This is a genomic window from Lysinibacillus sp. LK3 (assembly GCF_001043675.1).
Lineage (GTDB): Bacteria > Bacillota > Bacilli > Bacillales_A > Planococcaceae > Lysinibacillus > Lysinibacillus capsici.
The window spans coordinates 1-115,343 of the sequence record NZ_LDUJ01000015.1 but is presented as its reverse complement, the minus strand read 5'-3'; the positions used below and the strand labels follow the sequence as shown (position 1 = coordinate 115,343).

The 115,343-nt window shown below is 37.3% G+C and carries 109 protein-coding genes, 1 pseudogene, 2 riboswitches and 1 other annotated feature (1 of these 113 running past the window's edge); of the genes and pseudogenes, 72 read left to right on the top strand and 38 right to left on the bottom strand.

The window, feature by feature from the left end; translation table 11 throughout:
• The 5 genes from odhB to VK91_RS11655 all read left to right on the top strand — a co-directional run.
• A protein-coding gene (gene odhB, locus VK91_RS11675) for a 2-oxoglutarate dehydrogenase complex dihydrolipoyllysine-residue succinyltransferase (protein WP_048392889.1) crosses the window boundary here: on the top strand, positions 1 to 735 show its 3' portion. The gene continues 528 nt to the left of window position 1, outside the view; the window shows 735 of its 1,263 coding nt (coding positions 529-1,263); the start codon falls outside the window, past its left edge; the stop codon is at positions 733 to 735.
• A 340-nt stretch (positions 736 to 1,075) separates the two neighbouring features.
• Positions 1,076 to 1,262, top strand: a riboswitch (Lysine riboswitch).
• A gap of 119 nt (positions 1,263 to 1,381) precedes the next feature.
• On the top strand, positions 1,382 to 2,239 hold the full coding sequence (locus VK91_RS11670; RefSeq protein ID WP_004230114.1) for a transporter substrate-binding domain-containing protein: 858 nt from the start codon (positions 1,382 to 1,384) through the stop codon (positions 2,237 to 2,239).
• Between the two features lie 170 nt (positions 2,240 to 2,409).
• A complete protein-coding gene (locus VK91_RS11665) occupies positions 2,410 to 3,135 on the top strand; it encodes an amino acid ABC transporter permease (protein ID WP_004230111.1) in 726 nt (241 codons plus the stop codon).
• A 12-nt stretch (positions 3,136 to 3,147) separates the two neighbouring features.
• Complete coding sequence (locus VK91_RS11660) at positions 3,148 to 3,879, top strand: amino acid ABC transporter ATP-binding protein (protein WP_004230107.1); 732 nt, start codon at positions 3,148 to 3,150, stop codon at positions 3,877 to 3,879.
• A gap of 263 nt (positions 3,880 to 4,142) precedes the next feature.
• Positions 4,143 to 4,340: a DUF6501 family protein gene (locus VK91_RS11655; RefSeq protein WP_048392887.1), complete on the top strand. Its 198-nt coding sequence runs from the start codon at positions 4,143 to 4,145 to the stop codon at positions 4,338 to 4,340.
• Positions 4,341 to 4,388: 48 nt separating this feature from the next.
• On the opposite strand, the gene VK91_RS11650 is transcribed toward VK91_RS11655, so the two are convergent.
• Together VK91_RS11650 and VK91_RS11645 are read right to left on the bottom strand one after the other, a co-directional pair.
• Positions 4,389 to 5,456 (bottom strand): toxic anion resistance protein, encoded by a 1,068-nt coding sequence (locus VK91_RS11650; protein WP_009371332.1) that lies wholly within the window; start codon positions 5,454 to 5,456, stop codon positions 4,389 to 4,391.
• Positions 5,453 to 6,103 (bottom strand): 5-bromo-4-chloroindolyl phosphate hydrolysis family protein, encoded by a 651-nt coding sequence (locus tag VK91_RS11645; RefSeq protein ID WP_004230101.1) that lies wholly within the window; start codon positions 6,101 to 6,103, stop codon positions 5,453 to 5,455. Before VK91_RS11645 ends, VK91_RS11650 begins: the two co-directional genes overlap by 4 nt.
• Positions 6,104 to 6,519: 416 nt before the next feature.
• On the opposite strand from VK91_RS11645, the gene VK91_RS11640 reads away from it, so the two are divergent.
• Positions 6,520 to 6,732, top strand: a complete 213-nt coding sequence (locus VK91_RS11640; protein WP_048392884.1) for a hypothetical protein — start codon at positions 6,520 to 6,522, stop codon at positions 6,730 to 6,732.
• Between the two features lie 336 nt (positions 6,733 to 7,068).
• On the opposite strand, the gene VK91_RS11635 is transcribed toward VK91_RS11640, so the two are convergent.
• Positions 7,069 to 7,350: an acylphosphatase gene (locus tag VK91_RS11635; RefSeq protein WP_048392882.1), complete on the bottom strand. Its 282-nt coding sequence runs from the start codon at positions 7,348 to 7,350 to the stop codon at positions 7,069 to 7,071.
• A 45-nt stretch (positions 7,351 to 7,395) separates the two neighbouring features.
• Positions 7,396 to 9,123, bottom strand: coding sequence for a globin-coupled sensor protein (locus VK91_RS11630; protein ID WP_048392879.1), 1,728 nt, complete (start codon positions 9,121 to 9,123; stop codon positions 7,396 to 7,398).
• Positions 9,124 to 9,246: 123 nt separating this feature from the next.
• Here VK91_RS11630 and VK91_RS11625 point away from each other — a divergent pair, with 123 nt between their 5' ends.
• From VK91_RS11625 to VK91_RS11615, 3 genes are all read left to right on the top strand, one after another.
• Entirely contained in the window at positions 9,247 to 9,531 is a 285-nt protein-coding gene (locus tag VK91_RS11625; RefSeq protein WP_206542475.1) for a DUF1033 family protein, read from the top strand.
• A gap of 222 nt (positions 9,532 to 9,753) precedes the next feature.
• The gene (locus tag VK91_RS11620) at positions 9,754 to 9,954 is read left to right on the top strand and encodes a cold-shock protein (RefSeq protein ID WP_004230088.1); all 201 of its coding nucleotides are present in this window, start codon (positions 9,754 to 9,756) and stop codon (positions 9,952 to 9,954) included.
• A gap of 275 nt (positions 9,955 to 10,229) precedes the next feature.
• Positions 10,230 to 10,721 (top strand): YkvA family protein, encoded by a 492-nt coding sequence (locus tag VK91_RS11615; RefSeq protein ID WP_048392876.1) that lies wholly within the window; start codon positions 10,230 to 10,232, stop codon positions 10,719 to 10,721.
• Positions 10,722 to 10,782: 61 nt separating this feature from the next.
• Here the strand turns inward: VK91_RS11615 and VK91_RS11610 are convergent, their stop codons facing one another.
• Entirely contained in the window at positions 10,783 to 11,598 is an 816-nt protein-coding gene (locus VK91_RS11610) for a S1C family serine protease (RefSeq protein WP_048392875.1), read from the bottom strand.
• Positions 11,599 to 11,656: 58 nt separating this feature from the next.
• Positions 11,657 to 12,295, bottom strand: a complete 639-nt coding sequence (locus tag VK91_RS11605; RefSeq protein ID WP_048392874.1) for a hypothetical protein — start codon at positions 12,293 to 12,295, stop codon at positions 11,657 to 11,659.
• Positions 12,296 to 12,464: 169 nt separating this feature from the next.
• On the opposite strand from VK91_RS11605, the gene VK91_RS11600 reads away from it, so the two are divergent.
• The 4 genes from VK91_RS11600 to VK91_RS11585 all read left to right on the top strand — a co-directional run bounded on the left by VK91_RS11600 (position 12,465) and on the right by VK91_RS11585 (position 15,782).
• Positions 12,465 to 12,935, top strand: coding sequence for a DinB family protein (locus tag VK91_RS11600; RefSeq protein ID WP_016993631.1), 471 nt, complete (start codon positions 12,465 to 12,467; stop codon positions 12,933 to 12,935).
• A gap of 80 nt (positions 12,936 to 13,015) precedes the next feature.
• Complete coding sequence (locus tag VK91_RS11595; protein ID WP_048392873.1) at positions 13,016 to 13,573, top strand: TetR/AcrR family transcriptional regulator; 558 nt, start codon at positions 13,016 to 13,018, stop codon at positions 13,571 to 13,573.
• 27 nt (positions 13,574 to 13,600) lie between these two features.
• On the top strand, positions 13,601 to 14,836 hold the full coding sequence (fabF, locus tag VK91_RS11590) for a beta-ketoacyl-ACP synthase II (protein ID WP_048392872.1): 1,236 nt from the start codon (positions 13,601 to 13,603) through the stop codon (positions 14,834 to 14,836).
• A 199-nt stretch (positions 14,837 to 15,035) separates the two neighbouring features.
• Entirely contained in the window at positions 15,036 to 15,782 is a 747-nt protein-coding gene (locus VK91_RS11585) for an amidohydrolase (RefSeq protein WP_016993628.1), read from the top strand.
• A gap of 57 nt (positions 15,783 to 15,839) precedes the next feature.
• Here the strand turns inward: VK91_RS11585 and VK91_RS11580 are convergent, their stop codons facing one another.
• Both VK91_RS11580 and VK91_RS11575 read right to left on the bottom strand, forming a co-directional pair.
• Complete coding sequence (locus tag VK91_RS11580) at positions 15,840 to 16,559, bottom strand: metallophosphoesterase (RefSeq protein WP_048392870.1); 720 nt, start codon at positions 16,557 to 16,559, stop codon at positions 15,840 to 15,842.
• A 129-nt stretch (positions 16,560 to 16,688) separates the two neighbouring features.
• Positions 16,689 to 18,293 carry an ABC-F family ATP-binding cassette domain-containing protein gene (locus tag VK91_RS11575; protein WP_004230062.1) on the bottom strand — a complete coding sequence of 535 codons (1,605 nt, stop codon included), beginning with the start codon at positions 18,291 to 18,293 and terminating at the stop codon, positions 16,689 to 16,691.
• Between the two features lie 600 nt (positions 18,294 to 18,893).
• On the opposite strand from VK91_RS11575, the gene VK91_RS11570 reads away from it, so the two are divergent.
• The 5 genes from VK91_RS11570 to recQ all read left to right on the top strand — a co-directional run bounded on the left by VK91_RS11570 (position 18,894) and on the right by recQ (position 27,243).
• Complete coding sequence (locus VK91_RS11570; RefSeq protein ID WP_048392868.1) at positions 18,894 to 20,780, top strand: FAD-dependent oxidoreductase; 1,887 nt, start codon at positions 18,894 to 18,896, stop codon at positions 20,778 to 20,780.
• A gap of 80 nt (positions 20,781 to 20,860) precedes the next feature.
• Positions 20,861 to 21,080: a binding site (T-box leader), on the top strand.
• A gap of 44 nt (positions 21,081 to 21,124) precedes the next feature.
• The gene (gene argS / locus VK91_RS11565) at positions 21,125 to 22,798 is read left to right on the top strand and encodes an arginine--tRNA ligase (protein ID WP_048392866.1); all 1,674 of its coding nucleotides are present in this window, start codon (positions 21,125 to 21,127) and stop codon (positions 22,796 to 22,798) included.
• Between the two features lie 131 nt (positions 22,799 to 22,929).
• Positions 22,930 to 24,105, top strand: coding sequence for a CynX/NimT family MFS transporter (locus VK91_RS11560; RefSeq protein WP_048392864.1), 1,176 nt, complete (start codon positions 22,930 to 22,932; stop codon positions 24,103 to 24,105).
• A 254-nt stretch (positions 24,106 to 24,359) separates the two neighbouring features.
• Entirely contained in the window at positions 24,360 to 25,463 is a 1,104-nt protein-coding gene (locus VK91_RS11555) for a hypothetical protein (RefSeq protein WP_197078722.1), read from the top strand.
• Positions 25,464 to 25,470: 7 nt separating this feature from the next.
• Positions 25,471 to 27,243 carry a DNA helicase RecQ gene (gene recQ / locus VK91_RS11550; RefSeq protein ID WP_048392861.1) on the top strand — a complete coding sequence of 591 codons (1,773 nt, stop codon included), beginning with the start codon at positions 25,471 to 25,473 and terminating at the stop codon, positions 27,241 to 27,243.
• 61 nt (positions 27,244 to 27,304) lie between these two features.
• Here the strand turns inward: recQ and msrA are convergent, their stop codons facing one another.
• Positions 27,305 to 27,826, bottom strand: a complete 522-nt coding sequence (msrA, locus tag VK91_RS11545; RefSeq protein ID WP_082148145.1) for a peptide-methionine (S)-S-oxide reductase MsrA — start codon at positions 27,824 to 27,826, stop codon at positions 27,305 to 27,307.
• Positions 27,827 to 28,000: 174 nt separating this feature from the next.
• On the opposite strand from msrA, the gene VK91_RS11540 reads away from it, so the two are divergent.
• The 3 genes from VK91_RS11540 (at position 28,001) to VK91_RS11530 (ending at position 30,682) form a co-directional block, all read left to right on the top strand.
• Positions 28,001 to 28,951, top strand: coding sequence for an LCP family protein (locus VK91_RS11540; RefSeq protein ID WP_048392859.1), 951 nt, complete (start codon positions 28,001 to 28,003; stop codon positions 28,949 to 28,951).
• Positions 28,952 to 29,015: 64 nt separating this feature from the next.
• Positions 29,016 to 30,215, top strand: a complete 1,200-nt coding sequence (locus tag VK91_RS11535) for an AI-2E family transporter (protein ID WP_048392857.1) — start codon at positions 29,016 to 29,018, stop codon at positions 30,213 to 30,215.
• A 101-nt stretch (positions 30,216 to 30,316) separates the two neighbouring features.
• Positions 30,317 to 30,682, top strand: coding sequence for a cupin domain-containing protein (locus VK91_RS11530; RefSeq protein WP_048392856.1), 366 nt, complete (start codon positions 30,317 to 30,319; stop codon positions 30,680 to 30,682).
• A 55-nt stretch (positions 30,683 to 30,737) separates the two neighbouring features.
• Here the strand turns inward: VK91_RS11530 and VK91_RS11525 are convergent, their stop codons facing one another.
• Positions 30,738 to 31,913 (bottom strand): aminotransferase class I/II-fold pyridoxal phosphate-dependent enzyme, encoded by a 1,176-nt coding sequence (locus tag VK91_RS11525; protein ID WP_048392854.1) that lies wholly within the window; start codon positions 31,911 to 31,913, stop codon positions 30,738 to 30,740.
• Positions 31,914 to 32,145: 232 nt separating this feature from the next.
• On the opposite strand from VK91_RS11525, the gene VK91_RS11520 reads away from it, so the two are divergent.
• Both VK91_RS11520 and VK91_RS11515 read left to right on the top strand, forming a co-directional pair.
• A complete protein-coding gene (locus VK91_RS11520; protein WP_048392852.1) occupies positions 32,146 to 33,027 on the top strand; it encodes an aminoglycoside 6-adenylyltransferase in 882 nt (293 codons plus the stop codon).
• Between the two features lie 14 nt (positions 33,028 to 33,041).
• On the top strand, positions 33,042 to 33,857 hold the full coding sequence (locus tag VK91_RS11515; protein WP_048392850.1) for an ATP-binding protein: 816 nt from the start codon (positions 33,042 to 33,044) through the stop codon (positions 33,855 to 33,857).
• A gap of 46 nt (positions 33,858 to 33,903) precedes the next feature.
• Here VK91_RS11515 and VK91_RS11510 read toward each other — a convergent pair whose 3' ends face one another.
• The gene (locus VK91_RS11510) at positions 33,904 to 34,698 is read right to left on the bottom strand and encodes an enoyl-CoA hydratase/isomerase family protein (RefSeq protein ID WP_048392847.1); all 795 of its coding nucleotides are present in this window, start codon (positions 34,696 to 34,698) and stop codon (positions 33,904 to 33,906) included.
• 367 nt (positions 34,699 to 35,065) lie between these two features.
• Between VK91_RS11510 and VK91_RS11505 the strand changes: the two genes are divergently transcribed.
• Positions 35,066 to 35,941 (top strand): site-specific integrase, encoded by an 876-nt coding sequence (locus VK91_RS11505; RefSeq protein ID WP_048392844.1) that lies wholly within the window; start codon positions 35,066 to 35,068, stop codon positions 35,939 to 35,941.
• A 43-nt stretch (positions 35,942 to 35,984) separates the two neighbouring features.
• Here the strand turns inward: VK91_RS11505 and VK91_RS11500 are convergent, their stop codons facing one another.
• The 3 genes from VK91_RS11500 to VK91_RS11490 all read right to left on the bottom strand — a co-directional run bounded on the left by VK91_RS11500 (position 35,985) and on the right by VK91_RS11490 (position 39,310).
• Complete coding sequence (locus VK91_RS11500) at positions 35,985 to 36,839, bottom strand: transglutaminase family protein (RefSeq protein WP_048392841.1); 855 nt, start codon at positions 36,837 to 36,839, stop codon at positions 35,985 to 35,987.
• Between the two features lie 61 nt (positions 36,840 to 36,900).
• Complete coding sequence (locus VK91_RS11495) at positions 36,901 to 37,866, bottom strand: alpha-E domain-containing protein (RefSeq protein ID WP_082148144.1); 966 nt, start codon at positions 37,864 to 37,866, stop codon at positions 36,901 to 36,903.
• The gene (locus VK91_RS11490) at positions 37,820 to 39,310 is read right to left on the bottom strand and encodes a circularly permuted type 2 ATP-grasp protein (protein ID WP_048392838.1); all 1,491 of its coding nucleotides are present in this window, start codon (positions 39,308 to 39,310) and stop codon (positions 37,820 to 37,822) included. The genes VK91_RS11495 and VK91_RS11490 overlap by 47 nt, the downstream gene beginning before the upstream one ends.
• Before the next feature lie 76 nt (positions 39,311 to 39,386).
• Between VK91_RS11490 and VK91_RS11485 the strand changes: the two genes are divergently transcribed.
• From VK91_RS11485 to VK91_RS11425, 13 genes are all read left to right on the top strand, one after another.
• Complete coding sequence (locus VK91_RS11485) at positions 39,387 to 39,800, top strand: hypothetical protein (protein WP_048392836.1); 414 nt, start codon at positions 39,387 to 39,389, stop codon at positions 39,798 to 39,800.
• Between the two features lie 311 nt (positions 39,801 to 40,111).
• Positions 40,112 to 41,074 carry a tyrosine recombinase XerC gene (locus tag VK91_RS11480; RefSeq protein ID WP_048392833.1) on the top strand — a complete coding sequence of 321 codons (963 nt, stop codon included), beginning with the start codon at positions 40,112 to 40,114 and terminating at the stop codon, positions 41,072 to 41,074.
• A 57-nt stretch (positions 41,075 to 41,131) separates the two neighbouring features.
• Positions 41,132 to 41,626 (top strand): DinB family protein, encoded by a 495-nt coding sequence (locus VK91_RS11475; RefSeq protein WP_048392831.1) that lies wholly within the window; start codon positions 41,132 to 41,134, stop codon positions 41,624 to 41,626.
• Positions 41,627 to 41,787: 161 nt separating this feature from the next.
• Positions 41,788 to 41,937, top strand: a complete 150-nt coding sequence (locus tag VK91_RS11470; RefSeq protein WP_004230023.1) for a hypothetical protein — start codon at positions 41,788 to 41,790, stop codon at positions 41,935 to 41,937.
• Positions 41,938 to 42,151: 214 nt separating this feature from the next.
• Positions 42,152 to 42,322, top strand: a complete 171-nt coding sequence (locus VK91_RS11465; RefSeq protein WP_048392829.1) for a hypothetical protein — start codon at positions 42,152 to 42,154, stop codon at positions 42,320 to 42,322.
• A gap of 391 nt (positions 42,323 to 42,713) precedes the next feature.
• The gene (locus VK91_RS11460) at positions 42,714 to 44,432 is read left to right on the top strand and encodes a bifunctional diguanylate cyclase/phosphodiesterase (protein WP_048392825.1); all 1,719 of its coding nucleotides are present in this window, start codon (positions 42,714 to 42,716) and stop codon (positions 44,430 to 44,432) included.
• A 368-nt stretch (positions 44,433 to 44,800) separates the two neighbouring features.
• On the top strand, positions 44,801 to 46,237 hold the full coding sequence (gene proS, locus VK91_RS11455) for a proline--tRNA ligase (protein WP_048392823.1): 1,437 nt from the start codon (positions 44,801 to 44,803) through the stop codon (positions 46,235 to 46,237).
• Between the two features lie 301 nt (positions 46,238 to 46,538).
• Positions 46,539 to 47,615 carry a hypothetical protein gene (locus VK91_RS11450; RefSeq protein ID WP_048392821.1) on the top strand — a complete coding sequence of 359 codons (1,077 nt, stop codon included), beginning with the start codon at positions 46,539 to 46,541 and terminating at the stop codon, positions 47,613 to 47,615.
• 14 nt (positions 47,616 to 47,629) lie between these two features.
• Positions 47,630 to 48,316: a diphthine--ammonia ligase gene (locus VK91_RS11445; RefSeq protein WP_048392819.1), complete on the top strand. Its 687-nt coding sequence runs from the start codon at positions 47,630 to 47,632 to the stop codon at positions 48,314 to 48,316.
• A gap of 287 nt (positions 48,317 to 48,603) precedes the next feature.
• The gene (locus VK91_RS11440) at positions 48,604 to 48,930 is read left to right on the top strand and encodes a helix-turn-helix transcriptional regulator (protein WP_048392816.1); all 327 of its coding nucleotides are present in this window, start codon (positions 48,604 to 48,606) and stop codon (positions 48,928 to 48,930) included.
• A complete protein-coding gene (locus VK91_RS11435; protein WP_048392814.1) occupies positions 48,927 to 49,337 on the top strand; it encodes an SRPBCC domain-containing protein in 411 nt (136 codons plus the stop codon). Before VK91_RS11440 ends, VK91_RS11435 begins: the two co-directional genes overlap by 4 nt.
• Positions 49,338 to 49,440: 103 nt before the next feature.
• A complete protein-coding gene (locus VK91_RS11430) occupies positions 49,441 to 52,611 on the top strand; it encodes an ATP-binding cassette domain-containing protein (protein WP_048392812.1) in 3,171 nt (1,056 codons plus the stop codon).
• Positions 52,612 to 52,755: 144 nt separating this feature from the next.
• Entirely contained in the window at positions 52,756 to 53,706 is a 951-nt protein-coding gene (locus tag VK91_RS11425; RefSeq protein WP_048392810.1) for a nucleoside hydrolase, read from the top strand.
• On the opposite strand, the gene VK91_RS11420 is transcribed toward VK91_RS11425, so the two are convergent.
• The 3 genes from VK91_RS11420 to VK91_RS11410 are packed head-to-tail and all read right to left on the bottom strand — an operon-like array spanning position 53,707 to position 57,476.
• Positions 53,707 to 54,831 carry a Ger(x)C family spore germination protein gene (locus VK91_RS11420; RefSeq protein WP_048392808.1) on the bottom strand — a complete coding sequence of 375 codons (1,125 nt, stop codon included), beginning with the start codon at positions 54,829 to 54,831 and terminating at the stop codon, positions 53,707 to 53,709.
• Positions 54,818 to 55,939: a GerAB/ArcD/ProY family transporter gene (locus tag VK91_RS11415; RefSeq protein ID WP_048392806.1), complete on the bottom strand. Its 1,122-nt coding sequence runs from the start codon at positions 55,937 to 55,939 to the stop codon at positions 54,818 to 54,820. Before VK91_RS11415 ends, VK91_RS11420 begins: the two co-directional genes overlap by 14 nt.
• A 16-nt stretch (positions 55,940 to 55,955) precedes the next feature.
• Positions 55,956 to 57,476: a spore germination protein gene (locus VK91_RS11410; RefSeq protein WP_048392804.1), complete on the bottom strand. Its 1,521-nt coding sequence runs from the start codon at positions 57,474 to 57,476 to the stop codon at positions 55,956 to 55,958.
• Between the two features lie 418 nt (positions 57,477 to 57,894).
• Between VK91_RS11410 and VK91_RS11405 the strand changes: the two genes are divergently transcribed.
• The 4 genes from VK91_RS11405 to argH all read left to right on the top strand — a co-directional run bounded on the left by VK91_RS11405 (position 57,895) and on the right by argH (position 63,472).
• A complete protein-coding gene (locus VK91_RS11405; RefSeq protein WP_048392802.1) occupies positions 57,895 to 58,776 on the top strand; it encodes a GNAT family N-acetyltransferase in 882 nt (293 codons plus the stop codon).
• Between the two features lie 184 nt (positions 58,777 to 58,960).
• Entirely contained in the window at positions 58,961 to 60,256 is a 1,296-nt protein-coding gene (locus VK91_RS11400; protein ID WP_048392800.1) for a hypothetical protein, read from the top strand.
• A gap of 292 nt (positions 60,257 to 60,548) precedes the next feature.
• Complete coding sequence (locus VK91_RS11395; protein WP_048392799.1) at positions 60,549 to 62,120, top strand: APC family permease; 1,572 nt, start codon at positions 60,549 to 60,551, stop codon at positions 62,118 to 62,120.
• 29 nt (positions 62,121 to 62,149) lie between these two features.
• Positions 62,150 to 63,472 carry an argininosuccinate lyase gene (argH, locus tag VK91_RS11390; protein WP_197078720.1) on the top strand — a complete coding sequence of 441 codons (1,323 nt, stop codon included), beginning with the start codon at positions 62,150 to 62,152 and terminating at the stop codon, positions 63,470 to 63,472.
• Positions 63,473 to 63,726: 254 nt separating this feature from the next.
• On the opposite strand, the gene VK91_RS11385 is transcribed toward argH, so the two are convergent.
• Together VK91_RS11385 and VK91_RS11380 are read right to left on the bottom strand one after the other, a co-directional pair.
• Positions 63,727 to 64,584 carry a PhzF family phenazine biosynthesis protein gene (locus VK91_RS11385; RefSeq protein WP_048392797.1) on the bottom strand — a complete coding sequence of 286 codons (858 nt, stop codon included), beginning with the start codon at positions 64,582 to 64,584 and terminating at the stop codon, positions 63,727 to 63,729.
• Between the two features lie 166 nt (positions 64,585 to 64,750).
• The gene (locus VK91_RS11380) at positions 64,751 to 65,959 is read right to left on the bottom strand and encodes a CynX/NimT family MFS transporter (RefSeq protein WP_048392976.1); all 1,209 of its coding nucleotides are present in this window, start codon (positions 65,957 to 65,959) and stop codon (positions 64,751 to 64,753) included.
• A gap of 133 nt (positions 65,960 to 66,092) precedes the next feature.
• Between VK91_RS11380 and VK91_RS11375 the strand changes: the two genes are divergently transcribed.
• Positions 66,093 to 66,647 (top strand): XRE family transcriptional regulator, encoded by a 555-nt coding sequence (locus VK91_RS11375; protein WP_048392795.1) that lies wholly within the window; start codon positions 66,093 to 66,095, stop codon positions 66,645 to 66,647.
• A gap of 386 nt (positions 66,648 to 67,033) precedes the next feature.
• On the opposite strand, the gene qoxD is transcribed toward VK91_RS11375, so the two are convergent.
• Genes qoxD through qoxA form a run of 4 tightly spaced genes read right to left on the bottom strand, consistent with a single transcriptional unit; the run spans position 67,034 to position 70,773 of the window.
• Positions 67,034 to 67,318: a cytochrome aa3 quinol oxidase subunit IV gene (gene qoxD / locus VK91_RS11370; protein WP_036079092.1), complete on the bottom strand. Its 285-nt coding sequence runs from the start codon at positions 67,316 to 67,318 to the stop codon at positions 67,034 to 67,036.
• A gap of 1 nt (position 67,319) precedes the next feature.
• Positions 67,320 to 67,916: a cytochrome aa3 quinol oxidase subunit III gene (gene qoxC, locus VK91_RS11365; RefSeq protein ID WP_048392792.1), complete on the bottom strand. Its 597-nt coding sequence runs from the start codon at positions 67,914 to 67,916 to the stop codon at positions 67,320 to 67,322.
• The gene (gene qoxB, locus VK91_RS11360; RefSeq protein WP_048392790.1) at positions 67,913 to 69,862 is read right to left on the bottom strand and encodes a cytochrome aa3 quinol oxidase subunit I; all 1,950 of its coding nucleotides are present in this window, start codon (positions 69,860 to 69,862) and stop codon (positions 67,913 to 67,915) included. The genes qoxC and qoxB overlap by 4 nt, the downstream gene beginning before the upstream one ends.
• A 20-nt stretch (positions 69,863 to 69,882) precedes the next feature.
• A complete protein-coding gene (gene qoxA, locus VK91_RS11355) occupies positions 69,883 to 70,773 on the bottom strand; it encodes a cytochrome aa3 quinol oxidase subunit II (protein WP_048392788.1) in 891 nt (296 codons plus the stop codon).
• A 352-nt stretch (positions 70,774 to 71,125) separates the two neighbouring features.
• On the opposite strand from qoxA, the gene VK91_RS11350 reads away from it, so the two are divergent.
• Together VK91_RS11350 and VK91_RS11345 are read left to right on the top strand one after the other, a co-directional pair.
• On the top strand, positions 71,126 to 72,556 hold the full coding sequence (locus VK91_RS11350; RefSeq protein ID WP_048392787.1) for a PLP-dependent aminotransferase family protein: 1,431 nt from the start codon (positions 71,126 to 71,128) through the stop codon (positions 72,554 to 72,556).
• A gap of 999 nt (positions 72,557 to 73,555) precedes the next feature.
• Positions 73,556 to 75,085, top strand: a complete 1,530-nt coding sequence (locus tag VK91_RS11345) for a DHA2 family efflux MFS transporter permease subunit (RefSeq protein WP_048392785.1) — start codon at positions 73,556 to 73,558, stop codon at positions 75,083 to 75,085.
• Between the two features lie 128 nt (positions 75,086 to 75,213).
• On the opposite strand, the gene VK91_RS11340 is transcribed toward VK91_RS11345, so the two are convergent.
• A complete protein-coding gene (locus VK91_RS11340) occupies positions 75,214 to 76,122 on the bottom strand; it encodes a C40 family peptidase (protein ID WP_048392783.1) in 909 nt (302 codons plus the stop codon).
• A gap of 537 nt (positions 76,123 to 76,659) precedes the next feature.
• Between VK91_RS11340 and VK91_RS11335 the strand changes: the two genes are divergently transcribed.
• Positions 76,660 to 77,268, top strand: coding sequence for a DUF4304 domain-containing protein (locus tag VK91_RS11335; RefSeq protein ID WP_048392782.1), 609 nt, complete (start codon positions 76,660 to 76,662; stop codon positions 77,266 to 77,268).
• Between the two features lie 47 nt (positions 77,269 to 77,315).
• Here VK91_RS11335 and VK91_RS11330 read toward each other — a convergent pair whose 3' ends face one another.
• Positions 77,316 to 77,918: a YitT family protein gene (locus tag VK91_RS11330; RefSeq protein WP_048392780.1), complete on the bottom strand. Its 603-nt coding sequence runs from the start codon at positions 77,916 to 77,918 to the stop codon at positions 77,316 to 77,318.
• 127 nt (positions 77,919 to 78,045) lie between these two features.
• On the opposite strand from VK91_RS11330, the gene VK91_RS11325 reads away from it, so the two are divergent.
• Positions 78,046 to 78,564, top strand: coding sequence for a GNAT family N-acetyltransferase (locus VK91_RS11325; protein ID WP_048392777.1), 519 nt, complete (start codon positions 78,046 to 78,048; stop codon positions 78,562 to 78,564).
• A 45-nt stretch (positions 78,565 to 78,609) separates the two neighbouring features.
• Here VK91_RS11325 and VK91_RS11320 read toward each other — a convergent pair whose 3' ends face one another.
• Positions 78,610 to 79,227: an FMN-binding negative transcriptional regulator gene (locus VK91_RS11320; RefSeq protein WP_048392775.1), complete on the bottom strand. Its 618-nt coding sequence runs from the start codon at positions 79,225 to 79,227 to the stop codon at positions 78,610 to 78,612.
• A 166-nt stretch (positions 79,228 to 79,393) separates the two neighbouring features.
• On the opposite strand from VK91_RS11320, the gene VK91_RS11315 reads away from it, so the two are divergent.
• Entirely contained in the window at positions 79,394 to 80,809 is a 1,416-nt protein-coding gene (locus VK91_RS11315; RefSeq protein ID WP_048392773.1) for a PLP-dependent aminotransferase family protein, read from the top strand.
• Between the two features lie 69 nt (positions 80,810 to 80,878).
• A complete protein-coding gene (locus tag VK91_RS11310; RefSeq protein ID WP_048392771.1) occupies positions 80,879 to 81,310 on the top strand; it encodes a DUF2935 domain-containing protein in 432 nt (143 codons plus the stop codon).
• A gap of 79 nt (positions 81,311 to 81,389) precedes the next feature.
• On the opposite strand, the gene VK91_RS11305 is transcribed toward VK91_RS11310, so the two are convergent.
• Positions 81,390 to 81,755, bottom strand: coding sequence for a hypothetical protein (locus tag VK91_RS11305; RefSeq protein ID WP_048392769.1), 366 nt, complete (start codon positions 81,753 to 81,755; stop codon positions 81,390 to 81,392).
• Between the two features lie 347 nt (positions 81,756 to 82,102).
• Between VK91_RS11305 and VK91_RS11300 the strand changes: the two genes are divergently transcribed.
• The 4 genes from VK91_RS11300 to VK91_RS11285 all read left to right on the top strand — a co-directional run bounded on the left by VK91_RS11300 (position 82,103) and on the right by VK91_RS11285 (position 87,345).
• A complete protein-coding gene (locus VK91_RS11300; RefSeq protein WP_048392767.1) occupies positions 82,103 to 85,150 on the top strand; it encodes an ATP-binding protein in 3,048 nt (1,015 codons plus the stop codon).
• Positions 85,147 to 86,253 (top strand): response regulator, encoded by a 1,107-nt coding sequence (locus VK91_RS11295; RefSeq protein ID WP_048392766.1) that lies wholly within the window; start codon positions 85,147 to 85,149, stop codon positions 86,251 to 86,253. The genes VK91_RS11300 and VK91_RS11295 overlap by 4 nt, the downstream gene beginning before the upstream one ends.
• Before the next feature lie 71 nt (positions 86,254 to 86,324).
• Positions 86,325 to 86,828: a GNAT family N-acetyltransferase gene (locus VK91_RS11290; RefSeq protein WP_048392764.1), complete on the top strand. Its 504-nt coding sequence runs from the start codon at positions 86,325 to 86,327 to the stop codon at positions 86,826 to 86,828.
• A 172-nt stretch (positions 86,829 to 87,000) separates the two neighbouring features.
• Entirely contained in the window at positions 87,001 to 87,345 is a 345-nt protein-coding gene (locus tag VK91_RS11285) for a DinB family protein (protein WP_231595640.1), read from the top strand.
• Between the two features lie 27 nt (positions 87,346 to 87,372).
• Here the strand turns inward: VK91_RS11285 and VK91_RS11280 are convergent, their stop codons facing one another.
• Complete coding sequence (locus VK91_RS11280) at positions 87,373 to 88,113, bottom strand: DUF3888 domain-containing protein (protein WP_048392762.1); 741 nt, start codon at positions 88,111 to 88,113, stop codon at positions 87,373 to 87,375.
• A 90-nt stretch (positions 88,114 to 88,203) separates the two neighbouring features.
• Here VK91_RS11280 and VK91_RS11275 point away from each other — a divergent pair, with 90 nt between their 5' ends.
• Entirely contained in the window at positions 88,204 to 88,623 is a 420-nt protein-coding gene (locus tag VK91_RS11275) for a hypothetical protein (protein WP_048392760.1), read from the top strand.
• A gap of 31 nt (positions 88,624 to 88,654) precedes the next feature.
• On the opposite strand, the gene VK91_RS11270 is transcribed toward VK91_RS11275, so the two are convergent.
• On the bottom strand, positions 88,655 to 90,136 hold the full coding sequence (locus tag VK91_RS11270) for an Lsa family ABC-F type ribosomal protection protein (RefSeq protein WP_048392759.1): 1,482 nt from the start codon (positions 90,134 to 90,136) through the stop codon (positions 88,655 to 88,657).
• 689 nt (positions 90,137 to 90,825) lie between these two features.
• On the opposite strand from VK91_RS11270, the gene VK91_RS11265 reads away from it, so the two are divergent.
• The 9 genes from VK91_RS11265 (at position 90,826) to VK91_RS11225 (ending at position 97,618) form a co-directional block, all read left to right on the top strand.
• The gene (locus VK91_RS11265; RefSeq protein ID WP_004229931.1) at positions 90,826 to 91,191 is read left to right on the top strand and encodes a DUF2089 domain-containing protein; all 366 of its coding nucleotides are present in this window, start codon (positions 90,826 to 90,828) and stop codon (positions 91,189 to 91,191) included.
• Between the two features lie 12 nt (positions 91,192 to 91,203).
• Complete coding sequence (locus tag VK91_RS11260) at positions 91,204 to 91,590, top strand: hypothetical protein (RefSeq protein ID WP_016991732.1); 387 nt, start codon at positions 91,204 to 91,206, stop codon at positions 91,588 to 91,590.
• 9 nt (positions 91,591 to 91,599) lie between these two features.
• Entirely contained in the window at positions 91,600 to 91,881 is a 282-nt protein-coding gene (locus VK91_RS11255) for a hypothetical protein (protein WP_048392756.1), read from the top strand.
• Positions 91,882 to 92,251: 370 nt separating this feature from the next.
• Positions 92,252 to 92,430: riboswitch (cobalamin riboswitch) on the top strand.
• Positions 92,431 to 92,547: 117 nt separating this feature from the next.
• Positions 92,548 to 92,772, top strand: a complete 225-nt coding sequence (locus VK91_RS11250; RefSeq protein ID WP_004229925.1) for a glutaredoxin — start codon at positions 92,548 to 92,550, stop codon at positions 92,770 to 92,772.
• Positions 92,769 to 93,128, top strand: a complete 360-nt coding sequence (gene nrdI, locus VK91_RS11245) for a class Ib ribonucleoside-diphosphate reductase assembly flavoprotein NrdI (protein WP_048392755.1) — start codon at positions 92,769 to 92,771, stop codon at positions 93,126 to 93,128. Before VK91_RS11250 ends, nrdI begins: the two co-directional genes overlap by 4 nt.
• Positions 93,125 to 95,218: a class 1b ribonucleoside-diphosphate reductase subunit alpha gene (gene nrdE / locus VK91_RS11240; RefSeq protein ID WP_048392754.1), complete on the top strand. Its 2,094-nt coding sequence runs from the start codon at positions 93,125 to 93,127 to the stop codon at positions 95,216 to 95,218. Before nrdI ends, nrdE begins: the two co-directional genes overlap by 4 nt.
• On the top strand, positions 95,206 to 96,174 hold the full coding sequence (gene nrdF, locus VK91_RS11235; RefSeq protein WP_004229921.1) for a class 1b ribonucleoside-diphosphate reductase subunit beta: 969 nt from the start codon (positions 95,206 to 95,208) through the stop codon (positions 96,172 to 96,174). The genes nrdE and nrdF overlap by 13 nt, the downstream gene beginning before the upstream one ends.
• 12 nt (positions 96,175 to 96,186) lie before the next feature.
• Entirely contained in the window at positions 96,187 to 96,624 is a 438-nt protein-coding gene (dut, locus tag VK91_RS11230; protein WP_048392753.1) for a dUTP diphosphatase, read from the top strand.
• 145 nt (positions 96,625 to 96,769) lie between these two features.
• Entirely contained in the window at positions 96,770 to 97,618 is an 849-nt protein-coding gene (locus VK91_RS11225) for a stalk domain-containing protein (RefSeq protein ID WP_048392752.1), read from the top strand.
• Between the two features lie 83 nt (positions 97,619 to 97,701).
• Here VK91_RS11225 and VK91_RS11220 read toward each other — a convergent pair whose 3' ends face one another.
• Positions 97,702 to 98,193, bottom strand: a complete 492-nt coding sequence (locus tag VK91_RS11220) for a PaaI family thioesterase (RefSeq protein ID WP_048392750.1) — start codon at positions 98,191 to 98,193, stop codon at positions 97,702 to 97,704.
• Positions 98,194 to 98,493: 300 nt separating this feature from the next.
• Between VK91_RS11220 and VK91_RS11215 the strand changes: the two genes are divergently transcribed.
• The gene (locus tag VK91_RS11215) at positions 98,494 to 99,090 is read left to right on the top strand and encodes a hypothetical protein (RefSeq protein WP_048392748.1); all 597 of its coding nucleotides are present in this window, start codon (positions 98,494 to 98,496) and stop codon (positions 99,088 to 99,090) included.
• Between the two features lie 111 nt (positions 99,091 to 99,201).
• Here the strand turns inward: VK91_RS11215 and VK91_RS11210 are convergent, their stop codons facing one another.
• Positions 99,202 to 99,588, bottom strand: a complete 387-nt coding sequence (locus VK91_RS11210; protein WP_048392747.1) for a hypothetical protein — start codon at positions 99,586 to 99,588, stop codon at positions 99,202 to 99,204.
• 192 nt (positions 99,589 to 99,780) lie between these two features.
• Between VK91_RS11210 and VK91_RS11205 the strand changes: the two genes are divergently transcribed.
• The 6 genes from VK91_RS11205 to VK91_RS11180 all read left to right on the top strand — a co-directional run bounded on the left by VK91_RS11205 (position 99,781) and on the right by VK91_RS11180 (position 105,626).
• Positions 99,781 to 100,275 carry a DinB family protein gene (locus VK91_RS11205; RefSeq protein ID WP_048392745.1) on the top strand — a complete coding sequence of 165 codons (495 nt, stop codon included), beginning with the start codon at positions 99,781 to 99,783 and terminating at the stop codon, positions 100,273 to 100,275.
• 47 nt (positions 100,276 to 100,322) lie between these two features.
• A complete protein-coding gene (locus VK91_RS11200; protein ID WP_048392744.1) occupies positions 100,323 to 100,877 on the top strand; it encodes a GNAT family N-acetyltransferase in 555 nt (184 codons plus the stop codon).
• A 14-nt stretch (positions 100,878 to 100,891) separates the two neighbouring features.
• Entirely contained in the window at positions 100,892 to 101,653 is a 762-nt protein-coding gene (locus VK91_RS11195; RefSeq protein WP_048392742.1) for a glycosyltransferase, read from the top strand.
• 193 nt (positions 101,654 to 101,846) lie between these two features.
• Positions 101,847 to 102,791, top strand: coding sequence for a serine hydrolase (locus tag VK91_RS11190; protein ID WP_231595639.1), 945 nt, complete (start codon positions 101,847 to 101,849; stop codon positions 102,789 to 102,791).
• Positions 102,792 to 103,121: 330 nt separating this feature from the next.
• Positions 103,122 to 103,688: a TetR/AcrR family transcriptional regulator gene (locus VK91_RS11185; protein WP_048392738.1), complete on the top strand. Its 567-nt coding sequence runs from the start codon at positions 103,122 to 103,124 to the stop codon at positions 103,686 to 103,688.
• A 57-nt stretch (positions 103,689 to 103,745) separates the two neighbouring features.
• Positions 103,746 to 105,626 (top strand): alpha/beta fold hydrolase, encoded by a 1,881-nt coding sequence (locus VK91_RS11180; RefSeq protein ID WP_048392735.1) that lies wholly within the window; start codon positions 103,746 to 103,748, stop codon positions 105,624 to 105,626.
• Between the two features lie 670 nt (positions 105,627 to 106,296).
• Here VK91_RS11180 and VK91_RS11175 read toward each other — a convergent pair.
• Positions 106,297 to 107,184 (bottom strand): LysR family transcriptional regulator, encoded by an 888-nt coding sequence (locus VK91_RS11175; RefSeq protein WP_048392734.1) that lies wholly within the window; start codon positions 107,182 to 107,184, stop codon positions 106,297 to 106,299.
• A 117-nt stretch (positions 107,185 to 107,301) separates the two neighbouring features.
• Here VK91_RS11175 and VK91_RS11170 point away from each other — a divergent pair, with 117 nt between their 5' ends.
• From VK91_RS11170 to VK91_RS11160, 3 genes are all read left to right on the top strand, one after another.
• The gene (locus VK91_RS11170) at positions 107,302 to 108,699 is read left to right on the top strand and encodes an MFS transporter (protein ID WP_048392732.1); all 1,398 of its coding nucleotides are present in this window, start codon (positions 107,302 to 107,304) and stop codon (positions 108,697 to 108,699) included.
• A gap of 81 nt (positions 108,700 to 108,780) precedes the next feature.
• The gene (locus VK91_RS23060; protein WP_053075705.1) at positions 108,781 to 109,056 is read left to right on the top strand and encodes a hypothetical protein; all 276 of its coding nucleotides are present in this window, start codon (positions 108,781 to 108,783) and stop codon (positions 109,054 to 109,056) included.
• 301 nt (positions 109,057 to 109,357) lie between these two features.
• On the top strand, positions 109,358 to 110,263 hold the full coding sequence (locus VK91_RS11160) for a tyrosine-type recombinase/integrase (RefSeq protein WP_048392730.1): 906 nt from the start codon (positions 109,358 to 109,360) through the stop codon (positions 110,261 to 110,263).
• A 196-nt stretch (positions 110,264 to 110,459) separates the two neighbouring features.
• Here VK91_RS11160 and VK91_RS22275 read toward each other — a convergent pair whose 3' ends face one another.
• The 6 genes and pseudogenes from VK91_RS22275 to VK91_RS22875 all read right to left on the bottom strand — a co-directional run.
• Positions 110,460 to 111,101, bottom strand: a complete 642-nt coding sequence (locus tag VK91_RS22275; RefSeq protein ID WP_053075704.1) for a hypothetical protein — start codon at positions 111,099 to 111,101, stop codon at positions 110,460 to 110,462.
• A gap of 344 nt (positions 111,102 to 111,445) precedes the next feature.
• Positions 111,446 to 111,634, bottom strand: coding sequence for a hypothetical protein (locus VK91_RS22270; protein WP_053075703.1), 189 nt, complete (start codon positions 111,632 to 111,634; stop codon positions 111,446 to 111,448).
• Between the two features lie 18 nt (positions 111,635 to 111,652).
• Entirely contained in the window at positions 111,653 to 111,835 is a 183-nt protein-coding gene (locus VK91_RS22265) for a hypothetical protein (protein ID WP_053075702.1), read from the bottom strand.
• 522 nt (positions 111,836 to 112,357) lie between these two features.
• Complete coding sequence (locus VK91_RS11150) at positions 112,358 to 112,831, bottom strand: hypothetical protein (RefSeq protein ID WP_053075701.1); 474 nt, start codon at positions 112,829 to 112,831, stop codon at positions 112,358 to 112,360.
• An 89-nt stretch (positions 112,832 to 112,920) separates the two neighbouring features.
• Entirely contained in the window at positions 112,921 to 113,835 is a 915-nt protein-coding gene (locus VK91_RS11145) for a hypothetical protein (RefSeq protein WP_048392729.1), read from the bottom strand.
• 670 nt (positions 113,836 to 114,505) lie between these two features.
• Positions 114,506 to 115,343, bottom strand: a pseudogene (locus tag VK91_RS22875) (hypothetical protein); the annotation flags it as partial.

Below are 115,343 nucleotides of genomic sequence, written 5' to 3'. Positions count from 1 at the left end.
GGTGGCCCAGTAGTATTCACACCAGCAGCTAATTCTGACCGTGTAACAATTGAAAAAATGAGCCGTCGTCGCCAAACAATTGCAAAACGTTTATTAGAAGTTAAACAGTCAACAGCAATGTTAACAACATTCAACGAAATTGACATGACAAACATCATGGCACTTCGTAAACGTAAACAAGAAGAGTTTGTAAAAGCAAACGACATCAAACTTGGTTTCATGTCATTCTTCACTAAAGCTGTTGTTGCAGCACTGAAAAAATACCCATACGTAAACGCTCAAATCTCTGGCGATGAAATTCATTTAAATAACTTCTTTGATATCGGTATTGCTGTATCGACTGAAGAAGGTTTAGTCGTACCAGTTGTACGCGATGCAAATAGCAAAAACTTTGCAGAAATCGAAAAAGATATTGCTAACTTAGCGACAAAAGCTCGTGATAAAAAATTAGGCTTAAATGACATGGCTGGTGGATCATTCACAATCACAAATGGTGGTGTATTCGGTTCATTAATGTCAACACCAATTATGAACGGTACGCAAGCTGGTATTTTAGGTATGCACTCAATTGTAAACCGTCCAGTTGCAGTAAATGGTGAAGTTCAAATCCGTCCAATGATGTATGTAGCTCTTTCATACGATCACCGTATCATCGATGGTAAAGATTCTGTAGGATTCTTAAAAACAGTTAAAGAATTAATCGAAAATCCTGAAGATTTATTATTAAATTCATAATCCCATTAAACCCTGCGAACAATGTTCAGCAGGGTTTTTTGTATGACGAAAGGTATTGACCGATTCTATGCTTGAAAGAGTACGAATGTTACATCGTTTAGAGGAGCAAAGAAAGAAAAAAATGCAACTTTTCTCACATATAGAACATACTCTATAATAAATATTTATTGTAATTTTCAGAAATATCAACAAAAGTTCAACGATTTAAAGTGGAAGCAGAACGCACAATATCCTAATATTGTCATTAGTCAGAAAAATGTTAAAATCGTCTTGACGAACATATTAGTTTTATAGTAGTATCTAAATATCAATTAAATAAACAAACCTCACAAATTGTTACCAGTGAGGTAGAGGCGCGGTATTTATTAGTTCATTGTTGAGTAAAAGCAAGCGAAGACGCAATGAAGAAGGAAATATCGCCGAAGTATAAAAGGAGCTCGTACTTTTATACTGGGTCTGCAGTGAATAAGTGCAGGACTGTCCTAGTAAATGGATTTCCAGATTTACTAGGTTGTGCTATCTCGGAAACATGGAAATTATAGTGAGGATTTGGGCAACTGTCATAAAAGGTAAGACCTAAGTTCAATAAACTTAGGTCTTTTTTAGTACAGTTGTCTTATTTTTTTACAGAAAAGGGGAGTTTTTCATGAAAAGAAAATGGTTGTTAGTAATGATCTCTATCATGACGGCAATTGTGCTAGCTGCATGTGGCACAAGTGACAAAAAAGAGGGCGGTTCAAGTGATGCTGGAACTGACAAAGAAGAAGGCGGCGGTGAATTCCGAATTGGAATGGAGGCTGGCTACCCACCGTTCAACTGGACACAGCAAGACGATGCAAATGGCGCAGTGAAAATTGCGGATAATGCAGAGTACGCAGGTGGCTATGATGTACAAATGGCAAAGAAAATCGCTGAAGGTCTAGGCAAAGAGTTAGTCATTGTTAAAATGGAGTGGGACGGTTTAGTTCCAGCGCTACAATCAAACAAAATTGATGCAATTATTGCAGGTATGTCACCAACAGAAGAACGCAAGAAAACAATTGATTTTACAGAAAACTATTATACTTCTGATTTTGTTATGGTTATTAAAAAAGGTAGCAAATATGAAGGGGCAAAATCGATTCAAGACTTCTCAGGTGCTAAAATTACATCACAATTAAATACATCAAACTACACAGTTATCGATCAAATTAAAGGCGTAGAAAAACAAACAGCAATGGAGAGCTTCCCAGCAATGCGTGTGGCGTTAGAAGCAGGTAAAATTGATGGCTATGTAGCTGAACGTCCAGAGGGCATTTCGGCTTCTGCTGCCAACGATAAATTCACATATGTAGCATTTGAAGAAGGCTTTGATACAGACCTATCAAATACTTCAATTGCTGTAGGCTTACGTAAAGATGATGCAAATCGTGAAAAAATCAATGAAATCCTAAAAGGCATTTCAGAAGATGATCGTCAAGCGATTATGGAAGAAGCTATTTCTCAACAACCCGCAGCACAATAATGACATGGCACGGACTAGCAATTAGTCCGTGCATGATCATTTCATCATTATCAAAATGAGAACCTCTCTACATAATGATAATGTCCTAGCGTGACAAATCATAGAATGGTAGAAAGAGCTAGGACACAAAAGAAATAAGCGAGCAAGATGACATTGTTAGGAGGAACATCATGAGTCTTGAATGGATACTTTCAATTATTGAAAACAACTGGCAAATGTTTTTACGAGGTGCGTATTATACGTTACTGATTTCGAGTATTAGTACAATTATTGGTGCATTTATCGGATTTTTCATCGGAATTATGCATACGATTCCAGTTCGTAAAAAAGGTGTGAAATTTTATAGCTTAAAGCTCATTAATTTTATACTAACATGCTATGTTGAATTTTTCCGTGGTACACCAATGATTGTACAAGCTATGGTTGTCTACTACGGATTAGATATCGCATTCGGTATCGATATGCACTTTATTACAGCAGGTATTTTAGTCGTTTCCCTCAATACTGGGGCCTATATGGCAGAAATTGTTCGTGGTGGTATTGTATCCATTGATAATGGTCAATACGAGGCAGCATCAGCAATTGGCATGAACCACTTCCAAATTATGCTTCATGTTGTCTTACCACAAGTAGCGCGTAATGTTTTACCAGCGACAGGTAACCAATTAATCATGAATATTAAAGATACAGCCGTATTAAATGTCATTGGAGTAACGGAATTATTCTTCCAAACAAAATCAATTTCGGGTAACAACTTCCGTTATTTCGAATCATTCTTCGTTGCATGTGTTCTTTATTTCATCATGACATTTACCGCATCTCGCATCCTTCTGTATGTTGAAAAACGTCTAGATGGTCCTGATGCCTATCAAAAAGAACAAAAAGAAGCCGTATAGGGGGACGCACAAATGGCAGTCATTAAAATCGAGCATTTAAGTAAATCATTTGGACGTAACCAAGTGTTAAAAGATGTGAATTTCCAAGTGGAAAAAGGAGAGGTAGTTTGTTTAATTGGCTCCTCTGGCTCTGGTAAATCCACATTGCTTCGTTGCATAAATTTATTAGAAACGCCAAGTGGCGGTCAAATTATTTATAAAGGGGAAGACATCCTAGATGAAAAGCACAATATTCAAGAATATCGCACACATTTAGGCATGGTGTTCCAGCAGTTCAATTTATTTAACAACCACAATGTCATAAGTAATTGCACAGTGGGCCAAATCAAAGTGTTAAAACGTTCGAAAAAAGAAGCAGAAGAAACGGCGCTTAAATACTTGAAAATCGTTGGCATGGATCAATATGTGAATGCCAAGCCCCGTCAACTCTCAGGCGGACAAAAGCAGCGTGTGGCCATCGCTCGTGCCTTATCAATGAATCCTGATGTAATGCTATTCGATGAGCCAACATCCGCATTAGACCCAGAAATGGTGGGTGAGGTATTAAAGGTAATGCGTCAGCTAGCAAACGAGGGCAATACGATGCTCATCGTGACACATGAGATGGAATTTGCCAAAGAAGTAGCAGATCGTGTTGTCTTTATGGATAAAGGTGTAATTGTGGAAGAAGGCCCTCCAGCACAAGTATTAGTCAATCCACAACATGAACGTACGAAGGAATTTTTAAAGCGTACATTAAAATAAGCACAAAAAAGTGAGTCCAACCTGTTGGACTCACTTATTTTCTAGAATTCCATTCTGCATAAAGTACAAAGCAGATTGCGAATGCTACAGCAATGATAAAAAACCATTGCGGTACACCACCAAAACTCATCATAACACCTCAAATATTCATTTTTTTTGGATAGAATAGGTATAGTATTTCTTTTTTCTCCACAAAAGACCAAAAATATTATAAAATAAGCAATAGACATTAGCTTTTGCTAGTAAAGAGAGGTAGAGAGAATATGTTACATTTAAAATGGAAAGATGCGCCAACATTACGAACGGTTACTTGCAAACATACAAATGCATCGAAATACTTAGTATCAAACGTATTAACAGTAGGAAAAGAGTATGAAGTGAAAAATGAAACAGAAGAGTTCGTTTTTATCATCGACAACACAGGTAATGTCGGTGGCTACTATAAAGATTATTTTGAATAAAAACAAACAGGGTGGTTCAGAACATTTGCTGAGCCACCCATTTTTTTGTTAATCTCGCTGATAGCTGCTAGCACCCGCCACATCCTGTAGCTGTTGTTTCTCTTGTTCAGTTGCGGTATGCAGGGCAAAGACATCTTTAATTGCTGTTTGCAGCTCTTGCTGTGTTTCTTTAAACTTCGAAACTTGCTGTTCAAACGTGGGACTTGAGAAGCGATCATGAGCCCTTGATAATCGCTCCTCTAAACGTGCATAATGATGATCCATATGCATCGATAGCATCATCGCCAGTTGGTTTTTCCAGAGCGGAATCAAGGTAACGATAGAAAACTCAATTTTTTCAGCTAATGTTTGATTGGCCTGCTGAATCATACGGATTTGAGGAGCTGTTTGCAGAGCGACTTGCTGTGATACTTGTAAATCATAAATACGTTGATCGAGTCTTTCGATTTGAGCAGCAAAGTCATTTAATTGCTGGATCGCAAGTGGCTGTTTGGTAGCTTGGACACTCGTTATTTGTGCAGGTAGCTCTACCTCAATGGCTTGCTGCTTTTTCATTTGTCCTGCGGCAATCGCCGTTGCCAATTCCTCAAAAAATCCTCGATTATGGGCATAAAGCGCCTCTAAGTTTTCAACATCTTTTATCAGCTGAAGCTGTGCACGTTCTAGCTGAACGCCAATGCGTTCCACCTGTATACTAATACGTTCAAATTCTGTGAGTGTTTGCTTCACATTAGGCTCGGTTTTGCCAAAGATTTTTTTGAAAAAGGTTTGCTTTTTTGGTTCCAAAGCAGTCGGATCTACTCGATCTAACGTCTGCATTAAAGAATCCAGCATTTGACCAATTTTAGTGACATCCTTTTGCTTTACTTGAGCAAGCATGCGGTCGGCAAATTGAGACAGAGCTCGCTGTGAATCTTGCCCAAGGGACAGCAATGATTCAAAATCAGTCAAATCGATTTGACTGGCATACAGTAATGCACGACTTTGTGCAAGAGGCGATAGCGTTTCATAAGTCGCCATCGCCTCGTTTTGCGGAGTTGTTTCTAAATAGGATTGGACTAGTGGAGAAAGCCCTGGTATGGTATTTAGTTGAAATGCGTGTTCGTTTGCTGTCATTTATCATCGCCTCGCCAGTCCAATTGTTCTCTACGTCTAAGATTGGAACGATTTGCGAATTCAATCTCCATTTGCAGATGATCGATATCATTTGCAAGCGCATCCTTCAAATCAATTTGAATGGTGTCATTCAAATCAGTTAGGGTTTCACGTGTTTTGGATAAAGTTAATTGAATTTCCTTATCCTTCACTGGCTGCTTGGAAAGCATTGTATATTTATCCGTTAATTCTACAGCAGAAGGTAAGTGTGCATAGAAAAATGGTTCCACATTATAAAATTTACGTGGGTCTGTCTTGACGATTTTGACGATATTTTTGGAGATACGCGTCATTTCAAGTAGTTGTTTAAACGCTGAAACAGAACGTACACGTAAATAGTTTTGACTCAATGTTTGAATATGCTTATTAGCTGTTAATACTTGTGTTTCAATGTGTTTGAATTCTTCTTTTGTGATGCCTGCTATTTGCATGACTTTCTTTTTTTGTCTATGTTTCAGCAACGCTGTACTCGTCGCATAGGAACCCGCAAACAGTAAACCACCAAGGAAGAATCCAGGATTTGCCGCAATTGCTGCGATAGAAACAGTTGTGAGCGAAATAAGAAAGCTGGCACTATGTCTAGAGAAAAACTGTCCGACACTAAGCATTGTTTCATCCTCCTTGCTTTTCAATATGTCTATCTTCTTATACGAAATAATCGACATAAAGTTTCATTGAAAATTAATCCCTTACATAAATTTTACTGCTATTTGTGAACTTTCTCAATGATAATACATAGAATAAGTGAGTTGTTTCGATGGATAAGTCGGTTTTGTTATCCTAAGGAGCCATTCTGACATCGGAATGAGCGATTTTTTGCATCTCGGTCACTGAATAGAGGAGCGTAATTTGATTCAAGAGCGGCTTCTGCCTCAAAGCGAGCGGTTAAGTGAGATCCATGAGCGGCTCCAACTCGAAAAGGAGCGGTTTATTCTCTAAGAAGAGCATCTTCATCCAAAATGAATGAGTCTTGTATGAAACTTTTTCCAAATGAATTCGTAACTGATACAAAGGGGGATATAGGATGACGAAAATTTTTCTGGTGTCTATTACAAAAAATATGGATGAACCAGTAAGTGAACAGAAAGTGAAAGAAAAAGTCTTTGAGAAAAAATCAAAATTAAAAGCCTATTTAAACAAAGAAGGCTATATGAAGGAATCTAAAAATCAATATGTGAAAATCACTGATGAATCAATATTAGTTGCTGCCATTCAAAAAATAAAAATCAAAAAATGACGATAGATCATGTTCTTAAGAGCATGGCTTTTTTGATTTCAATAAATAGGAGAGGAGGCATCATTCAAAGAACCCATAGCCCAGTGTCAGCTCTCTAGAAAAACGGCTTCCAATTTGAATCTTTTTTGTTTGTTTTTCTTACAAACGCAATACATCGTTCTTCGCATGCACCCAATCTAATATACAAATTGCACATATCTGGTAAGTATTTAGTAGTTTTTCATGCATTATATCCGCAACAAGGACAAGTAAATTGTATTACTTCCTATGTGACAATAAAACGCCGTGTTAGTTTAAAATTTGTTGAACCCAACAACACTACAAAAAAGCCAGACATTAAACAATGTCTGACTCCATACGTATATAGCCTTTTAAATCATCGTATAATTCTAAAGAAAATGAATTGGAATTGGCTTGGGGACTAACGCCTTTTTGGACAAAAAGGAGAAATTCATTGAGTGCCTTTTCTGAGCCCTCCACTTCCACTTCAATTTGCTCTGCGTCATTCAATCGACAGTATCCTTTTAACCCTAATTCAATAGCTTTTTGCTTGATGAAGAATCGGTAGCCTGTGCCATAGACATCACCAAAAAATTTTATACTTGCTCGTTTGTTCAAGGGAATACCTCCTACTTAATAGAGGAGAGGGGCGAACCTCTCCTTTTATTGCATGACACGTTCTTTTTCTAAATAGGCAATTAAGTTATTAATGTGATAAAGTACATGCTTAGATGCCTCATCGACTTCTTTTAGATGAACATCAGCTTGTTCGATATGACCCGCTTTATGGGCTTCAGCCGCAAGCTTCGCTGATTCATGGACGCGTAAATGATAGCCATCTAATTCATGATAGTCCTGTAAATGACCGAAACGTTCGACTGTACGAGGCGCAGTGTACCATTTGCCAAGTCGACAGTCTCTATGAGAAGAAACATCGCTTGGATCAACGTTTTCTAGGCCAAGGAACATGTTATAAATGCGCCATTTCCATAAAATATGATCCGCCTTCGATAATTGTAGTAGGGCAATAGATGAAAGCTGTACATTATTGTTAGCAATAAGATCATTACGGAAACGGTTAATTTCTTTCCCTAATAAATGAATATCGCTGGATGTATTATGACTATAATCACGAATATCTTCCTGCAAGCTTGAAATTTCGATCATTCTTGCTGAAACTTCATCAATCGCGGCTGCTTGTTCCTGGGAAATGGCAGCCGTATTTGTCACATCTAAATTAATACCCTCAATCGCTTGAACAATGGCATTTAATAATGGTAACGAATCTTTTGCTTCAACGGTTGCTTCTTTAATAATAGCTGTCGTATCTGTAATTGAGTTAGAAACATCATTCGAATAACTCTTTAAATGATGAACATTTGCGGATACTTCACTTAGCGCAGCTACCGTGTTTTCAGCAAGCTTTCGTACTTCCTGTGCAACGACCGCAAAGCCTTTCCCATGTTCACCTGCACGCGCTGCTTCAATGGAGGCATTAAGTGCGAGTAGATTCGTTTGATCGGCGATTTGATTGATTAATGTGACAACCTGCTCAATATCATTTACCCTTTTTTGTAATTCCGAAAATGAGTCAACAATGGATGTAAAGGTCTCCTCTGTTTTAAAAATCTCCGATAGGGCATGCTCAATAGCATTTTTACCTTTTGTAGCATGGTCAACAGATTCAGTTGTTTTCTCTGATATATGAGAAGACATGCGTGCAACCTCATTGATAGAAGCTGCAATCTGTTCTGTTGCAGCAGTAGAGGATTGAATCTCTTCATTTTGCTTATCTAGGCTAAAGACTAAATCCTTCATGTACATAATTTTGGCATTGACATCCATTAAAGAAGATACTTCTCCTACCACATTTTCAATAATGCGTTCTGTTAACACTTCCACTAACAATTCTTGATCGACATTGACAGCGGATTGGAATGATTTCATATATTGAAATGCTTTATTTGGCTTGATACCAAAATTGTGTAAAATATATGTAGTAATATAGAAGGCAAATTGGTTGAAGACAACAATTAATTTACCAGGCTCGTATTGATGCTTGCGGAATAGATTGAAAAATTTGACAGTTTCATCTACATAATGATCATCACGAGTTGCTAAGAAAAACTGTGTTAAGTATTGATTAATATTTTCTTCACTAATGATTAATTGAGAGGTAGGGGATATCTCGCTTAAATAATGATGAAAAATGGCATTCATGGAAGGGGTAATGTCTTTGAGCTTTTGATAGAGTGCCTTTAAGTGCTCCTCATCTTGTGAAGTGAAATGATTGAATGCCAGTGTTTGGTAAAATCGGCCTGTTGCATGTAAATCTGTACCACGTTTGAGTAGTTCTTCTAGCTCTGCTTTAGGTCGAATACTTGAAAACATAAAAATACCTCCAAAAAGTATGTATAATAAGGTAATAATAGCATAATTCAGGTGGTTTTAATAGACATTTCAGTTGTGTTTGCTAAAATGAAACTATCTTATGACAGCAAGGAATGGGCAAATATGTATACAATTATTTACATGAAAGCGGACTATGAGCCTTGGTGGAAATTTGAAGGCTGGGAAGCTTATATTCAAACTGAAGATACATTTGACACGAAGGAGCTCTTTGAACGTGCATTACAGCAAAAATTAGCGCATTTTCGTTCCTCTTACGATAATGAGGCAGCGAAAGAGGAGCAGTATTGGGCTTTTTGGTCTGAGGATGAAAGCTTTTACTGTGAGGCTTGCGATGATGATGCACAAGTATATCATGGGATAATTGCGTGTAAAATAGAAGAGAAGTAAAAAAATTTTGAAAAAAAGTAAAAAAGATTTTTTCTTTATTTGACAAAATTATGGATGGCAGTTATACTTAACTTAACAATTTAATTGCTTCACCGGAAACATGAATTCACATATTACAAAAAGTGATCGCGTTAGTTCGGTACTCTTTGTAATATGTGAATTTTTTTCAATCGCTGAAGAAATTACATATTGTTCACTTTTATTTTTTGGAGGTTTTCTTAAATGAAACAAGGTACAGTAAAATGGTTTAACTCAGAAAAAGGTTTTGGATTCATCGAAGTTGAAGGTGAAAACGACGTATTCGTACACTTCTCAGCTATCCAAGGCGAAGGTTTTAAAACTCTTGACGAAGGTCAAAAAGTGGAATTCGAAGTTGTAGATGGCAACCGCGGACCACAAGCTGCTAACGTAACTAAACTTTAATTCTCAGTAATTAAAATTACTTCGTTAAACCCAAGACATCCTATGCAAATAGGATGTCTTTTTTGTATCATTTGCAAGTTTAAGGATTACAAATCCTATTTTAGGTTAAATATATAGTAGTGGCGGATAGCCATGCAAAAGTAAAGGATAGCGCTATAAAAGTAGCGGATAGCCATGTAAAACTGAAGGATACCTGCACAAAAGTAGCGGATAACCCTATAAAATGGAGGGGTAGCCCCGCCAAAATAGCGCATCGCTTGTAAAGAAGGAGGCAGATGAATGTGAATAATGAAGAAAAATTGCCTGAAGAACAGGAGCAACAGGATTTTTATCAGAAACTACGTACAAAATTAGTAGCTTTTCTTGGGTCGAAAAAGGGAAAAAGTAACAAGTTTACTCCGTATTTAATGTTTGTGCCTGATTTATTTCATTTGTTAATTAAAACAGTAACCGATGCGGGTGTAGATAAAAAGAGTCGTGCATTAATTGGGGCATCCATTGCGTATTTTGTATTACCGATGGATTTAATGCCAGAAGGACTGCTAGGCTTTGGTGGCTATTTAGATGATGTTGTACTAGCAACTTTTGTGGTAAATACCATTATTAATAAGTTGGGTCCAGATGTAGTGGAAAAGCATTGGACAGGGGATGACAAGCTTTTACATGTGCTACAAAAGGTTGCAGAAGTGAGTGATGAGGTTGTCAGTAAAATTCCTGTAAAATCGCCAATTGCTCAGTTCGTCAAGCAAGAAATTAAAGATAAATAATAATATTATGTAAACCTAAGACACCTTATAAAAATGAACCTGCTTATTACAGGTTCATTTTTTATTGCTCTTCTAATAAATTTCGGAGTTGTTGTACAGGTACAAATAGGCCAACATTTCCAATGGGCTCATATTTCATCGTGGCAAAGATAACCCCAATGACCTCACCATGTTGATCGATTACAGGGCTACCACTATTGCCACGATAAACAGGAGCTTTTAGCATTCTAACTGGCTCCTGCCACTCTTCTAATTGAATGGCTTCTAGCAATGTTCCTTCATTAGCGATTCCGGTGAAAGCAAGTGGATTTCCAATAAAATAGACATGTTCATTAACAGTGTAAGGTGGATCTTCTGCAAGAGGTAGATAGGGAAGTTGCTCAGCTTGCACCTGTACAAAGGCTAAATCTACGGCTGGATAGCTTTCGATTAATGTTGCTTCCATCAGTCCCTCATCAGGAAAGACAACTGATAATGTTGTGGCATGTTCGACAACATGGGCGTTGGTGACAATCAGACCATCTGGTGAGATGGCAAAACCAGTGCCTTTACTGGAGCCTGTTGAAATTTCAACGACTGCCTTTTTATAGGTTTGTATATCCTCTTGTGCAGAGAGCCGCGTTGAAACCTTGATAAATTCAAGCGCGGGTATGGAGTAGATTTGAAAAATGAGGGCAAATGTATTGAAAAACAGCACTAGTGCCATACCCCACACGATCCAGCGTACAAGAGGCTTTTGTTTTTTGGGCTTTTTTCCATAAATGCGTTCTTCTCGCGCCTGTGCTAAGGCTTTTTGCTGTTCCTCGAGTACAAGTTCAATAAATTCTTCTTCCGTTAATTCACCTTGCTTTGGAGTTGCGTTATGTATATCACTCATTGATTGGCCTCCTTTGCTAAAAAACAGACGCCCAAGCAGGACGCCTGTTTTCTTTCAATTATTCTATTTTTTGCAAGGTTGATGTCACAACAAATGGCTCATCTTGCTCTGTTTCCATCGTATCCTCTTTGCGAATTAGACCAATGTCCTTTGCAAAATATTTGGTTGTGGTCATTTGATCTTCAGAGCGACTTAGCTGGATGACATCTTGATAGACCGTTGTACCAGTATCAACAGTAGCAGTCGTTGATTCAATGGTCCAACCTTGAAAGCTTGTCCCGACTTGTAAAGGCTTTTGAAGTACGGTTTCCAGGACAGGATAAGAAGCTGCCTCAGCTGCACTTGGCATGCTTGGATTACTGTCAACAGGTTCTCGATAGACAAGATCAATACTTGTATCCGTTATGCGGTAGATTTTTAATAGTGTCACACCACCATTATCCTCTATTTGTACGATATGCTGTGTATCGAGGTAGGTAGTTTTTAGTGTGAAGCTAGCAAATTCATTTCCTTCCCCTTGAAAAGAAGCAACAGATCCATCAGGTGGAAAATAGGAGAGAAGTGACGTTTGATCTTGTTCCACTGCTTGCTTGTCTTCCACAGATGGTGTTGGAGCTGGCACAGGCTCTTCCTGAACTTCTTCACGACAGCCAGCCAGCAAAAATACTACAGAAAGTACTAGAACAGGGTATCTCATGAGCACACTCCTTCGCTATTTTCTTTCATTATACGTGAACGAGGAGTGTTATACGAATAATATGAGATTGTATAAATAATATTATTATGTAAACTATTTAATGAAAACTTGTAACAGCATGGAAAATTATCTATGATAGAAATGAAGTGAAAAAATGGGGGGCAAAGACATGTATAGACATGTAGATGATTTCTTACAAGAATGGTCAAATGCATCAAACGGGACACTACAGGTATTACAGGCTTTAACAGATGACAAGCTTCAGCAAAGTATTGTAGAGGGTCATAGTACACTTGGTTGGTTAGGCTGGCATTTAGTTGGAGCAGCAGGTTATTTTAGCTATCTAGCAGGCTTAAAAGTACCAATGATTCGCCAAGAAGATCCTGTGCCAACGACTGCGGCTGAGATCGTGACAGCCTATGAAAGCGTAGCAAATGGTATTAAAGAGGAAGTGGCTAAGCTTTCGAATGAAGAGTTACTAGAGGTAGTAACAGGCTTTAAAGCGCCGATGCCAAAAGGGGCTTTATTACGTGTATTAATTGACCATCAAACACATCATCGTGGACAAATGACGGTCCTACTACGTCAAGCAGGTTTACCAGTACCTGGCGTGATGGGACCAACAAAGGAAATGCAATAATCACGCGAGCAGCAGATAAATCGTTTATCTGCTGCATTTTTTAGATTGACACTTACCTACTAGTAAGTTAGTATAAAGCCATGACAAATAGAAAAATGCAAATTATAGAATTAACATTGAAGAATATTCAGGAAAAAGGATTCACATCATTTAGTTATGAGCATTTAGCAAAGGAGCTTGGCGTCACGAAAGCCAGTATTCACTATCATTTCGAGAAGAAGGGAGACTTAGGGATTGCTGTTTGCGAAAGAATTCAACAAGGATTAGAGAGAACTTTTACATTGATGAAGGAGTCCACTTTGCCAGCTGAGGAAAAGCCATTTGCCTTTATTATGCAGCGAATAAAATTTCTAGAGCAAGACGGCATTTGCCCTATATCAGCTTTACAGGCGGATTATCAAGAATTACCGCAACCAATGCAAGAAAAGCTTCAGCAGCTTAGTCAAATGGAAATCGATGTCTTTGTTGAGCTATTGAAAGAAGCTAAACAACAGGGCGCACTCCAAGCTACTAATGATTTGGAGGCTCTAGCTGTATTACTTATTTCAAGTACGAAAGGGGCATTACAATATAAACGTGTTGTAGGAGAAGCGTTCTTTCAAAAGATGCTGGAGCAATTAAAGGAACTGTTAAAGTAAGACATGATACGAGAAGGAGCGATGTGCATGGTACGAAGAGTCGTTGTTACTGGATATGGTGTTGTTTCCCCGTTAGGTAATTCGGTATCAGCCTTATGGGAGAATATTAAGGCAGGAAAATCAGGGATTCAAAAAATTCAAGGGGAGGCATTTAGCGGCATTAATACGCAAATTGCTGGGACGAGTAAGGATTTCGATGCAACGCTGTATATGGATAAAAAAGAAATCAGTAAATATGATCTATTTGTGCAATATGCTGTTGCCGCTGCCCAGCAAGCTCTGACACAAGCCAATTTAAATATGGATCAGGTAGATAAGGAGCGTTTAGGCGTTTACATTGGCTCTGGCATTGGGGGCATTGAAACGATTTTAGAAAATCATCAAGCGATGCTCAATCAAGGGCCTAGGAAGGTGTCACCATTTATGGTGCCGATGATGATTAGCAATATGGCTGCAGGAATACTAGCAATCAAAACGGGCTTTAAAGGACCAAGCTTTTCACCTGTTTCTGCATGTGCGACAGGAAACCAGGCGATTGGAGAAGCTTTCTTAGCGATTCGACATGGCTATGCGGATGGCATTTTAGCAGGCGGAGCGGAGGCACCGATCAATCCACTTAGCTTTGCAGGATTCTCCCGCATGAAAGCCATGTCCACTAGGAATGAAGAGCCAACAAAGGCCAGTCGACCATTCGATAGCGAGCGGGATGGCTTTGTCATGTCTGAAGGAGCTGGCATCGTATTCCTAGAGGAGTATGAACACGCCAAACAAAGGGGTGCTACGATTCTGGGTGAGATTGTTGGCTATGGGGTGACAACAGATGCTTATCATATTACAGCTCCTGATTTTACGGGTGCTGCCAATGCCATGAAGCTGGCATTAAAAATGGGTGCTATCGATGGGTCAGCTATCGATTATATCAACGCACATGGCACAAGTACTCCAGAGGGAGATAAATCTGAAACAAAGGCTATTAAACACGTTTTTGGTGATCATGCCTATCAACTAAAGGTTAGCTCCACAAAATCGATGACAGGACATCTCTTTGGCGCGGCCGGTGGAATTGAAGCCATTATTACATTGAAAAGTATAATGGATGGCATTATTCCACCAACCATCAATTATGAAACACCAGATCCCGAATGTGATTTAAACTATGTTCCTAATGAGGCGCTTCATCAAGACGTTAACTTTGCGCTATCGAATGGGTTTGGCTTTGGTGGTCATAATGCTGTGCTAGCATTTAAAAAATTTGAGGAATAAGGCATTAGCTTAGCTAAAAAGAGTGGTATGAATTTAATTGTTCATACCATTTTTTACGTTTGTTTTATCAACTTGAAAAGAGAAGAGGGAACTTAAGCTATTGCAAGTCAATAAGTTTTCCTTATGAGAAATAGCTAGAAATTCGTATTATAACTTATAGTTAGAGTATGGTAAATTCAAAGGAAAAGGGGGATAAATGATGCGAATCTTTGATGCACACTTTCATATCATTGACTTTAATTTTCCGATTATCGAAAATCAAGGTTATACGCCACCAAGCTATGTAGTAGAGGATTATCAAAAGGACACAGTGCGTCTCCAGATAGCGGGAGGCGCCATTGTATCAGGATCTTTTCAAGGATTTGACCAAGCCTATCTTTTAAAAGCATTGAAACAATTGGGTCCCACGTTTTGTGGGGTAACGCAATTACCTAATACGGTCACGGATGATGAAATTGTACATTTACATAACAATGGGGTACGGGCATTACGCTTTAATAGTAGACGAGGTGGTTCAGAGGATTTATCACAGCTAGAAACCTTTGCACGACGGGTTTATGATTTGGTGGGCTGGCATAGTGAATTATATATCGATGCGAAGGAAATACCGGAGATAGCCTCGACAATTGAAGCATTACCAGCCATCTCCATCGATCATTTAGGGTTGTCGGAAGAAGGGCTGCCACATTTATTAAAGCTTGTTGATAAGGGAGTACGTGTCAAGGCGACTGGCTTTGGTCGTGTGGAGCTGGATGTGAAGCATGCTTTACAAGCGATTTATAATGCTAATCCAGATGCCCTCATGTTTGGAACAGATTGCCCGTCTACTAGAGCTAAACGACCTTTTAATTATGGGGATGTGGAATTGATTCAACAGCTATTCGATCAACAGGCTGTTGATAAAATCCTCTACAAGAATGCGCTACAATGGTATTTTCAGCGTTGAATATAAAAAAGAATCCATGTTGGCATGAAAATGGATTCTTTTTTAATTATGACGGTACTAAGCATTTCGATAGTTGGCAAACATAATTTCATTATAATACTGATCTAATTGAGGCATACCTAGTTCTTTTGCGATCATTAGCTCAGCCTCTCGGTCATATGCTACTCTAATAAATTGGATGGCATTGTTTGACTGTGTTCCATCTAGAATGGCATAGGAAGCAGAAGTTAGGTCAAGTGAATTACCAACACTCCCTACATTACAAAGAATTCCTTGTTTATATGTATGTAAAAAAGTTGTATGGATATCGCCATAGAACACAATATCAGGATGTTTCTTGTAATGGCTTGAATTGGTTACTGCCGTATTCTCAAACATAGATAAACGCTTTTCAAGTGGATGATTTGGTAGGATACGTTCAAATTCACTTCTTGGAGACGCATGGAAAAATCTTATGAGCTGTTCATTTAATTCAAGATCAATATGGAAGGGTAATGACCCGAGATATTGATAGTCTTTTGCTGTTAATCGATCTTTAAACCATTGGAGAAAATCATTGTCAGTAGGGGATTGAATAAATACGTCCCAATTGCCTCGTACGACTTGTTCACAATTCTGTTGGATAAGTTCTATACAGGCAGAACCTTGAGGGCCCTTGCCGATTAAATCACCTAAACAAAAAATTCTGTCAATCTTTCTTAAGCGAATGTCTTTTAATACGGCCTCTAATGCCGTTTTATTCCCATGAATATCTGATATAATTGCAATTTTCTTCACGAAGATTACCCCCTCATTAATGCTATACTATATAATTCAATAAAAATCCTTTTAATCCTTTAAAAACCATATAAACACGAAAGACAAAATAATCCTCTACCCACTATGGGTAGAGGATTTTTGTAAAGCTTAGCTTAAGCCTTGGCTATCTTTCCACTCTAGGAATTCATCATATGTTAACTGCTTATCTAAAATAGAGCCGTCTTCACGGATTTCGATGACACGGTTAGCAATTGTTTGGATGAACTGATGGTCATGTGATGTGAAAATCATTGCGCCTTTGAAACGAATTAAGCCTTCGTTCAATGCTTGAATAGATTCAAGGTCAAGGTGGTTCGTAGGTTCATCTAATAAAATAACATTTGCTGTCGCAAGCATCATTTTCGATAGCATACAACGTACCTTTTCGCCCCCAGAAAGAACAGCAGGGGATTTCTTCACTTCTTCACCAGAGAACAGCATACGTCCTAGGAAACCACGTAGGAAGCTTTCTGTTTCATCGTCTGGAGAATATTGACGTAACCATTCTACTAATGTTTTTTCAGAACCTTCGAAGTACTTGTCATGATCGTTTTCGAAGTAGCTTTGAGATGTCGTTACACCCCATTTAAATGTGCCAGCATCCGCTTCTTTTTCTTCCATTAAAATATCAAGAAGTGCTGTTTTCGCCATTGGGCTACCAAGTAAAACAATTTTATCTTCTTTGTTCATCGAGAAGCGCATGTCCTTGAATAGCGTTTCGCCTTCATGACTTGCTGTTAGACCGTCTACTGTTAGGACATCGTTCCCAATTTCACGGCCGATTTGGAAGTTGATAAATGGATATTTACGGCTTGATGGCTTAATATCATCAAGCTCAATTTTATCCAGCATTTTTTTACGAGATGTTGCTTGCTTCGATTTAGAAGCATTGGCAGAGAAACGTGCGATAAACGCTTGTAATTCTTTAATTTTCTCTTCTTTTTTCGCATTTTGGTCTTGTGCCATTTTTTGCGCTAATTGAGAAGATTCATACCAGAAATCATAGTTCCCTACATATAATTGGATTTTAGAGAAGTCCAAATCCGCAATATGTGTACATACTTTATTTAAGAAGTGACGGTCATGGGATACAACAATAACTGTATTCTCAAAGTTAATCAGGAACTCTTCCAGCCACTGAATTGCCTTTAAGTCAAGGTGGTTGGTAGGCTCATCGAGTAATAGTACATCAGGCTGACCAAACAGTGCCTGTGCCAGTAATACTTTAACTTTGTCAGAACCTTCAAGATCGCCCATTAGCATGTAATGAAGATCATCGGAGATACCTAAACCGTTTAATAGTGTAGCCGCTTCTGAATCAGCTTCCCAACCGTTTAGCTCTGCAAATTCACCTTCTAACTCTGCAGCACGCATGCCATCCTCATCTGAGAAATCTTCCTTTGCATAGATAGCATCTTTTTCTGTTTTCACGTCATATAGGCGTTTATTCCCCATAATAACTGTGTCGAGCACTGTATGCTCATCATATTCGAAGTGGTTTTGTTTCAGGACAGATAAACGTTCGTCCTTACCCATCGATACATTTCCTTCCTGCGCTTCGATTTCACCAGAAAGGATTTTTAAAAATGTTGATTTACCAGCACCATTTGCCCCAATTAAACCGTAGCAATTGCCTGGTGTGAATTTTATATTTACGTCTTCAAATAGTTTACGATCGCCATAGCGAAGACCTACATTACTAACTTGAATCATGCAAGTTCCTCCTTTTTTCACAATGGCTCTAGTATAGCATGAAATATGTTCCATAGTCTATAAACATTATTAAATCAAGGTTTGGCGTTCTTTCCACATTTTTTGTTAAACATAAACTGAATAAAGATACAATAAAAAATTTAAATTTGGTGTAACTTTCTTTGAGAGTGAGGCGTCTATATTGTAGTGTGATTAACTATTTTTGAAAAAGAATAGAAAAATGACATCATTTACCACGGGGATTTTAGTTGCTTATTCACAAAGGTTTCGTCTAAAATGATTCTGACTGTTTATATATCAAGTAAATCATCACTGGTGCCCACAAGCCCATCCCCGTTTTGAATGCCAGCTATTCGTGGCTCTTTCATTTATACTAGATAGATGTTGCTAAAGTTAGACTAAAAACATCACAATCCTCATAAATGATTTCATTCATTTATCTTGATGATAATTTCATATAAGAATGCTGTAAGCTAAAGAATTATTCGTTTGTGGTAATGATATGCTATGCCTGCGTTCAACTAGGACATTCAGCCCTTGTGGCGGGAATGATGATTAAATAAACACATCGATGGAAATTTTAACAATTGGAGGTATATTATGGGTAAGGGCTTATTATGGACAGCCACTTGTGTAATAGTAGTTTTAGTTGGGTTTGGTAGCTACTATTTTATTAAAGAAATAACAAACTCTATGGCATACGATAAATTAGTAGATGAGTATAAAAAGCCAGAACCAATTGAACATATAGAGGAAGAATATGATGTTATTGTCATCGGTGGTGAGCCAGAGGGAGTGGCTGCGGCTGTGGCTGCTGCTCGAAATGGTGCGAAAACATTGCTGGTCGAAAAACGACAAGAGTTAGGTGGATTATTTACATATGGTATGCTGAATTTCCTCGACATTCCTCGTGATGGCCATAACAACTCGATTAGTGAGGGAATATTTAAGGAATGGCATGAGCTTGTTAGAGGGAATGACGCTTTTGGCATTGTAGGTGCTAAGGCAGCCTTTAAAAAGCTAATCGATGAAGAGCCCAACTTAACGTTATCCGTGCAAACCGAGGTTGTGAAAGCAAATGTCAAACAACAACAATTAACGTCTGTGGAATTAAAAAATGAGTACGGTACATATGTTGTGACGGGGAAATCATTCATAGATGCTACACAGGATGCTGATTTTGCTGCCTTGTCGGGCGTTCCTTTCTTTGTGGGCGGAGAAGATATTGGCATAAAGGATAAGCGTATGGCTGTGACTTTAATGCTACATTTAAAAAATGTCAATTGGGATGAAGTCAAAAAAGCGGCTAATTCCGGTGTATTTGGCGGTGCTAATTTAAATCATACGGTGATGTGGGGCTTTACAAAGCTACATGATGAATACAAGCCATTACAAGAGGGTACAAGATTACGAGGGTTAAACTTAGCTCGTGTAGATGATGAATATTTCATCAATGCCTTACAGATTTTTGGTATTGATGGCTTGAATGAATCCTCAAAACAAGCGGCGATTGTCGCTGGGAAGAAAGAAACGTTACACATTCTAAAATATTTACAAACAAACTTCCCAGGGTTTGAAAAGGCTGAAATTGTCAGCTATCCAGAAGAGCTCTACGTCCGAGAAACGAGACATATTTGGGCAGAGTATCAATTACCAATGGCAGACCTGTGGAAAAATAGTGATCAGTGGGATAGCATTGGCATTGCCTCTTATCCAGTCGATGTGCAAGCGCAAACGCCTCATGATTATGGCTATGTGATCGCTGCACCAAAGCAATATGCTATTCCTTTCCGGTCGTTAGTACCGAAGGATATTGATGGCTTACTGGTTGTCGGACGCTCTGCTGGTTATTCATCACTTGCAGCTGGTAGTGCACGTATTGTTCCAACAGGGATGGTGACAGGTGAAGCGGCTGGGACTGCGGCTGCTCTTGCACAGAAGCACGATGTAACCTTTAGAGACATGAGTAAGGATAAATCATTAATCGCTACATTACGCAAGCAATTAGCTAAACAAGGTGCCTATGTTGATTCATTTTCAATTGAGTATCCATATCAAGGAGAATGGTATGATGAAGCCATTCAAACCCTCATTAATTACGGCCTTGTTGTGGGCGGCTATGATAATGACCTAAAAGTAGACAGTAAGGCGACGAAAATAAAGTTTGCTAAAATGTTAAAAGAGAGCATGCAACGTGCTGGTGGAGAAAGTGCAGCAGGAATGAAGGACCAGCTCGAAATTGTCATCAATAAAGTTTATAATCAAGGCGATGAAGCTATTGAGCGAGATGAGCTAGCTCAATATTTGGCTGACGTCCTCATGGGTGAATCCAATGCGACTAGCTGGGATACATTAGTAGAAAAAGGAATTGTCACGGAGAAAGTAGCGAAGAAAGTCTCTGATAATAAGAAATTAAAATTAAAAGAGATGTATGCGATTATGGCTGATGTGATTCATTATGTAGAAAAAAAACGTTCCTCCTTGTGAGGAGCGTTTTTTGCTGAAACGGCAACGTAAAAAAGGGTTGACGCCAATTAGAAAGTCCTGTAATATATGTCAAAATCATAAAAAATTCGATGAAAAAGAGAGTAATTGATGGAATGACTGGCAAGCGAGTTAGGGATGGTGGGAGCCTAATGCAGGAACCATGAATGAAGCGCACTTTGGAGAAGATTCTCGAACAAATAGTAGAGAATAGCGGGGCGTCACCTCGTTAACAACGGAAAGTGGTCATGTGACATGGCAACTAGAGTGGTACCACGGGATTATCATGCTCTCGTCTCTAATTATAGAGGCGAGGGCTTTTTTATTTGAACAGGAGGAGGAGCAAAATGAATCAACAAATCGCCGACAGTATAGCAGTCACATTAAAGCAGCAAATAATAGGAGAGGACATATTGTCATTATTAGAAAAACCCAAAAGCTTGGAGCTAGGGGACGTAGCCTTTCCATGCTTTACTCTAGCAAAAGTGTGGAAAAAATCACCGCAGAGTATCGCGGCACATATAGCAAGTCAATTAAATCATGACAGTATCGAGCGTGTGCAAGCTGTTGGTGGCTATGTCAATATTTTTCTTGATCAACAAAAGGTGACGCAACAGGTGTTACGCAAGATTCTGCGCGACAAGCAACAATATGGTACTACGCCAACAAAGATGGGAACGGTCATCTTGGATTTTTCCTCTCCTAATATCGCCAAGCCTTTCTCGATGGGACATTTACGTTCAACGGTCATCGGTAATGCCTTAGCAAATATTGCAGAAAAAAATGGCTATCAAGCCATTCGTATCAATCATTTAGGGGACTGGGGTACACAATTTGGCAAGCTTATTGTTGCTTATCAGCTTTGGGGTGATAAACAAGCTATTTCGGCTTCCCCGATAGAGGAGTTATTAAAGATTTATGTGAAGTTTCATGAAGAGGCCGAGCAAGACCCAACGCTCAATGAACAGGCTCGTGCCGCCTTTAAAGCATTGGAGGACGGTAATGAAGAGGCGCAGGCATTATGGCAATGGTTCCGAGATGTGTCATTCATAGAATTTCAAACAATATATGAGCTATTAGGAATTCATTTTGATGCCTTTATAGGTGAAGCCTTTTACAATGACAAAATGCCGTCCGTTGTAACAGAATTAAAAGAAAAAGGGCTCCTCGTGGAATCAGAAGGTGCGTATGTTGTGGAGATGGAGGAGATGCCTCCATGTTTAATAACGAAAACGGATGGAGCCACGCTTTATGCGACGCGTGATTTAGCAGCAGCCCTGTATCGCCAACAGCACTACCAGCCCCAAAAGATGTTCTACGTTGTTGGCAATGAGCAGTCCCTCCACTTTAAACAACTTTTTCAGGTCATCGAAAAAATGGGCTATCCTTGGGCAAAGAATCTGCAACATGTGTCATTTGGCATGATGCTGAAGGATGGCAAAAAAATGTCGACGCGTAAAGGCAAAGTGGTGTTATTAGCAGATGTACTAGCAGAAGCTATAACGACGGCACAGCGTAATATGGAGAAGAAAAACCCTTCTCTATCTAACAAAGAGCAAGTCGCAAAGCAAGTGGGGGTTGGAGCGGTAATTTTTAATGATTTAAAATCCCATCGTCTCAACGATATTGAATTTTCAATCGAGCAAATGATGAATTTTGAAGGCGAAACAGGGCCATATGTACAGTATACATATGCACGTATTTGCTCTATTTTAGATAAAAAGAAAGCTCCGACTCAAGATATGCTATTCAAATCTTTAGGAGAGCAGGCTTGGCCGATTATTTTATTACTAGAACAGTTTCCTAAAACGGTAGCTATGGCTTTTGAGCAGGCTGATCCGTCCCAAATAGCGAAATATGCCTTACAACTGGCACGTTTATTTAATAAATATTATGCACAGTACAAAATATTAGTAGAAGATGAACAGCAAGCATCCCGTCTTGCATTATGTCAGAGTGTTGCTATTGTTTTAAAAGAGTCATTAGCCTTATTAGGTATTGAATCACCTGAAAATATGTAAGAAGCCTTAGCCATGTAAAGGGTAAACTGTCCAATCATTGACCAACCATCGAAAACATGATAAAAGGATAGAGGAATCCATGCAAGCTTTTCATAAATGAAGGCTGCGTAATAACAGAGGGGATCAAACAATTGGTTAAAAAACATTGGACATTATCACTCACCTTCGTGGTGATTAGTATATTTTTTGTCGCTCTTAATATGAGGCCAGCTGTCACGGGAATAGGACCGCTTTTTAATGTCCTCATGACATCCTTACATGTCTCGAATACAAGCATGAGCTTTCTCACAGCTATCCCCGTTTTTTGTATGGGATTATTCGCACCTTTGGCTGTCCCGCTTCAGCGAAAAATGGGCACGAAATCAGCTATCACCCTTTTAGTGGCCATCCTTGTCGTCGCGAATGGGCTACGCTTTTTCCAAGCAAGCTATCTCTTGCTTATCGTGACAAGCTTTGCGGCAGGCTTAGCAATTGCAATGATTGGTCCTATTCTAAATGCTTATATTAAGAAAAAGTTTCCAGAACGCTTTACGACAGTAGTCGGTATCTATTCATTCGGTATAGGCGTAGGGGCTACTTTAAGTGCAGCCTTAACCGTGACTTTTTATCAGAGTTTCAGTAATAGCTGGACAATCGCCCTTGGTATGTGGTCAATCCTTGCTATAGTTGCTCTCGTTATCTGGTTAGCGGCAATTCCATCCGAACACAACGAGCAGCTCCAACAAGTAACTACGTCAGAAGAAATCCGTAATCCGTGGACATCTAGACGTGCCTGGGTAATTTTACTGTACTTTAGTTTACAAACATCACTCTTTTTCTCAATCATGTCATGGCTTACGCCGCTATTGCAGGATAAAGGCCTGTCATTAGAGGCATCCAGTGCCATGCTAACAATTATGTCTATTGTACAAATGATAGGGAATATGGCGGTACCAATTCTCATGGAAAAATGGCCAAGTCGAATGGCTTGGCTACTAGTGTTTAGCTTTGTCGGCGTGATTGGATTTATGCTACTCTGGCTGACAGCGGGTATTTACCTATGGCTGGCTGTTTTATTAATTGGCATTGTGCTAAGCGGGCTATTTCCAATCGGACTATTGCTGCCTCTTGATGAAGCCAAAAATGATCAGGAGGCCACTAGTTGGTCATCTATGGTGCTGGCAGGTGGCTTTATGGTAAGTGCCATTATCCCCATTCTAATAGGCGTTTGCTATGACCTAACGGGCAACCATACATGGACGTATCTGATCTTTGTATTATTAATGCTCGGCATTCTAGTAACGACAGGACTATTAAGAAAAAAATGATTGTAAGAGACATGTGTCAGGTTGCACATGTCTTTTTATGTGAAAATTATTTTGAGGGTATAATATCCTTCCATCTTCACAGCAAATTTTGTCTTCCATCAATATTAATGGGTAGAAAGAAATGACTTTAGGGAAGTTGCTGCATTTTTCTAATATTAATTTTCCAATAATAATATTATGTAAACTTGAAACATTACTAGTCCTTGATTATGATAGAGAAGAGAGAATGTAGAATAGAAAGTTTTGGTGAAGGTATGTATAAAAAAGTGCTCATTTTAGGAGCGGCAGCTTTTCTGGTAGCAGGCTGTGACAGTCAAATAGGGACAGGATGGTTTCAAAATAAAAAGGCAGAGGTGGAAACAGAGGGAGCTGTGACGAAGCAACAGGAAAAAATTGTCCCAGAGGTCAAAGTGATTGGAGAGTATGGTGTTGGAGCAGGCATTATTATCAGGCAGCAGGATGATCAACTGTATATTTTAACGAATGGCGCACTAGTGGCATCCAAACCAACTGCCCTTGTTCAATTTGGTCAAGACAAGCTGGTAGTAGCGACTATTCATGTCATGTCAACAGCCTATAATATGGCCCTGCTACGAGTAACCTATCAAGCGGATGTGCAAGTGCCTAATTTATATGAAGGTGAGCTAAATCAGCTAGCTGTTTATGTGAATGGCTTACCCTATACAATTCAAAAATACCAAGATAAAGTAGCGGCTTATTATATAAAAGCGGAACAATCGATACCTCTAGGAAGCCCTGTCATGGAGGCTGAAAACGGAGCCATTGTCGGATTATATGTTAATCGACAACAGCAAGGAGCATCGCAGCCATACATATTGCCTATAAAGGAATTCCAAGCATCCATCGATGAATGGATTGAGGAGGGCATGACAGCCAGTGTACGACTTTCCCAATCGAAAAATTTATACCCCTATATTGAGCAAGGGGATAAAGAAGCTGTACAGCAAGCAATCGAACAATATGGAGAAAATATATTTGCGTATAATACCGATGAAATTATGCTATTTTTAGATATGTTTCACAAGTATTTAAAGGGGGCAGTGACAACCCAGGATGCAAGTGTTTTGAAACCGATTGTCGGGACAGAGGCTATACAGGAAACCTTGGCAAGTATGGTTGCCTATTATGCTTCCAAGCAAGCCAAAATTCATTTCTCAGACACGGATATTCAGGCAATTCGCGTAGAAGGGCAGCGTCTTATCGTACAGGCTAAAACGGAATATATCCTGACGAATGCTGCTGGACAGGAGGCACTTGCCTACTCCAACATGTTGTATGAGTTAGAAAAAAATGAACAGGGCGAGTACAAGCTACTTGGTCTCACAAACAAGGAGTGAATTTTGCATGGACCAAGCTAGACAAATGCTACAGCATCATTTTGGCTATGATACCTTTCGCCAAGGACAAGCCCAGATTATTGAACAAACATTACGAGGGCAGTCAAGTCTTTGTGTCATGCCAACAGGTGGAGGGAAATCCATTTGCTATCAAATTCCAGCGCTAATGCTTGAGGGGTTAACCATCGTGATTTCGCCACTGATTTCACTGATGCAAGATCAGGTGGAGGCTTTACGTACAGCAAATATTCCAGCAGCCTATATTAATAGTACGCTGACGGCACAGGAAGTGGATGAAACCATGCAGCTTGCTAGTGCGGGTTATTTAAAGCTCCTCTATATTGCACCTGAACGACTGGAAAGTACTACGTTTCTTCAAGCATTGTCGTATTTATCTGTCCCATTACTTGCGATTGACGAGGCTCATTGTATATCGCAATGGGGGCATGATTTTAGACCAAGCTATCGTTCGATCCACAAGCTTTTTACGCTATGGCCCCAAAAACCCACTGTTTTAGCGCTGACAGCTACTGCAACGCCAACGGTTTGTGATGATATTCGTCAATTGTTAGCGATTGATGAGCAGGCAACGGTCATGACAGGCTTTTCACGTGAGAATTTGGCACTTTCGGTGTTAATTGGTGAAAATAAAGAACGCTATGTAAAAAATTATGTTCAACAAAATAAACAGGAAGTGGGCATCATTTATGCAGCTACTCGAAAAGCTGTGGATGCCATTTATGATGTGCTGAGTCGCTCTGGTGAAGACGTTGCGAAATATCATGCAGGTCTATCAGAGAATTTACGAATGGCTGAGCAGGAGCGGTTTTTAAAAGATGAGGCACGTATCATGGTGGCAACGAATGCTTTTGGTATGGGTATTGATAAAAGTAATGTGCGCTTTGTGTTGCATTATCAAATGCCTCGTAATATGGAGAGCTATTACCAGGAAGCGGGCCGTGCTGGCCGAGATGGTCTGCCAAGTGCTTGTATTTTATTGTATGCTTCAGGGGACGTTCAAACACAGCGTTTTCTTATCGAACAGTCACAGGATGAGGCTCGTATTACACAGGAGCTAGCTAAACTACAAACAATGGTCGATTATTGCCATACTGAGGGCTGCCTACAGAATGCGATTTTAGCGTATTTTGGAGAAGTTGAGGAGGAGCCATGTGGGCGTTGTAGTAACTGTATTGACGGGCGAGCAGTGACAGATGTGACAGAGGATGCGCAAAAGGTGCTGGCCTGTGTTGTGCGTATGGGACAAAAATTCGGGAAGACCATGGTGGCACAGGTGCTAATTGGCTCTAAAAATCAAAAGATCGCTGAATTTGGCTTTGCCCGTTTATCGACCTATGGCATTTTAAAAGGACAATATACCTCAAAGGATGTCTCCAACTTTATCGAATTTTTAATTGCAGAGGGCTTGCTGGCCGTGAAGCACGGTACATTCCCTACAATTTATGTATCTGCTGAAGGCAAGGAAGTGCTGCTTGGCAATCGACAGGTCATGCGTAAGGAAGCTGTTACAGTGAAGAAGCTGGTGGATAATGATCCATTATTTGAACACTTACGGGTATTACGCAAAGAGATTGCCGACGAGGAAAAGGTCCCACCATTTGTTGTATTTTCTGATAAAACGTTACGTGAATTATGTGATAAGAGACCAACTGTACTGGAGGATTTACGACAGGTGAGTGGTATAGGCGAAGTAAAATTTGAGAAGTATGGTCAACGCTTCTTTGACGCACTACAATCGTTTTTAGAAGCCTCTGTTTAATAAATTTGTTGCTATTGTATAAAAGAGAGGTGTCCCACAAGCTGGAGACACCTCTTTTATATTATTTTTCCCAATGCTTTGCAATGAACGTATCACGCCCAGAAATGGCACGGTCTTGCTGATAGTGTGCTGTCTCTTTTTTATAATAATCCTGGTGATAATCCTCTGCTGGATAAAAGCGTTCAGCATCGCGAATTTTGGTTACAATAGGTTTATCAAAGCGTCCGCTATTGGCAAGCTTTTCTTTCGATGCCTCTGCGATTTGCTTTTGCTCATCTGTATAGGTAAAGATTGCTGTAGTATAGGATTCACCACGGTCATGGAACTGTCCATACGCATCTGTCGGGTCAATTTGCATCCAATAAATATCAAGGAGCTGCTCATAACTAAAAATAGCAGGGTCGAATTCGATTTCGACTACTTCTAAATGACCTGACGTTCCTTTTTTGACATCTTCATAGGTTGGGTTTTCTAAGTGGCCACCCATATAGCCTGAAGTGACTTTATGTATACCGTCCCACTCGACAAATGGCTTGACCATACACCAAAAACAGCCGCCAGCAAATGTCGCTTTTTCTATCATTTGAATCATCCTTTCTTTTGTGAAAATATTATAGCATTGTTTTACGCCAAACTGTGCAAATGGGTGTAAAATAACGTTTAGATAGAAAAACATGGAATAGATCCTTTTTATAATGAAACTTTCTAGCTAATCAATCGTTACATTAACTATATCAAAATAGAGGAGTTAGTTGTTATGGAAGAGCAAGATTATACGAGACGCTCCCAACGTCCTAAAAAGCGTCGATTACGTAAAGGGAGAGCATTTTTTACACTATTACTATTGTGTATTATTGTGATTGTGGGCTATTCTGTCATGCAATATCGCAGCGGACTTGAATTAGCCAACGACACCAAAGTTGCACAGGAGGATTTTACGGGTGATAGCATCAAAGGGGATATCGAAAACTATTTGATTTTAGGGGTCGATACACGTGGAGAGGAAAAATCACGGACTGATACAATGATGGTATTATCCTGGAATAAAGCAAACAACGACATTAAACTCGTATCCTTTATGCGCGATATTTACGCGGATATTCCAGGCTATCAATCCTATAAGCTTAATACAGCTTACTACCTAGACGGTGTTCAGCTATTAAAGGATACATTGACAAATATGTTTGGCCTACCGATTCATCACTATGCACTAATTGATTTTAAAAACTTTGAATCCTTAGTGGATATTTTAGCGCCAAATGGTGTGGAAATGGATGTTGAAAAGGACATGTCTGAAAATATTGGGGTAGAGTTAAAGCAAGGCGTTCATCGTTTAAATGGACAGGAGTTACTAGGTTATGCGCGTTTCCGTCATGATGCAGAAGGAGATTTTGGGCGTGTTGCACGTCAGCAAAAAGTGATTGAGGCATTAAAAACAGAGTTATTAACGCCTACGAATATGTTGCATTTACCAAAATTTGTTGGTGCGGCACAGGGCTATATCACAACAGATTATTCATCTACTGAGGAAATGCAGCAAGTACTTAAATTGCTATCAAAGGGCAAGGTAAACATTGAGAAAGCAACCATCCCTATCGAGGGTAGCTATCAATTCCAAAACTTTAGCCATGCGGGCGATTCTATTGTCATCGATGTGGAGCAAAACAAAGCCTTTTTAAGTGATTTTTTAGGTATTTCACTAGAGTGATGTTTCGCAAAAACCAGCATTATCCTGTAATATAAAGGGAGAGCATTTGGATTGGGGTGGATATATGGAAAAAGAGAGACCAAAAGAGCGTTCAAGCCTGTTAGCAACCAAGTTTATTCGTTTTTTAGGTGGTAGAAACCTATTATTTACACTGGTAATTTTATTACTGGTGGCATGTGTTATTTTTATGTTTAATCAAGTTTCCTTTATCTTTACCCCGCTACAAGTTTTATTTGAAGTAGTCATTTTACCAGGGGTACTAGCCGTCATTGGTTACTATTTATTACGCCCATTGCTGGCGATTCTAGTACGATGGCGCATTCCAAGAATATGGGGTATTTTAATCCTCTATATTGCGGTCATTGGTGTCATTACGTTACTTGTGGTGCTAGTCTATCCGTTTTTACGCGATCAGTTCACGAATTTAGCACAGGAATTCCCAGAGTACTTCATGGCATTTACACAAAACATTGTAGAATTCCTAAATCATTCACGTTTTAATGAGTACTTAGATAAAATTAGTTTTAATTTTGATGAAGTTTTGAATAACTTCACAACGGATATGGTAAAAACAGTGAAGGATATGGCGACCAATGTAGCACAGGGTGTGGCATCTGGTATTACCGGCTTCCTTTCAACGTTAACAGGTATTGTGCTATCACTTGTAACGGTGCCATTCATCCTGTTTTATTTACTAAAAGAGGGCGAAAAATTACCGAAATTTATGCTGAAAGTGTGCCCACCACGTATGCGTAAAGAGGTAACTGACATTTTCCATGACATGGACAAGCAAATTAGTTCGTACATACAGGGACAGATTTTAGTATCCATGTGTATTGGGGCAATGGTAACGATTGGCTTCTTAATTATTGGCATGAAGTATGCTTTATTGCTCGGCTTCCTTGCCATGATTACAAGTGTGGTGCCCTATTTAGGACCCGTTATTGCGATCACACCAGCAGTCATTATCGCTCTTGTTACATCCCCATTGATGCTGATTAAGCTGGCAATTGTATGGACAATCGTTCAGTTAATCGAAGGAAAGTTCATTTCACCGCAAATTATGGGGAAATCACTCAGTATTCACCCGATTACGATTATCTTTGTACTATTAACGGCAGGCTCGTTATTTGGTGTCCCAGGCGTTATTTTAGGGATTCCGGGCTATGCAATCTTTAAGGTACTTGTCACGCATTTATTCAAGCTCTTTAAGCAGCGCTATAATCGCTACGAAGATGACGTTCATCAAAAATATGATATCTAATAAACGACCAGCTACTGCTAGCAACGCAGTAGCTGGTTTTTGCTGTAGAAAACGGCATTATGCTATTCTAGTAGTAGAGTCAAAGCAAGGGGGAAAAGGAAATGGCATACATACCGATTAATTTTCAAGAGAAACTGGCTAAATTTCAAGAGCATTGGTCTCCAAAGGTCATTGCTGAAATGAATGATTATCAATTCAAACTCGTCAAAGTTCAGGGGGATTTTGTTTGGCATAAGCATGAGGATACGGATGAGGTATTTATCGTCCTTGAGGGGCAATTAATCATCGAATTCCGAGATGGCCAGGTAAGCTTGCGTGCAGGAGAGATGTTTGTGGTCCCACGCAATGTGGAACATAAACCCTTTGCAGCTTCGGAGTGTAAAATTCTGCTTGTAGAGCCAATGGGTGTCGTGAATACAGGTGAGGAGCAATCAGAGCTTACCGCTGAAAATGATGTGTGGATTTAACCATCATAGAAAAACCCTTCCAACAAAATGTTAGAAGGGCTTTTACATTGACTAATTATTGCTTTGCTAATAATTGTACTTTTGCTAAGCGATCCACGGCTTCTTGTAGAAGTTCCTTTGGTTGAACTAATGCTAAACGTAAATAGCCTTGTCCAGCTGTACCAAATACGGTTCCTGGAACTGTGACAACGCCTACTTGTTCAATCAATTGAAAGGCTAATTCTGTGCAATCGATAGCATAGGGATATTTAGCCCATACGAACATTCCACCATCAGAGGGTGCGGCTTCCCAGCCTAAAGCTTGTAAGCCATTCATCAGCGTTTTATGGCGCTCTGAGAAAGTGGCACGTAAGCTTTCCGTAATTTCCTCTGCGTTATCCAGTGCTACGACAGCCGCATCCTGGATAGGCTCGAAAATACCAAAATCTAAATTTGATTTTAATTGCTTAATAACAGCGATCATTTCTGCATTTCCTGCGATATAGGCAATACGTGTTCCAGCAAGGCTAAAGCTTTTAGAGAGGGAGTTAATCTCCATACCGACCTCTTTTGCTCCTGGTGCAACTAGGAAGCTAATAGGGCCATCTCCCGTAAAATAGAACTCTGAATAGGCAGCATCATGGAGGACGATGATATTATACTTTTTAGCAAAGGCGATGACTTTTTCAAAGTATGCTAATGACGGCATCGCTGGTACAGGATTTCCTGGTAAGTTTAAAATCAATAACTTTGCTTTCTGTGCAATTTCTTCTGGTACAGCGTCTAAATCAGGTAAATAATCGTTGTCGGCTGTTTGAGGCATGTAATAAGGTGTTGCGCCAGCTAAGTGAATCCCTGCGTCATACGCTACATAAGCTGGGTTTGTGGATAAGACGATGTCTCCTGGATCACAAAAGGCAATTGGTAAATGCACTAAGCCTTCTTGCGAACCAATTGTTTGAATAATTTCTGTCGCGGGATCTAGATCAACATTACTACGACGCTTATAGTAGCGACTCACCGCGTCATAAAAACGCTGTGTGCCAGTCAGTGTATAGCCATAAGATTCGGCTAAACCTGCACGATAGGAAAGATGCTCACGTATTTTGGCATGTGGAGGAAGATCAGGGCTGCCTAAGCTTAGGTCAATTAAGGTCATGCCCTTTGCTTGCTGCTCTCGAGCAAAATTTTTCAAATCTCCGAAAATTGCTGGTGTAAATAATGACATTTTTTTAGATGGTACGATTTTCAAAACTAGTACACTCCTTGTAGTTGTATAACAGAATAGTAGTTCACATTTTATCATACTGAAGCGCAGAAAGGGACAGATATTCTGAAAAAAGAAAATATTTATATAATGGAGAGGATGTGTGCATAGACTAGCGAAAAAAGATTTTCTACCATTGGGAGAAGCTACTATAAATTCCTTCAAAGAGGAAAGTGTATTATACTATGTATAAAGCTTTTCAGGTGGGGTGAGTCTTATGAGAACAGAGCAAGAAATGTATGATTTAATCCTAGCCACTGCACAACAGGACAGTAGAATTCGTGCTGTTTACCTAAATGGCTCAAGAGCAAATCCGAAAGTACCAAGGGATATGTTTCAGGATTTTGATGTTGTGTATGTCGTAACAGATATAGCCTCTTTCTTACAAGATGATAAATGGATTCAAGTATTTGGTGAGCAGCTGATGGTGCAGGAGCCTGATCGATTGGATAAGGGGCTTGGCTTGGACAAAGACTTTTCTTATAGCTATACATATTTAATGTTATTAAAGGATGGGCATCGCATTGACCTTCGCTTATTATCGACACAAGCTATGCTGGATGAATATGGACAAGACAAACTGACAGTCCCTTTACTCGATAAGGATCAGCTTTTGCCATCTATCTCTCCATCTTCAGATTGTGGCTATCATATTAGTCCACCGACTGTGGGGCAATTTGCCAGCTGTACCAATGATTTTTGGTGGTGCTTACAAAATATAGCCAAGGGCATTTGGCGAGATGAGCTCCCATATGCCAAGCAAATGTTTGAGGAAACGACAAGGCAGTCCTTACATCAAATGCTTAATTGGTGGATTGGTCAGCATCATCATTTTCAGATATCTACAGGCAAAATGGGAAAGTATTTAAAAAACTATGTGCCAGCTAATTATTGGGCATTGTACGTAAAAACCTATGCCGACGCTGATTATGCTAACATGTGGAATGCCCTGTTTGCGGCATGTACACTCTTTCGAAGCATCGCAAAGGAGGTTGCCCATCACTTCCAGTTCTCGTACCCTCACGAGGATGATGCTCGTATGTCAGCCTATTTGAAGCATGTATGTACATTACCACCAGATGCGAAAACGATTTTGTAAGGGGGAAGAGGGCATTGAAGGTTTATTCATTAAGTGGACCAAGCGGCACAGGCAAAAGTACAAGTGCGCTGGCCTTTGCCCATAAATTAGGGGTGGAGGCCATTGTTGATGATGGATTACTCATTGTGAATGGCGTCAGAGTGGCAGGTCTTTCTGCTAAATTCGAAAAGAATACAATTACTGCTGTACGACGTGCCATTTTTACAGATCCAGTTCATCGTGAGGCTGTCCAAAAGGCGCTAGCTCATCATCAGGTACATTCTATTTTACTGATAGGTACATCGACTAAAATGACGAATAGTATTGCCAAGCAGCTAGAGCTGGGTCCGATTGAACACTATTATAATGTAGAAGATGTCCGTTCATTGAAAGAAATTCAAAAAGCACGCTTTATCCGTCAAACACAGGGCAAGCATGTTATGCCGATTCCATATAGACAAGTGGAGCAAAATTTCTTTAAACGATTGGTGCAAAAGGGCATGGAGATTTTTTCTTCGAAACGAGAAAAAATCGGGGAAACGACGATTGTACGTCCTGATTTTCAGCGGGAATATATAGAAATCAGCAAGCATGTTTATGTACAGCTACTGACATACTGCTGTAGCCAACAGGCATTTGTACAAAAGGTCGAGCAAGCACAATTTGTGCTAGGGGATCAGGTTCAAGCTATCCTCACTATTCAAGTAAAGCTGCCGATCGATTATCCATTAGCAGCGCGTTTAGTGGAATTACAACAAGCTGTGCAACAAGATTTTTATCTACATTTTGGCTATGAATTAGATGCTATTCATGTACATGTAAAAACGGCTTTGCAAAAGAAAAAAGCGTAAAAAACAGGTACTCCGCTCGCACGTTGGCGTTAAGAGTACCTGTTTTTTATTTAGGCTGGCGAGTGAACTGTGGCTGGCGTTTTTCCACAAAGGCACGACAACCCTCTGCGAAATCACTGCCTACAAATGGTGAAGAGCCTTGCCATAAGGTCGGCGCACTATCGAGACATTCTTGAACAGATTGCTTCACGGCAAGTAAGGATTCAGGCGACATTCCTGCAACCAACTTACCCATTCGAATCATGTATTTATTTAAATCTTTTTCAGCTACTAGGTAGTTAAGCATTCCAAGCTTGAAGGCTTCCTCTGCTTTAAACATTCGACCTGTAAAGACTAAATCCTTGGTTGTGGCAGGGCCAACAAGCTGAACTAAACGCTGTGCAAATTTGTTATTTAAGGTGATTCCTAATTTACCGACAGGAATGCCGAGCTTGGCTTTTTCAGAGCCAATGCGGATATCGCAGGCTAAGGCTAATTCCAAGCCAGCGCCCATCGCAGGCCCATTGATGACGCCAATCGTTGGAATCGGGAGGCGCTCAATGGTAGAAATGGTTTTTTCCATATGTACAAAGGCTTCTTCAGCTTGTTCAAGAGAAATGGCATTGAACTCTTTAATATCGGAGCCCGCTGTAAAGTTTTGGCCAGAGCCTCGTAAAATTAGTACTTTATTTTTCGGATTATCTAATACTTGTAGGGCAATTTTGGCTAATTGATCCCACATGTTTGCGGTTAATGCATTTTTTGCTTGTGGTCGATGAATCGTAATAATCGCTAGTCCAGCTGTTTCTTGATAAATAATTTTCGCATCTTCTGCTTCCAGTCGAGTCGTTTTTACTTGCATATCGGAAAGCCTCCTACATGTTAGTGTCTATCTTTATTATATAACACAATTAACCATAAACACGAAATGATACGAATTTTCATATAAAATTGCATTGTTATACAAGAATGTAGGGCATAGTAAGCATTTATTGTACTACAACAGGGGAGCGGAATTTACTATTGTAAGAAAGCAAAAATTATGAGAAACTACTTTAAGAACATATGTTTCTTCATTACGTAAAGGGTATTTGAATGGTAGAAGCGGGTTCCTGTTATAGAAATACAGATTATCCGACATTACAATATGATAAAATGCAGTTGAACCTACGCACCCAAAATATAGTAAAATATAAATAACTCACGCAAAGTAGACAAGGAGGGACGATTTGATTACACTCAGGGACGCATGGAATAGCTACTATTTATTGCTACAATCTTTGAAAAAAAGTCCTGCCACAAAAAAACAATACAATATGGATGGACAGCAATTTTTAACTTTCGCCCATAAGCAAAACTACTTGTATGTAGATCATCAATTGAAAAATTTATTACAGCTCTACTGCGACTATTTAAAGGAAACCTACAGTAATATCAATACTTTTAACCATAAAATAGCGACATTACGAGGCTTTGTAGACTTTATTTTTTTACGAGAATGGGTGGAGCCTTTTGATTATCAGCATCTTTTACAGCCGAAAAAAAGACAAAAAGAGACACTGCAAGCACTGACAAATAAGCAGATCATGCAAATTGCAAACGTATGGCCCACCTATTTTCAATATGCTAAAACAAAGGAGCATGCATGGCTGGCAAGACGCAATGGCTGTATCGTTCAAGTGTTGATGGAAACAGGTTGTAAGCCTGCCGAGCTCGTTCGCATGAAATGGACACACTTTAATGAAGAAAAAGCGACTCTTTTTATAGCCAACCGAAATGGACGTCGAGAAATAAAGTGTTCACCGATCCTCATGGACATGCTCGCACAGTATAAAAAAGAGACGACCAATTTACATGAGCAAGAGGTAGGGGAATGGGTTTGGGTAAGCGAGGCAAGTTTAGCGAAGCCGATTACTACGAAAACAGTTGAACGCATTTTTCAAACGATGTCACAAGATATAGGGAAGAATGTAAGAGCCACTGACTTGCGTTATACTGTGATGCAACGGGCGTTTCAACAGGAAAAAACGCTGGAGCACATTCAACAAGAAATGGGCTATGTACGGAAATGGGTGCTAACAGAAAGACAGCAGCGCCTAGAATAAAAGCGTGCAGTAATCGCGATTTATCACCATTACTGCACGCCTTTTATAAATGATTCAATGCTTTGACATTTACTTTGACTGTTAAATCATGCTTGCCTCCTGTATATACCCCTTCCACAGGGCTAATGTCACTATAATCGCGTCCAATACATAAAATAATATGGTTTTCTAATACTTCCACATTATTTGTGGGATCAAGACCGATCCAGCCAATACCTGGAATCATGACTTCTACCCAGGCATGTGTAGCGATATCTCCGATGAGGGCTGAGTTTTCATCGACATATAGATAGCCACTGACATAGCGAGCTGGTATTCCTTTCGCCCGTAAAACAGCAAGCATGACATGGGTGAAATCCTGACAAACACCCCGTTTTAATGCAAATGCCTCACTTGCTATTGTAGTTACATTGGTCGCTGTCGGGTCATACTCAAAGCTAGAATATAAATACTGCATTAAATTAAGCGAAAAGAGCACAGGATTTTCAGCATGACCGATCGCATGATAAACTTCCTCTAGCTGCTGCTCTGTCATAAATGTAAAATGTGTTGCTTTTAAATACGGTAAATAATGCTCATAGAATAGCTGTGAGTGAAAGATGGTCTGCATTTCTGGCGAATATTGAATACGATGAATAAATGGTGCACGCTGAATACTTACAATTGAAGATGTATGAATTTCTAGTATTTGATGTTGCTCTGGTATATAAAAGGAACCAACAGTATTGCCCCAAATATCCGTATGCTCACGGGTTAGGGAGGATGGCGTTATGGCAATTCGATAAGATAATAATCGCTGACGCTCATCGCTACGTGGCTTTAAACGAATAGTATTCAAGCTTTGATCGACTTCAGACTCATATTGAAAAATATTTGTATGCTGAATTTCAAATTTCATCGTGTCCGCTTCCTTCTGCTTACTGACTTGCCTGTTGAAAGGGAGCTGTGGTGAATTCCTTTCAAGGTTGTACGCTGGGTTCATATAAATGATAGATTGTCGAAAAGGCATCACTAAAAGCCATACATTGAGACAATCTTTCCTCCATCATTTTTAGGGTTTCCTCAATAGTCATTTGCCAAAAATCGATATGATCGATTGCAAGAACCAGGCTACTAATATCCGACTGAAGCGTTAAAAATCGTGGGGATAAAGAATCATGTTCAATAGCCGTTATGGCTTCTTCTATTTTCTTTACACAGAACATCACAGAACATGGGAAATGCGCATCTTGGACTAAATACCGAATGACCGTTAGTAAATTGGTCTGGCGATGCTTCCGCATGAAAGATTCTCTAGCTGCGGAAAGATCCAATAAAAAGGTACCATCATCCTCTAACAGTGACGTACCTGTTCGCTGCTGTTGTTCTACGATTATCACGATCATCCGAATGGTTTTTTCTGCTCGTTCAAGCCATTTGCCGACCTGCATAAAATAGAAGGGAAGATCGCGATCCATCGAGCCCTCAATTAACCCTGTCTCCATCCATAAAGTCTTTCGTACATCCTGTAAAAAATCTTGAAGGGCAATGAGTGGAATCGGTCGTTCTCTTTTTAGTATGGACTGTTGCTTTGTTAAATAAAAGGAATTTTGAATTTCCCAAAGTTCCGTTGGCATACTATCACGTGTAACTCGTGCATTTTCCCGAATAGCACGCAATGTGGCATGAAGGGCATTGCCATTTTTCTCAGAAAACAGAAGATAATCAATCAAAGGGTTAACACGAATCGTTGTGTAATTTGCTAAATACTCCTCCTTAGAGGCACAAATATTTAAAACAGCCTCCCAATGATCAATATAATCATGTTCTTGCCCAGATTGCTCCAACATATTCAACAGCTGTACCTGTAATATATGTGCATTTGTTTGTGTACGTTCACTATAACGTGCCATCCAGTACAACGCGTCGGCTACTCGACTTAGCATGCTGCAATTCCTCCTTTAAAATCCACGTATCCTTTGCACCGCCCCCTTGAGAGGAATTCACCACAAGAGACCCTTCTTGTAGTGCCACTCTGGATAATCCACCAGGCAACACATAGCAATCCTCACCCTTCATGACATAGACACGTAAATCAACATGGCAAGGATAAAATCGCCCATTCTGGAAGGCAGGTGCTCTGGACAATTTAATCGTTGGTTGTGCAATGTATTGATAGGGCTGTTCAACAATTTTTTGCTTAAATAAAGCAATCTCTTCCTTACTCGCATGTGGACCAATTAACATGTCATAGCCACCAGAGGCTCCTACATTTTTAATAACGAGCTCGTGTATATGCTCTAGCACCCATTCACGCTGACTGTCATCTCCTAGATGATAGGTTTTCACATTCGGTAGAATAGGTTCTTCCTGTAAATAATAGCGAATCATCTCAGGCACATAGGCATACATTGCTTTATCATCTGCCACTCCATTCCCAACAGCATTCAGGATGGATACATGACCTGCTTGATAAGCAGCCATTAAATGTGGAACACCTAATAAAGAATCCTCACGAAAGACAGTAGGATCTAGAAAGTCATCATCAATCCGCCGATAAATAATATCGATTTGCTGTAGGCCATAAATGGTTTTCATATAGACCTTCAAATCCTGTACAACTAAATCACGGCCCTCGACGAGCTGGATGTTTAAATGCTGGGCTAAAAAAACATGATCGTAATAAGCAGAATTGTACATGCCTGCTGTCAGAAGTACAGCTTTAGGCTCTCTTTCTGCTTGCATGGAAGGTGGACGATGGGCAAGAAGTGCTTTTTTCATATAAGCCATTTGTTTATCAAGAGGTCGAATCGTATGCTTGGAGAAAAATTCAGGGTATACTTCCTTCATCACATCCCGATTTTCAAAGACATAGGAAATGCCGGAAGGGTTGCGTAAATTATCTTCGAGTACATGATAATCACCTTTTTCATCCCGAATTAAATCAATCCCTGCTAAAAATATATGATTCGCAATTGGTACTTGAAGTCCTCTCATGGTTGGTTTGAAATATGGATTATTTTCAACAAGCTGCCTCGGAATAAGACCGTCCTGAAAGATCTTTTGCTGTCCATAAACATCCTGTAAAAATTTGTTGAGTGCCTCCACGCGCTGCTTGACACCTGCTTCAATCATGGCCCATTTGGTTTGAGGAATAATAATTGGGACACAATCAAAAGGCATGGTACGTTCTGTTCCATCTTGTGCACCATATACCGTAAAAGTAATTCCTTGTCTGAGAAAGCTCGCCTGCGCTTGTCGGTATTTTTCTTCAAGTTGCTCCCGCGAAAAAAAGGTTAGCTTATGATGAAAAGATCGATAATGAGGCTTTGGCTTATTGCCATCAAACATTTCATCGAAAAACAGACTAGAATCATATAAATTCATCATATGGATCGCCTCCGAATTCAAGTAGTAGTGAAAACATGTTACACTGTGAATAAATACATAAAAGGAGCTAACAACCATGACCATCATTAATTTAATGCAAGCGTATGAATTAGATAAACTATCCAAATTAAATTTATCAGACGAGGAAATTTTACGAGCTTTGCGTTCGGGGGATGTATCAGCTTGGCAAGAACAAGTGCCAAACTATGAATTTAGCGAGACAATGGCTCTATATCAGGAAGGGGAACAACAGTTCTTAAAGGCATACCATGGCCATTATCGAATCAAGTATGTAACATTACCAGGCATCCAACGTTTATTGCAGCTACGCTTTCAATTAGAAGAAGGGAAGGATTACCAACTATTAGAAACAGGTATCCAGCATTTAACGTGTGATGAGGAAACAGTCACAAGACTTCAGCAAATGTTATCGACAAACTGGTCACTAACAAAACAAGAGGATGGGAATTATTCAGTTTTTGTAAAATAATCCCATGCGCGTTGTGAGACGAATCAACATGGACAGTTACCCATCTATTGTTTTTTCGAAGCGTCTCACACAGCAAATAAAGTCTACTAGATTTTAATATTCATTTACCGAGAACTTTATGCCTAAAATCCTATAACTGTCACAAAATAGTTGTAACAAAAATCCTCTTTTTAAAAAGGGGTTTTTTTATTACCTTCGAACAGAACGTTTGTTCTTGTGTGCGAAAAAGGGCATTTTTTTCAATAAAGTTCCCAAATTTATATTTGGGAACGTTTTTTCATGGTAAAATAGAGCAAATAGAGGTGATGAGCATGCAAAAAACAAAACAACCAAAATTTATGAAGGATTTTCTTGTCTATTTAACAACCATCAAAGGAAAGTCTCAGCGCACAAGAAAAGAATATGAATATGACCTGACCTTATTTTTCCGCTTCCACAAAGCTGTCCAGGAGGATTTGGATATAGAGAATTTATCCGCCATTGATATTGGCACTATTACAATAGAAGAAATACGCGAAATGACATTAGAGGATCTTTATTTATTCATGGAATATTGCGAAGTACAGCGAGGCAATTCAGCTGCTGCACGAGCACGAAAAGTGGCCACATTAAAATCCTTTTTTAAATATTTAAAAGGCAAACGTCGACTTATCGAGGAAAATCCTGCAGATGAATTAGAGACACCAAAGATAGGCAGAAAACGACCCATTTATATGAACCTACAAGAAGCTACACAATTTATAGATGGGATTAAAAGCAATCAGGCATCCCCGAGAAATTATTGCATGATGATGTTTTTCTTAAATTTAGGAATACGTGTCACCGAGCTATGTCAGCTTAATAAGACATCCATTCAAGGACGTTATTTAACGGTAATTGGGAAGGGCAACAAAGAGCGCACAGTCTATTTAAATGATAGCTGTATGCAGGCACTTGCTGACTATGAAAACAGTGGGAAGACACCCTATAAAGGCGAAGGCGAGGAGCCACTATTTGTGTCTCAGAAGGGAACACACTTTACACGTCAAACCGTTGCCAAAATCGTTAAACGCATTAATCAGCAGTCAGGTCTTCAAAAAGAACGACTTACACCACACAAGCTACGCCATACATCCGCAACGATGATGTATAAAGCAGGGGCAGATATCCGTAGTTTGCAGCACATTTTAGGGCATTCTAGCGTCGCAACCACGCAAATTTATACACATATTGAAGATGAGCAGCTACAGCATGTTTTAGAGAATAATCCATTTAATATTGTTCGTGAAAGATGATTTTCCCCTCTCCATATCGAATATATAGTAGAAGACCTAATGAAAGGGGAGCCAAGGATGTCAAACGTCAAAGAACATCTCGATACCACAAGAACACAATTGCTTCAGGAAATTCACTTATTGGACGATACAACCTTTAATAAGAAACCAGATGCACAAAGCTGGAGTGTGGCACAAATCTGTCATCATCTCGTATTAGTAGAGGAAGCAACAAAGAAAGCCATTACATGGGGATTAAAGGCAGAGGAACAGTCAACACCCGCTCGAAAAAATGTTCAGCTCATCTTAGATCGAACAAGAAAGTTCCAAGCACCGCCTATTGTAGAGCCAGCAGAAGAGCCTTTCACTGTTCAAGCGATGCTGGATTTACTAGCTACAACAAGAAAGAACCTCCTCGCCTTTTTGCAAACAATCGAGGAACCTGAAGCATTAACTAAGCGCGCTGTGAAGCACCCAGCCTTAGGAGAATTACCACTCGACCAATGGATTGAAATGGTCTATATGCACGAGCAGCGTCATATCAAGCAATTACAAGAAATCGTTAGAGAATAACATATATGAAAGGAATTTGGCACAGGAGACGAGCTAAATTCCTTTTATTGTTATTCAATTTTTCTGTTATAATCTCTTGACGTGCTACATAATCTGTTATATATTAAATAAAAATAATAACAACTGTTATAAAACAGATTTAGTTAGAGGAGGAAATTTAAATGTCAAAGTATCGTGATGGTTATGAATTTTATTGTGAAATGTGTGAGCGCTATGGATTGGAGCCAATTTCTTTCCGTTACTATGTATTACAATTATCACAGCAACAACTTTCGGCTTACAATATGCAAGCAAAACAATTAGGAATTTAAAAGGAGTGATTATGACGGAAGCCGCCGTGAATATTTTATGAAAAGCCCAGCCATACTAAATAAAATGGTCTGGGCTTTCGTGATTTCAGCAAGAAATTTCAGATAATTCATTGACAAGTACAGTAGTCTGTTATATATTTTTAAACAAATAATATTTCTGTTATATAACAAAAAATCAGACGTAAAATAGGGAATGTGAAAGGAAGTTATGAGGATGACAGATTATCGAGAAGGTTATGAATTTTATCGTCAAGTATGTGAGGAGCATGGGCTAGAGCCTATTAATTTTCACTATTACATTTCAAGTTTATCCCAAGAGCAATTAGATGCCTACAACATGCAGGCGAAATCAATAGGGGGTTCAATAGAATATGAGGTCTCTTAACATATAAAATGCCTTACTTCCTATGTGGGACAGTAAGGCATTTTACTTTAACAAAAATTTTACAAGACACTCAAACATATTATATAAAACTTTTATATTTTGTTTTAAAAAGATAAATAGCCTAAATAAACTATTTAATATAGTTCAAAAGTATTGAATAACAATATATTTAGACAATTACAAGGAGGTTATATCCACTAATTTTTGTCTATTTTATTAAAAACTATCAAATGCAGCTTTGAATGTTTTTGAGATTTGGGTTGAATTAACTGCTTTTCTAAGACTATAATATAATTACATAAAAAAGGGCGATATACCACAACTTTATACCTCGCTGTAAGATAAAGCAAAAGTACCAAACCCTTCATATTTTAATGAATGGAGAATGAAAATGATGAATATCACGCCTAGTAGTGTTAATCAAATGAACTACAGTCTAAAAGAATTACAAGATATCTTTTCCGCCATGAATAGTTCCATCATTGTAGCGATTACAGATCGTACCGGAAAAATTACTTTTGTTAATGATCATTTTTGTAAAATTTCGAAGTATACGCGTGAAGAATTAGTTGGTCAAGATCACCGTTTACTAAATTCAGGCTTTCATCCCAAATCTTTCTTTAGAGAGATGTGGAAAACAATCGGTAATGGCGATATGTGGAATGGCGAGGTGTGCAATCGTGCAAAGGATGGCAGTTTATATTGGGTGAAAACAACGATTTTTCCGTTCCTAGATGAACGAGGAAAGCCTTATCAATATATTGCCATTCGCGTAGATATTACAGCGCAAAAGGACATTAAAAAAATTACTCATATTGCCTATCACGATGAACTAACAGGGCTACCAAATCGTCGCAAATTAGAACAGCGTTTAGAAAATGAATTTCATCAATCTCGACGTACAGGAGAGAAGTTTGCGTTATTTTTCATTGATGTGAATCGTTTCAAACACATTAACGACGGACTTGGTCATATTATTGGTGATATGTTTTTAGTGGAAATGTCCAATCGTCTGCGCAATATTGATCATACTTCGAATTCTTTTTATCGCCACAATAGCGATGAATTTGTCATGATTCTAAATGATGTCAATCGCATTGATGAAATGGCTAAGGAAATTATTGGCGTCTTCAATGAAAGCTTTATTGTCGATACCTATGAATTTTATGCGAGTATTAGTATCGGCATCAGTGTATTCCCAGATCATGCAAACTCTGTGGAAGAATTATTGAAAAATGCGGATATTGCTATGTATGCTGCAAAATCTACACGAGGTAATCAATATCGACTATATCGTGATAATATGGACGAGGCCAATGATAAATGGCTTTTGCTGGAAACGAAATTACATCAAGCATTAAAGCAAGATCGTCTAGAATTACATTATCAGCCTAAGATCGACTTAAAAACGGATTCTGTTATTGGTATGGAGGCATTGCTACGCTGGTATGACCCTGAATTAGGTCATATTCCGCCAGATCGTTTTATTCCATTTGCAGAGGATTGTGGATTGATTAATGATATTGGTGTATGGGTTTTACGTAAAGCCTGTGCTCAAGCTCGTCAGTGGAATGAATCACATGATTTATCATTGCGGGTAGCTGTAAATATTTCACCAATTCATATTAGTACAGGTGGCTTTGTAGATATGGTGCGTAGTGTCATTGCAGAAACAGGCATTGACCCTAATTTATTAGAAATTGAAATTACCGAGATGAGTATGCTTGATTATACGGAAGATTTAATTGATACTATCAAGCAATTACGAGAACTAGGTATAACTATTTCATTAGATGATTTCGGGACAGGCTATTCATCGTTAAATTATTTAAAAAAATTCCCAGTGGATGTACTTAAAATTGATCGTGCCTTTGTCCGTGATATCGTACCTGAGAAGTCTGGAATCGCTATGATTTCAGCCATGATTTCATTAGCACATGCCTTAAACCTCCAAGTAGTAGCTGAAGGTGTAGAGGAGGAAGCTGAATTAAATGTTCTGCGTGAGCATGGATGTGAGTATGTGCAGGGCTATTATTTTAGTAAGCCTTTATCTGTAGAAGATTTTACGAATCTCATTGTTAATACTGTCACAAATAAACCCAGTTATTAATTGCTATTCCTGAATGATTTTGCTAAAGTGGGATAAAGTAAAACTGTTAACATGATAAACCATTTGATGATGTGGCCAAGTAAGTAAGAATTGTGAAACAGAAAATATAGCACCTGCTGAGAGCTATATCACCGCTTCTTGACTGAACACCTACCACGGAGATGTTATGCAAACATAACCGAGTCGTTTTCGTTACCAAACGTGAGAGGGCTTTATAATCTACGTAAAGCTAAATCAAGGTGGTACCACGTCATTCCAGCACAAAGACGTCCTTATTCAGAGGACAGCTTTGTGCTTTTTTTCTTGCTTCAGCTAAATCTTCAGACGGGTTGAACAAGTATTCATTTAACAAAATTGGAGGAGAAAACATGTCAAAACAACTAGAAGATTTTTCGAAATGGTATATCGAGACCATCCAAAAAGCCGATTTAATGGATTATACACCTGTTCGAGGCTGTATCGCCTTTAAGCCAGACGGCTATGAAATTTGGGAGCATATTCAGGAGGAAATGGATCGTCGCTTTAAAGAGACAGGACATCGTAATGCCTATTTCCCAATGCTTATCCCTGAATCCTTCTTTCAAAAGGAAAAGGATCATATCGAAGGTTTCTCACCTGAGCTTCCTTGGGTAACCGAGGCAGCAGGGGAACAATTAGAAGAACGGCTAGCCCTTCGTCCAACATCTGAGACGATGATTGGTCATCTTTACTCTAATTGGATTAAAAGCTACCGTGACCTACCAGTGCTAATCAACCAATGGGCAAATGTCTTCCGTTGGGAAAAAAAAACACTGCCTTTTATCCGGACATCAGAATTTTTATGGCAAGAAGGGCATACAGCGCACGTGGATGAAGCAGATGCTCGGCAGGAAACAATGCAAATGCTAGACATTTATAAAGAAGTAGTAGAACAGGTGCTAGCAATTCCTGTCTATGATGGACAAAAAACACCTTCTGAACGTTTCGCAGGGGCTGTCGATACGTACTCTATTGAGGCAATGATGAAAAATGGCAAGGCTGTGCAAGCAGGAACATCGCATTATTTAGGAACAAAATTTGCTGAAGCCTTTAATATCAAGTATTTAAATAAAGCGAACCAGCACGAATACGTACACACAACATCTTGGGGTACATCTACACGCTTAATTGGTTCAGTTATTATGGTGCATGGCGATGAGCAGGGACTTGTTTTACCTCCACGCATCGCACCAACGCAAGTCGTTTTAATTCCAGTAGGACCATGGAAAAAGAACCCTCAAATCATGGAGCATTTAGATGAGATTTTTGCAGCCTTAAAAGCGAAGGGTATTCGAGTACGTTTGGATGATTCAGACCAATCGCCAGGCTATAAGTTCAATGAATGGGAGCTAAAGGGCGTGCCTGTGCGTGTTGAATTAGGGCCACGTGACCTAGAAAACAAGCAAGCTTTACTGAAAGCGCGTGATGAAGAAGAAAAACGAACTGTTGATTTAGCTACAATCATCACAGCTATTGAAGAAGAATTAACAACCATGCAAACGCGCTTATTAGAAAAAGCTCGTCAATTCCGTGAAGCAAATGCTCACACAACAATTGACACACTTCCACAATTACAGCAGCACATTGACACAGCAAAAGACAATGGCACAATTCCAGGCTGGGTGCTTGCTGGCTGGTGTGGCGAGGATGCATGTGAGGAAAAAGTAAAGGAAGAAACGAAATACACATCTCGCAATATTCCTTTCAATCCACCAACAACGAAAACCACATGTATTGGCTGTGGAAACGAAGCAAAACATACAGTTTGGTTTGCACAAGCTTATTAATTAACAAAGCATGAACAGAACGCCCGAACAATTATGAAGCACACTAGGTTGTTTTATAATTTAGTTCGGGTTTTTGATGTTCTGCTAAAAAGACTTTATTTCCATTTAGATAGTCAAAATTCTCACTCTTGTTTCTCCATGGCTCCTCCAGATAACCTCCAAATAGGCATTGATCCAACGAGCTGTCTTAATCACTCATAATGGTGTTCCACCTTAGCATCTATCGCCAAGTTCTCATCATGATTGTGATAAAATAAAGGGACGTTCGCTTCTGAAAAATCCTAAAGAAATGGGGATATGAATGACAGTATTACAAGAAGTATTTGATCACTACCTAAATATCAAGTTTAATCGGGGTTTACCAGCTGTTCAAATGAAGGACTTCGAATATGTTTTATTAGAAGATACTAGCGCAGAGCTCTTTTTTATTGATCGCGAACAGGGGACATTTTTGGAATGGGCAGAGGCATTTCAACCACAAAATCCTCATTATGTTCAAAAGCCAGACTGGCAGCCTATGCTTACATCTTGTTTCAAGCAGCTAGATGTTTATGATGAGCAAGTTTGCTATTATTTGCTCTACACAATAAATGCAACGACTAGAATAATTCCACGGAACCCGTATAACAAAATGAATGATTTTATGAAAAACTATTGCTTCTTTCAACTTGCTCATTTAGAGCATGTTACGATACTCAGCAAAGAGCAGAAACAACAGTTAAAGGACTTTTTATTCTTTTTCTATCTGTATAGCCATCCAGTGAACGAGGAAACACTTTATGCTTTTTCGTTCAAAGAAGGAACATTAATTCATGCTAAAACGAATATCAATATGGAGCAATATTTTTCTCATTATCATGATTATATTTGTCAGCATAAGCATGACAGAGCATTATTAACACCACATGAGATAAATGCTTGCAAGAAGCTGACAATCGAACTTTTGAGAAGCATCGAAGGAAAATCAAATAGACTCGTTATGCCTTTTGAAGATGGCATAGAGTACCTACATCTAATTAATAATGTAGATGATTTTTTACATATGTTTAATCAAAATAATAAGGCATTCTATCAATTGCTTCATAGCTTTCTATTCGATCATCATCAATCGAATCCTTATCGTGAGCATTGCTTTAGTATGCTATTACAGAATTATGTCACTTATATTTTGACTTTTCACTTTGATGACCTTATTCAGTTAATAGCGTATTTCCATGACTTACCATCAATAGGTAGGATGATTATCAATAAAATTTTTGTCGATACCATCTTTATGCAAAAGATATTGAAAGAGGCCAATATTAACCTTAATAATTATCCTACGATTATAGAGTTTTTTGACGAGGATGCTAGAAGCATATATCTTGATGAACAGTAAAAGGAGACAAGGAAATGACCAACACAACTGGCTGGAAACAGAATGCACAAAATCGCACATTTATTGCTTCATTTAGTGGTGGCAAGGATAGTGTTTTAGCTTTATATAAAGCATCACAGGTGGGCCAAGCAATGGGACTCATAGTGATGCTAGAGGAAGAAGGGAAACGTTCAAGGTCCCACGGGATGCCACCTGCGCTTATCCAGGCACAAGCTGACTCTATTGGGCTGCCAGTCTATACTGCTGCAGCAAGCTGGGCGGATTATGAAGAAGTATTTGTAGGTTTATTAGTAAAGGCAAAGCAGCAGGGAGCTGAAGTGTTAGTAACAGGAGACTTAGATATGCCTGCACATGGCTGCTGGCACGATAAAGTCACTAAAAAGGTAGGTTTAAAGCTAGGCATGCCATTGTGGGAGATGAACCATCGTGAGGCTGTCGATGAATTTATTCACTTAGGATTTATTACAATAATTGTCACGGTCAACCTATCCTTGGGCATGACGGAGGACGATTTAGGGCGTGTGCTTACCCCTGAATATGTAAAGGAGCTTGAAGCCCGTAGCATTGACCCATGCGGAGAAGGCGGCGAATTCCATACGACCGTCATTGATGGCCCTCTATTCAAGCAGTCAATTGCGGTGCGTAAAGGTTCCGTTATAAGAGATGGAGACTACGCCTTTTTACCCTTAGAGCTAGCATAAATTCACATCAGAAAACCTTTATTGGGATGCGCAATTCATGTCAATAAGGGTTTTTCTTTTAAGGCGTATTGTTATTCTGTTACGTGACTCCATAACAACTGAAGTTAACAAATGAATAATTACCCGAAAGTACATAGGCTCCTCCTCTGTACTTTTTGTATTTCAGCTAGTTTTCCTTGTAGGTATAGAACTCCTACCACTTTGACCAAAATAATATTTGACTGGACACTATTTGGTGTCATATAATTAAGACACCAATCAGTGTCCTATTAGAAAGGGTGGTGGTTTTGAATAACAATCATCAAGAGCGTGACGTTTATGTAGCCATTGCTGACCCAACAAGACGAAAGTTGATCCGTTTATTGGCAGAGGTAGATGAGTTACCGCTTCACGAATTAACCGCTCAATTTGATATGGGGCGTACTGCTGTCTCGAAACATTTAGCCATTCTAAAAGATGCAGGCCTTGTTCTTGCACGCAAGGAAGGTAGAGAGACGAGATATCGATTGAATGCAGCTCCATTGAAAGAAATACAAGATTGGGTATCGTTTTATGAAGGTTTTTGGAAAGAAAGAATCGCGAAATTACATCTATTATTGGAGGAAAAAAAATGAAACCAGATGTATCATTAGATTTTAAATTTACAAGTTCCATCGAACAAGTATGGCATGCTTTAACAGACTCAGATACACTAGCAAAATGGATCTGGAACAATGACTTCCAACCAATCGTAGGACATAAATTCCAATTCCGTGCTGAACCAAATGAATGGTGGGACGGTATTGTAGACTGTGAGGTACTGGAAGTGGAAGAGCCTCACAAATTATCTTATACTTGGACAAGTGCTGGCGAAACAACAACAGTTACATGGACATTAACACAGGTAGCAGATGGTACGACTCAGCTTCATCTTGATCAAGGTGGCTTCAGCGAAGAAACAAAGGCACGTCAAGGTGCAATCGAGGGAGCAAAATATGCTTGGACAAATATGAGTGCACAGCTTGAAAAAGTATTAGCGTAGAATAAATTAAATAACAGCAAGAAGAGCGCAATTCCGTAGCAAGAATTGTGTTCTTTCATGTTCAGTCCCATCTTTTAATTTTCTTAAATGGAAGGATAACTAAATGAAAATTAATGAACTAATTGCCAATAATATTAACCGTCTAGATGTCGTTTTATCCGACGATCAATCTTTAGCCATAGCAGGTTTATCTGGCTCAGGGAAGACGACATTTTGTCAAACGATTGGAGAAGAATCCAAAAAACGTCTTGTTTCTTTATTGCCAAAGGCTGAATATCAATATTTGTTTCCAAACATTATGGAAACGAACTTCAGTGCCATCAAAATGGAGGACATGCCCCTTGTACTTTTTCTAGGAAAATCCTCAATCTCTAGCAATCCACGTTCCACAATTGGTACACATACAGGTGTTTTTAAAGAAATTCGTAATCGACTGGCAGATGAGTTTCAGCTATCGCCAGAGATGTTTTCCTTTAACAATGCGTTAGGTTGGTGTCCTGCATGTAAGGGGCGAGGCACGACAAAAAATGTAGAATGTAAAAAATGTTTGGGTAAGCGCTATAGTCCAGAAGTGGAGCAGTATAAAATCACTTTATGGAATGAACTCTATAGTATTTCTGATATTCATCATTTAAGTATAGAAGCCATCTATTCCTTATCAAAAGAATTAAATATCAGTGAAGAAAAACAGCATATTCTGCATAATATTATGCAAATGAATATTGGCTACTTAACCTTAAATCGTATTATGGGGACTTTATCAGGTGGAGAATTAACAAGGCTGTACTTAGCAGAATTCATGGCAACAAGCGAAAACACCGTGATTATTGTTGATGAAATTTCTGTGGGTCTGGACCATAACACCTTACTAAAAATTTTAGAGCAAATACAACAGCTAGGCGCTAAAAACCAAATTTGGTTGATTGATCATTCTGATACTGTGTTAGACACGGCAGACGAGCATCTATTCTTTGGACCAGGTAGTGGAAAATACAGAGGAAAAATCGTTGAAGAATCTCCACGACCAAAGCCTATTTATTGGGAACGAAATCCAGCAGCACCAACATCCTATTATCAATTCGGAGATTTATATTGCCGTAATATCCAAATGGATGCAATAGACATTCCACAAAATCGACTTGTTACCTTTACAGGAGAGTCTGGTTGTGGGAAATCAACGCTTGTTAATGAGTGTATTGCTAAAGATTTTATCAAACACTATCCAAAGGACAAACTCGTGATGGTTGGGCAAGATCGTAACCAATCCATTACGAGTCGTTCCACTGTCGCGACATTCCTTGATATTAAAAAGAAACTAACAAAATATAGTGAGGACATTGATGATATTTTCCAACGCTCGATTGAAGATATAATCGATGAACTACCTAATGAGGATATCGCACATAAACGCTTAAGCTTATTGATTAAGCTTGGACTAGGCTACTTAACGCTTGAGAGAAAAACGCAATCTCTATCGACTGGTGAATTCCAATGTGTGCATCTAGTCTCAGAGTTATTTGCCAACGCTCGTAATCCCCATACATTATTTATTTTTGATGAGCCTTCTAAAGGGCTATCTCAGAACATTTTAAACCAATTCATCGATAGTGTCAGGGACATCCTAGAGGATGAATCTATCTCCATCATCATGATTGAGCATAATGCCTATATGCTGGAAAGCTCTGATTTTGTTGTTGACTTCGGTAAAAGACAGCAGGAGCCTGTAACACATCTAAATGTAGTTAGCCATGAAGATTATTTTAATCAGGATAATCATTCAATGGGTTCAACTCCATTACAAATCACATCTACACTCGCATTAAGGCAGGGCATTCAATACTTAGAAGACAACCATATTAGCTATTTCAAAAATGCGGAAAATATATATAAGGGTGGCATCTTAAAAAGCTTATCTTCCATGGCTCGTCTGATTTACGGTGAATATGAATCAAACAAAATTGCCCCAGTTGTTGCCATTGATTTGGAAAGACATTTATATAGCCAATATAGCTTCCTGTATGAAATAGGTGGCCTAATCAATCATATTGTGGCTGCTCATCCAACAAATAAGGATACGAGAAGCTTCGATTTTTATAGCCAAGAAAATCATTGCCCTAGCTGCTCTGGACGATTGGAAATTGAAAAATTCGATTTTGATCTTGTGGTACAAGACAAAAACGTGCCATTTTGGGACGGCCTACTACATCCCGATATAATGGAGGTTTTAAAATACTATCAACATTCTAAATTAGAATTTCTCTTTGAGCAGATTAAAATAGAGCTGGGTCAGGACATTAGTAAAAGCTATCATGATATGACTGAGGAAGAAAAGCATACATTTTTATATGGTTATTGGGACAAGTCCTTTTATGATAAGGCAACGAAATCCTCGAAAAAGTGGGAGGGCTTTAATTTTATCATTGGTCGTTATATCGTGATTTCAAAATCCATTATTAAAGAGCAAATGAAGGAAACAAGAGAAATGGTACCATGCCAAATTTGTCATGGGACTGTGCTCAACCACCAAAAGAAATTACGATTTGGGGACACAGATATTCGTGACGTAATTCGCCAACCGCTTGATGAAGTCATCAACATTGTAGGCAACTTACCACAACTAGAAAAAATCAAAGCCATCGTGGGCGGAGACATGTCACTGCTACAGGATGTTTCCTTATTGCCAAGGGAAATACAGGTATCCCTAAAAATGCTGGAATTAGAGCTAGCAAGCTTTGTCGGCTATGAAATCGTACTACAAAACGCTTTTCCTTTTTGGGCCAAAATCAAAGATAATCTAGAGCGCATCAGCCATAAAAATCAAGTGACCATCTGTGATTTTGCCAATATACAGGAGACAAGAGAAACCATCATCGATCAATATTTTACAAATGGTAAATATAAAAAACTAACATATGTATATGAAGCATTTGGCTACAAGAAAATCGTAACCCAAATCAATAAAGTCAAAGCCAGTCATTCCTGTCCATTCTGTAAAGGGAAAAAGGTGCTCTCTGAAGATGGACTGCATGATGGAGTCCATAAGTTAACCGTGCCCTGTGTAAGCTGTGGCGCAAGTGGCATTAATGAGGAGGGACGCCAGCAAATCGTTGATGGCATTGATGTGGAAACATGGCTAACTGGTACTGTAAGCGATGTTGTTACAGAGGGCTCCCATCTTGAGGCCGTTGCCAATATTCCTATTTTTAATCGTATACGCGAATTGAATAAGCAGGAAATGATGGCAGTCTATCAGTTCCTTCAATCAAATCACTAAATCATCAAACCCATGTGCTTCGGCATATGGGTTTCTTTCGTTGGACTAGAATTACTCACTAATTTTTCCACAAAAATTCATAATTCGTGTCATCTTTGATTACTATAAAGATAACAGTAATGGTAGTAAAAGGGAGGACATGGTTTGGTAAAAAAAGTGCTGTTATTCGGGGATATTGGCATTGATGATACGGTGGCATTGATCTATGCACGGCTTAATCAAGAAATAGAAATTGTGGGACTCGTTGCAGATTATGGCAATGTATCGCGAGAGGATGCGGTATCCAATATTTATTATGTCATGAAATTGTTCGACTTCCCTCAAGGTATTCCTGTGATCTTAGGAGCAGAAGTACCCTTAACAGGAGAGCAGCCGACCTATTACCCAGAAATTCATGGTGAACGAGGTCTTGGACCCATCATCCCAAATGATAATCACGAATTAAAAATTGAGAACTTTTTTGAAATCGTCAACATTATTGAAAGGTATAAGCATGATGAGCTAATTATTGTTAATATTGGGCGATTAACCTCACTAGCCACGATGCTTATCCTTTATAAAGAGCTTATGAAAAATATCAAGGAATTTTATATTATGGGTGGAGCATTTTGGGTGCCAGGTAATGTAACGACAGTGGCTGAAGCGAATTTCCATGGTGATCCCTTTGCCGTTAATATTGTGCTTACCTATGCAACGAATGTGACAATCATCCCTTTAAATGCGACACAAAAGGCCATTGTCACACCTGGGATGGTGGACTATATTGACTCCTTTGGCAAAACAAAAATTCTAAAGCCCTTAATGGAATACTATACACGTTTTTATAAAGAACGGGACCCCTCACTTCTAGGAAGTCCCGTGCATGATGCGTTAACACTAATGGCAGTCATTTATCCTGACATGTTTATTTATGAGTCCTATCCTGTAACCGTTGTCGACAAGTTAGAAGGACCTGCAAGGGGGCAAAGTATTGCCGAGACAAGACCTTATGAAAATAATAATGGCGAAAAAAAGCATCGTATTGCCTTTGATATTCATTATGAACATTTTTTCCAAAACTTTTTATCGGTTATGACAGGGCAACCATTTCACTAGTTATTCAAAAACACCATCCCTTAAAATTGTAAAATCAACATGGACATTTACCTTCATGTCTTTATATATTTTTTGCCATTTATCCTTTGTTAGCTTAGAATGTCTTACTTCGCTTCGATATTTCTCACCAAAGCCAAAGATATCAGACTCAACTTCCTGACTATGAGCAATCACTCTACGTATTTCCTTTGATAATTTTTTCTCGATTGCTTTTTCCAGTGCCGCCACACTTTTGGGGTCCCCTTGATTGATGTCAGGGTACACCTCTAATACTCTTGATTTGATTTTGACGTTCAGGTCAAATGTTGGCGTATCCGCATCAACTAACTTCATTTCTCGTTTCGACTGGATTGCATCAAAGGCTACCGTTATTTTATTGGCAGGCTTTTGAAGAATTTCGGAAGGTACATCTTCGTTTTCCAGAACGGTTTCATATAAACCTACTTTAAAGGTATCTCTGACAATCTTTACGTAAAAGCTATCTTTTGCTGGAAGGGTGCTGACCATTTTGCTGCCTTTAAAAAGAGCTATCCCACTTAATTCCACCAGCTCGTCATCTCTTTTAATAATAGGCATGGCAAATTCTTTTCCAGATGAATAGAAATCATGGGCAATTTGATGAAGTGTAGAGGAAATCATGTATTCCTGCTTGACATTTTGTTCAATTAACCTAAAAATATGCTGCCCAATATCCTCAATATTTTGATATTCGTATTTCAGTAATGTTTCTGTTTCACCTTCCACAATAGCCATAAAGATTCCATTGCTGACACTAGCATTTTCTAGGTTTGTATCAATATAATAGCGAAGGTCTTTTTTTGCCAATTCCTCTCCAAATAGGATGACTCTCATTTGACCAACCATGATTTTTTTCGAAAGCTTACGATTGGCTTCCATCCGATTTCCTTTACTCGTATCGTTTTCTGTAGACAGAACTTCCACATTGCTTTGAAATTCGGGATTTACTTCACGAATAACAGCTGTTGTCTTTATTTTATCCTCTGTTCCTACATCATAGCCGACTAAAGTAGTTAATCCAACTTTATCCAAAATATTGGTTTGTGCACATCCATATAAAAAAACAAAGGATAGAAGAATCATCCATCTTCCTCTAAGTTTGTTCATTCTTTTTCACCTTCTTTGATGTGAAGTTCTTCTTTAGTCGTGCTATTGGCCAAAGTAAAATAGGGTAGACAAAGATTACGTAAAAAGCAATCTGTCCAAACACCGTGTTAATTGTATTAATCTGTGTCCGTGTTTGAACCAATAATGTTCCAATTAAAACGATGAATGAAAAGAGCCAAACAAATGTCTTTTCACTTATCGGGAATAAACGAATTGCTCCGCGGTACGCAGCCCATAAGTATAGACATAGATTCGGTAAAATGATTAGCATCCAAAAACAAACAGCTACAAATTCAAAGCGTTCCATAAAGGGGAAGCTAATAAAACTAAATAATGTCAAGGTTGCCCATATCGTTTTCAATAGCTTGCCCTCACTGTAATAAGCAATGGACACCAGCATCACGGCTAAATAGATGATGGTTGTAGCTAATAGTCCTAAATGAACAGGTTTTCTGATTTTTTTCTTGTCTTTTACAAAGGGGTAAATCACGTTTAGAATTTCAAAGCCGATAATCGTAAAGGTCATTGATTGTGCCCCTTTTAAAATGGAGCGAATATCATTTTCTAAAATAGGGAGAAGACTTTCTACTGTAGCGTATTTCATCGGAAATGCTAGCATTGGGAAAATCCATAAGGAGAGAATGATACTAAAAAAAGACACGCCTACAATGACACGAAGCCCTCCCGTAAAGGCATAAATAATAATAATTAATAAAGTTGCTGACAGGAACCAGGTCTCGATGCTAGGAAAAATCCATGCTTGTATAACTTCAATATAATTTCGTAAAACAGAAAAGAACGCCACGGAGCAATAGATGACATAAATTGCATTTAAAAAATTGCCAATCCATTTGCCAAAAATATCAATTTGAATTCCGTATAGATCCTCAGAGCCGTAAATTTCTAACGTTTTAATCATACAAAACGTAACAAGATGTGTGGCAATCCCAGCCAGTAGAACAGAAATCCATGCATCCTGTCTAGCATCCTGATAGATAATGCGTTGAAATCCCTGTATACCAACCCCAATTTGAGCACCGTGTACCACAAAAAAAAGCAAATAAGCATTAATCATATCTTTAGGGCTAAGTTGTATAGGTTTTGCCATTTATTTCACCTTCAGTTCAACTTTTATCAGGTTTCACTGGCTCTGGCACAAATTTATGTTCATCCTTTGGTCTTGTCAAAGCAGGTCTTTTTGATGTTAATGGGACAGGCATTCTAATAATACTATCCCGCATTTCCTTCAACCTCGGTGGATAGAAGGGAGACATATACGGAGCACCCAAGCTTGACTGACGTAACAAATGAATCAGAATAAAACAAAAAGCCAACATGATACCATAAAAACCCCAAAATCCTGCAAGTATAATAATAGGGAAGCGAATAAGACGAATCACATTGCCCATCATATAACTTGGCGACGTAAAAGAGGCTAGGGCACTTAACGCAATGATAATCAGCAATATATTACTGGTAATCCCTGCCTGTACAGCTGCTGTTCCAATAACAATACCACCAACGATACCAATTGTTTGTCCAATTTTAGTTGGTAATCTGGCTCCTGCTTCTCTCAGTAGTTCAATAATAAATTCCAGCAGCAAAGCCTCAAATATGGGCGGGAAAGGAACTAAAGCCCTTGATTCACTTAATGGTACGAGAAAGGCTTGTGGAATCACTTCATAATGAAAGGTAAGAGCTGCCACATAAAATGGTGTTAAATAAACAGATAAAAAGAAGGCAGCCAGTCGTAATAAACGAAGAAAAGTAGCAATTTGCCATCTTAAATTTTGATCTTCTTGACTTTGAAAAAACTCAGTAAATCCTTGAGGGGAAACGATAGCCATTGAACTACCATCTACGAGAACCCCAATTTTTCCATCTAAAATGCCATCACAAAATCTGTCAGGTCTTTCTGTCAATAGCATTTGTGGAAAGACAGATAGTGAATTATCATCAATCATTTCAGCTAATACGGCACTATCGATAAGCTCATCGATATAAAGATCTTTGATTCGTTGACGCATTGTTTGAACCATTTGATCATTGGCAATGCCACGCATATATAAAAGAGAAACAGAGGTACTTGTCCGTGTACCAATTTTTACTTTTTCATTACAAAGATTAGGACTCACTATGTAGCGACGAATCAAGGAAATATTGGTAGATAGACTCTCATTAAATCCAACCTGTGTACCAATTACCTGCGATTCATTCTCAGGCGCTGACAATGCTCTAGACTCTCTGCTAGCGATATTGGCTAAAGTAGTCTGCGGGAAGCCACCTATGTGAATCACAACATGACCATTGACCATCAATTCTACGGTTTCCCTTAGTAGACTGGATTGACTGACTTCTGCAATAGAAAGGGCCATCTCAATTGCCTCGGGTGTATCGTGAGGCTTGCTCTGTAAATTAGCAATAATATCATTATTTAAAGTCTGATCATCGATCAAATTATCGATGTAAATAAGGGTGACGTTTGGTGGAAGAGATTTAATGATTAAATCTGCCGGATTATTAGTAGCATTTTTAATCGATTGAATAAAATGATCTGTGGCATGTGCAACTCTCACAAGATTTTCTTTAGGCGCCTCTTGAACTGGTTGTTGTTGTTGTTTGTTGAAAGGTAGTTTAAATTTCATAGTAAATGGTAGGCTCCCTTCATTGCTAACTTCGTTTATAGAATAGGCTTTAAAGGGGCATTCTATACTTATTTCAGTTATTTCCATCATGTAGACATATCTAACAAATAACGGTAATATAATAGTATTCTTAAAAACAGAAGGGAGATTAGCTTTTTTATGCTAAAACTAATTATCGCAAATTAAATTCAATGAATTTAATAAAGGGGTTATTCTATAATTTTTTTAAAAATTATAGGGTCTATTTAGTAATGCCCTTTTGCGATAAAAGAGAAGCATAATGATGTCTAATCCACAGTTATATTTTAAATAACAAAGGACTCTATGAGCTTGTTCTCATAGGGTCTTTTTCTGTTTTTAGGAGGTGATGATTCCCACAAAAATTAGCGATTGAAACATAAAATAGGAGGGAATAGACGTGGCAAAATATGAATTAGTTAGTGATTATCGTCACAATGAAAAATTAAAGGCAAGTTTTAATGATTTAGCAATGAAAACATTTGGTTTGGACTTTCGAGGCTGGTATAACAAAGGCTATTGGAATGACCAATATATTCCTTACTCATTTGTACAAGCAGGAAAAGTAATTGCGAATGCTTCTATTTATAAGATGTCGATTCGCGTAAATGGTGAGCGATTAAAGGGAATTCAGATTGGTACAGTGATGACGGATGAACATTATCGTCATCAAGGCTTGGCAAAGCAGTTGATGCTGCATCTCATGAAAGAGTACGAAGATGCCTGTGATTTCATGTATCTCTTTGCCAATGAAACAGTACTAGATTTTTATCCGAAGTTTGGCTTTACGCGAATCCATGAAAGTGAATACAGCTTAGATCTTACCACAAGACCTATTCAACCAAAGCAGACCAGCGTCCAACAGCTGACAATTGAGCAGAATCTAGCACTTCTTGAAGAGTATGCAAAAAATCGTTATATCCATTCTAGTATGATTGCTGTTGAGGAAAATGAAAGTTTATTAATGTTTTATTTTACGTTAGTTTTCCCTCATGCTATTTACTATTTAGAAGAATTTGACACAATAGTATTAATGGTGGAGGAGGAAGGGGTATTAAATATTTATGATATCATCTCTTTACAGGCAACCAATGCAGAGACTGTATTAGCAAGCATTATTAAGAATACAACAAAAAAAGTAGTATTCTATTTTACACCTGACTTTACAATCGAAGGCTTGACAGCCACCATCACCACAAATGATGACGATGCCTTATTTATTCTCTCGAAAAAGCCCTTCTTTCAAGGGCACTTTATGTTTCCTTTAACATCCCATTGCTAGGTTGGGTTTCAGAAGGCTGTATCGGAGCTTTGTGAATTAAAGAATGAGCGCGCTTTTGAATAAAATATGAGCAACTCCTGTCCCCTTGTCCTTTACCAAAACAGACTTTTTTAATTGACACTATAAATATTGGGCAATTCTCTATAGAATGGTATATATAAAGTAATTTTACTAGGAGGAAAAAATGTATACAGTTGGAGTCATTGGCCCTAATTCATCTGTAGAGCGCATCATTCAATTAGGCAAAGAATACGAAATGACTATGAATTTCGTAGCATTTCCCTATCATGATTTTCATGAAACCGTAAATATCGTAAAGGATAATCATCACGCTGTTGATGCATGGTTTTTTTCTGGCCAAATTTCGTATATGGTTGCGAAAAATACGTTACAATCAGGTGAAAACTTAGTTTATATTCAACATACTGAATCCGGCATTTATAAATGTCTATTGCATATGGGCTTTTATCAGGGAGAATTTCTGAACAAGGTAAGCATTGATGAAATCACGACTTCACACTTGGAGCAAGCCGTCAAACAGCTAGATTTTGCGCCTAAAGAAATCTATGTGAAAACCTTTGATGTAAATACCAGTACAAAAGAATTAATGGATTTTCATATCGACTTATGGAATCAACAAAAAACAGCAGGTGCTTTGACTTGCTTTGAAGCTGTTTATCGCGGGCTGAAAGAGGCAGGTGTCCCTGCTTATCACATTTCCACTACAGATATGGAAATCCGCCAAACATTACGAATACTGGAAGAAAAACTCAGAGCCTTCTATTTTAAGGATACACAGATCGGTGTGCAAATTATCGAAATCGAACATTTTGATAAAATCTCTGAAAAAGCGAAGAGCTCCTATCATTTACAGTATTTAGAATTAAAATTGAAGGAAACGTTATTGCGATTTTGTGAGCAACTAGATGGCTCCTTGTTAGAAAAAGGAAATGGTCGCTATATCATTTTTAGTTCGAGAGGAGCCATTGAACGTAAAATCAAGGATTTACAGGATACCATCTATCAGCTATCACATGAATCCCATACAACAGTCACTGTCGGAATTGGCTATGGGGTAACCGTTCATTCTGCGGAAATCAATGCACAGCGAGCCATCCAGCTCTCCAAGGAGAAATCGGAGCAACCAATCGTGATTGTCCAAGAAAATGGAACGATTACTGAATCGGCTGGTGAAGAAGATGAAGTGAGCTTTTCATACCGTATTAATGATGACATTTTATTAGAGAAATTAAAAAAAGCAAAAATTAGTTTAAAAAATTACAGTAAATTATACACGCTTATTAAAAAAATGAATTGGCAGGAATTCACCATTAAAGATTTAGCAGCACATCTCTATTGGGATGAAAGTAATGCTAGACGCATTTTAGCTAGTTTATGTGAGGTTGATCTCGTCGAATACACAGGGAAAGACGCACAAATATCCAGAGGACGACCAAGTAAAATTTATCGTTTGAAATAACCATCTAAGTGAGATGGTTATTTTTTTTGTAAAAAAAGTGTTGAAAAATTCAAACGATTAAAATAAAATCATTTTAAGGTAAACACCTTTTAATAACCTTTAATTAATGGTACATGAAAAATGTGTGCAATGTTTCATCATCTAGAAAGGAGCACAATCTATATTAGTCACTTACACTACATTGCACTGCAGAGTAAAATATGTAAATTTTTTCTGTCAAAACGTCATTTTATTGAAGCGTCCAAATTAAAAGGGTCATACCAATATTCTCTTTTCAGAGAGGGGAACATTCATGAGTCAAGAACAATATTTGAAAAAGAAAATGGGGTTTTGGTCACTTACAACATTATCTCTAGGGGGAATAATAGGATCTAGTTGGCTCTTTGGACCATGGGTAGCTGCTAAATTAGCAGGCCCGGCAGCCATACTTTCTTGGATTATTGGTGCGTTTGTTATCACACTCATAGCGCTTGTTTATGCTGAATTAGGAAGAGTAAAACCTGAAACAGGAGGCCTAGCAAGATATCCGCTTTATTCTCACGGAAAAATGCTTGCTACCGTTACTAGTTATTCAATCTGGTTTGGCTATTGTGCTACAGCTCCCGTAGAATCATCAGGTGTTATTCAATATGCCAATCAGTTTTGGCCAGGGTTATATGATGTAGGAAAAGAACAACTGACAACATCAGGTATTCTTGCAGCGATGGTTTTAATGATATTCTTTGTTGTTTTCAATTATTTTGGGGTGAAATTATTCGCAGTCACGAACAATATCATTACAACAATTAAGTTTATAGTCCCTGTACTAACAATCATTGCATTTTTTATGACAGGCTTTCATCCAGAGAATTTTTCAAGCCAAGGATTTGCACCAAATGGCTATAGCGCTGGTTTAAGTGCCATTTTAACAACCGGAATATTTTTTGCTTATACTGGGTTTGGCAACGTCATCATGATGAGTGGGGAAGTCGTCAACCCTAGAAGAAATATTCCACTTGCCCTCATTACATCATTAGGTGTTGCGGCAGTATTATATGTGTTACTTCAAATTACATTTATCGGCGCAGTTCCAACAGAAATGTTAGCGAATGGTTGGAGTGGCATTAAATTTGATTCACCATTTGCTAATTTAGCAATGATGGCTAATATGGTTTGGCTATCTTGGATTATTACAGCTGATGCGATGGTTTCGCCAACAGGTTCAGCTCTTACTTATACAGCTGGTACGTCAAGACATGTATTTGGTATGGCGAAAAGTGGATTCCTACCATCTTATTTTGGAACAATTAATAAAAAATTCGGTGTTCCAACACGTGCACTTGCACTCAATTTCCTAGTAGGATTATTATTTTTATTCCCACTGAAAAGCTGGACAGCTATCGTTGCGATTGTAGGAGCTATCGGTATTTTTAAATATGCTTCAGCATGTGTAACGGTTATGGTTTTCCGTAGAGTAGGTCTGACAAAAAATAATGGGCTACCTGGTATGCAATTCATTGCACCAATGGCATTCGTTTTTGCCACACTGCTTATTTATTGGACAAATTGGAGTAAGGTACAGCTAGCCATTACTGGATTAATAATAGGTATTGTTTGTTATTTAGTAATTTTCTTTATTCAAAAACACCAATCAGTTGAATTTTTTGGTGGTATCTACATTATTATTTATATTTTAATGCTTGTATTGATGTCTTTCTTAGGGAATTTCGGTGGGAAAGGTATCATTCCTGACCCTTATATGTCCGTAATTGTCGCTATATTTGGCTTAGCCTTTTACTATTTTGCTGTTTACAATGGTGTCTGGTATATGCGTAAAAGAGGAAATATTGAGGAATTACAGGAAAGCATTTCTGAAATATCATAACGTTTAATAGATTGATTGAAGGAGAATGAATGATGAAGCTTTGGGGCGGTCGCTTTAGAAAAGAAGAAAACAAATTAATGGAAGATTTCAATAGTTCATTAAAGGTGGATCAAAGACTTTACAAAGAAGATATTAAAGGCAGTATTGCCCATGTCCATATGCTAGTACAATGCAATTTATTGACTGAGAGGGAAGGACAAGATATTGAGAATGCACTTCTTTCCATTTTAGAGGATATTGATAATGGCACATTACAAATTGAAGGAAATTATGAAGATATTCATAGTTTCGTAGAGTCGAATTTGACTCAACGGATCGGTGACACAGGGAAAAAACTTCATACAGCGAGAAGTCGTAATGACCAAGTAGCAACAGATATTAGACTTTATGCAAAAAATAAGGCGTTTGAGGTGATTGCCTCAATTGAAGCGTTACAACAGAGCTTAGAACAAAAAGCAAAAGACAATAACGTTATGATGCCAGGATACACACATCTTCAACGTGCGCAGGTTGTAACGTTTCAACATCATTTGATGGCTTATTATCATATGTTAAACCGCGATAAAAAAAGAATTGTGAAAGCGATAGAAATTATGAACGAAAGCCCGCTTGGATGTGGAGCATTAGCAGGTACTACTCATGCGATTAACCGTGAGATGACAGCTAATGAGCTAGGCTTCTCTAAGCCTGTAGATAATTTCTTAGATGGAGTAAGTGATCGCGACTATTTATTAGAGTTAATGTCAGATTTTTCAATCATTATGATGCATTTAAGTAGATTAAGTGAAGAGCTCATTTTGTGGAGTAGTCAAGAGTTTAGATTTATTACGATTGATGATGCCTATTCTACTGGCAGCAGTATTATGCCACAGAAGAAAAACCCTGATGCCGCGGAGCTGATACGAGGCAAAACAGGACGTGTATATGGTTCACTGACTTCACTCTTAACAACAATGAAGGGCTTACCACTTGCTTACAATAAAGATATGCAAGAAGATAAGGAGCCATTTTTCGATGCATTGGACACCGTATTATCTTGTCTACAAATTATGTCAAAAATGATCGCTACGATGAAGGTGAACAGTGAAAACATGAAAAAAGCAGTCAAAGGAGGTTTTCTGAATGCAACAGAGGTCGCTGATTATTTAGTGAGCAAAGGCGTTGCGTTCAGAGATGCACACAGCATCGTGGGTTCCATCGTTATTTATTGTGAAGATCATGACAAAGCCATTGAAGATTTAACAATGGATGAATTGAAAGAATTAAGTTCGTTCATCGATGACGATATCTATGACTATATTGACTATCAAAATATTTTAAATAAAGGGATTAAAGTAGGTTTATTATTATAATGAAGCAGGGAAAACGACTTTGTTGAAATGCATGACGGGCTTCTAGGGTGGAAAAAAGGCAAGGCATTCATTGAGGATGTGCCACTTAAGCAATGGAAACGAATCGGTTATGTCCCACAAGCTCATAAAAGGTAGCAGAAATTGAAGACAAACACATTGTTCAATTATAAAAATGTGTTTGTCTTTTTATCTATTTTTCTATTTCTAAATTAAAATTCAAAAAATCTACAGTCTGAGGTTGAGAAATTAATTGTTCACACCATATCTTCTACATTTAAATATTTTGTTTCACAGTAATAGCCTTTGCCGCCAACATAAACTTTTTCTATTTCATTCTTGCTATTGGTTGCTAATTTCACTAATATTTCGGAAGGAGAGTGTAAAGAATAACCTTGTTCAAATACATAGACTTCTTTTTGCAAGTGGTGCTGTTCATAAAGGTAGCAGGCTAGTGCACCATTTGAAGTTCCAGTTGCTGCTTCTTCATTGATGTCGTATAGTGGAGCAAAATTTCTACATATTATTCGATTGTCATTAAACGTATACAGATGCGTCCCGACAACATGATAATACTCGCTGATTTCTTTTATTTTTTCAAAATTAGGTTGCAGTGCATGTAATTGTGTTTCGCTTGTTATCGGAATTAAAATATCTTTTAAGCCCGTGGAAACAATTTGTATTGGGTATTTATTGTCTATATCTTTAATGTCAAAACAATCGATAAAGTCGTTTGGAGAAATAATATCATAGAATATCGGTTTGTTTTGTTCCATGAAAATGATGTCATCTTTTATGTTAATAGTAAGAACACCGCTGTTTGTTTCAATTGTATAGCGATCCTTGAAAAGTTTATTTAAATGCATCAGTATCGTAAAAGAGCCAATTGTGGCATGACCACATAAATCTACTTCTTCCTTAGGTGTAAAATACTCAAATTTATAATCAGCCATTTCAGATGCTGATATAAATGCGGTTTCCGCATAGCCCAATTCTTTGGCTATTGCCATTTTTTGAGTAGTGGTCAATGTATCCTCATTAAATACCACTCCTGCTTTATTTCCGCCTTGATGATCCTTGCTAAATGCACTTGCAACGTAAACAGATATTTTCATAAAACATCTTCCTTCCTCATTTATAGTGAATTGTAGCATAAAAAGAACTACGTAAAAATGTTGTTGGGTAAATTTGCTAAAAAGCAAGAGACAAACTATTTTAGCATCTGACATCTTCAAAAATAGAATGTCTACTGTTTGAAACACGGTTTAAAGACGCCTTACTTCATCTACTAGGAAGAACGCGAATAGTAGCTGATTCCGTCTTTGTTTTAACCTTTAACGTCAGCCCCATAATAACGATGATTATAAATAATAAGGTGAAAAGGGCAACGTCAAATGTATTCGTCATATCCTTGATGACACCAACAAGCATTGGAATGATGCCGCTAATGATATAGCCACCAAATTGAATCATCGCTGTCCATTCACTTGCCTCTTTTGGTGTAGTCGTAGCATCTAAAGGTAAAATCATTGCTAATGGGAACAAACCACCAGCACCGATCCCTGTCAACGTCGCACAGAAAATTGGCGAGATGCCGCCCATAATTAACATCAAAATGCCAATAAAGGAGCTTGAAGCACAAAGTAGCATCCAAGGCTTTCTCTTGAAACTATTATTTATTAAGATGGGGATGATAAAGCTACAAATCATTTGCATGACAGAAAAAATAGTGACCGTTGTTGCGGCGTAAGCGTCACTATATCCCATATCCTGTACTTTTGGAGCGAGCCATGTCGCGAGGGAATAATAAACGCCAGATTGTAAACCGAACATGACCATAAGGAGCCAAACATATCGGTTTCCCCAAGGTAGTCGACTTTTTTGACCTGTAGATTTCTCTAATGACTCTTGAGATTGTTTGGATTTTTTGATAATTGGAATCCAAACAATAATACCCATAAAAGCAAATACCGACCATATGGCTAAAGCTGCGTTCCATGATTGATGAAAAGCATGCATAGCAGGCACAACTAAGCCAGCACTTAATGACGCTCCAATTCCCATACCCGCGGAATATACACCGATCATCGTAGAAGAATATTTAGGAAATTCCTTTTTGATATAGCCTGAAATCAGTGGACCTGTAATAGCAATACCTATCCCACTAAGAATAGCTGTTACTAATAAAAATAAAGGAAAAGTTGCCACTAACCGTAAAGCTGTTGATACACCAATTAATAAAACGGATAGCCCAATCGTCCATTCGATACCCCATCGTTCACTTAGCTTGCCAGCCAATGGTGCAAAAATCCCCATACAAAATACGGGAAGTGCTGTTAATAAACTTACAACAACACTTGTCATCTGCAAATCCATTTGAATATTTTTCAATACCGGCGAGATAGATGTGATCGAAGCTCGTAAATTCATAGATAGTATAAACAAAGAAAAAACGCTCCAAATAATCGGAAAGTTTTTTGATTTCGCCATCACTGAAAACACCTCTTTTAGTTATTATTTGATATACTATAGTTAACTTTTAAATTTAAAAATAAACTATAATTAATCGATTTGTATACTATAATATACTATTTATACAAAGTCAATGGGAGGGGTGCGCAGAATGCAGGAGGAAAATATCGACTTATCTGGACAAGTTGGAGGAAATTTACGGGAAATTCGAAAAAGCAAAAGGATGAGTTTAGAGGAGCTGGCGAATGTCAGCAATGTTAGTAAATTGACGTTAGGGAAAATTGAACGAGGGGAAACGAATCCGACTGTCAATATTCTTTGGAAAATTTGTAGAGGGCTTAATATTCCGCTTGTCGCTTTACTATCTTTTGAAGAAAATATAGAGGTTCATCGTTTTGGCTCAGACTACCAATTCGCAGGTCATAATAACGACTGGTTTGTTGATCCATTATTCAAAGCAAATGGAACTGAGTGGTTTAGAGGTCGTCTTGAACCGAATAGTGAATACAGCGAGTGTCACCTAGCAGGTTCCGAGGAAATTGTGCTTGTATTAAATGGGCAATTGGTGCTAAAGGTCGGAGAGAAAACCCATCAGCTAAACCAATGGGATGTCATTAAATTCAAGGGTGAAGAACTTCACACGTATATCAATCACTCGGATGAAAAAGTACATTTAATGCTGTCATTAACATATACAACCCCATGATTGTTCAACAATAATCAAGCAGAAGTTGATCCTATTTTGGGGAGGAAAAAATAATTCTGATTATCGATTTCATCATTGTTTATTATTTTCATGAATATCAATAAAAGCTTGTAAAGGATGTGCTACACGCCAATCATTTAAACGAGGAAATCGTTAAAATTGGCGTTATAAAAATAAACATTGATAAAGGCAATCCTATATTTATCCCATTCAACCAATCTCACAATGATTACTTGATATCACAATGAATGAAAGCGTGGACTCTTACTTTGATGGTGAAAATTTCAAAGAATTGTTGTTTATCCTCATTGTCTTTTGACTATATATCATGCGTTTCCATACAAAAATCGTCCTTACTAAGTTAAGTAAGGACGATTTTTTTCTATTTAGATATAACCCCAAATCATACATAATAATGTTCCGAAAATGGTCACAAGCGCAATGATTAAGCCATAATAAATATTGGTATAGATGGCTGGTTTATCATTTGTTTCACCAGCATGCATAAAGACAACTAACTGCAAGCCTGCCTGAATAAATGCTGTGACTAATAAAATAGTCATGGTAATTGGAAAAGATAGATTGAAAAAATATACACATGCCGCAATGATCGTAAGGATTATGGACACACCAAACCCCATGACTTGTTTCATCGGGAATAAATCACTCATGTTACACCATTCCTTTCAAGTAAATGAAGCTGAAAATAAAAATCCAGACCACATCTAAAAAGTGCCAGTATAAAGAGAAGATAAACGATTTATTGGCTGTTTCTGGTGTTAAACCACGTTGGATGAGCTGATAGACGATGAACATTCCCCAAAATACCCCAAAGGTAACGTGTGCACCATGTGTTCCTAATGTTGTTAAAAGGGCAGCCGTAAAGGCACTCGTCTGTAAGCTCGCACCAACATGAATATAGTGCATAAACTCGTAAACTTCAAAACCAATAAATACGACACCGAGTACTAATGTCAAAACATAAAACCATATCATTGCTTTCGTATAGCCCTTACGCATAGCATGTATACCTAAGCCAATGGTAAAGCTACTTGTTAAAAGAATAAACGTTTCAAATAAAACAGGTGTAATTTCAAAAATCTCCGCTCCTGTTGGACCATTCCCAGTACGGTCTACTAAAACAAAATAACCTGCGAATAATGTGCCGAAAAGCATAATTTCAGCACCAATAAACACCCAGAAGCCTAATATATTCAATTGATTTTGCTGAGTACTATATTCTAAAGGAAGTGATTGATCGATTTTCATAATTGACTACCTCGCAATTTCGATTCCGTTGCTTTCACTTTTTCGACAGGTACATAGTGTCCTGGATCTTTTTCCAATGAACGGTGAGCCATGCAGATAAAAATACCAATGGTTGTGAGAATTGTTGGTATCCACATACCAAAAACAAAGGAGAAGCCCCATGCAAAGAAAATACAGCCTAATATGAAAGGTACACCGCTATTATTCGGCATATGAATCTTTTCATATGGCTCTGGGAACAGTTCATGCTGATGATATTTTGCATCCCATAACGCTTCTGTTGAAATCACGTGTGGAACCTTGGCAAAATTATAATAAGGCACAGGGCTTGGTGTAGCCCACTCTAATGTGCGAGCGTCCCATGGATCCGACCCAACATTCCTTGGTGAATAACGAATACTGTAAATAACATTGTAAACAATTAAGATAAAACCAATTGTTAAGCCAATTGCACCGATAAATGAAATCATATTCCACAGCCCAAAACCAGTAGAGGCAGAATAAGTGTACATACGGCGTGCTTGTCCATCTAAGCCAGAGACAAACATTGGCATAAAGGCTAGCAGCGTACTGACGGCAATAATCCAAGCCGTCCACTTGCCGATTTTTTCATTCAACATAAAGCCAAACATTTTTGGCCAATAGTAATGTAAGCCAGCTAGCATAGCAAAGACAACACCAGGAATAATCACCATATGGAAGTGGGCAACCAAGAACATTGTGTTATGGTATTGATAGTCAGCGGCTGACATGCCAAGCATTACACCCGTTACGCCACCTATTGTAAAGGTAGGAATAAATAACATGGAGTAAAGCATTGGCGTTGTAAAAACAATTTTTCCTTTCCAAAGGGTGAATAACCAGTTAAAAATTTTAACCCCAGTTGGGACGGCAATGGCCATCGTTGTAATCGAGAAAATACTATTTGTTAAAGCACCTTGTCCCATCGTAAAGAAATGATGTGTCCATACTAAAAACGAAAGGAAGGAAATGATTACCATGGAGCCGACCATTGATTTATAGCCATAGAGATTGCGTCCTGAAAAAGTAGAAATAATCTCACTGTAGATCCCAAACGCAGGTAAAATCAGGATATAAACCTCAGGATGCCCCCAGACCCAGAAAAAGTTTGCCCACAGCATATCCATACCACCATCGGATGTTGTGAAAAAATTAGTAGCAAATAGTCGGTCAAAAGTTCCCATCGTTAAAGCTACCGTTAAAACTGGAAAAGCAAAAACGATAATCACGTTTGCTACTAATGAAGACCACGTAAACATCGGCATTTTCATAAGTGTCATGCCTGGTGCTCTCATTTTAAGTATCGTCACAATCATATTAATCCCAGTAATTAATGTGCCAAGACCTGAAATCTGTAAGGCAAATAAATAATAGTTTGTTCCTACAGATTGACTAAATTCATTATTTGCTAGAGGGAAATAATTCGTCCAGCCAGCATCAGGGGAGCCACCTATAACAAAGGATATATTTAGTAGCATGGCCCCCATGAAAAATAGCCAAAAGCTTAATGCATTCAATCGCGGGAAAGCAACGTCTCTTGCACCGATTTGTAAGGGCACAATATAATTCATAAAGGCCATAATAAAAGGCATGGCCATAAAAATAATCATGACTGTTCCATGTGTTGTGAAGATTTCATTATAATGCTGCGCATCAAGTAATGTATTGTCAGGTACAGCCATTTGGGCGCGCATCATAATCGCATCTGCTCCACCACGGAAAAGCATCAGAAGGGCAGAAATTAGATACATAATACCAATACGTTTATGATCAACCGTTGTTAACCATTCACGCCAAAGGTAGCCCCATTTTTTAAAGTAGGTTAAGCCAACTATAATTGCTATCACCGTCAGTCCAATCGCAACCATCGATGCATAGATAGCTGGGCTTGGATGGGGTATAGCAAATCGTTCGAAGTACTCCATATGACTATGTCTCCTTTTAATTAATGATCGTTTTGTTGAGAAGCATGATCTTTAATGTGTGATGTACCCTGCTGATGTCCACCATTCTCACCCTCAGGGGCTGGCAGGAATGTTAAATGTGTACCAGTGTAGGTTGATTGGCCAACGTGTCCTGGTTCTAGCAACGTATTAAATTTTTCTTCTGTTAATGGTTCAGCTGTTGCTTTTACTTCCTTCACCCAATCATCAAACTCATCCTGAGTCACTGCTGTTACGTTAAACGTATTTTCAGCGAACCCTTTACCATTAAAGTTTGCATTTCTCCCCATATACTCCCCAGGTAGATCCGCAGCCAGATGCAATGTATTCACCATATCGGCCATTGCATATTTTTGACCACCCAGTTGAGGAATCCAGAAACTTGTAATTGGTCCGTAAGAATAAAGTTTAAATTCGATAGGACGCTCTGCAGGAATATACAAATAATTCACCGTTTCAATATCTTCCTCTGGATAGCTAAAATGCCATTTCCAGTTCGATGTTGAAGCATAAATGATTAACGGCTCTTCCTGTTTGTATTTCTCTGGTGTAGATTCCACCTTATAGTTACTTTCAACAGAAATAAAGGATAGGTACGCTACAATTAAAACGGGTATACCTACACAAATGATTTCCACCTTTGTACTCCCTTTAATGTGGGGAGGCTTATAGTCAGGGCTTTGCTTAGATGCACGAAATTTCACTAACATATAAGCTAACAACACAAAAACAATGAGTACGATAAAGGACATAATCCCTATCGAAAGCATAATATCTTTGGCTTGCACTTGAGCTTGAGGTCCTTTTGGATCTAATACTAACAATGGGTCACAGCCTGTTAGCATAGTGACAATAGTGGAAAGACCAATTAATCTGAGCCAACTTTTTTTCATAAACAAACCCCTTTAACTGTTTCATTGAAGTGCTATAGGCTACTACGGGTTTGTATGGAATTCGATTCACAATTGATTTTTATAATAGGGGGACTTCTTTTGAAAGACAAGGCGTTTTCCAAGATAACACAGAATGTTCTCAAACGAGAAAAATAATTTCAGTATAATTTTATAGAGGGAAATGCGCATCAAATAAGGGCTTTTATCAATTAGAATGGATTGAAATTGAAAGTGGATGGTGAAAGTAATAAGGAAATGGATGGTTAGTTTCAAATATTGTTATAGTATGATTGTCTTTTTAGCTTATTTACTAGAGCTAAGAAAGGATAAGGCATAACTGAGGTGAGTAAACATGGATTGGAAACCTGATCGAACAGTAAAAAAAGCGATTTATAAGCAGCTCGCAGAATACATTGAAAAGGGGATTGCAGATGGGACATTCCCGCCCGATAAACCCTTACCATCTGAGCGCTATTTAGCAAACGCTTTGAGTGTAAACAGAAGTACGGTAGTTAATGCATACGATGAATTGGAAGCAATGGGGCTGATTGAACGAAATCGTGGAAGTGGCACAACCATTAGCAAAGACATCTGGGGCATTACGAGGAAACGAATTCCTAGCTGGAATCGCTATATTGAGGCAGGTTCCTTTTTACCGAACCTTCCTGTTACCCAAAAAATTAGAAAAGAGGCTATTGAACATAAATTAATTAATCTAGCTACTGGCGAATTATCCGAGGATCTTTTTCCCAAAAGCGCCTTGAGAGAAATTACCGCAACGCGTTCATTTATCGGTAGCCTTGGGTATGACCATCCTTTAGGGAGTGACATATTACGGACAACTCTTTCACGGCATATTAAAAAAAGCAGAGGAATTGAGACAAAGCCTTCCTCCATACTGATTACTTCAGGAGCACAGCAAGCCCTACATTTGATTGTCCAATGCCTGTTAAAGCCTGGAGATGCAGTCGCCATAGAAGATCCTTCTTACAACTTTAATCTGCCTATATTTAAAACAGCAGGCTTACAAATCCATTATCTTCCTGTCAATAAGGATGGCATTAACCCGGATGATTTGCAAGTATTATATAAAAAACATCGAATTAAAATGATTTTTCTAAATCCTGATTTTCATAATCCTACGGGATCTTCCTTAGATTTAAAGAAAAGAGAAGCTATTCTAGACATATCCTCTAAACTAGGTATACCAGTAGTAGAAGATGACCCCTATAGCCTAACAGCTTTTTCGGGGGATAAAATGCCTACGCTTAAATCGCTCGATAAGAACGGGAATGTTTTATATATTAGCTCTTTGTCCAAAATTGTAGCCTCAGGCTTACGAATAGGATGGATTGTTGGTCCTACATCTGTAATCGAACGACTATCCGATGCCAAGCAACAAATTGACTTTGGGCATTCTAGTTTCACGCAATGGATTGCCAATGATTTTTTAGAATCCCCTAATTTTAATTTGCATATTAAGCATTTAGTGAAGGAATTAGAAACACGACGAGATACCATTGTACAGAGCCTCGATATGTATTTAAAGGACGAAGTGACGTTTTCCATTCCTCAAGGTGGGATACATTTATGGTGTCATGTTCTCAAGGAATATAACGAAACGCAATTACTTGAGGAATCCATTAAGCGAGGCGTCATTTATGTTCCTGGATCTACGATGGGCTCCAAAAAGGGTTTTGTACGCTTCACTTATGGGAGGGAGGATGTTCATTCAATCAATGAGGGGATTAAAAGGTTTGCACAAGCTCTAAATAGCTTCTAGTAATTTTGTAAATTATAGCCAAGTGGATGGCTAAGAAAGTGCTTAAGTGGATGGTTTAAATTCGCTAGAAAGTATTTAAGATAGAGTCATGGATAACAACTATCCATCAAGGCTAACTACTATCATGGCAGTGTGGATTGATTCACAATTATTCACACAAGTAATGAAATTTTTTATGATCTGGAAGGTGATAGGACAAACCTATTAGTAGCAAGAGAAAGATATCAGTGAAGAGGTAGTTCACTTGATTCGCTATAAAAATAGGCAAACACTTTAATCAAGAGATTTAAAAAATTCACAACAAGTATCGTTGGTTTTCTCAGTTTTACCTGTTCAAACAGTCTCAATCGTTAGCTTTAGGCTGCTGATGAGAAAACATCAAGGCAGTCACACCTTATTATATTTTAATTCCCACAAAGGTATAGTGGGGAAATAGGCACCCCTTCTATACGGACACTTAAATCTTAGTTAAAAAAACACCATCCAGCCACTTAGTCTCGATATTCAATCGATGCTAGGTGGCTGCTTTTTTTCATTAAAAGTAGTTGAGTAGTGCAAGAAGACAATTTGGTGGAGCTATCATTAGTGTTTTGCATAATCGCCGCTACACTTAAATTAACACTAGGGTAGGATTATTTAAAAAATAACGACAACAAAAAAAGTCGCATTCCTGTAGTTCAGGGATCGACTTTTTGGGAAAAAATTTATGAGAAATACATTGAAATATGTATAGTCTTGTGATAAATTTATAGAGATAGACACTGTATAATTATTACACCGCACATTATCCCTATTTTAATTATACAATACAATCTATTGTGTCGTCAACAATTTTAATTTTAATTTTTTTGAGGGGTGGTTGCGATGAAATCAGCAGGGGCAAAACAGCAGATTGGGGGAACAAACACACGAAGAAGCTCCATTGTTTGAGACAATCAAATGGCTTCCTAAACATGTGAATGAAATTGAAAAAGATAAAGAAAGTAGGACTGATACTATATGTCAGAGAAAACCATTTCAGTTGAGACAAAAGCGCCTTATGGCATGATTGCCATTTTATTTATCGGGGCCTTTGTTGCTATTTTAAATGAGACCTTACTCAACATTGCACTACCAGCCATTATGGACGAATTCGATGTGAAAGCCACTGCAGTACAATGGCTTTCAACAGGCTATATGCTAATTAACGGTATTTTAATTCCTGCCAGTGCATTCTTCATTCAACGATTTACAGATAAAAAATTATTTATTACAGCGATGGCTCTGTTTACATTAGGTACATTTCTAGCTAGTATTGCACCTGCATTTGGTGTGTTATTAGCAGCACGTATGATCCAAGCTGCAGGCTCAGCAATCATGATGCCTTTATTAATGAATGTGATGCTAACTGCATTTCCAGTTGAAAAGCGAGGAGCTGCAATGGGGATGTTCGGTCTTGTCATGATTACAGCTCCAGCGATCGGGCCGACGCTTTCTGGTTGGATAATCGAGCATTATAGCTGGAGAATGTTATTTGATCTTGTGCTACCAATTGCCATTTTAACTTTAATTTTTGCAGCCTTTAAATTAAAGGATGTGACACCACAACGTGCCATTAAGCTCGATGTAATTTCTCTTATTCTATCAAGCATTGGATTTGGCGGCTTGCTTTATGGCTTTAGTTCCGCAGGTGAAAAAGGATGGGATCATATCCTTGTATATGGAACTATTATTATTGGGACGATTGCTTTAATTACGTTTACCCTTCGTCAGCTACGAATGGATGAGCCCATGCTTGAGTTTCGGATTTTCAAATATCCAATGTTTGCCTTATCCTCAGCCATCTCCATCGTTATTTCGGTGGCGATGTTCTCGGCTATGATTTTAATGCCTATTTACGTACAAACCATTCGTGGTATTTCCCCAATGGATTCAGGTCTACTCATGCTGCCTGGTGCCATTGTGATGGGCATTATGTCTCCGATTACAGGGAAGCTCTTTGATAAATACGGGGCAAGAAGCTTGGCTGTATTTGGCTTGATCATTACCATTGTTACGACATATTACTTCAGTAAAATTAGTATGGATACAGCTTATTCTACATTGGTGCTGCTGTATACATTACGTATGTTTGGGATGTCTATGGTAATGATGCCCGTGATGACAAATGGTTTAAATCAGCTACCAGCACACAATAATCCACACGGTACAGCTATGAACAACACATTACAACAGGTTTCTGGTGCGATTGGTTCTGCGGTGCTGATTACGATTATGAACAATAAAACAACTGCCAAGGCAGAGGAACTGGCTGCAGGTGCGATGAACAATATGAGTGCCAATGCAGCACAGGCTACGACACAGTCTGCCAGCGAAGTAAAACAGCAAATCTTAAACGAAGCCATGCTGCATGGCATCAATTATACGTTCTTCCTTTCCACATTGATTGCGGCCATCGCACTCATACTTGCCTTCTTTATAAAGCGAGTTAAGCCTAACTATGATAATCACTCAGGTGGGGAAGTTGCTGGAAAACAGGTAGAGGAATAATAGTAGACGGGTGTTGCTTCAGTTTAGCAACGCCCGTTTTTTCTTAAGACATTTTATATAGAGGTGGGGAAACCTAGTAAGAATAAAAAAAGGCATTCCATCCATAGATGAAATACCTTTTCTAGTAGTTATTGAGCTAATCGTTGGATAAAGGCTTCTAATTGGACCAATGTGACATTGTCGTTCACACCGAATGTGCCGTCACCTTTACCTACGGTTACTTTATTCGAAGCAAGGATCCCTACATAATTATTTGCCCAATGTGAGCCTGGAACATCAATAAATTGTTCAGCTGTTCCTTGCTGTGTTAAATGAAATGCTTCCACTAAGACTTTAGATAGTTGTCCACGTGTCATTGGAGAACCAGGATTGAACTTTCCATTATCATCACCCGTAAAAACGCCAATTTTTTTAAGTGCCTCTGCAGCACCTGCATATTTAGACGAAGGCTTAATATCTGGGAAACTTGAATTCGTATTACTCGTATCTAAATGTAATTTATTAGCTAATCGAAGAGCTACCTCTCCACGCGATGCATATATGCTAAAGTCAATTTCCGCATCTTTTACTTCTCCATAATCAGAGAAGTTGGCAATACGTTTTGCTCCTACATAACGTGAACCCCAATAGTATGGGTCATTCACTGTATCTACCTTAACCCCAGAACTTGTAGTAGCTGAGATAAAATTATTGTCACCTATGTATATACCAACGTGTGAAACACCGCTTCCAGATGTATTAAAAAATACGAGATCACCCGTTTTTAAATTGTCTTTTGCGATCGAAGTACCTTGTTGGTATTGAGCTTTAGATGTACGCTCTAATGAAATGCCTAGCTTAGAAAAAACTAACTGTGTATATGCTGAGCAATCCACACCTGTCTTAATATCCGTTCCTCCATATTTATAAGGAGCTCCTATATATGCTTTGGCTGTATTTGTTATATCTGCTATTGTTGCCGCTTTCGCATCATGAATACCCATACCTGTAAAGAACATAAACGATGCGAAAATGGGTAGTAACCATTTTTTCTTCAAATCAATCTTACTCCTCTCAAAAAGCTTTCGCCTTTGAACTAAAGTAAGAATAGCATGAAATAGGGCAGAGTTATTTTTCAATAATATTACCAATTACCCCTAATCACCAAAATTGAAACCTTAATTTTAATTGTGTAAAACTTTTGCAATAATAATGGGCAATTTTACTAAAAATATATGAAATTAATGGATTTATAGGGACATAAGTGTTAATTTAAACGTTTTATCCAATTGAAAAATCGTTATTAATAGTGGCTTTCCAACATAACGGTTATTTAAACATTATTATTTTTAGGTGATACTACGTTATGACACTAAGGATAGTGGTAGAAAATTCTGCTTTTATGTAGCTCCCGTAACTGCAAAGTCGTTTACTGTTAGATAGGAAAAGTTAGCCTTAATTTATGTTTTTGAGCAATAGATACGTTAAACTATAATAAAATAAGTAGGTTCAACATGAAGAAATACAGCTGAGAGCTAATGAAATAATAAGGAAACATAAATCGAATGAATACTAAAGGAGAAGGAGGCACTCCATTGCAGCAAATTTTTAATGAATTAATAAAACAGGACATCAAGCCATTTCTAATCAAGCTAGGCTTTAAAAAGAAAGGATTGAATTTCTATCGAACAACTGAAAACCTTATCTATCTGATCAATTTCCAAAAATCTTCTGGTAATACAGTCGATACTATGATGTTTTATGTGAACTGTGGGATATACGCGGCAGAGCTAGCACGACTACAATCAAGAGAAATGGTGACAGCACCCAAAGAAGCAGAATGTCACTTCCGAGCAAGGATTAACTCCATTGTCGAAGATGCACCTGATCGATTTTCCATCACAGCCACTACAAATTTGGACGAATTAACAAAAATATTGCTGCTGGGGTTAGAGGAGGTTCATAATTTCTATGAAACGATGACTTCTGCAAGATCCATTGTTGATTATTATATAGCAGGGCCATTTTTGCACTTGGGCGAAGAAAGTTTCCATTTGTTATTACAAGCCAATGATGTAACAACAGCAAAGCTCTATTATAATGCATTGCAGAAGAAGCATGGAACCGAACAGAGGTGGTCCATTTTTCAAAATAAATACCAAGCCATTTTCAATCAATACGGTGAGGAATTTGGGGAAAATTAGTCATCAAAACCAGAGCTCATTCTTGAACGAGAATCTGGTTTTATATTTTAGGAGTTGTTCAGTATATTATCTAGTATTCTTCCAGTTATCGGCATAAAAAAATGGAGGATATAACCACCTAAGCAAACTGTTAATAAGGTCCCGACACCGATGGGGCCATTAAAAATGATAGCTAACATTAAAAATAAAATATAAATAAGGGTTCTTGAGAAGAAAACCGTTTTTCTTGTTAATTCTTTGATGATCAAAGTAAGTCGATCTACAGGAATTGGTGCAAAATTTGTATGTAAATAAGTTGCCGTTCCTAACCCAACCACAACTAATCCAGTGGTAAAACAGACAGCTTGGCTAAACCAAAGATCTGGGGATACTATATCATGTAATAAAAATAACCACATATCAATCCCTATGCCAGTGATAAATGCAGTAACCAACCCTAAAATTTCAGGTCTTTGTCTAGCTAATAGGGAATTACTACCTATTAATAGGAGAGCTAAGATGATTTCCCAACTACCTACAGTTAGCCCCACATTTTTAGATAATCCTACTAGAAGCGCATCGAAAGGTGATGTGCCGAGTTTAGATTGAATCGTGAGCGAAATACCTAGCGTTAAAATTAAAATGCCCACTACATAAAAGACATATTTCAACAAAAAGACCTCCTCCTACTATTTTTATTGCAAATACAACAAAATTGCGTTAAATTGACTATATACTCTTTTTATTGCATTTGCAATATAAAATCCAGAAAGAGTTTACAACAAAGGAGTGGAATCAATGTCTGTTAAATTAGAGAAGTGTGAGCACGCAGATTTAAAACAGCTTCAAGCAATAAGTATTGAAACATTTAATGATACATTTAAAGACCAGAACTCCCCTGAAAATATGAAGGCTTATTTAGAGCGTGCCTTTCATAAGCAACAGCTAGAGAAGGAATTGGCCAATTTGGATTCAGCATTCTATTTTATCTATTATGAGGAAGAAATAGCTGGTTATTTAAAAGTAAATGTCAACGAAGCACAATCCGAACTAATGGGGGATGAGTCATTAGAGGTGGAGAGAATTTATGTTCGACATCAATATCAAGGAAAAGGGCTTGGCAAATACCTTATGAATAAAGCAATAGATGAGGCTGTGGCTCAAAACAAAAAAAGCATTTGGCTAGGGGTTTGGGAGAAAAATGACAGTGCCATCGGTTTTTATGAGAAAATAGGCTTTGTCCAAACAGGCGCCCATTCATTTTATATGGGTGATGAAGAACAAATTGATCTTATCATGACGAAAACACTTGCCTAAATTTTATGGCAGAAACGTTGATTCACAACATTTCTGCCTGCTATTTTAATGGCTTCTATTTTTCTTCATCGCCTCAGCCAACGCATCAGCATGTGGATTTTCCTCTTTATAAAGTTCCTTTATTATATTGGCGTAATCACTAGCATTTCGATTTTGACTTAATTTATAGGCTGCCTGCACTTCTTCCACCTTTATTTTAAACCCTTTTATTCCTTTCATTTCTTGCTGCAAAAGCTCAGGAGATAGTTTATCCCACAACACAGGATTTTCACGGAATGACTCATATTTTTCAAGTAAGCTAGTCAAATCTTGTTCTAAATCCATTCCTTCAATCAGACTTGCCTTTCCATATACATGGACAGCTTGATAATTCCAGGTTGGCACATTTTCATGCTCATACCACGAGGAAGAGATATAGGCATGTGGACCATTAAATATCACGAGAATGTCTTGTACTTCCTCAAAGGTCTTCCATAAAGGGTTACCATAGGCTAAGTGACCTGTCAGATAATAGTCATCCTCGATTTTTTTCAGCAACACGGGTATATGGGCTGCAATAGGCTTACCTTTTCGAATTGAAACGATTGTTGCAAAGGAATTATGTTGAATAAATTCTTTGATTTCTTCTAAATCCGATACTTTGTAATACTTAGGAACATACATGGAAACCTCTCCTTATACATAAAATCATCGTGAGTTTTTTGAATAAACAAATAATTATGTAGGCACATCTTTACATTTTCTACTCAACGATGTAGATTTTATTATAATCAATCACTGGCACCTCATAAAAGTGCCAACAACGCTATTTCTAAAGGAGCCAAGAATCATGCTCGAAATGACACCAAACCTGAATAATGAGGAGCCACTTTACCTTCAATTATATAACTATATAAAAGCAGAAATTCAAAACGGAAAGATAAGGGCTCAAAGCAAATTGCCGTCTCAGCGTAGTCTAGCTAAACATTTACAGATTAGTCGCAACACTGTAGATGCAGCTTATCAGCAACTCCTTGCAGAGGGCTATGTGATAAGTAAAGAGCGAGATGGACTATATGTGGTTGATCTTGAAAAAGGTTATTTTCAAGGAGGCCCTCATCATTTTGAACCACAATTAGCGACTCAGCAGAAACAAGAACGACCAGCAATTAAGTACGATTTCAATTATGGAGATATTAATTTAAAAGATTTTCCCTTTAAAATATGGCGTAAATTATCAATGCAGAGCCTTGATGAAGAACAGGCTCAGCTCCTTTTATATGGAGATCCACAGGGAGAGCTGGAATTAAGAAATTATATGGCAAGCTATCTTTATGAATCAAGAGGGGTGCAATGCAGTGCAGAGCAAATCGTTATAGGAGCAGGCTTGCAGTTTCTTCTTGGTATCGTATGTAACCTAATTGGACGGAATGAGCTTTTTGCTATGGAAGATCCAGGTTATTATCGCGTTCGTTACTTGTTTAAAGATAATGGTATAAAGGTGAAACCAATCCCACTTGACGAGCATGGTATTCATATCGAGCCGTTAAGAAACAATAACATCAAGGCTGTTTATGTCACACCCTCCCATCAATTTCCCCTTGGAACAGTTATGCCTATCTCAAGAAGATTAGCATTACTAGAGTGGGCTAAGGAAGAAGATGCTTATATCATCGAGGATGATTATGATGGGGAATTTCGATATGCTGGAAAACCGATTCCCGCACTACAGGGATTAGATTCAAGTGATCGCGTCATCTATATGGGCACCTTTTCAAAATCTTTGATTCCAGCCATTAAGCTAAGCTATATGATATTACCTAGAAAATTAATGGATTTATTTCATCAAAACAATTACTATGTTCAAACTGTGTCTAGACTCCATCAGCATACGTTACAGCTATTTATAGAGAGTGGGCATTGGGAGAGACATTTGAATAAAACACGAAATAGTTATAAGCGAAGATATGAGGCATTACTAAAGTCCATTCAACAAACGTTCGGGGAAAATGGGAAAATTTATGGAGCCAGCAGTGGCTTACATATTTTACTTGAACCAAAAAATAAGATGACTGAAGAGGAATTGATTGATACAGCAAAAATGGCTGGTGTTAAGGTCTACCCAACATCTATTTTTTATGCAAATCCCTTGGTTGTTCAGCCTGCAAAGGTATTACTTGGATTTGCTAATCTAGCGGAAGATGAGATTGACACAGGCATTAAGCTATTAAACAATGCTTGGTTTAACAGTTCTACTATGACGTGAATCTCTTTCAAAGTTCTATTTCCACATTTCTTGTATATACATAATAGAGATAAGTGGGAGGGGATTTTTATGCAATTTTATTATGGCCATCAAATGCCATTACGTGTATTAGATGAAGCTGAATTTTGGAAACATCAAGAAGAGGAGCATACAGTAGTAATAAGAGAGCTTGTGAAAGATTTGGAGCAGCAATATGTCGATGCGTTACAGGAATGGGAAAAAGCTTTCGCTCAAACACATCAGCAAGTTGTGAGATATATAGAAACCGTCAATCGTTCCCAGGGACAAGTTTCTCCCGCTCTGTTTCAGGATATTTTACAGCTTACTTCCTTCTGTTTGCAACAGAGTGATCAATTTATCCAGTTTTGCCGAACGCTTATGCAAGAAAGTCAACCGATAAGCGCAAATCCTACAGCTAAAGTTGTATTAAATCATATCATTGTAGAATCCGAATATTTTATCGGAATTGCCCAAACCATTATATATCAACAGAAATACTAGGTCTAGCGTCTGGAAAATGGAGTTTGGAGAAAAAACACTTGCCACACTCCATTTTTAGGACGTTTTCACCACCACAATATTAACTATTCGGAATTTTCTCTTTATATTTAAAGGAAAGGAGACTTAAAGAATAATTTTTAAGTGTATCTGTGTGAACAAAGTCATTTAGAATACTTTCAATTGAATGACAATGTTGATTGATTAAATTAATTTCTTCTATATAATTTGAATCAATCAATACTTCTTTTAATGTTTTAAACACTACTTTCTGCTCGTTAAATAAATAAACCAGTTCAAACCTAGTGTTCAATATTAAAGTGGTAATCTCAGGGAAAATAATTCGATCCTTTAGTACTTCAAGAATGGAATTCACGGATTTTACTCCATCAATAGTTTGTAAAGATGAAAAAACACCATTTAATAACTCTTCAAAATCAACCTTCATCAAAATCCTCCATCAATCAAAATCCTTTCTGATAATAACATTTTTTTAGAAAAATTTTAATGATTAATATTTTCCTTCAATAATGTGGAAAGTCTATTTAGACAATAGTAATTTATTGAAAACAATTCACTTCACATGTTTCCAGAGGTTAATAAAAATTTTTAATCCGCTCACAATCATTTTTTTAAAATAACAACAAACAAAACATCAAGAAAGGTATTATTATTGTTTGTTTAGATTTTGTTCAAACACAGTATGCTACTATCTCAAAAGGGGTTGATTGTAAAAACAGTGAGCAATATGATGTAAAGATACATCATAAATGATCGATCTTTGGGGGCACGAAAATGAAAAAAAATATCATAATTATTGTAAGTATAATCATGCTTTTTGTGATTGTTTTTTTTATTGGTAATTGGCATTATTTCTCCACTAATCAGCCAAAAATTATACATAAAGGTGTAGGAAAATTAGAGGAAGAGCAATTATTAAAGCCTGTAAAGCTAGAAGGAGAATGGGCCTTTTATCCAAATGTATTAATTTCTTTGGGGGAAAATTTTGATAGCTATCAACATAAAAAACTGAATTTAAATGTACCCTTTAATTGGCAAGCATATGTAGAGCCAAATGAAGAGGGGCTTTCGGTGGGAACCTATCACGTCAACATAGAGGTACCATCAGATGGAGTTTACGGCCTATATATTCGAACGATTCGTCAAGCTAGTCGTGTATTCATTAATGGCGTTGAGGTGGGGGCTAAAGGAAATCCAAGTACTGTTTTAAGCGCATATGCATCTGAAAATGATGATAAATATACCGTTTTTTCTCCTAGTGTCAATAAAAGACTAGACGTTGTCATCCATGTTGCAAATTACAATTATCCTCAGGCTGGAATTGTTTATCCTATTGAATTTGGTACAATGAAGGCTATTCAAAAGCATTATCACTGGAAAGTGTTTTTAGATATAGTAGTGAGTATAGGTCATATTATAGTTGGTGCGATCTATGTCTTTACATTTTTACAGAATCGCAAGCGTAAGGAAGAGTTATTCTTTGGTCTTTTTACTATTTCATTAGGATTTTATATGTCGTTTATCAATCAAAAAGTGTTTTTCCTGTTATTTACTGATCTATCGACGGTCAATCAATTACGTCTGCAATTAGGAATCATTCCACTCGCATTGCTTGCTTTAACATTTTTTATAAATGCGATGTACCCACAATTACTAGAAAGAAAAATTTTATACACGCTTGCCATATTACTTGGTATCGTGTTTGTTATGTACGGTATCTATAATCCCTTTACAAAAAATGAAAGGGCCTCCTCAGAATTTGAAATGATTATGAGAAAAATAATCTATATCAGTGTCACGGCTCCAGTTATTTTCTATAATATATGGTTGCTTATAAAGGTCATGCTAAAACGTTTAGAGGCTGTGCGTTATGTGCTAATAGTTATTACAGCGATTAGTTGTTATTCTATTTTACTCATTTGTAACTTTTTATTTGGGATGCCTTTTGACTATACAGAATTTATGTTATTTTTACTAATATTATTTGGCTTTGCCTCATTATTAAATTATCGTGCCAATCAAGCTGTTTTAAAAATAGCAGCATTGTCAGAAGAATTGCTTGAACATAATCAAATGAAGAATGAATTTCTTCTGAAAACTTCGCATGAACTCCGTGCCCCCCTAAACGGAATATTAAATATATCCAGATCCTTAATGGAAGGTGCTCAAGGACCATTAAAACGATCTCAACAGGAGCAAGTTATTCTAATTCACAGCGTTACACAGCGCATAGGTCATTTAGTAGAAGATTTATTGTTTTCTTCCAATCAAATGACAGGAGAAGTAAGGATTAGTCTACGCAGTGTATCTCTATCTGTTATACATGAGGTAGTAGCCGAAATTCGTAGTCTTATGCCCAAAAATAGTCAAGTAAGGGTAACAGCAGAGATAAACTTAGATTTGCCAAAGATCTACACTGATGAATTACGCTTTAAACAAACTTTATATAATTTGCTGCATAATGCTATTAAATTTACACAAAATGGAACAATCACAGTCACTGCGCATGTTGAACAGGAGCAGATGGTCATCCAAGTAAGTGATACAGGCTGTGGAATTCCGACACAAGAATTAGATCGTATTTTTAACGCCTTTTATCAAGGAAACAATCATCATAATAAAGAAGGGCTAGGTTTGGGACTAAGTATTACTAAAAATATTGTTGAAAAATTAAATGGTAACATTTATGTGACAAGCACTGTAGGGGAAGGGACAACATTTACATTTACAATGCCCCTCTCAACACTAGAAAACGTAAGTAATGAACAAGCTACCATTACATCACATACAGATACAGAAATACAGCTTCGACTGCCCCTTATTCATAAAGGAAGTGATAAAAAAATACTGGTGGTAGATGACAACCATGTCAATATAAAAACTTTAACGGAAGCACTAAGTTTAAAGGGATATACAGTGATCGCCTTAGATAACGGCTTTGATGCGATCGATTATATTAAAACCAATCATGTAGATTGTATGTTAATCGACCTAATGATGAATGGGATGTCAGGTTATGAGTTATGTAAACGTGTACGTAAACAATATGATATGCTGGAACTACCAATAATTATCTTAACTACAGTTATGAAGCAATCTGACTTACTGCAAACGGTAAAAGTAGGGGCGAATGATTATCTACAAAAGCCGATTTCTACCGATGAACTTTTTATTCGTATTGAATCTTTATTGGCTGTTCGACAATCATCAATCGATGCAATCGAAGTAGAAATGAACTATTTATATTCACAGGTCACACCACATTTTGTATATAACACACTTAATACGATTATTGGTTTAAGTTATACAGATATGGAAAACACACGTGAAGCTCTTTATTGTTTAGCCACTTATTTCCGTGCAAAACTGAATGTTCATTATCGAAATAGCATTGTCCCCATCGATGAGGAGATGGAGCTTGTAAAAGCCTATTTATCAATTGAAAAAATGCGCTTTGGAGATCGTTTACGTATTAAATATGATATTGACGAATCGATACAATTAGGAATCCCTGCATTGTCCATTCAACCTTTAATTGAAAACGCAGTGTTCCATGGTATCTCTAAGAAAGTAGAGGGAGGGACAATAGAATTAAGCCTACAGAGAGAGGGACAATTTGTAAGAATTAAAATCTATGATAATGGTGTAGGAATTTCAGAAGAAAAATTGCACCAATTGCTAAATGAAGAAAGTACAAGAATTGGCTTTATGAATCCATTAAAGAAATATAAATTAATAAAAAATGCTAGTTTACGAATTTACAGCGAAGAAGGAAAGGGAACAACAATTGTCATTTTATTACCAGAGGGTGGTGTCACATGAATATAATGATCGTTGATGATGAAAAATTGGCCATTGATGTTTTATCTATTATGGTTAAACAACTTGCCCAATTTCAGATTAACATTAAGGGAACATTTACAAATTCAACTGAGGCCCTCCAGTTTCTTGAAAAAGAAATAATTGATGTAGTGTTTTTAGATATTGAAATGATTGACACACACGGTATGCAACTTGCAAAGCAGCTCCTACACAAGCAACCATCCTTACAAATCATTTTTGTTACAGCTCATACACAATTTGCCGTGGAGGCTTTTGAAGTTGAGGCAACAGATTATTTATTAAAGCCAGTACAGGAAAAACGACTGATTAATGCGTTAACAAAAGCACAGAAAAAAATGGTCGTGACGGTGGCGCCGAGGGATGAGAAGAAAAACTCATTATATGCGCATACATTAGGCAGCTTTTATCTACTGGATGTTCAACATAATGTGATTAAGTGGCGAACAAGAAAAGTACGTGAACTATTTTTATATTTACTATTTCACCAAAAACGGCCTATGTTAAATGCAGTTCTTTTAGAGGAATTGTGGCCAGATTTGAACTTTGAAAAGGCAGCTAGTAATTTACATACAACTATTTATCATTTAAGAAAGATATTAAAGGACAATGGTATTCAAGATCCCATACTCTTGGTCAATAATCACTATAAATTAAATGCGGAAATTCAAACTGATTATGATGAGCTGAATCAACTATTGGAGCAGGATCAACATGATGAGAAATCCATTCAGCAGTTATTGAATTGCTATGAGGGTGATTTTTTAATAGATGAGGAGTATTTATGGGTTAATCAAATCAGGCTCCGCTTAAAGCAATCTGTATTACATGTGCTTGAACAGTATATTGCACGTACAGACGTTGCCCACACTTTATTAAAGTATAATTGCCTACAAAAGCTTTTAGAGCTAGACGAATACAATGAACAGTATATGTTTCAATTGTTAGAATTCTTAATTCAACAAAATAGGAAACAAGAATGTATAAAATTCTTTGAATCTATAGAGGCAAAATTAGCTGAAATTGATCTCGCTGTGCCAGAAAAATTTTATAGAAAATACAACGAGTTCTTACTCAACGTTTAGAAACGATTTCGGAAAAGTAATTTCTGTTTTAATAGTAGGTAATAATTTTATAAAAAGGAGATGCTTTCGGCATGCAAAAGATTGAAATAATTGAGCTTCACCATATTGAGCAAGATTTGGAGAGGCTTACTGAATTATTGATTATGGTCGTAGATGAAGGAGCATCCGTAGGTTTTTTACCTCCACTCACACAAGAACAAGCGATAAAATATTGGCAATCTGTCTTAGCGTCAGATGTCTTACTGTTCATTGCGAAAATAAATAATGAAATTGCAGGTAGTATTCAATTGCATTTAACTAGCAAACCAAATGGCATTCATCGTGCTGAAATTTGCAAGTTAATGACACATCCCAACTTTAGACGCAACGGTATTGGACGAGCGCTGATGCAACAAGCAGAGGAACGAGCAAAACAAGAAAACCGCTCCTTGCTAGTTTTAGATACGAGAGAAGGGGATCCTTCTAATAAATTATATAAATCATTAGATTATCAAGAAGTAGGGAAAATTCCGCAATATACTATTTCACCAGATGGAGAATTAGAAGCAACCGTAATTTACTATAAATTAATTTAATCCATGGTATTGAATATAACTGAAAACGTGTAGAAAGGGAGCTAGTATATAAACGAAGCGCAATTATTTATGCAAATGAAAATGTGGCGTAATTGGACTGTTGAATTTCTACGTACGATCCCTGAGAATATTGCTGATCAGATACCCGCTGTACATCATAACAATATTCGTTTTGAATGCTGGTCATCTATTAGTTGGTTGGGATCATTCCGTTTTTCCAGCTGTTACACAAGAAAGGCATTTGCCCCTATCCTATCATGTAATGTTTCCTAGTGGCAGTAAACCAGATAACTGGACTGAGCAACCGCCAACAATGGATCAAATTATTATGCTCCTAGAGGAACAACCAATTCTTATTGAACAAGCTTGTGCAGGACATCTACATGAACCGCTTAAAGAACCTTTTTTAGGTATGAAAACATTAGGCGATATGGTTGTCTTTCATATGAACCATGAAAATTTTCACATGGGAATTATAAAAAGTATGATGCAAACGCTCTTAAAGAATGAAGCCTAACTGATGGAATCAGTTGGCTTCATTTTTCTATATATACCACGGTAACAGATCCTCCATTTTCTTACCTGGCTTACTTGTTTTATCTGTTACGATCCATGTGCCGTCTTTCTTTTGCAGCTGATAACTTACATTTGTACCATCCGCTCTTTTAAAGAGCATATAACCTATATTACCCTTGATAAAAGTGACAGGGTCTATGACATTTTTGTAGGGAATCTTTCGCTCAGGAAATAAAATATGGGTCACTATTTCCTCTGCAATCATAGCAAGGGATTTCATATCATTATTAATTTCAGCTTGATATTGCAATTGATCGTATCGGTAGGAAGTATAAGATGCTAAGTCCAGCTTAAAACTCTGCTGTATATCTAACAGTGTTGCCCTATAGAATGCGTTTATTGCCTTTTCTACATCATCTGCCTCATGTATATAGCGAAGTGTGATGACACCAGTTGGACTGACTTCAAACGTAATGATTTCCTTACTGTAGGGTGGGGAATGCGCATGCTCAAAGGTCGTAACTTCCACGCTAACTTTAAAGCTAAACTGACTTTCTTTGACAATTTTTAAAATTTTCACATCATACAAGCCATACTGCTTAGGATAGCCATAGTAATGATCAATTTCCTTTTCAATAAATGGATTAAGGATTGTAATGAATGTGTCCCTGATTAGTTGCTCATCAGCTTGTTCACTTTGCGCATAAATCTTACATGGCAGAATGAACATAGTGAAGATAAACATTAAAACATAAGCAAATTTTTTCATGGAATAGTGACCTTTCTGCAGGATGATACTTTATAGAGTGCACCAATCACAGCAAATTATCGAGCATTTTTAAAGAAAGGGAATTGAACAATGGGAAAAATAATACTGCCCTTTTTATGTATGCTTTTGTTATTTCCAACAGCTACTTCGTGGTCAGAACCTGAAGGCTTAAAATGTCCAAATCCAGATGTATTGATGAAAACAACGGTGAAAGACAAAGACGAGCTTAGTCAAGCATTAGCTGACATCATTCCAAAAGTATATGGCTCAAGCCCTGATTATCAGGAGTGGCAAATTGAGGTGATAAAGCCCATGCCCATATTAACTGGCATGGAGGAGAATTACTATAAAATGGCGGTGAACTTCTGTGGAGAAAATGTGGCTAATCACTCCTGGTTTGTTCGATTAAGGTTTCCAAGATTACTGCCAGCGCAAAGTGCATCACTAGGTGAGCTATATATCGTGAAAGAGACAAATTCTAAATGGATCCATTGGTTTCAATATCATTAAAAAGGAAGAATCCATAAATGGATTCTTCTCTTTACGACATAGCTATCGTTTTCGTTGCTACAGTTTGTTGAAATGCCTGATCATGCTCAACAATCACCATTGTGAGATGAGAGCTTTTTATGAGCTCTTCAATCTGCATGCGTGAATAGATATCAATAAAATTGAGTGGTTCATCCCAAATATATAAATGAGCCTTCTCACACAAGCTTTTAGCAATCAGCAGCTTTTTCTTTTGCCCACCAGAATAATGAGAGATATCCTTCTCAAATTGAATACGCTCAAAATCCATCTTGCGCAGGATTGATTTAAATAACGTCTCATCAATACCATGCTCTTCAATAAATTCCGATAGCAATCCCTTTAAATGGGATGTATCCTGCTGAACATAGGAAATGACTAGACCTGAAGCTAACTTTATCGAGCCTGTATGTTGGATGGGATTACCTAGAATAAGTTTTAACATACTACTTTTTCCGCTTCCATTTTTGCCATCTAAAACAACTCGATCCCCTTGTGCCACTTTGAAGCTAATAGGCTTATTCACGATATGGTCATCGTACCGAATCGATACATCCGTGACAACAACCATTTCTTTTGATGGATATGCCAATGGCTCTACTTTCAATGACTCGGTTTTTTCAACATTTTTTAGCAGTTTTGATTTTTCCTCAATAGCTCTTTGTTGTCTGGATTCCAGGTTCTTCGCTCGTTTCATCATCTTGGCTGCTTTATGTCCAACAAAGCCTTTGTCCAGTTTAGAACCTGAATTGGTTGTGCCGTTTTTGGAGGCTTCCACTTGATTAGACCAACCTGACGAACGCTTTGAGGATTGTTTTAATCGGTCGATATCTTTTTGCAGTCGTTGATTGGTTACTTCTTCGTGTTCCTGCTGACGATCAAAATTTAACTTCCAAGAAGAATAATTTCCACTTTGAACGTCAATATTGGCTCTATTGATCGATAGGATATGGTCAACACAGCCATCTAAAAAGCTTCTGTCATGTGAAATTAAAATAAATCCTTTTTTTCTGCGAAGATAATCGGAAACCGTCTTTCGTGCATCCGTGTCTAGGTGATTGGTTGGTTCATCAATTAATAAAAATTGACCCTCTGTCAAAAACAACGCAGCAAGTAACACCTTTGTTTGTTCACCATTGGATAATGTTTTAAAAGGACGATACATGACCTCCGCATCTACATGTAGGTAAGCTATTTCACGTAGACATTCCCAATCTTCTGCCTGAGGACAAATTTCTTCAAATATTTCATGGGTATATTTATTTGGATCAGAAACTGGATAGGGGAAATAAGTGAAGTCTACAGAAGAGATGATTTTTCCGCTATACTCATAATTTCCTAATAACAACTGAAAGAATGTTGTTTTACCTCGTCCGTTTCTACCGATAAATCCAAGTTTCCAATCCGTATCGATTTGAAAGTTGACATTCTCAAAAATATTGTCAAAGCTGCTTGGATAAGAAAAAGTTAGGTTTTGTACTTGTATCATGGACATGATAATTCCTCCTTTGTATTGCAACAGTTTACTTTTCATACAAAGTCGGTCTATCCATCTATGGTTGATTTCTCCGTATAAGTAGATGGATATTAACGACTTATACGGAGTGTTACATGCGTTACAATAGTTTCTGAATCGCTCATATTTTTCCTCTCCTTTATAGGTAAATGAAAGGTACAAAATCAACTATGAAAGCAAGAAAAAAACCCTCCAATTGTGCATTGGAAGGATTAGTCTTTTTCTGAATAAATGCGATTTGCCATTTGTGTCATGACAAATAAAATGCAAACTGATAGTTAAAAATGGATAGACTAACCCTATATTTTGTGTTTGAAATCATTCAATTCAAATAAAAATATAGTTTAGTTCTTCATTGTCCATTCATCAGTCCTCTCATAATTGTCTTTTTATAGTAACAAATTTTTTTACAGAATACAATGTAACCTTATTTTCAATTCTAAACTTTCATTCTCTAACTAATGTCGCTAGCTACAAGTAGAAATAGAAAACACTACATAGAGTACTGTGTAATGATGCTTAAGACAAGCAATACAGCAATGATTAATTAATATTTTTAATTCAGCAATTAATTTTATTTATTTTTTAATTAAAATTATTAATTTTATTATTTACATCTTTAATTTCTTTGTTATATAATCAGCTTAACTTAAAGGAAGGAGTTCACTATGGCTTATCAAGTAATCACAAATTGTCCTGTCTGCAGTAAAACATTGAAAATTACGAAGTTACAGTGTTCTCATTGTCACACGACCATTGAAAATGAGTTTGAATTGTCGAAGCTAGCATCCTTATCACAGGATCAGCTTCATTTTGTGGAAGTATTTTTAACCTGCCGAGGAAATATTAAAGAGGTTGAAAAGGAACTGGGGGTTTCGTATCCAACAGTTCGAGGCAAGCTAAATGATATTATTTCATCCCTTGGCTATGCTCAAAAGAAGAAAAATGAAGTAGATGAGAAAAAAATTGTAAGCATGCTGGAAAATGGCGAAATCACAACAGATGAAGCCATAAAGCTCTTAAAAGACGAATAGGGAGGAACGACCATGAAAGAGGAGATTACAAAAGTGTTAACGATGATTCAAGAGGGCAAAATTGATGCGGATAAAGGATCAGAGCTGATTCAAGTGCTACAACAGAAAGAAGAATCAGAGAATAAATTTGTGGAAAAAACAAAGTATTTAGATAAAACGTTAAAGGTCCGTGTTGTATCCACCGAAAATGATAATGTCACGGTAAATTTACCAATTAAACTTGTCAAAGCCGTATTGATGGCAGGACACAGCATCGCTGCAAGTATTCCGCAATCGGAAAAATACGTAAAAGATATCGACATCAATCTTCTTCTTGAAGCGATTGAAAATGAACTAGATGGACAAATTGTAGATATAAAATCAGCAAACGGGGATTCCGTTGCAGTCTTCATTGAGTAGAGGCGACGAATGATGCATGTAAAAGTGAAAGCAAAAGACGTTCGCTTTACCGTCCCTGTTCCCTATACTGTGCTAACCATTGTCCTCTCCATTTTAACTTCTAAATGGATTCAGCAACAAGCCAATAAGTGGACAAAGGCATACTTCGATAAAAAGAAAATAGACTTTACCTTTCCCCTCATCGACAAAGAAATGCTAAAGCCGATTATCAAGGAACTACAAAATTATAAAGGACTTGTGCTAGTCGATGTCAAAGCTCAGGACGGGACTGAGGTTAAGGTTAGACTATAATCCCAATGATAGAATGGTAAGAGCATGTTATGATAAAAGCATGCTCTTTATTAATGTAATGAGCATCATTTGAAATGGGTAAGAGATGATCATTATTTCAGGACTTACGATAGAGACAACTATTTTTCAATGGTACATAAAATAGAAGATTTCTTTAAACTCAAATTAGAATTCTAGATCCATTTTAATAGAAAATCACGTACATCGTTAAAAATAGATTTTTGATTTGGGTATAAGTGATTAGTGGTAATCTATTTGGAACTACATAATTAAAAATACTGAATAATCCAAAAATAAAGAAGTTTAGAATCTTGATTTACTTTTCATTTGAAGGATGGTACACTTAAAACTATTGAACAACAACTATATATTGTGTTCGTTTTACAAAGGTACTACTACATGTAGTTTAAAAGGGAAGTTCGGTACAATTCCGACGCTGTCCCCGCAACTGTGAAGCTGACGATGATTGCAACCACTGTGCATTTGCATGGGAAGGGAATCAGAGAATGAAGCAAAGCCAGGAGACCTGCCTTTATAAAACAAATTTATCATTTCTTCGGGGATTAAGAGATGGGAACGTCAGTATTTTTGGTATGTTAACGTTTCCATTTAGCCTATCTCTTTAGAGGAGATAGGCTTTTTTATTTTATGAAAAGAGGGATTTCTATGAAACTTTATACGAAAACAATTTGTCCAAAATGCCTATGGGTAAAATCTGAACTACAACGTGCAGGACTTGAAGCTGAAATTGTTAACATCGATCACGATGAACAAGCAAAGCAAACGATTATTGACGCAGGTTTTTTAAGTGTGCCTGTTTTAGAGATGAATGAAACTTTCATAGGAGATGTTCAGGAAATTGTTTCTCAAATTGAGTTGATTGCCCTATGATTGTTTACGCGAGTCGTACAGGTAATGTCCGAAATGTTGTATCCAAATTAAAGGCAGAATGTATCGAGCTCTCGGAAGAATTACGATTGAACAAGCCATATCTCTTAATTACCTACACAGATGGTTTAGGTGACATTCCAGCAAAGGTACAACGTTTCTTAGAAAAAAACAGGGATTTTTGTAAAGGAGTAGTTGCCAGTGGTAATAGTAACTTCGGTCATCATGTATTTGGTGCTGCTGGTGAGAAAATCGCTGCTACCTATCATGTACCCTTAGTAAGGAAATTAGATTTACGAGGTAATCAAACGGATTACGAAGCAATACAAACGTTTTATGAAACGAGGGTAATGAGATGAAAACCTATTTAAAGCTTAATAATGACGTACTGAATCGTTATAGTACAACTGGATTACTTGAGTTAGAAAAGGACCGCGAAGCTACGCGCCGCTACTTTTTAGAGTATGTTAACGTACGTTTGCGTTATTTTATAGATATTGAAGAAAAAATCCGCTATTTAGTTGATGAGGGCTACTATGAGAAAGCCTTTATCGACATGTACGAAATGGAATTTATTAAGAAGCTGTACAAGAAAGCCTATGATTATAATTTCCGCTTTCCATCCTTTATGAGCGCAAGCAAATTTTACGATAGCTATGCTATGAAAAGTCGTGATGGGGAAGAAATCTTAGAAAAGTATGAGGATCGTATTGTCATTATTGCTTTGTATTTAGCTCAAGGCAACACGGCTCTAGCAGAACGCTCTGTCGAAGCAATGATGGAAGCCTATCAGCCTGCAACACCAACTGCTTTAAATAGTGGTAAGAAAGCACGTGGTGAATTAGTCAGCTGCTTTAAATTATCAATGGATGACTCCATGAATAGTATTGCTGAAAATATTGGCTATTGTTTAGAGCTATCACGCCTTGGTGGTGGAGTTGGGGTCAACTTAACAGATTTACGTCCATTAGGTGATCCAATTAAAGAGATATTAAATCGTGCAAGTGGTGTCATCCCAGTAGCGAAACTGTTAGAAAATTCTTTCAGTTATTCTAATCAGCTAGGGCAACGAAATGGCTCAGGTGTTGTCTATCTAAATATTTTCCATGCAGACATAGAAAATTTCATTTCATCAAAAAAACCAAATGCTGATGATAAAATTCGCCTCGCTACCCTTTCAACAGGGATTATTATACCTAGTATTTTCTTCGAACTGATGAAACGTGATAAGGATATTGTTTTGTTTAGCCCATACGATATTTTTAAAGAATATGGCAAACGTATGTCTGAAATTTCTATTTCAGACATGTACTACGAGCTACTTGATAACCCTAAAATTCGTAAAATTAAACGTTTAAATGCACGAAAGCTTTACACAGAGGTGAAAAAAGCACAATTTGAATCAGGCTATCCGTTTGAAATCTTTGATGATAATGTCAATAAGGTACATCCTTTAAAAAATATTGGACGTGTCAAAATGTCCAATTTATGTACAGAAATCTTACAAGTACAAGAGACAAGTATCATTACGGACCAGGATCAACCAAATGACTATGGATTAGATGTATCGTGTAACTTAGGTTCCATCGATATCCATGCAGCAAGTAAAGTCAATGATTTCGGCGCATTAGTCGATACAGCCATGCACCTATTAACGAATGTATCGCAAATGACACACATTAAGAATGTTCCGTCTGTTGCAAAAGCCAATCAATTAATGCATTCTGTAGGGCTTGGCTGTATGAACCTCCATGGGCATCTCGTGACAGAAGGCATCCTGTACGGCTCAAAAGATTCCATTGATTTCATGGATCACTTTATGGAAGCGATGAACTATTATTCTCTGAACTCTTCGATGGAAATGGCGAAAGAAAAAGCTGCAACCTTCTACCGATTTGAGGACAGTGATTATGCATCAGGTAGCTATTTTGACCAATATATCAATAAAACTGAAGAAGAACTATCGCCTGCTGTGTTGAAGGCGCTTGGCAATATTCCAATCATCACAAACAAGATGTGGGAAACGTTAAAGCAGGATGTAATGCAGTACGGTCTATTCCATTCCTATCGTTTGGCTATTGCACCAACTGGTAGTATTTCATATATTCGTAGCTGTACGGCTTCAATCGCACCATGTACAGAGCGCGTAGAGGTTCGTGATTACGCCGATAGTAGAACCATTTATCCAATGCCTCATTTAACAAATGACAATAGTCATTTATATGTGGAGGCGTATGATGTAAATCCGTATGATTTAATTGATTTATATGCAGCTTCTCAAAAGCACGTTGACCAAGGTATTTCCATGACGCTTTATGTAACGGACAATTGGACAACCGAACAATTGGCTAAAGTATACATTTATGCGTGGATAAAGGGCATTAAGTCTGTTTACTATGTTCGTCAACGATTACAAAGCTTAGAGGAGTGTGTAGCATGTCAAATATAATTTATGAGGCAGTCAATTGGAATAAGGCAACAAGTGAGCTTGCCCAAATATTTTGGGACCAGCAATGGAAGCAAATTTGGTTTCCAGAAGAAATTGCGGTCAGTAAAGATATTAAACAATGGAAAAGCTTTGAGCATCAGGACACATATAAAAAAGTATTTGCAGGCTTAACCTTACTGGATACTGTACAAACAAATATCGGGATGAATCGTGTTGCTGCTTATACAGACGATTTACAGGAAAAGGCTGTCCTAACCGTTTTTGATGCATTCGAGGCGATACATGCCAAGTCCTATTCTTATATTTTCACAACGCTTTGTACAAACGAAGAAATCGACGAGCTATTTGAATGGGTCAAGAAAAATGAATTTCTACAGTATAAGGCCAATAAAATAGCAGACATTTATAATAGTATTGAAGAAGGCAATCCAGAGAGCTTATGGAAAGCGATGTTTTCATCCGTTATGCTTGAATCTTTCCTGTTTTATTCTGGCTTTTTCTATCCACTATACTTAGGGGGACAAGGCTTCCTACGAAACAGTGCCGAGATTATTTCACTCATCTTGCGCGATGAATCTATCCATGGGGTAGCAGTTGGATTTTTTGCTCAAAATTTATTCAAGCAATTTTCAAAGGAAAAGCAAGAAGAGCTACATTTATGGGGCTATGAGCTATTATTAGATTTATATCAAAATGAAATGAAGTATACAGATGATATTTATGCGGAAACAGGATTATCACCTGAAGTGCGAGCATATGTACGTTATAATGCTAATAAAGCTTTAATGAATGTCGGCTTTGAAGCCATGTTCCCAGAAGAGGAAGTCAATCCAATTGTGATGAATGGTATTCGTAATGAAGGCTCCACATATGATTTCTTTTCACAAAAGGGTGCTACCTATGCCAAGGCAAAAGTTGCGCCAATCACAGATGACACATTCAATTTTAATCGTTAAGGATGAAGAACAATGAATCTAGAAGTAAAAATTAAAAAAGTTCACGCTGATGCCATGCTACCGATACAAGCCAACCCTGGTGATGCAGGTATGGACCTCTATTCCATAGAAGCAGTAGAAATCCCAGCAGGCGTAGCCAAACTCATTAAGACAGGTATACAGATTGAATTACCTAAGGGAACGGAAGCCCAAATTCGACCAAGAAGTGGACTAGCATTAAAGCATAGTGTAACCGTACTGAATAGCCCAGGCACTATAGATGAAGGCTATAGAGGCGAAATCGGTGTTATTTTAATCAACCATGGTCAAGAACCGTTTATCGTAGAAAAATCAATGCGCATTGCTCAAATGGTTATACAATTTGTTCCTTCTATTCAATTAGTGGAAGTAGATGAATTATCTCAAACGGTCCGTGGAGAATCTGGATTTGGTGCAAGTGGTACGAAATAGCGTACCTATATATAAACCGCATAAAGTTTACTTAAAAATCCTGCGAAAATGCAGGATTTTTTTGTTATCGTAGCTCATAGCAGAAGGAAATAATAGGGTTCATATGGAATGAAGTAATGATAGCGAAGTAAAGGAGCTAATAATCATGAAAAAAATATGTTCAGGTATTTTCCTTATGTTGATTGTCATTCTTACATCGATCACAACTGCTACAGCAGCTAGTAGTCAACTAAAAGTGGACGGTATGACAGTACAAACGGATGTGAAGCCCGAAATAAAAAACAATCGAACAATGGTACCTTTACGCGTGATTAGTGAAAATTTAGGGGCTAAGGTGCATTGGTCGGATGGGCAAGTAATACTGACCCAAAGTGAGATGAAAGTCAGTTTAAAGTTGAACAGTAGTAAAGCCACAGTAAATGGAAAAACGGTATTATTGGATGCGAAGCCATACTTAAAGAATGGACGCACCATTGTACCATTACGTTTTCTAGCAGAAACCTTTGGCTGTAAAGTTCAATACGATCATTTAACGATCTCAATCGATACAGAGCCATTGATGATTAAGGGTGTTGAAGTGAAAGCATTCCTTCATGAATACCACATGACAATGGGGGGAGTAGTCGAGCAAATCAATGGCAATGCCTATATGCAAGAAATGCACCGTATATTTACTAAAAATATGGGCAAGAAGATAAAACAGCCTAACGACTACACATGGTCTGTCCATAGCACCGTAATTGGGGGCTATTATAAAATGGGCCAATATGATTTCCTGAACAAGGAAGGTAGTAGCATAGCACGTTATGATCTCTATTCGTTGGTGCAATCTTCAGATAAACCTTTGACTGGACAGCCAGACGTGTTGATTTATGACGCAGCTGTTGACCAATGGTATGAGTTTAACAAAACTGCCAGTGACTCTATTTATTCGTTAATGGAAACTGCCACGAGAAATGGCTTTGTGACAGTTATTAGTAATACAGTTCCTTGATTATGAATCCATTAAAAACGCAATAGAAGAGCACATCTATGAATAAGATGTGCTCTTCTTTATTTTAGTGAGGATAAAAAATGCTAATCATTTTTATTTAGAAAAGTACTAGGCATGACTACAAGAACTACTGTTCCACGAGCACAGAGCGTATCCTGCGCGTAAACTTCAGTTTCAACTTTCCATTTTTTCGGATGAATTTCTTCAACAGTGCCAATTGCCTTTAATGGAACATGTTGGGGTGTTGGTTTTAGGAAATCTACATTAAGGTTAGCCGTTACAAATCGAGGTGGCTCCGCTCCATCACCAATTTCATGTCCATTTTTACGATGCAAGGCAAGCGCTGCCGACCCTGTTCCATGGCAATCAATTAATGAAGCAATTAAACCACCATAGATAAATCCTGGAATACCCATATATTTTGATTCAGGTGTATAGATTGTAATCGTCTTATCACCATGCCACCCCGTGCGAAGATGATGACCATCATCATTCAAACGGCCACACCCATAACACCAAGCGATATCATCTGGATAAATATCTTGAATTGCTTTTTCTACTTTTAATTCTTCCATTCTTCTCTCCCCAATACTCTAGTATTATTTGTTTCTAATCGAACGTTAATCATTTAAGTATAATTAATCATTTCCATTCCATCAATAAAAATCTAAATATTCCATCTATTTAAACTGTGTAAAAAAGCACTACCATAAAGTTGGACAAATTTTATTAGTGACAGATGGGGAGGGCTGGTATCAGAAAGTAGGAAAAGCTGCATAGCTTGTAAAACGCTGGCATGGTGCAACAATAGAAAGATGGTATACTATGATCGTTGCATTGCTGTGCTGAAGAAGGAATTAAAGGAGTCAAAAGGTATGTCATTAAAAAATATAATCGATTGTATTTGCAAGGAAGCAACTAATAAAGACAGTAAAAAATTAGAAGAATTACTAGAGCAATTGTATGATTATGAAAGTGCTAAAATACTTGATATTTACCCTTATCAGATAAAAAGTAATGAAAAATATAGTCAAGTTGAAGTATTCTTCGATAAATTAGAGATGGTCGATTTCCAACAAAAAACGCAGGATTATCATTCGTACCAGAAAAGCCTTGAAAAATTCGAGAGATTTTTTGAATTGATGTGGTTAAAATCATCTGAATTTTATGCATTTTATTATTTACCAGATCCTTTATATAAGGATCAATTGTATTATAAAGTCTACGAGAATGAGTGGGGTAAAATTATACCTAAAGATCTTACAGAAGGAACTTTTGTAAACATTGATGAATACACAATGTTAATTTCACTAATAAAATTAGCTGTTTCGGACCATCTCCATTTACATTTTATTTTACCTGAGGAGAATATTGTATTTAGTGGGAATGGCTTAGCCTTTTTAATTTACAGCCAACATAATCTTGAGTTATTAGAAAAGGTTGCTAATACGGAGGGGCTCTATATCCGTTGAAAAAGTGAGAGAACATTCCCAGCAACATGAAGCTAGATAATATGAAACATACCCTAAAAAAATAGCAACAATCTATGTTGCGTACAGATCGTTGCTACAATTATTTAAAAATCATTTATTTTGCTCTCGATAATTAATGGCCTCTTTAAATTCATCGGTAGCTAGGATATTGTAGAACATATTTCTACTGTTTACGTTTGCTATTGTCCCAGTGATTGTATTATCAATCCATAGATAGTATTCATCATCGTTTAGTTTGATCTTATACTGCGGAGTAATTTCGTTATCGACCTCACCGAATTCTCTAGCTTTTTTAAATGTTTTTTCTATAATTTTAATATCTTTCGCATCGGAGATTTGTTGTAAAGTATCGGGCTGCACTTCATCGAAATTAATTAATTCTTGAATTTCTATCACCTTCGATGCTTCTTTCTGATCGTTACAAGCAACTAACGCTAAGGAACAAATCATTAACAACAAAATTGTTTTTATTTTCACCTTGTCTTCACCCCTTTTTGTTCAATCTAGTATATTCCCTTATGAACATTTCTTCAAACTGCAAAACCCTCAAAGTATTTACATATTCTAACAGTCTAAAAAAGGTTTAACCATAGCATAAAAACTTATCTGAGAGCTTTCCCCTTGAATGGAATTTATAGTATGCTGATTAAAAGGGAGGAGAGGGATTTTATGGTTAAACAATTGATTGTTGGGGATACAACACAGGAATTGGCTTCTACTCGTCGCATGCTGGAACGCTTGCCCGACGAGCATATGACATGGAGGCCACATGAGAAATCAATGACACTAGGAGGTCTGGCCACGCACCTAATCAATCTGCTAAACTGGCAAATGGCTATTTTACAGTACTTAGACTTTGATCTTTCCACCGTTCCGTTACGACGAGAGGCATTAGAAAAGCGAGCTGACATTCTGGATGAGTTCGATACAAACGTAAGAAAACTGGAAATGATGCTTACTGAATGTGATGAGAAAACGCTTGGAGAGGAATGGACACTACGTCATGGTGACCATATTATTCGCCAAGAGCCTCGAGCAATTGCGTTCCGCACCTTCGGATTAAGCCACATGGTCCATCATCGGGCGCAACTTGGGGTATACTTGCGACTTCTCGATATTCCAGTACCAGGCATCTACGGCCCCTCTGCAGACGAAGAAGCCTAGTAAACTACTTCCATGAATCGCTATTTAGAAAGGTATGAGGTGTTCGATTGACTAAGATAATGACGAAAACAGAACGATTAATTATTCGATTAATGGAAGAGGGAGATTACTCTTCTTGGCTTACGCAATATGAAAATCGTTTACCTTCCCAGCATAAATACGATGAAGGTAAATTAGATATGAGCATCTGTACGAAAGAATGGTTTCGTGATTTAGTTACTAAGCATCATCAGATGGCTCAGGATGATAAGGTGTATGTATTTGGAGTATTTAGAAAAACAGATAATACGCATATTGGTTTTGTAGACTTTTCCACAATTATGAGGGAAGAATTTCAATGGGCTAGGTTCGGGTATACCATTCATAACCATTTTTGGAGAAAAGGTTATGGTAAAGAGGCTGTAAAGGCAGCGATTGATCTAGCATTTGAAAAATTAAATTATCATCGAATAGAAGCTCATATAAACCTCGACAACACGGCATCTATAAAATTAGCAGAAAATGTTGGGATGCTTTATGAATGCACGAGGAAAGGATTCATATACGAGGACAACAAGTGGACTGATCAGCTGGTTTATTTTATAAATGCAGAAGACATTTAAAAGGGAGGAGCTGTATGTACGACATGGAGAACTCTTTAGAAGTGCAAAAGAAAGAGGATATAAAAATTTCAATTGTCATACCAGCCCATAATGAAGAAAAATACATTGGAAAATGCTTAGAATCTATTTTAAAGGCTTCCAAATCCTTTGAAAATCAAGTAGAGATTATTGTTGTTTTAAATCGCTGTACAGATAGAACAGAGGAAATTGCAAAATCGTATAATTGTACCCTACTAAAAAATAGCGATAAGAACCTTTCGAAGATTAGGAACGCTGGCGTTGATATAGCAAGAGGGGAAATCATCGTCACAATTGATGCCGATACACAGATGAACGAACATGTGTTATCGAAGGCAGTGGAGAACTTAATCACAGGTAAGTACATTGGCGGGGGCGTTACAGGAAAGTTTGAAAGAATGTCCTTAGGAATTTTTGTTTCAGCTTTGTTATTAATCGGACCACTATTTTTAAAATATGGTGCAATTTCTGTAGGCATCTTTTGGTGCTACAAAAAAGATTTTCAAGCAATTAATGGATTTAATGAAAATATGCTCATGGCAGAAGATGCCGATTTTGCTAAACGATTAAAAGATTGGGGAAAAAAGAACGGAAAAAAATACGGAACAATTCAAAATGGAATGATCACTTCAAGCAGAAAATTTGATAAGCATGGAGACTGGGTTTTACTTAAGCGTCCTAAAATGATCCTAGCATACCTTAAAGGTACAGATCAGAAACATGCGAATGAAGCATATTATGAAAATGAAGATAGATAAAAAGAAACCGTAACGTTAATCGAACAAGGATTAACGTTTTTTTGTTATCACACTAGCTGGAAAAAAGAAAAGAATTGAATAATTTTTTATAATAAATTATTCTTTATTACATCAATATTGATGATTCATTTTAGCGAAAGGATGGGGATTGATATAGCTGACGTCAATGTGTCAAACCCTAACAATCAGAATGATGAATAACTTGGAAGATTTAATAGAAAAAGAGTATTCCAATATAGCAGGCATCGCTATTAGAAAAGATAATCATTTAATTTACGAAAAATATTTTGATGGGTACACCCAAGATGATGCTTTGCATATAGCATCTGTCACTAAAAGTATCATCTCCATTCTTATTGGAATGGCAATTGATAAAGGATATATGAAAAATATAGAACAGCATGTGTTAGATTTTTTTCCAAATTATACAGTGAAACGTGGCGAAAAAACCATTCAAAACATCACCATAGCAAATTTGTTGTCAATGACTGCACCCTATAAATACAAGTCAGAGCCTTATACGAAAGTATATTCAAATGATGACTGGGTAAAAGCTGCATTGGATTTGCTAGGGGGCAAAGGTAGTATTGGGGTGTTTAACTATTCTACCGTTGGCACACATATTTTATCAGGTGTTCTTACAACTGCCACTGGTCAATCTGTTCTTGATTTCGCTACAGAAAACTTGTTTAAACCTCTTGCAATCAAAGCTCCCACAAATACAACTATACAAAATAAAGAAGACTATTTCGCTTTTCTGAAGGATAAATATGTCACTGGCTGGATAGTAGATCCTAAGGAAGTAAATACCGCTGGTTGGGGACTTACGTTAACAACCCGGGATATGGCCAAAATAGGTCAGCTCTATTTAAATGGGGGTGTATGGAACGGTCGCCAAATTCTTTCTTCTCAATGGATAGAGGACAGCACTAAAGTACAAAGTCGATCAGTAAAGCTGACCTATGGTTATTTGTGGTGGATACTTGATGATTGCTATGCAGCTTTGGGGGATGGTGGAAATGTAATATTCATAAATCCTAAAAAGAAGATGGTCATTTCGATTGCTTCGCGCTTTATGCCACGTGCCAAGGATCGTGTTGAATTGATTAGAAAACATATGATGCCATTGTTTGAATAACAGCTAGGCATAATAAACAATTATGTTAAATACACTCCATTTTGATCATCATCAATCAAAATGGAGTTTTTATATTGAATAAAGGATATTAATGAATCAATTTTGTTAATCATCCTTAATGAGCATAAAAGCATCTACTTTATTGACTACAAAATAACATTACAAGCCATCCAAAACAGTTTTGGGGATCCGTTCAACTTTGTTCAAAATGACATTTTTAAAATCAATTAAAGTTTCGCATTTTTAATCAAAATTTTTTTAAACTAACAAAAATACTTGCAACACCCATTGTAGTACTGTATAGTACTAATTATGACAAAGGTAAAATTAATGAATCAAAAACGTGTAATTGAAGTAGCTGCAACATTATTTTTAGAAAAAGGGTTTGCTTATACAAGCATGGATGAATTAGTTCGTGTAAGCAAAGTTTCAAAGTCTAATGTGTATTATCACTTCTCTAATAAGGAAGAATTGTTGGAAGGGGTCGTTGATTATTGGATTGAAATGTATCAATCTGCAATAGATGACTTACTATCTCAAAACCAATTATTAGTTGAAGATCGTATCAAATTGTTTTTAAAGCAAATATCACAAGGAGTTCAGACGAGAGAATATAAGGGGAGCTGTCCATTTATTACCCTTTATATTCAAAGTCCTACAAATGCCACAAAAGTAAAAGAAAAAATAGGTCTTTTTTTTAAAGGCTTACAAACGAAAGTTTCCCTATTCCTTAAACAAGGGGTAGAGAATGGTGAATTTAGAAAGACAATAAATATTGACGAGGTTGCATCTCTTTTTATTACAAATCTTGAAGGAGCGCTATTTATTTCAGAAACACTGGAGGATGCAACTGTAATCATGAAAACAGCAGATCATTTGTTTAACTTGCTTCGGTAAAAGAAGCATTTTTTTTACATCGAATTAGTACTAAACAGTACTACTAGGAGGATTTTTATGAGAACAGTATTTTTAACGGGTGGAACAGGTTTTATTGGAAAGCAATTAGTGAAGGAATTAGTCAAAGAGGATGTGAACATTCTTCTTTTAGTGAGGTCGAAAAGTAAAGCAACACAGATTTTTCAGGAAAGAGGCATCTTAAAAGAGGAAAATATGCACTTTATTGAAGGTGATTTAACGAAAATAGACTTAGGTCTAAGTGCTGAAGATAAGGAGTTGGTATTGAACACGGATGTGATTATTCACGCAGGAGGCTCCATGGATATTCAAGCGACAAACAAAGAGGCAACTTCTGTATTTTTGAATGGCGCCAAACATATTAGTGAATTCGCTAAAAGTATTCATCAATTGAAGGGCTTGCAGCAATTTATTCATGTTGTAGGTTACATGAGTCCCTTTGATGATAATAATAGCAAGGTTGCGATAGATGTATTTAAAGAAGGAAACAAATTTTTAAAAATAAAAAATCCATATGAGAAAACAAAATTTTTAGCAGATCTTTATATCCGTCAACAGGCATCAGCAGTAGGTTATCCGCTGTCTGTCATTAATCCGCCAACTGTGGTTGGTAGTAGTAAAACAGGGAGTACAGAGCAGATAGCAGGATTAGGTTTGCTTGTGACAAGTATGCGAAGAGGGCTCATGCCAGTGATTCCGGGAGGTAAGGGATATAGGTTGCCACTGATTTCAAACGATGAGTTTGCGAAGTTTATTGTGCAGGTTTTCAAATTGGAGCAGCCGGCTATTCAAACATATACACTTGTTGATGACAAAGAGAACGATCCGAACATTGCTGAATTATTAAGTGTTATGTCGGAAAGTATGAATATGAGGGCACCAAAAATCTCTGTTCCAATGCCGCTTATGAAAACAATAATGAAAAGTGGAGTAAGTAAAATAACAAACATTCCTTCTGATGGACTGAATTTTATCACAAAACGAACATTTTCAAATGGTTCGGTGAAAAACATGAGGGGGGGAGATTGGTTTAAGAAGATGAATGTCATGAACTTTTTCCCTGCCGTAGTAGCTGATCTGGATTATCGATTGATGTATCAAAATGGTGAACATCATCATTTATTTGAGCGAACATTATGCGATAACAATACCCTTTACCAATTACACGGAGAGGGAAAACCGTTTATTTTATTACATGGTTTATTGAGTGATGGGGAGGATTTATTTCCTTTAGCGCATGAGCTTCATGAAAAAACGGGTCAACCTGTATGGATCTTGGATCTTCCAGGTTTGGGACGTTCACCTTTTAAACGCGAGAAAAATCTTTTAAATATCTATTTGAATGTAGTAAAAAAGTTATTGGAGAAAGCTACTAACGGCGCCCATCTAATTGGCCATTCATTTGGTGCGTATATTCTTTTGGAAGCATTAGTACAAAAGTACATAGATAAGAAGTATACAATTACTTTACTTCAGCCACCTATTACTAAAAAAAATGCTAAATCGATAAATGTTCCTCAATTTATGAACAAATGGACATTGAAATTGGCAACTACTAATTTGATAGAGCGATATTTATTAAGTAATGGTTTATTTGAAAGTACAGAGAGCATCCCTGAACATTATATTGAAAAACTAAGTAAAAGTTTTACTTCTCCTAGAATTTTAAATACTACGGTTCAGCTTAACAGTTTACTATCGAAAAACGTTCAAGGTGATTTCAATGAAGTAACAACGTATAATCTTCACATTATTTGGGGGGATTCTGACAGAGGCTATTCTGCTCCTTCACATCTGGGTAAGGTTGATTTTGTTCCATATGGTCATCATTTTCCCCTTAGCCATCCGAGTGAAACGGCTAATTTGGTCATAAAAAACAATAATGAATTTGCAAAAGAAGCTGAGATCTTGCTTCGATAAAACTACTATTTGTCCTTTCTACAGGTAGCAGTGAAAATTACTGATATATTACAGCCGAAAAAGTATACACCTGACCAGTTGTCAAAATTTATTTGACGACTGGTTATTTAGTATTATTCTTCAGAGTTAAGGAATCAAGAAGAACGAATTTAATAAAAGGAAACTCGATGCAGTATAAGTTTTATTTAAAGAAAATTCTTTTTTAGAGTATGGGGAAGACGAAAGGGACTACGAAATTATTCATATTCCAACAGAGACATTAAAAAAATTATTTAAAGATAATTCCAGATCTAATTGCATTTTTTAATAGATATCGAGGTGATTGAGGATTAATATCTTTTTCAATGAGCATTCGTAAATAATCGCCTATGTTCATATGTCCTATTATTGGATATGGCAGCTGAAGACAACTTTTTTATTATATGAAATGGGGAAACTATTTTAAAGTAATACTATCTTAGGCACCAATGTATTAAGTTTTTTTAACATATATTAAACTTTCATTCAACAATCGGGCCAGATTGTAGAGTAACTTCAGGGCATAACTTATAACTTCTAACTTCTAACTAATAAATATACTATGCACGTTATTCGTTAGAAGTTATAATACTCAATTTAATAGTAGGTTGTTCCATAAGCTCATCGAATCGGTACGAGTTATGCAATAAGATTAATTGGACTGGTTTGATATTGCCTCAAAATAGTCTAGAACTACCTTGCGGAATTCCAATGAAGCTTGCGTCATGTATCGACTTTTATGCCATAATAAAGCGATATCACGTACAAGTTCATGATCCTCAACTTGCAAATATTTAATCTTTTCCCATGATATTTTTGCTGTGCTTGGTATGAAGGCAAGTCCAATTTCAGCTTCTACAAGAGTGATCAAACGTGTAGGTTCATCGCCCTCATACACATATTTAAGGTCAATTCCAGCCGATTTACATACAGCGTCTACTAAATCACGAGTGCCGTATCCTCTTTTCACACCTACAAAGCTTTCATCCTTAAGTTCTGTTAAACATACGCTACTTCGGTCTGCCAGCCGATGCCCATTAGGAACTGCAACAAGAATGGGATCAACAAAGACAACTTGACATTCGATGTCTTGCCCTTGAAAAGGAGAGGACGACAAGCAAAAATCGACTTCACCTCGATGTAAAAGCGTGACCATTTCCAGTGTGGTCAGCATTTGCACATGAAATTGGATATTAGGACGTTTTTTACGAAACTCTCGCATAATCTGGGGTAAAGTACTTGCTGTGGTTACTGCAAGCTTAAGTGTGCCAGATTCCGCTCTGGACAAATCACTAATCTCCTGCTTCCCCTGTTCCAACTCAAACAAAGCCCTTTCCGCGCGACGAATGAATTTGTTGCCAAATTCATTTAATCGCAGTTTCCTGCCTGTGCGATCAAATAAAGGTACCCCTAAATCTTCTTCCAGACGCTGAATCGTTTTGCTTAGCGACGATTGCGTAACGTGGAGACTTCGGGCAGCTTCGGTTACATGCTCTAATCGAGCTACTTCTAGAAAATATTGTAGTTGAAGAAGTTCCATTTCTTTTTCTCTCCAATCATTCCTTTTGGTCAATGATATCATAACTTTAAATGCGTTGGAATGAATGTAAAATTTCAAGTAAGATATCAATGTAACAAATATAAAGGGGGGTAAAATATGAATTCTCGTAGCAGGTGGTTAATGATATCCGTTGGACTAGGAATATTATTAAACCCTTTAAATTCATCAATGATTTCTGTTGCTATTGCTAGGTTGCAACATGTGTATAGCATTGATTTTACTGCTGTTTCCTGGATTGTGTTTTCATTTTATATCGCTAGTGCTATCGCCCAACCTGTAATGGGGAAGGCTAGTGATTTATTCGGTCGGAGAAAGATATTTCTGGCTGGTCTTGTTGTATCCTTAATTTCTTCTATTCTGGCTCCATTTTCTCCAAATTTCGGATGGCTTATAGTGTCCAGAATTGTACAATCAATCGGAACTAGTATGCTGATTGCAGTTGGAACAGCTATAGTACGCATTCATATTACAGAAAAGCAAGCAGATGCTTTAGCAGGTTTATCGATTTTCCTATCCGGTGCGGCAGCTATAGGACCTTTTGCAGGAGGAGTACTTATTCAATGGTGGGACTGGCCAGCGATCTTCATCGTCAATATCCCGTTTGTTGTGGCGAGCTTTATATTAGCTTGGAAAATGATTCCTAATGATGGATCGGCAGCAATTGTTTCACGTGACATGTCGTTTCAAAAATTACTGGGTGTGATTGATGTGCCAGGAATTCTGCTCTTTGCGGTGGGTCTGATTGCACTTCTAGTTGGCTTGCTGTCAGCGAAATCATCTGGGCATTTCTCTATGTGGAATGTCATTGTTGTGCTAATCGGGCTCGTTGCGTTGGGAATATTCGTACAACATGAGCTAAAAACAATGTCGCCATTTATTCCTTTACGCACCTTCGCCAAATATCCAGGGATGACTTGGGTCAATATACAATCCTTGCTAGTTAACTTACTTTATTATTCACTCTTTTTTGGGATTCCATCATACCTGCAAATGGTGCGTCATGTCAGTGAATTTCAGACAGGGATTCTTATGTTAACCTTGGGCTTGAGCTCGATTGTAGCTTCGCCTATAGCAGGGAAATGGGTCGGTAAATCGGGACCAAGACCTGCATTGATTGTATCCTCATTACTGATGGTAGTGGGGGCAGTGTGGATTGTGACATGGACGCAAAGTTCACCAGTCATCAGTGTGTGCCTGGCGTTAGCCGCATTCGGTTTTAGCAACGGGCTAAACGCTGTTAGTATGCAGGCAGCTTTGTTTAAAAGCTCTCCAAAAGAAATTGCTGGTGTAGCATCTGGCCTATTTAATACATCGAGATACTTGGGAACAATTTTATCTTCACTGTTGACAGGTATCATTATGGGAGGTGCGTTCAACTTGACAGGATTCCGATTGCTGGGAGTTTTCCTAACGGTCATTGCATTGGTCTTAGTATTTATAAGTCTGCGATTCAGATATTCTGAGCAATTGGATGAACCGCGTACAAGCAATTAAAACAAAAAATAAAAATAGGAGTTGAATGTGACAACTGTTAGTATTAAGGAATGGTCCTCATGAGATCAAGCTTGGAAGGAAATGCAAAAGGATAAACAACCCCAAGATGAGAAAGTCATCCAGAAGTTGAATGCGAGAGCGCAAACTTTCGCCGCGAATACCCTTGGAAATGCAGGTCAAAAACGGATGGAGCAAGTTATTCAATGGTTCAATGGAATGAGGATTACGACAAAAGAATTGGTTCATACAGATGCAATAATAGAAGACCAATTGACTGTTAATTTGCTAGGTGAATTAATGTTGCACCAAGAGAGCTGGATTCTTTATTATTTGCCATCAATGACTATCTTGGAATAAAAGAGCAGTTGAAATGATGGTGGCTTTAGTTTTACATTTTAAATCCATTTTGTCTCACTATTATTAGTATACTTTTCATTGAAACGTAACTTCCTATAATTTATATTATGTAAACTAAAATTATTTGGCGAGGAGGAGGGCTTGAGTACGTCATCTACCCATAATATCTGTACTTTTCGACTTGTAATTCTGAAGTTCCTTATAATTTTCATGTGAACGATAACTCTCCTTTTTTACGATAATGGGATGATTTTGTACAGATAATAATTATTGTTTAATACGATATCTGGAGGTTTTATACTTGCAACTACATGCAGCCATTGATGAATTTGTTTTGTATATCGAGATTGAAAAAAATTACTCAGTTAATACAGTCACTAGTTATGAATACGATTTACAACTCTTCTTGACTTTTTTATCGGATCATGGCTGTTCAACCTGTTTAAATGAGATCACCAAGACCCAAGTACGTCGCTTTATCCAATATTTATTAGGATCATTAAAACAAAAACCTCGTTCGGTGAACCGAAAAATTTCTTCCTTAAAATCATTCACAAAATATTGTTTAAAGGAACAATACCTTGCTAATGATTTTACGGCCGGGATTGAATCGCCAAAGACCAATGATAAACTTCCTGTCTATATGACATTAACGGATTTAAAGCAGCTATTTGACTATTTAGAACGCGCCCAATCACGTTTTTCGATGCAGAATGAGATAATGTTTAAATTGTTAGCAACAACAGGCCTGAGGCGTTCTGAGCTCGTTTCATTGACCTGGGAACAAGTTGATTTGGTAAGTGAAACAATTCGAATAGAAGGGAAAGGGAAAAAAGAACGTATATTGCCCCTTCATCCACACTTAATGCCGCTTCTGGCATCTTATAAAGCTTCTTTAAGATCATATCAAATTTATCCAACAGAACCTGTTTTTCTAAATAAAAATCGTAAAGCATTAGATCCGCGGGGTTTACATGTGATCTTTAAAGATGTATTGAAAAAGGCAGGCCTCCCGCCTACCCGCTTCTCGTTACATCACTTACGGCATACTTTTGCAACATTGATGTTACAGCAAAATAAAGAAAACGTTGATTTACGGACTCTTCAAGAACTACTTGGCCATGAAAGTATTACATCAACTCAAGTCTATACCCATGTTGAGTACGAACAGAAAAGGAAAGCAATTGATTCTTTTCGAATATTTTGATTCATTTCCTTTAAACAGGAGCTAGTTACCCAAATATGGGTAACTAGCTCCTGTTTTTTAAAATTATCGTATCTGTAAAATGCGTTGGATTAATAGTTTTATAATGATTAGTGGTTAACTGCGCAAGCAAAGGATAATTTAAACTTGTAAAGGCATTCTAAAACCTCCTGGTTGAAGTTTCTTAAAGAGTGCGTCATTAATACCCTTTATTAAGATCATTCAAAATAGACATCAGTTGGTCCATTTGTGTTGATATTGCATTCATTTGTGGCTGTTGGTTGAACACCATACCCGGTTGAAGTTGTGGTGGTACCATTTGTTGCAGCGAGCCATATGGCATTTGATGTGGTGTTACCGTCTGCTGCATGGGTATTTGTAAGTTTTCCATAATTTGCGATAAAGGCTTCGCAATAATTTGCTTCTTAAAGTAAAGAAAATATTCTTCATTGTACAGTTGATGTTGAAAAGCAAGTTCTAATTTCTTTGACACATCTTTAAAATCTAATTTAAGATTATATTTTACATCAAGCTCTAAAGCGGTTTCTAATACCGTTTCCAGTAGGATTTGAGCAGCCTCCAATCGTCTAATATGTACGTCAAAACGTGAAAGATATGGATCTAATGAATCATAGTTTTTATTAGAATGTAATAAAAGAAATTTAATCGTTTCACGAGGAACCCCCATTTCATTAAATAAAGTTGAAATTGTGTAACGAAATGCGTGCGGAGAAAAAAATTGTTCTGTTTTAATCACTTCTACTTTTTCTTCATTATTTATTGGATTTTTCTTTTCAATCCAATTTAAATGTTCACATATCTTGTTTGTAATATAGTTCATTTGTTTGTTTTCTAAAGGGTGTCCTTTCAGCCCATATAATAAGGAATCTTCAGGGTCAAGATCTTTTATATGCTCTATTTTATATGCTCTACAAGTAAAGACATCATTTTAGGTGGCAGTGGCAAGAAAAAATCTTTATTTTTTCGGTTCCCTTTTTCTTTTTTCTTAAATTCCTCATACCCTTTTCCTTTTTTACGATTTCGTTTAAATTCCATCCCATTTTTTTGAATAGCTACTGATTTAACCGTTAACTTTTTTAAAGATGTAGAACGTAATGCTGTGTAGATTTCTATTAAAATAGGGATTAGAACATTTACCCCACTATCTTGTAATTCATATGCAGCTTAATAAACGGTAAATAATTCTTCTAAAGTTAAGGCTCTTGAATGATGTTCGTCATCATAATCTTCAATGGCATCTAAAGCAGCAAATGGATTGCTATTAACGATCCCAAGGTGATTAAAGTGAGAATATAAAGATGATAAGGTTGATATTTTTTGATTAACGGTTTTAGGACTAAACTGCTCTACCATTCGTTTAACCCATTCCAGCTAATAATCATATTTTACATTTTCAATTATTGGAACAATTTCGTTATTTTCCATATCCAATACAAATTCTTTTATATTCCGTTCATATGCTCCATTTGTAGAAACAGACCAACTCTTTGCACTTCTGTATTTTTCAAATGCAATGGATAATGGTGTTTTGGGTGTGATTTTAATATCTGACAATTAGGTTTCCTCCTTATAATAACAAAAACCCCCAAGCTAAATACCACTATCAAACGTATTTTACGTTTAACAATGTATAAGCTTGGGGGTTTCCCTTGTCATATATAAATTTGTTATTTTTTCTTTAATATGATTATCTTAACATCTTATAATTATTTGTTATTTGTCAACACTAACTATAAGGGTTATGTCTAATGAATGTTAATTTTCCCATCTTATTCAATTACCCTGCTGTTTATACAAGATAAAGGCGCTACTCATTTTTCAATCAAGAGAATAACAACCTTATCGAAAACAGCCTATATTTTTTACGTTTAGAAAGCTTTCAGGACAATGTTCGTGTTTTTTACGATTGATGAAGTATACAGACGATGTACGAATCGCACTTGCATAACTGAAATGCGAATGTTTAGAGTTGTTTTACACAAAAAAGTTCGTTAATTATCGTCATTTGTATTATAGCAACCGCTTCTTAGGCTAATCTAGCATTTAGTGCAATAAAAAAATCTGATAAATGAACTTTTATTTTAATAATTCTTTGAAGTTATCATCAATCCATGTATGTCCATACTTTTCTTCAACTTCACTAGAAATCAAAATAACCAATTCCTTTTTTGATCTAGTTAAAGCAACATATAAATAATTCAACATTTTATTTTGATTCGTATTAATTTGAAATAGATAATCAGAAAGTTCCGTTGTCAAAATAAATAAACACCGTTCGCCCTCTAACCCTTTTACTTTATCAATTGAACTAACTACTAATCCGTCTGTGTGTTTGTTTTCTCTATTTAATTCCAAAACTTCATATAATCTAGCCTTATCTTGTTTTGTTAGTTCTAAGGAAAGAACCTTTCCAATTTTATTTATTAAAGCCCAATTATCTTTTGTGCTTAGATTTTCCAATACCCACTTTTGTATTAGATATACCATTTGATCAGATTTATTTTGTTCAATATCTGATCTTTTAACTATAATTTTTAATTCATAATTCAAAGAATCTGTATGTGAATTTATATTATTAACATTAGTGATAAACCTATCGTTTTTCTTTAAAATATAGACGTAATCCCAATTGGGAGTGGTTAAATAATCATTTTACTTTTGAAAAAGTACTTTTTCAATTGATACATATTCCTTTTCTCAAAAGTTCTAGTTTTCCCGCAATCAGGGCATTTGTATAAAACAACATTTTTACCATATAAATCACGACTTAGGCATTTATTGATTAAATCACGTTTCCGATTTAAATACACAGGGGGTTCCCATGAATATAACCATTTTGCAATAACGTGAACAGAAGCGGGGCCACCGTAAGATAATGCAAAAGTGTTTTTATTCTTTCGTACAGTTACTGGATTTACGCCTAATTCCGTTTCAAAAATATTCTTTATTTGCATCATCATCGTTTGGGTGCCGCTAAAAGTTAACTGTGGCATCCCAGTAGACTTATTAATACTAATTGACCCATCTCCATCAAATACTCCTAAAATAAAAGGACGGTGATCCCAGACCTGTTCTAGTGGGTATTTAAGTTTAAAGGTTTTTTGATTCTCTAGACCATATTTTAATAAATCCGAGTAAATGATTTTACTGCCAAATGTGATTCTTGAATATTCCCTTCCCTTTGTATAATCAGGTTGAATTGGAGCTTCTGATTCAATTAAATTCTTGAGGTACTCTAAGATATAGGCATCTCTTTTTTCAATCTTAATTTTTAAACCAGCATGATTTTTTTCATCATATGAAAATACGTGACCGTCACTATATATCCAACCAAGAAAATAAAGCTTTTCTAACGTATCTAACTTTTCAAAGAACTCTTCGTTTAATGGGTACATTCTTGCCTTGTAAGTAAAACCTGCACTGACTAAACACCTTCTGATAACCCCATGGGTAGTGTTGTATTGCCATGCAATTTCTCTTAAACTCATTCCTTGTTCTTGATGTAATTCATTAAAAATTTCAATGTCCTTCTGATTAAATCTTTTGTTAAACATATTCTATCTCCCCTTCAAATGTTTGTTATTAGCAATGTTGACAGGAAGATAGAATAATATACTATTGATTTTTTATTTTTTGGAGTTTTATATTTTCACTGCTTGCTTAAACCAAAAGAAAAAGAAATTTAGCAATTTTAATTACTAAATTTCTTTTTCTAGATTAGTCCCTATTACTTTGCACTCCTAGTAGCCATATTAGGATTTATTATATTTATTTCCTTAAGCGCTCTCTCAGTTGATCTATTGATAAGTAAGTACAATTCTCTTTTAAATAAAATACAGGTAAAAAGTTGTATGTTATTTCAGTGAGTGAAAGGCTTTGCGAAAAAGCTTTTCTCCTGCTTTGTTAATGCTTTATGCAGCGCTCTTCTTTTGATACGCTCACTTCACTTGCAGCACAACTCACGTAGTTGGAAACATTTGGAGTGATTTGAGTAGTTACCCAAACAATCCAATAAATCAGGGTAAAAATGAACTTTGTATCGAAAGCTAAGGAGAAGAATCCAAATTTTATCGAAACTTTGAGACGAGCCGTACAATTTATTGTATGAAAGTTACTGTTTTTCTTCTCCTAGTATGTACAAAGTTAATGATTAGGTTTTCAACAGGGGGAGCTAACTTTGATACTTAAGTTTGAAATCTTTAATCAGCAGTTTATTAAAGATACTTAATCTTTTTCACTAAAAACATTTGGCTTAAAAATATCATGTATCAATTTTCCAAGAATTTGATCCCTATAAGATTTATTTGTATAAAAGAGGCTATCACTAAATTCTTCTACTATGTTCCTATCAATTATTTTTGGAAAATCATTAACTAAGGTTTGCAAATACACTTTATTAACTAACTGTAACTGTTTATTTTTCTCATTTACATACGGTTTAAACTGTTCATAGACTCCTTCTAGTTGAAATAATGCAATGTTAGACAATACTTTTCGTTTAATACTGTCTTCACAATTTTCTTCAGGAATTATTTGAATCATATAATCATTGGTTTGTCCAAGGTTTGCATCAACAAAATTAAACTTCTCATTTTCTTTACCATTCAAAGATCTAAATTCAATAGCAAATACTTTCTTCGTCACTTCATACATCAAATTTCTAATAGATGTTAATCTAGTCTTAAAATCTTTATGATCTTTTTTTTCTTTATACAAATTAAAGTCATTATAACATTCTATATATTCATTAAAGCTATTAACAAGAAGATCACACATTACCTCAGCTGATTTATCTTTTTCATAGTATTTATTTATATAATTTTCAATTGTCTTTAACCATAAATTTTGCTTCTTCTTTATATCATTAATTATTCGAAACAAATCTTTTTTATAGGCTCCATTTATCACATTTATTTTCGCTTCTAATTTATTTTGGTCATTTAAATTTTTCCTTATTTCACGAACTAATTTTTTTATTGTATCTTTAGTAGATTTATCTGTATACCCAATTAGCTTTAAATAACTTTTTTCAAATTTATTTTCTAAAGGTAATTGTATATCT

What these genes read in the sequence shown, in the direction of transcription:
- VK91_RS11670 (WP_004230114.1), top strand. Translation starts at nt 1,382, where the DNA reads ATGAAAAGAAAATGGTTGTTAGTAATGATCTCTATCATGACGGCAATT.
- VK91_RS11665 (WP_004230111.1), top strand. Translation starts at nt 2,410, where the DNA reads ATGAGTCTTGAATGGATACTTTCAATTATTGAAAACAACTGGCAAATG.
- VK91_RS11660 (WP_004230107.1), top strand. Translation starts at nt 3,148, where the DNA reads ATGGCAGTCATTAAAATCGAGCATTTAAGTAAATCATTTGGACGTAAC.
- VK91_RS11655 (WP_048392887.1), top strand. Translation starts at nt 4,143, where the DNA reads ATGTTACATTTAAAATGGAAAGATGCGCCAACATTACGAACGGTTACT.
- VK91_RS11650 (WP_009371332.1), bottom strand. Translation starts at nt 5,456, where the DNA reads ATGACAGCAAACGAACACGCATTTCAACTAAATACCATACCAGGGCTT.
- VK91_RS11645 (WP_004230101.1), bottom strand. Translation starts at nt 6,103, where the DNA reads ATGCTTAGTGTCGGACAGTTTTTCTCTAGACATAGTGCCAGCTTTCTT.
- VK91_RS11640 (WP_048392884.1), top strand. Translation starts at nt 6,520, where the DNA reads ATGACGAAAATTTTTCTGGTGTCTATTACAAAAAATATGGATGAACCA.
- VK91_RS11630 (WP_048392879.1), bottom strand. Translation starts at nt 9,123, where the DNA reads ATGTTTTCAAGTATTCGACCTAAAGCAGAGCTAGAAGAACTACTCAAA.
- VK91_RS11625 (WP_206542475.1), top strand. Translation starts at nt 9,247, where the DNA reads ATGTATACAATTATTTACATGAAAGCGGACTATGAGCCTTGGTGGAAA.
- VK91_RS11620 (WP_004230088.1), top strand. Translation starts at nt 9,754, where the DNA reads ATGAAACAAGGTACAGTAAAATGGTTTAACTCAGAAAAAGGTTTTGGA.
- VK91_RS11615 (WP_048392876.1), top strand. Translation starts at nt 10,230, where the DNA reads ATGAATGTGAATAATGAAGAAAAATTGCCTGAAGAACAGGAGCAACAG.
- VK91_RS11610 (WP_048392875.1), bottom strand. Translation starts at nt 11,598, where the DNA reads ATGAGTGATATACATAACGCAACTCCAAAGCAAGGTGAATTAACGGAA.
- VK91_RS11605 (WP_048392874.1), bottom strand. Translation starts at nt 12,295, where the DNA reads ATGAGATACCCTGTTCTAGTACTTTCTGTAGTATTTTTGCTGGCTGGC.
- VK91_RS11600 (WP_016993631.1), top strand. Translation starts at nt 12,465, where the DNA reads ATGTATAGACATGTAGATGATTTCTTACAAGAATGGTCAAATGCATCA.
- VK91_RS11595 (WP_048392873.1), top strand. Translation starts at nt 13,016, where the DNA reads ATGACAAATAGAAAAATGCAAATTATAGAATTAACATTGAAGAATATT.
- fabF (WP_048392872.1), top strand. Translation starts at nt 13,601, where the DNA reads ATGGTACGAAGAGTCGTTGTTACTGGATATGGTGTTGTTTCCCCGTTA.
- VK91_RS11585 (WP_016993628.1), top strand. Translation starts at nt 15,036, where the DNA reads ATGCGAATCTTTGATGCACACTTTCATATCATTGACTTTAATTTTCCG.
- VK91_RS11575 (WP_004230062.1), bottom strand. Translation starts at nt 18,293, where the DNA reads ATGATTCAAGTTAGTAATGTAGGTCTTCGCTATGGCGATCGTAAACTA.
- VK91_RS11570 (WP_048392868.1), top strand. Translation starts at nt 18,894, where the DNA reads ATGGGTAAGGGCTTATTATGGACAGCCACTTGTGTAATAGTAGTTTTA.
- argS (WP_048392866.1), top strand. Translation starts at nt 21,125, where the DNA reads ATGAATCAACAAATCGCCGACAGTATAGCAGTCACATTAAAGCAGCAA.
- VK91_RS11555 (WP_197078722.1), top strand. Translation starts at nt 24,360, where the DNA reads ATGTATAAAAAAGTGCTCATTTTAGGAGCGGCAGCTTTTCTGGTAGCA.
- recQ (WP_048392861.1), top strand. Translation starts at nt 25,471, where the DNA reads ATGGACCAAGCTAGACAAATGCTACAGCATCATTTTGGCTATGATACC.
- msrA (WP_082148145.1), bottom strand. Translation starts at nt 27,826, where the DNA reads ATGATAGAAAAAGCGACATTTGCTGGCGGCTGTTTTTGGTGTATGGTC.
- VK91_RS11540 (WP_048392859.1), top strand. Translation starts at nt 28,001, where the DNA reads ATGGAAGAGCAAGATTATACGAGACGCTCCCAACGTCCTAAAAAGCGT.
- VK91_RS11535 (WP_048392857.1), top strand. Translation starts at nt 29,016, where the DNA reads ATGGAAAAAGAGAGACCAAAAGAGCGTTCAAGCCTGTTAGCAACCAAG.
- VK91_RS11530 (WP_048392856.1), top strand. Translation starts at nt 30,317, where the DNA reads ATGGCATACATACCGATTAATTTTCAAGAGAAACTGGCTAAATTTCAA.
- VK91_RS11520 (WP_048392852.1), top strand. Translation starts at nt 32,146, where the DNA reads ATGAGAACAGAGCAAGAAATGTATGATTTAATCCTAGCCACTGCACAA.
- VK91_RS11510 (WP_048392847.1), bottom strand. Translation starts at nt 34,698, where the DNA reads ATGCAAGTAAAAACGACTCGACTGGAAGCAGAAGATGCGAAAATTATT.
- VK91_RS11500 (WP_048392841.1), bottom strand. Translation starts at nt 36,839, where the DNA reads ATGAAATTTGAAATTCAGCATACAAATATTTTTCAATATGAGTCTGAA.
- VK91_RS11495 (WP_082148144.1), bottom strand. Translation starts at nt 37,866, where the DNA reads ATGCTAAGTCGAGTAGCCGACGCGTTGTACTGGATGGCACGTTATAGT.
- VK91_RS11490 (WP_048392838.1), bottom strand. Translation starts at nt 39,310, where the DNA reads ATGATGAATTTATATGATTCTAGTCTGTTTTTCGATGAAATGTTTGAT.
- VK91_RS11485 (WP_048392836.1), top strand. Translation starts at nt 39,387, where the DNA reads ATGACCATCATTAATTTAATGCAAGCGTATGAATTAGATAAACTATCC.
- VK91_RS11480 (WP_048392833.1), top strand. Translation starts at nt 40,112, where the DNA reads ATGCAAAAAACAAAACAACCAAAATTTATGAAGGATTTTCTTGTCTAT.
- VK91_RS11475 (WP_048392831.1), top strand. Translation starts at nt 41,132, where the DNA reads ATGTCAAACGTCAAAGAACATCTCGATACCACAAGAACACAATTGCTT.
- VK91_RS11470 (WP_004230023.1), top strand. Translation starts at nt 41,788, where the DNA reads ATGTCAAAGTATCGTGATGGTTATGAATTTTATTGTGAAATGTGTGAG.
- VK91_RS11465 (WP_048392829.1), top strand. Translation starts at nt 42,152, where the DNA reads ATGACAGATTATCGAGAAGGTTATGAATTTTATCGTCAAGTATGTGAG.
- VK91_RS11460 (WP_048392825.1), top strand. Translation starts at nt 42,714, where the DNA reads ATGATGAATATCACGCCTAGTAGTGTTAATCAAATGAACTACAGTCTA.
- proS (WP_048392823.1), top strand. Translation starts at nt 44,801, where the DNA reads ATGTCAAAACAACTAGAAGATTTTTCGAAATGGTATATCGAGACCATC.
- VK91_RS11450 (WP_048392821.1), top strand. Translation starts at nt 46,539, where the DNA reads ATGACAGTATTACAAGAAGTATTTGATCACTACCTAAATATCAAGTTT.
- VK91_RS11445 (WP_048392819.1), top strand. Translation starts at nt 47,630, where the DNA reads ATGACCAACACAACTGGCTGGAAACAGAATGCACAAAATCGCACATTT.
- VK91_RS11435 (WP_048392814.1), top strand. Translation starts at nt 48,927, where the DNA reads ATGAAACCAGATGTATCATTAGATTTTAAATTTACAAGTTCCATCGAA.
- VK91_RS11430 (WP_048392812.1), top strand. Translation starts at nt 49,441, where the DNA reads ATGAAAATTAATGAACTAATTGCCAATAATATTAACCGTCTAGATGTC.
- VK91_RS11420 (WP_048392808.1), bottom strand. Translation starts at nt 54,831, where the DNA reads ATGAACAAACTTAGAGGAAGATGGATGATTCTTCTATCCTTTGTTTTT.
- VK91_RS11415 (WP_048392806.1), bottom strand. Translation starts at nt 55,939, where the DNA reads ATGGCAAAACCTATACAACTTAGCCCTAAAGATATGATTAATGCTTAT.
- VK91_RS11410 (WP_048392804.1), bottom strand. Translation starts at nt 57,476, where the DNA reads ATGAAATTTAAACTACCTTTCAACAAACAACAACAACAACCAGTTCAA.
- VK91_RS11400 (WP_048392800.1), top strand. Translation starts at nt 58,961, where the DNA reads ATGTATACAGTTGGAGTCATTGGCCCTAATTCATCTGTAGAGCGCATC.
- VK91_RS11395 (WP_048392799.1), top strand. Translation starts at nt 60,549, where the DNA reads ATGAGTCAAGAACAATATTTGAAAAAGAAAATGGGGTTTTGGTCACTT.
- argH (WP_197078720.1), top strand. Translation starts at nt 62,150, where the DNA reads ATGATGAAGCTTTGGGGCGGTCGCTTTAGAAAAGAAGAAAACAAATTA.
- VK91_RS11385 (WP_048392797.1), bottom strand. Translation starts at nt 64,584, where the DNA reads ATGAAAATATCTGTTTACGTTGCAAGTGCATTTAGCAAGGATCATCAA.
- VK91_RS11380 (WP_048392976.1), bottom strand. Translation starts at nt 65,959, where the DNA reads ATGGCGAAATCAAAAAACTTTCCGATTATTTGGAGCGTTTTTTCTTTG.
- VK91_RS11375 (WP_048392795.1), top strand. Translation starts at nt 66,093, where the DNA reads ATGCAGGAGGAAAATATCGACTTATCTGGACAAGTTGGAGGAAATTTA.
- qoxD (WP_036079092.1), bottom strand. Translation starts at nt 67,318, where the DNA reads ATGAGTGATTTATTCCCGATGAAACAAGTCATGGGGTTTGGTGTGTCC.
- qoxC (WP_048392792.1), bottom strand. Translation starts at nt 67,916, where the DNA reads ATGAAAATCGATCAATCACTTCCTTTAGAATATAGTACTCAGCAAAAT.
- qoxB (WP_048392790.1), bottom strand. Translation starts at nt 69,862, where the DNA reads ATGGAGTACTTCGAACGATTTGCTATACCCCATCCAAGCCCAGCTATC.
- qoxA (WP_048392788.1), bottom strand. Translation starts at nt 70,773, where the DNA reads ATGAAAAAAAGTTGGCTCAGATTAATTGGTCTTTCCACTATTGTCACT.
- VK91_RS11350 (WP_048392787.1), top strand. Translation starts at nt 71,126, where the DNA reads ATGGATTGGAAACCTGATCGAACAGTAAAAAAAGCGATTTATAAGCAG.
- VK91_RS11345 (WP_048392785.1), top strand. Translation starts at nt 73,556, where the DNA reads ATGTCAGAGAAAACCATTTCAGTTGAGACAAAAGCGCCTTATGGCATG.
- VK91_RS11325 (WP_048392777.1), top strand. Translation starts at nt 78,046, where the DNA reads ATGTCTGTTAAATTAGAGAAGTGTGAGCACGCAGATTTAAAACAGCTT.
- VK91_RS11320 (WP_048392775.1), bottom strand. Translation starts at nt 79,227, where the DNA reads ATGTATGTTCCTAAGTATTACAAAGTATCGGATTTAGAAGAAATCAAA.
- VK91_RS11315 (WP_048392773.1), top strand. Translation starts at nt 79,394, where the DNA reads ATGCTCGAAATGACACCAAACCTGAATAATGAGGAGCCACTTTACCTT.
- VK91_RS11310 (WP_048392771.1), top strand. Translation starts at nt 80,879, where the DNA reads ATGCAATTTTATTATGGCCATCAAATGCCATTACGTGTATTAGATGAA.
- VK91_RS11305 (WP_048392769.1), bottom strand. Translation starts at nt 81,755, where the DNA reads ATGAAGGTTGATTTTGAAGAGTTATTAAATGGTGTTTTTTCATCTTTA.
- VK91_RS11300 (WP_048392767.1), top strand. Translation starts at nt 82,103, where the DNA reads ATGAAAAAAAATATCATAATTATTGTAAGTATAATCATGCTTTTTGTG.
- VK91_RS11295 (WP_048392766.1), top strand. Translation starts at nt 85,147, where the DNA reads ATGAATATAATGATCGTTGATGATGAAAAATTGGCCATTGATGTTTTA.
- VK91_RS11290 (WP_048392764.1), top strand. Translation starts at nt 86,325, where the DNA reads ATGCAAAAGATTGAAATAATTGAGCTTCACCATATTGAGCAAGATTTG.
- VK91_RS11280 (WP_048392762.1), bottom strand. Translation starts at nt 88,113, where the DNA reads ATGAAAAAATTTGCTTATGTTTTAATGTTTATCTTCACTATGTTCATT.
- VK91_RS11275 (WP_048392760.1), top strand. Translation starts at nt 88,204, where the DNA reads ATGGGAAAAATAATACTGCCCTTTTTATGTATGCTTTTGTTATTTCCA.
- VK91_RS11270 (WP_048392759.1), bottom strand. Translation starts at nt 90,136, where the DNA reads ATGTCCATGATACAAGTACAAAACCTAACTTTTTCTTATCCAAGCAGC.
- VK91_RS11265 (WP_004229931.1), top strand. Translation starts at nt 90,826, where the DNA reads ATGGCTTATCAAGTAATCACAAATTGTCCTGTCTGCAGTAAAACATTG.
- VK91_RS11260 (WP_016991732.1), top strand. Translation starts at nt 91,204, where the DNA reads ATGAAAGAGGAGATTACAAAAGTGTTAACGATGATTCAAGAGGGCAAA.
- VK91_RS11255 (WP_048392756.1), top strand. Translation starts at nt 91,600, where the DNA reads ATGATGCATGTAAAAGTGAAAGCAAAAGACGTTCGCTTTACCGTCCCT.
- VK91_RS11250 (WP_004229925.1), top strand. Translation starts at nt 92,548, where the DNA reads ATGAAACTTTATACGAAAACAATTTGTCCAAAATGCCTATGGGTAAAA.
- nrdI (WP_048392755.1), top strand. Translation starts at nt 92,769, where the DNA reads ATGATTGTTTACGCGAGTCGTACAGGTAATGTCCGAAATGTTGTATCC.
- nrdE (WP_048392754.1), top strand. Translation starts at nt 93,125, where the DNA reads ATGAAAACCTATTTAAAGCTTAATAATGACGTACTGAATCGTTATAGT.
- nrdF (WP_004229921.1), top strand. Translation starts at nt 95,206, where the DNA reads ATGTCAAATATAATTTATGAGGCAGTCAATTGGAATAAGGCAACAAGT.
- dut (WP_048392753.1), top strand. Translation starts at nt 96,187, where the DNA reads ATGAATCTAGAAGTAAAAATTAAAAAAGTTCACGCTGATGCCATGCTA.
- VK91_RS11225 (WP_048392752.1), top strand. Translation starts at nt 96,770, where the DNA reads ATGAAAAAAATATGTTCAGGTATTTTCCTTATGTTGATTGTCATTCTT.
- VK91_RS11220 (WP_048392750.1), bottom strand. Translation starts at nt 98,193, where the DNA reads ATGGAAGAATTAAAAGTAGAAAAAGCAATTCAAGATATTTATCCAGAT.
- VK91_RS11215 (WP_048392748.1), top strand. Translation starts at nt 98,494, where the DNA reads ATGTCATTAAAAAATATAATCGATTGTATTTGCAAGGAAGCAACTAAT.
- VK91_RS11205 (WP_048392745.1), top strand. Translation starts at nt 99,781, where the DNA reads ATGGTTAAACAATTGATTGTTGGGGATACAACACAGGAATTGGCTTCT.
- VK91_RS11195 (WP_048392742.1), top strand. Translation starts at nt 100,892, where the DNA reads ATGTACGACATGGAGAACTCTTTAGAAGTGCAAAAGAAAGAGGATATA.
- VK91_RS11190 (WP_231595639.1), top strand. Translation starts at nt 101,847, where the DNA reads ATGAATAACTTGGAAGATTTAATAGAAAAAGAGTATTCCAATATAGCA.
- VK91_RS11185 (WP_048392738.1), top strand. Translation starts at nt 103,122, where the DNA reads ATGAATCAAAAACGTGTAATTGAAGTAGCTGCAACATTATTTTTAGAA.
- VK91_RS11180 (WP_048392735.1), top strand. Translation starts at nt 103,746, where the DNA reads ATGAGAACAGTATTTTTAACGGGTGGAACAGGTTTTATTGGAAAGCAA.
- VK91_RS11175 (WP_048392734.1), bottom strand. Translation starts at nt 107,184, where the DNA reads ATGGAACTTCTTCAACTACAATATTTTCTAGAAGTAGCTCGATTAGAG.
- VK91_RS11170 (WP_048392732.1), top strand. Translation starts at nt 107,302, where the DNA reads ATGAATTCTCGTAGCAGGTGGTTAATGATATCCGTTGGACTAGGAATA.
- VK91_RS23060 (WP_053075705.1), top strand. Translation starts at nt 108,781, where the DNA reads ATGCAAAAGGATAAACAACCCCAAGATGAGAAAGTCATCCAGAAGTTG.
- VK91_RS22275 (WP_053075704.1), bottom strand. Translation starts at nt 111,101, where the DNA reads ATGAACTATATTACAAACAAGATATGTGAACATTTAAATTGGATTGAA.
- VK91_RS22270 (WP_053075703.1), bottom strand. Translation starts at nt 111,634, where the DNA reads ATGGTAGAGCAGTTTAGTCCTAAAACCGTTAATCAAAAAATATCAACC.
- VK91_RS11145 (WP_048392729.1), bottom strand. Translation starts at nt 113,835, where the DNA reads ATGTTTAACAAAAGATTTAATCAGAAGGACATTGAAATTTTTAATGAA.